General features: G+C 71.6%; 80 protein-coding genes (1 of these 80 cut by a window edge). 30 read left to right on the top strand and 50 right to left on the bottom strand.

The genetic code is table 11. The annotated features are described in order from the left end of the window. Positions 1 to 302: 302 nt before the first annotated feature. Positions 303 to 1295, bottom strand: a complete 993-nt coding sequence (locus ACFUNE_RS32650) for a GlxA family transcriptional regulator (protein ID WP_383575479.1) — start codon at positions 1293 to 1295, stop codon at positions 303 to 305. Positions 1296 to 1369: 74 nt separating this feature from the next. Between ACFUNE_RS32650 and ACFUNE_RS32645 the strand changes: the two genes are divergently transcribed. After that, positions 1370 to 1954 (top strand): cysteine hydrolase family protein, encoded by a 585-nt coding sequence (locus ACFUNE_RS32645; protein WP_383575477.1) that lies wholly within the window; start codon positions 1370 to 1372, stop codon positions 1952 to 1954. Positions 1955 to 1979: 25 nt separating this feature from the next. Here ACFUNE_RS32645 and proC read toward each other — a convergent pair whose 3' ends face one another. The 6 genes from proC to ACFUNE_RS32615 form a co-directional block, all read right to left on the bottom strand. Further along, positions 1980 to 2789, bottom strand: a complete 810-nt coding sequence (gene proC, locus ACFUNE_RS32640) for a pyrroline-5-carboxylate reductase (protein WP_383575475.1) — start codon at positions 2787 to 2789, stop codon at positions 1980 to 1982. A gap of 70 nt (positions 2790 to 2859) precedes the next feature. Beyond that, positions 2860 to 3618 (bottom strand): ABC transporter permease, encoded by a 759-nt coding sequence (locus tag ACFUNE_RS32635; RefSeq protein WP_383575473.1) that lies wholly within the window; start codon positions 3616 to 3618, stop codon positions 2860 to 2862. Continuing rightward, positions 3615 to 4409 (bottom strand): ABC transporter ATP-binding protein, encoded by a 795-nt coding sequence (locus tag ACFUNE_RS32630; RefSeq protein ID WP_383575471.1) that lies wholly within the window; start codon positions 4407 to 4409, stop codon positions 3615 to 3617. The genes ACFUNE_RS32635 and ACFUNE_RS32630 overlap by 4 nt, the downstream gene beginning before the upstream one ends. A gap of 63 nt (positions 4410 to 4472) precedes the next feature. Next, the gene (locus ACFUNE_RS32625; RefSeq protein ID WP_383575470.1) at positions 4473 to 5240 is read right to left on the bottom strand and encodes a class I SAM-dependent methyltransferase; all 768 of its coding nucleotides are present in this window, start codon (positions 5238 to 5240) and stop codon (positions 4473 to 4475) included. Positions 5241 to 5329: 89 nt separating this feature from the next. Next, on the bottom strand, positions 5330 to 5878 hold the full coding sequence (locus ACFUNE_RS32620) for a hypothetical protein (protein WP_383575468.1): 549 nt from the start codon (positions 5876 to 5878) through the stop codon (positions 5330 to 5332). Positions 5879 to 5954: 76 nt separating this feature from the next. Next, complete coding sequence (locus ACFUNE_RS32615) at positions 5955 to 6290, bottom strand: SH3 domain-containing protein (protein ID WP_383575466.1); 336 nt, start codon at positions 6288 to 6290, stop codon at positions 5955 to 5957. Between the two features lie 123 nt (positions 6291 to 6413). Here ACFUNE_RS32615 and ACFUNE_RS32610 point away from each other — a divergent pair, with 123 nt between their 5' ends. Beyond that, positions 6414 to 8570, top strand: a complete 2157-nt coding sequence (locus ACFUNE_RS32610) for a serine/threonine-protein kinase (RefSeq protein WP_383575495.1) — start codon at positions 6414 to 6416, stop codon at positions 8568 to 8570. Between the two features lie 34 nt (positions 8571 to 8604). Here the strand turns inward: ACFUNE_RS32610 and ilvD are convergent, their stop codons facing one another. From ilvD to ACFUNE_RS32590, 4 genes are all read right to left on the bottom strand, one after another. Further along, the gene (ilvD, locus tag ACFUNE_RS32605) at positions 8605 to 10455 is read right to left on the bottom strand and encodes a dihydroxy-acid dehydratase (protein WP_383575464.1); all 1851 of its coding nucleotides are present in this window, start codon (positions 10453 to 10455) and stop codon (positions 8605 to 8607) included. 143 nt (positions 10456 to 10598) lie between these two features. Beyond that, positions 10599 to 11219, bottom strand: a complete 621-nt coding sequence (locus tag ACFUNE_RS32600) for a TetR family transcriptional regulator (protein WP_383575462.1) — start codon at positions 11217 to 11219, stop codon at positions 10599 to 10601. After that, positions 11216 to 12040 carry a sugar phosphate isomerase/epimerase family protein gene (locus ACFUNE_RS32595; RefSeq protein ID WP_383575460.1) on the bottom strand — a complete coding sequence of 275 codons (825 nt, stop codon included), beginning with the start codon at positions 12038 to 12040 and terminating at the stop codon, positions 11216 to 11218. The genes ACFUNE_RS32600 and ACFUNE_RS32595 overlap by 4 nt, the downstream gene beginning before the upstream one ends. 83 nt (positions 12041 to 12123) lie before the next feature. After that, positions 12124 to 13071 carry a Ppx/GppA family phosphatase gene (locus ACFUNE_RS32590; RefSeq protein WP_383575458.1) on the bottom strand — a complete coding sequence of 316 codons (948 nt, stop codon included), beginning with the start codon at positions 13069 to 13071 and terminating at the stop codon, positions 12124 to 12126. Positions 13072 to 13103: 32 nt separating this feature from the next. On the opposite strand from ACFUNE_RS32590, the gene ACFUNE_RS32585 reads away from it, so the two are divergent. Continuing rightward, on the top strand, positions 13104 to 13946 hold the full coding sequence (locus tag ACFUNE_RS32585; protein WP_383575456.1) for a hypothetical protein: 843 nt from the start codon (positions 13104 to 13106) through the stop codon (positions 13944 to 13946). Between the two features lie 85 nt (positions 13947 to 14031). On the opposite strand, the gene ACFUNE_RS32580 is transcribed toward ACFUNE_RS32585, so the two are convergent. Next, entirely contained in the window at positions 14032 to 15819 is a 1788-nt protein-coding gene (locus ACFUNE_RS32580) for a hypothetical protein (protein ID WP_383575454.1), read from the bottom strand. A gap of 186 nt (positions 15820 to 16005) precedes the next feature. Between ACFUNE_RS32580 and radA the strand changes: the two genes are divergently transcribed. Then, a complete protein-coding gene (gene radA / locus ACFUNE_RS32575; protein ID WP_383575452.1) occupies positions 16006 to 17418 on the top strand; it encodes a DNA repair protein RadA in 1413 nt (470 codons plus the stop codon). Positions 17419 to 17498: 80 nt separating this feature from the next. After that, a complete protein-coding gene (disA, locus tag ACFUNE_RS32570; protein ID WP_383575450.1) occupies positions 17499 to 18623 on the top strand; it encodes a DNA integrity scanning diadenylate cyclase DisA in 1125 nt (374 codons plus the stop codon). Positions 18624 to 18881: 258 nt separating this feature from the next. Here the strand turns inward: disA and ACFUNE_RS32565 are convergent, their stop codons facing one another. Beyond that, a complete protein-coding gene (locus ACFUNE_RS32565; RefSeq protein WP_383575493.1) occupies positions 18882 to 19694 on the bottom strand; it encodes a hypothetical protein in 813 nt (270 codons plus the stop codon). Positions 19695 to 19955: 261 nt separating this feature from the next. On the opposite strand from ACFUNE_RS32565, the gene ACFUNE_RS32560 reads away from it, so the two are divergent. The 5 genes from ACFUNE_RS32560 to cseC all read left to right on the top strand — a co-directional run bounded on the left by ACFUNE_RS32560 (position 19956) and on the right by cseC (position 24335). Next, the gene (locus tag ACFUNE_RS32560) at positions 19956 to 20858 is read left to right on the top strand and encodes an A/G-specific adenine glycosylase (protein ID WP_383575448.1); all 903 of its coding nucleotides are present in this window, start codon (positions 19956 to 19958) and stop codon (positions 20856 to 20858) included. A gap of 177 nt (positions 20859 to 21035) precedes the next feature. Further along, on the top strand, positions 21036 to 21617 hold the full coding sequence (locus tag ACFUNE_RS32555; protein WP_383575446.1) for a SigE family RNA polymerase sigma factor: 582 nt from the start codon (positions 21036 to 21038) through the stop codon (positions 21615 to 21617). Further along, positions 21605 to 22300, top strand: a complete 696-nt coding sequence (locus ACFUNE_RS32550; protein ID WP_383575444.1) for a hypothetical protein — start codon at positions 21605 to 21607, stop codon at positions 22298 to 22300. Before ACFUNE_RS32555 ends, ACFUNE_RS32550 begins: the two co-directional genes overlap by 13 nt. An 11-nt stretch (positions 22301 to 22311) precedes the next feature. Beyond that, positions 22312 to 23022: a two-component system response regulator CseB gene (gene cseB, locus ACFUNE_RS32545; protein WP_383575442.1), complete on the top strand. Its 711-nt coding sequence runs from the start codon at positions 22312 to 22314 to the stop codon at positions 23020 to 23022. Continuing rightward, positions 23019 to 24335 carry a two-component system sensor histidine kinase CseC gene (gene cseC, locus ACFUNE_RS32540; RefSeq protein WP_383575440.1) on the top strand — a complete coding sequence of 439 codons (1317 nt, stop codon included), beginning with the start codon at positions 23019 to 23021 and terminating at the stop codon, positions 24333 to 24335. Before cseB ends, cseC begins: the two co-directional genes overlap by 4 nt. Positions 24336 to 24408: 73 nt before the next feature. Here cseC and ACFUNE_RS32535 read toward each other — a convergent pair whose 3' ends face one another. Next, positions 24409 to 25998 carry an MDR family MFS transporter gene (locus tag ACFUNE_RS32535; protein WP_383575438.1) on the bottom strand — a complete coding sequence of 530 codons (1590 nt, stop codon included), beginning with the start codon at positions 25996 to 25998 and terminating at the stop codon, positions 24409 to 24411. Between the two features lie 136 nt (positions 25999 to 26134). Here ACFUNE_RS32535 and ACFUNE_RS32530 point away from each other — a divergent pair, with 136 nt between their 5' ends. Beyond that, positions 26135 to 26722 (top strand): TetR/AcrR family transcriptional regulator, encoded by a 588-nt coding sequence (locus tag ACFUNE_RS32530; protein WP_383575436.1) that lies wholly within the window; start codon positions 26135 to 26137, stop codon positions 26720 to 26722. A 19-nt stretch (positions 26723 to 26741) separates the two neighbouring features. Here the strand turns inward: ACFUNE_RS32530 and ACFUNE_RS32525 are convergent, their stop codons facing one another. Both ACFUNE_RS32525 and ACFUNE_RS32520 read right to left on the bottom strand, forming a co-directional pair. Beyond that, positions 26742 to 27464, bottom strand: a complete 723-nt coding sequence (locus tag ACFUNE_RS32525) for a M23 family metallopeptidase (RefSeq protein ID WP_383575434.1) — start codon at positions 27462 to 27464, stop codon at positions 26742 to 26744. Between the two features lie 1190 nt (positions 27465 to 28654). After that, a complete protein-coding gene (locus ACFUNE_RS32520) occupies positions 28655 to 31180 on the bottom strand; it encodes an ATP-dependent Clp protease ATP-binding subunit (RefSeq protein ID WP_383575432.1) in 2526 nt (841 codons plus the stop codon). Positions 31181 to 31620: 440 nt separating this feature from the next. On the opposite strand from ACFUNE_RS32520, the gene ACFUNE_RS32515 reads away from it, so the two are divergent. Continuing rightward, positions 31621 to 32205, top strand: coding sequence for an SCO3374 family protein (locus ACFUNE_RS32515; protein WP_383575430.1), 585 nt, complete (start codon positions 31621 to 31623; stop codon positions 32203 to 32205). Here ACFUNE_RS32515 and ACFUNE_RS32510 read toward each other — a convergent pair. The 10 genes from ACFUNE_RS32510 to ACFUNE_RS32465 form a co-directional block, all read right to left on the bottom strand. Beyond that, a complete protein-coding gene (locus ACFUNE_RS32510; RefSeq protein ID WP_383575491.1) occupies positions 32184 to 32522 on the bottom strand; it encodes an Lsr2 family protein in 339 nt (112 codons plus the stop codon). The genes ACFUNE_RS32515 and ACFUNE_RS32510 overlap by 22 nt on opposite strands. A 145-nt stretch (positions 32523 to 32667) precedes the next feature. Further along, positions 32668 to 33165 (bottom strand): amino-acid N-acetyltransferase, encoded by a 498-nt coding sequence (locus tag ACFUNE_RS32505; RefSeq protein ID WP_383575489.1) that lies wholly within the window; start codon positions 33163 to 33165, stop codon positions 32668 to 32670. A 129-nt stretch (positions 33166 to 33294) separates the two neighbouring features. Beyond that, positions 33295 to 33729 carry a BlaI/MecI/CopY family transcriptional regulator gene (locus tag ACFUNE_RS32500; RefSeq protein WP_383575428.1) on the bottom strand — a complete coding sequence of 145 codons (435 nt, stop codon included), beginning with the start codon at positions 33727 to 33729 and terminating at the stop codon, positions 33295 to 33297. A 102-nt stretch (positions 33730 to 33831) separates the two neighbouring features. Further along, positions 33832 to 34011 (bottom strand): hypothetical protein, encoded by a 180-nt coding sequence (locus ACFUNE_RS32495; RefSeq protein ID WP_383575426.1) that lies wholly within the window; start codon positions 34009 to 34011, stop codon positions 33832 to 33834. Between the two features lie 66 nt (positions 34012 to 34077). Further along, the gene (locus ACFUNE_RS32490) at positions 34078 to 34674 is read right to left on the bottom strand and encodes a hypothetical protein (RefSeq protein WP_383575487.1); all 597 of its coding nucleotides are present in this window, start codon (positions 34672 to 34674) and stop codon (positions 34078 to 34080) included. Between the two features lie 138 nt (positions 34675 to 34812). Beyond that, positions 34813 to 35610 (bottom strand): type III pantothenate kinase, encoded by a 798-nt coding sequence (locus ACFUNE_RS32485; protein ID WP_329230139.1) that lies wholly within the window; start codon positions 35608 to 35610, stop codon positions 34813 to 34815. Further along, complete coding sequence (gene nadC, locus ACFUNE_RS32480) at positions 35610 to 36653, bottom strand: carboxylating nicotinate-nucleotide diphosphorylase (protein ID WP_383575424.1); 1044 nt, start codon at positions 36651 to 36653, stop codon at positions 35610 to 35612. The genes ACFUNE_RS32485 and nadC overlap by 1 nt, the downstream gene beginning before the upstream one ends. 2 nt (positions 36654 to 36655) lie before the next feature. Beyond that, entirely contained in the window at positions 36656 to 38440 is a 1785-nt protein-coding gene (locus ACFUNE_RS32475) for an L-aspartate oxidase (RefSeq protein ID WP_383575422.1), read from the bottom strand. After that, a complete protein-coding gene (gene panC / locus ACFUNE_RS32470; RefSeq protein WP_383575420.1) occupies positions 38437 to 39450 on the bottom strand; it encodes a pantoate--beta-alanine ligase in 1014 nt (337 codons plus the stop codon). Before panC ends, ACFUNE_RS32475 begins: the two co-directional genes overlap by 4 nt. Beyond that, positions 39447 to 40421 (bottom strand): Rossmann-like and DUF2520 domain-containing protein, encoded by a 975-nt coding sequence (locus ACFUNE_RS32465; RefSeq protein WP_383575419.1) that lies wholly within the window; start codon positions 40419 to 40421, stop codon positions 39447 to 39449. Before ACFUNE_RS32465 ends, panC begins: the two co-directional genes overlap by 4 nt. Before the next feature lie 166 nt (positions 40422 to 40587). Between ACFUNE_RS32465 and ACFUNE_RS32460 the strand changes: the two genes are divergently transcribed. Beyond that, positions 40588 to 41733 (top strand): threonine aldolase family protein, encoded by a 1146-nt coding sequence (locus ACFUNE_RS32460; protein WP_383575417.1) that lies wholly within the window; start codon positions 40588 to 40590, stop codon positions 41731 to 41733. A gap of 21 nt (positions 41734 to 41754) precedes the next feature. On the opposite strand, the gene ACFUNE_RS32455 is transcribed toward ACFUNE_RS32460, so the two are convergent. Further along, a complete protein-coding gene (locus ACFUNE_RS32455) occupies positions 41755 to 41913 on the bottom strand; it encodes a hypothetical protein (protein ID WP_383575415.1) in 159 nt (52 codons plus the stop codon). A gap of 104 nt (positions 41914 to 42017) precedes the next feature. Here ACFUNE_RS32455 and ACFUNE_RS32450 point away from each other — a divergent pair, with 104 nt between their 5' ends. Continuing rightward, on the top strand, positions 42018 to 43130 hold the full coding sequence (locus tag ACFUNE_RS32450) for a DUF5937 family protein (protein WP_383575485.1): 1113 nt from the start codon (positions 42018 to 42020) through the stop codon (positions 43128 to 43130). 42 nt (positions 43131 to 43172) lie between these two features. Here the strand turns inward: ACFUNE_RS32450 and ACFUNE_RS32445 are convergent, their stop codons facing one another. Together ACFUNE_RS32445 and ACFUNE_RS32440 are read right to left on the bottom strand one after the other, a co-directional pair. Continuing rightward, positions 43173 to 43847, bottom strand: coding sequence for a response regulator (locus ACFUNE_RS32445; protein WP_383575413.1), 675 nt, complete (start codon positions 43845 to 43847; stop codon positions 43173 to 43175). Positions 43848 to 43867: 20 nt separating this feature from the next. After that, positions 43868 to 45076, bottom strand: a complete 1209-nt coding sequence (locus ACFUNE_RS32440; RefSeq protein WP_383575411.1) for a sensor histidine kinase — start codon at positions 45074 to 45076, stop codon at positions 43868 to 43870. 96 nt (positions 45077 to 45172) lie between these two features. Here ACFUNE_RS32440 and ACFUNE_RS32435 point away from each other — a divergent pair, with 96 nt between their 5' ends. After that, positions 45173 to 46174, top strand: coding sequence for an SAM-dependent methyltransferase (locus ACFUNE_RS32435; RefSeq protein WP_383575409.1), 1002 nt, complete (start codon positions 45173 to 45175; stop codon positions 46172 to 46174). Then, entirely contained in the window at positions 46171 to 47313 is a 1143-nt protein-coding gene (locus ACFUNE_RS32430) for an NADH-quinone oxidoreductase subunit D (protein ID WP_383575407.1), read from the top strand. Before ACFUNE_RS32435 ends, ACFUNE_RS32430 begins: the two co-directional genes overlap by 4 nt. Before the next feature lie 54 nt (positions 47314 to 47367). On the opposite strand, the gene ACFUNE_RS32425 is transcribed toward ACFUNE_RS32430, so the two are convergent. From ACFUNE_RS32425 to ACFUNE_RS32410, 4 genes are all read right to left on the bottom strand, one after another. Continuing rightward, on the bottom strand, positions 47368 to 48390 hold the full coding sequence (locus ACFUNE_RS32425; RefSeq protein WP_383575405.1) for a hypothetical protein: 1023 nt from the start codon (positions 48388 to 48390) through the stop codon (positions 47368 to 47370). Positions 48391 to 48505: 115 nt separating this feature from the next. Then, entirely contained in the window at positions 48506 to 49483 is a 978-nt protein-coding gene (locus ACFUNE_RS32420) for a glycine betaine ABC transporter substrate-binding protein (RefSeq protein WP_383575403.1), read from the bottom strand. A gap of 53 nt (positions 49484 to 49536) precedes the next feature. Beyond that, the gene (locus tag ACFUNE_RS32415; RefSeq protein WP_383575401.1) at positions 49537 to 50211 is read right to left on the bottom strand and encodes an ABC transporter permease; all 675 of its coding nucleotides are present in this window, start codon (positions 50209 to 50211) and stop codon (positions 49537 to 49539) included. Between the two features lie 3 nt (positions 50212 to 50214). Continuing rightward, positions 50215 to 50934 carry an ABC transporter permease gene (locus tag ACFUNE_RS32410; RefSeq protein ID WP_383575399.1) on the bottom strand — a complete coding sequence of 240 codons (720 nt, stop codon included), beginning with the start codon at positions 50932 to 50934 and terminating at the stop codon, positions 50215 to 50217. Positions 50935 to 51075: 141 nt separating this feature from the next. On the opposite strand from ACFUNE_RS32410, the gene ACFUNE_RS32405 reads away from it, so the two are divergent. The 6 genes from ACFUNE_RS32405 (at position 51076) to ACFUNE_RS32380 (ending at position 55499) form a co-directional block, all read left to right on the top strand. Next, positions 51076 to 52251 (top strand): ABC transporter ATP-binding protein, encoded by a 1176-nt coding sequence (locus tag ACFUNE_RS32405; protein ID WP_383575397.1) that lies wholly within the window; start codon positions 51076 to 51078, stop codon positions 52249 to 52251. A 198-nt stretch (positions 52252 to 52449) separates the two neighbouring features. Then, positions 52450 to 53310, top strand: a complete 861-nt coding sequence (gene folP, locus ACFUNE_RS32400; protein ID WP_383575395.1) for a dihydropteroate synthase — start codon at positions 52450 to 52452, stop codon at positions 53308 to 53310. Next, positions 53307 to 53789 carry a nuclear transport factor 2 family protein gene (locus tag ACFUNE_RS32395; protein WP_383575393.1) on the top strand — a complete coding sequence of 161 codons (483 nt, stop codon included), beginning with the start codon at positions 53307 to 53309 and terminating at the stop codon, positions 53787 to 53789. The genes folP and ACFUNE_RS32395 overlap by 4 nt, the downstream gene beginning before the upstream one ends. 192 nt (positions 53790 to 53981) lie before the next feature. Beyond that, a complete protein-coding gene (gene folB / locus ACFUNE_RS32390) occupies positions 53982 to 54341 on the top strand; it encodes a dihydroneopterin aldolase (protein ID WP_383575392.1) in 360 nt (119 codons plus the stop codon). Beyond that, positions 54338 to 54949, top strand: coding sequence for a 2-amino-4-hydroxy-6-hydroxymethyldihydropteridine diphosphokinase (gene folK, locus ACFUNE_RS32385; protein WP_383575390.1), 612 nt, complete (start codon positions 54338 to 54340; stop codon positions 54947 to 54949). The genes folB and folK overlap by 4 nt, the downstream gene beginning before the upstream one ends. A 70-nt stretch (positions 54950 to 55019) precedes the next feature. Continuing rightward, entirely contained in the window at positions 55020 to 55499 is a 480-nt protein-coding gene (locus tag ACFUNE_RS32380) for a DUF3180 domain-containing protein (RefSeq protein WP_383575388.1), read from the top strand. Positions 55500 to 55506: 7 nt separating this feature from the next. Here the strand turns inward: ACFUNE_RS32380 and ACFUNE_RS32375 are convergent, their stop codons facing one another. The 7 genes from ACFUNE_RS32375 to dacB form a co-directional block, all read right to left on the bottom strand. After that, entirely contained in the window at positions 55507 to 55857 is a 351-nt protein-coding gene (locus tag ACFUNE_RS32375) for a VOC family protein (protein WP_383575386.1), read from the bottom strand. A gap of 116 nt (positions 55858 to 55973) precedes the next feature. Continuing rightward, entirely contained in the window at positions 55974 to 56579 is a 606-nt protein-coding gene (folE, locus tag ACFUNE_RS32370; RefSeq protein ID WP_383575384.1) for a GTP cyclohydrolase I FolE, read from the bottom strand. A gap of 190 nt (positions 56580 to 56769) precedes the next feature. Beyond that, positions 56770 to 58821, bottom strand: a complete 2052-nt coding sequence (gene ftsH / locus ACFUNE_RS32365) for an ATP-dependent zinc metalloprotease FtsH (RefSeq protein ID WP_383575382.1) — start codon at positions 58819 to 58821, stop codon at positions 56770 to 56772. A 199-nt stretch (positions 58822 to 59020) separates the two neighbouring features. Beyond that, a complete protein-coding gene (gene hpt, locus ACFUNE_RS32360) occupies positions 59021 to 59560 on the bottom strand; it encodes a hypoxanthine phosphoribosyltransferase (RefSeq protein WP_014155504.1) in 540 nt (179 codons plus the stop codon). A 100-nt stretch (positions 59561 to 59660) separates the two neighbouring features. Next, positions 59661 to 60734: a tRNA lysidine(34) synthetase TilS gene (gene tilS, locus ACFUNE_RS32355; protein WP_383575380.1), complete on the bottom strand. Its 1074-nt coding sequence runs from the start codon at positions 60732 to 60734 to the stop codon at positions 59661 to 59663. Positions 60735 to 60923: 189 nt separating this feature from the next. Next, positions 60924 to 62069, bottom strand: coding sequence for a zinc-dependent metalloprotease (locus tag ACFUNE_RS32350; protein WP_383575378.1), 1146 nt, complete (start codon positions 62067 to 62069; stop codon positions 60924 to 60926). A gap of 48 nt (positions 62070 to 62117) precedes the next feature. Further along, entirely contained in the window at positions 62118 to 63602 is a 1485-nt protein-coding gene (dacB, locus tag ACFUNE_RS32345) for a D-alanyl-D-alanine carboxypeptidase/D-alanyl-D-alanine-endopeptidase (protein WP_383575376.1), read from the bottom strand. Positions 63603 to 63688: 86 nt separating this feature from the next. On the opposite strand from dacB, the gene ACFUNE_RS32340 reads away from it, so the two are divergent. Both ACFUNE_RS32340 and ACFUNE_RS32335 read left to right on the top strand, forming a co-directional pair. Next, positions 63689 to 64183, top strand: coding sequence for an inorganic diphosphatase (locus tag ACFUNE_RS32340; protein WP_018514302.1), 495 nt, complete (start codon positions 63689 to 63691; stop codon positions 64181 to 64183). 198 nt (positions 64184 to 64381) lie between these two features. Continuing rightward, positions 64382 to 66097, top strand: a complete 1716-nt coding sequence (locus ACFUNE_RS32335; RefSeq protein WP_383575374.1) for a threonine/serine exporter ThrE family protein — start codon at positions 64382 to 64384, stop codon at positions 66095 to 66097. A 62-nt stretch (positions 66098 to 66159) separates the two neighbouring features. On the opposite strand, the gene ACFUNE_RS32330 is transcribed toward ACFUNE_RS32335, so the two are convergent. Beyond that, positions 66160 to 67638: a DedA family protein gene (locus tag ACFUNE_RS32330; RefSeq protein WP_383575372.1), complete on the bottom strand. Its 1479-nt coding sequence runs from the start codon at positions 67636 to 67638 to the stop codon at positions 66160 to 66162. Between the two features lie 150 nt (positions 67639 to 67788). Here ACFUNE_RS32330 and ACFUNE_RS32325 point away from each other — a divergent pair, with 150 nt between their 5' ends. Genes ACFUNE_RS32325 through ACFUNE_RS32315 form a run of 3 tightly spaced genes read left to right on the top strand, consistent with a single transcriptional unit; the run spans position 67789 to position 70265 of the window. Then, positions 67789 to 68154 carry a YbjQ family protein gene (locus tag ACFUNE_RS32325; protein WP_383575370.1) on the top strand — a complete coding sequence of 122 codons (366 nt, stop codon included), beginning with the start codon at positions 67789 to 67791 and terminating at the stop codon, positions 68152 to 68154. 47 nt (positions 68155 to 68201) lie between these two features. Continuing rightward, positions 68202 to 68825, top strand: coding sequence for an NAD(P)H:quinone oxidoreductase type IV (gene wrbA / locus ACFUNE_RS32320; RefSeq protein WP_383575368.1), 624 nt, complete (start codon positions 68202 to 68204; stop codon positions 68823 to 68825). 15 nt (positions 68826 to 68840) lie between these two features. Continuing rightward, positions 68841 to 70265, top strand: coding sequence for a glutamate decarboxylase (locus ACFUNE_RS32315; protein ID WP_383575366.1), 1425 nt, complete (start codon positions 68841 to 68843; stop codon positions 70263 to 70265). A gap of 18 nt (positions 70266 to 70283) precedes the next feature. On the opposite strand, the gene ACFUNE_RS32310 is transcribed toward ACFUNE_RS32315, so the two are convergent. The 5 genes from ACFUNE_RS32310 to ACFUNE_RS32290 form a co-directional block, all read right to left on the bottom strand. Further along, positions 70284 to 71090 (bottom strand): ABC transporter permease, encoded by an 807-nt coding sequence (locus ACFUNE_RS32310; RefSeq protein WP_383575364.1) that lies wholly within the window; start codon positions 71088 to 71090, stop codon positions 70284 to 70286. Continuing rightward, positions 71087 to 72043, bottom strand: a complete 957-nt coding sequence (locus ACFUNE_RS32305) for an ATP-binding cassette domain-containing protein (RefSeq protein WP_383575362.1) — start codon at positions 72041 to 72043, stop codon at positions 71087 to 71089. Before ACFUNE_RS32305 ends, ACFUNE_RS32310 begins: the two co-directional genes overlap by 4 nt. An 84-nt stretch (positions 72044 to 72127) precedes the next feature. After that, positions 72128 to 72769: a PadR family transcriptional regulator gene (locus ACFUNE_RS32300; RefSeq protein ID WP_383575360.1), complete on the bottom strand. Its 642-nt coding sequence runs from the start codon at positions 72767 to 72769 to the stop codon at positions 72128 to 72130. 208 nt (positions 72770 to 72977) lie between these two features. Then, positions 72978 to 74435 (bottom strand): aldehyde dehydrogenase family protein, encoded by a 1458-nt coding sequence (locus ACFUNE_RS32295; protein WP_383575358.1) that lies wholly within the window; start codon positions 74433 to 74435, stop codon positions 72978 to 72980. A gap of 54 nt (positions 74436 to 74489) precedes the next feature. Beyond that, a complete protein-coding gene (locus tag ACFUNE_RS32290; RefSeq protein WP_383575356.1) occupies positions 74490 to 75374 on the bottom strand; it encodes a helix-turn-helix domain-containing protein in 885 nt (294 codons plus the stop codon). 317 nt (positions 75375 to 75691) lie between these two features. Between ACFUNE_RS32290 and ACFUNE_RS32285 the strand changes: the two genes are divergently transcribed. Next, positions 75692 to 76249, top strand: a complete 558-nt coding sequence (locus ACFUNE_RS32285) for an ATP-binding protein (protein WP_383575354.1) — start codon at positions 75692 to 75694, stop codon at positions 76247 to 76249. 147 nt (positions 76250 to 76396) lie between these two features. Here ACFUNE_RS32285 and ACFUNE_RS32280 read toward each other — a convergent pair whose 3' ends face one another. The 4 genes from ACFUNE_RS32280 to ACFUNE_RS32265 form a co-directional block, all read right to left on the bottom strand. Further along, the gene (locus ACFUNE_RS32280) at positions 76397 to 76639 is read right to left on the bottom strand and encodes a DUF397 domain-containing protein (RefSeq protein WP_099173559.1); all 243 of its coding nucleotides are present in this window, start codon (positions 76637 to 76639) and stop codon (positions 76397 to 76399) included. A 360-nt stretch (positions 76640 to 76999) separates the two neighbouring features. Beyond that, positions 77000 to 79081: an FUSC family protein gene (locus ACFUNE_RS32275; RefSeq protein ID WP_383575352.1), complete on the bottom strand. Its 2082-nt coding sequence runs from the start codon at positions 79079 to 79081 to the stop codon at positions 77000 to 77002. A 54-nt stretch (positions 79082 to 79135) separates the two neighbouring features. After that, complete coding sequence (locus tag ACFUNE_RS32270; protein ID WP_383575350.1) at positions 79136 to 80311, bottom strand: DUF2786 domain-containing protein; 1176 nt, start codon at positions 80309 to 80311, stop codon at positions 79136 to 79138. Positions 80312 to 80369: 58 nt separating this feature from the next. After that, a complete protein-coding gene (locus tag ACFUNE_RS32265; protein WP_383575349.1) occupies positions 80370 to 81332 on the bottom strand; it encodes an NADP-dependent oxidoreductase in 963 nt (320 codons plus the stop codon). Between the two features lie 132 nt (positions 81333 to 81464). Here ACFUNE_RS32265 and ACFUNE_RS32260 point away from each other — a divergent pair, with 132 nt between their 5' ends. Both ACFUNE_RS32260 and ACFUNE_RS32255 read left to right on the top strand, forming a co-directional pair. After that, positions 81465 to 83171: a bifunctional 3'-5' exonuclease/DNA polymerase gene (locus ACFUNE_RS32260; RefSeq protein ID WP_383575347.1), complete on the top strand. Its 1707-nt coding sequence runs from the start codon at positions 81465 to 81467 to the stop codon at positions 83169 to 83171. Positions 83172 to 83330: 159 nt separating this feature from the next. After that, a protein-coding gene (locus ACFUNE_RS32255) for a DUF2804 domain-containing protein (RefSeq protein WP_383575345.1) crosses the window boundary here: on the top strand, positions 83331 to 83697 show its beginning. It continues 689 nt past the right edge of the window; 367 of the gene's 1056 nt are visible here — the first part of the coding sequence; its start codon is at positions 83331 to 83333; its stop codon lies beyond the right edge, outside the window.

Here is an 83697-nt window from a genome sequence, read left to right as displayed (position 1 = left end):
TTTCCCTTTCCGGCGAGTCCGACTCTATCAGATCCTTTCGGGCCTGATTCCCAGTCAGCGGGAGTCGCCTTCCCGGCCCTTGGGCCGTTCCGACGAGTGAGACTTTAGCGGAATCCCCGGCCCCGACGCTAATCGGGCCACCTTCGAACGCTGATTCCTCATTTCGCACGTGCGCACGTAAAAAGACGCGACAGAGGTCGCTCGTTTCAAGTGGTTACTGCGGAATGGCTGTCCGGGGACCGACCGGGGTCGGCGCTCACGTCGGACAACTCGGAGCACACTACGGATCGGGTCAGGACGTGTCAACCCCCCTCCGGCCCGCCCCTGTCATGGAAGGCCAGCCTGTAGTCGCGGGGGCTGGTGGCCAGGTGTGTCGCGAAGTGCTGGCGCATGGTGACCTCGCTGCCGAACCCGGCCCTTCGTGCCACTTCCGGGAGGGCCAGGTCGGTTCTCTCCAGGAGCTTCTGGGCTGCGGCGATGCGCTGCGTGATCAGCCAGCGCATCGGTGTCGTACCTGTGGTCGCCTGGAAACGGCGGGCGAAGGTCCGGGCCGACATGCCGGCCCGGGCCGCCAGCCCCGCCACCGTGTGCGGTTCGGCCAGACGGGTCAGCGCGTAGGCGCGGGCTTCGGCGAGTGCGTCCGCGTCACGGTCGGCGCGGGGTGTGGGGTGCTCGATGAACTGCGCCTGGGTCCCGGTACGGAACGGAGCCGTGACCATCGAACGCGCGATCGTCGCCGCCGCTTCGGCCCCATGGGTGGTCCGCACCAGATGGAGGCAGAGGTCGATCCCGGCCGCGGTGCCGGCCGAGGTCCAGATGTTGTCCTCGTGCAGGAAGAGGGCGTCACGCATCACGGTCACTCTCGGATGCCGCGTCCTGAGCAGCTCGGTGAGGTTCCAGTGCGTGACGGCCCTTCTGCCGTCCAGGAGTCCGGCCTGGGCGAGGGTGAAGGCCCCGCCGCAGAGCGCGGCGAGCGGCGTGCCCCGCTCGTGGGCGCGGCGCAGGGCGTCGAGCACCGGCTCGGGCGCGGGCGTCACGTGGTCGTCGAGGCCGGGGACCACGATCAGGTCCGCGCCGGTGAGCCAGGCCAGTGTCCGGTCGGGTGTGAGCGACAGCCCGCCGCGGAGGGGGACGGGGGCCGGGTCGCTCGCGACACGGCGCAGCTCGAAGGCCGGGACGCCGCGGTCGGTGCGGTCCACCCCCCAGACCTCGGTGATGACCGAGACGTCGAAGGCGCGTACGCCCGGGAAGGCGACCAGGGCGATGCGGCCGGGGCGGTTCGGTGGCACGGTCACCGTGGCAGTAAAGCATCGATCGATGACTTTCCCGCCTCTGGGAACGGGCGCCCGCCGGAAGGAGAGTGGGACGCATGGAGATCGCGGAGAACGCAGCGCTTGTGGTCGTCGACGTGCAGCAGGGATTCGAGGAGGAGGCGTACTGGGGGCCGCGCAACAATCCGGAGGCCGATCGGAACATCGAGGGCCTGATCGACGCCTGGCAGGAGAGCGGCCGGCCCGTCGTCTTCGTACGGCACGACTCGCCGAAGCCGGATTCGCCCCTGCGGGAGGGGTATGCGGGGAACGCGTTCAAGAAGTACGTCGAGGAGCGGCGAGGAAAGGGCCGGGGGCCGGAGCTGTTCCTGACGAAGTCGGTGAACTCCGCCTTCTACGGGACACCCGATCTGGATGCCTGGCTGCGCGAGGCCGGAGTGCGGCAGGTCGTGGTGGCGGGGATCCAGACCAACATGTGCGCGGAGACGACGGCGCGCATGGGCGGCAATCTCGGCTACGAGGTGTTCTTCGCCTTCGACGCGACGTACACCTTCGACCAGACGGGCCCGTGGGGCTGGAGGCTGAGTGCCGAGGAGCTGGCCCGGGCCACCGCCGTGACGCTGCACGGCGGTGGGTTCGCGAAGGTGGTGCGCAGCGAGGAGCTGGTGGCCGCGGTGAAGTAGCCGGGCCGTTGCGGGCGGGGGCCGGTCAGCCGTTGCCGGTGGCCAGCTCTCGGCTGCGGTCGCGGGCGGCTTCGAGTGCGGCGATGAGCGCGGCCCGTACGCCGTGGTTCTCCAGCTCGCGGATGGCGCTGATGGTCGTACCGGCCGGGCTGGTGACGGCCTCGCGGAGCTTGACCGGGTGTTCGCCGCTGTCCCGGAGCATGACCGCGGCGCCGATGGCGGCCTGGACGATCAGGTCGTGGGCCCGGGCGCGGGGCAGGCCGAGCAGGATGCCCGCGTCGGTCATGGCCTCGACGAGGAAGTAGAAGTAGGCGGGTCCCGAGCCGGACAGCGCGGTGGCCGCGTCCTGCTGCGACTCGGGCATGCGGGCGGTCTTGCCGACGCCTCCGAAGATCGCCTCGGCGTGGTCGAGGTGCTCGGCGGTGGCGTGGCCGCCCGCCGAGATGACGGACATGCCCTCGTCCACGAGGACGGGGGTGTTCGGCATGACGCGTACGACCGGGATCCCCTCGGCGAGCCGCTCCTCGATGAAGCCGGTCGTGATGCCGGCGGCGGCGCTGATGACGAGGCGGTCGGCGGCGATGTGGGGGGCCAGCTCGTCGAGGAGCGTGCCCATGTCCTGGGGCTTGACCGCGAGGATGAGGATGTCGGCGCTCTTCGCGGCCTCCGCGTTGGTGACCGTCCGGACGCCGTAGCGGGTGCGGAGCTCCTCGGCGCGCTCGGAGCGGCGGGTGGTCACCAGCAGGTCGGCGGCCCGCCAGCCTGCCCGGATCATGCCGCTGAGGAGTGCCTCGCCGATCTTGCCGGTGCCGAGGACTGCGACTGTCTGGGTCATGCGGTTCATCCTCCGGGTGTCGCTGCGCGTGCTCGGTGCGTGTCGTGGCCGCCATCCTCGCACCGCGTCCTCAGGTGGTGCGGCGACGGAGGGTGGCGGCGCCCAGGCAGAGGACGAGCAGGGCAGAGCCGGCGACGATCAGGATGTCGCGGTAGAAGTCGGCGGTGATGTCGGTGTGCGCGAGGACCTGGTTCATCCCGTCCACGGCGTACGACATGGGCAGGACGTCGGAGACGGCTTCCAGGACCGGCTGCATCTGGTCGCGCGGGGTGAACAGCCCGCAGAGCACCAGCTGCGGGAAGATCACGGCGGGCATGAACTGGACGGCCTGGAATTCGGAGGCGGCGAAGGCCGAGACGAACAGGCCGAGCGCCGTGCCGAGAAGCGCGTCGAGCAGGGCGACGAGGAGCAGCAGCCAGGGGGAGCCGACGACGTCCAGGCCGAGCACCCAGACGGACATCGCGGTGGCCAGGACCGACTGGGCGACGGCGACGGCGCCGAAGGCCAGCGCGTATCCGGCGATCAGGTCGCCCTTGCCCAGAGGCATCGCGAGCAGACGTTCGAGGGTGCCGGAGGTGCGTTCGCGGAGGGTGGCGATCGAGGTCACCAGGAACATCGTGATCAGCGGGAAGATGCCGAGCAGTGAAGCGCCGATGGAGTCGAAGGTCCGCGGATCGCCGTCGAAGACGTACCGCAGCAGCGTGATCATCAGGACCGGGACGATCAGCAGCAGCGCGATGGTGCGGGGGTCGTGGCGGAGCTGGCGCAGGACGCGTCCGGAGGTGGCGAGGGTCCTGGCCGGGGAGAGCGCGGGGGCGTCGGTGGTCATCGGGTGGTCTCCTGGCGGGCGGCGGCTTCCTCGGCGGAGGCTTCGTCCACGAGGTGGAGGAAGGCCTCTTCGACGGTGGCGGAGCCGGTACGGGTGCGGAGGGCTTCGGGGGTGTCGTCGGCGAGGATCCCGCCGTCGCGCATGAGCAGCAGCCGGTGGCAGCGTTCGGCCTCGTCCATCACGTGGGAGGAGACGAGGATCGTGGTGCCCCGGTCGGCGGCGAGGGTGTGGAAGAGGTTCCACAGATCGCGGCGCAGCACGGGGTCGAGGCCGACGGTGGGCTCGTCGAGGACCAGGAGCTCGGGGGTGCCGAGCAGGGCGACGGCGAGGGAGACGCGGCTGAGCTGGCCGCCGGAGAGGTTGCCTGCGAGGGCGTCGGCGTGGCTGGTGAGGTCGACGTCGCCGATGGCGCGGACGACGGCTTCCTCCCGCAGGGCGCGGTGCGCGCGGCCCGGCCGCAGCACGGCCGCGAAGTAGTCCAGGTTCTGCCGGACGGTGAGGTCGGTGTAGACGGACGGGGCCTGGGTGACGTATCCGACGCGCGGCCGCAGGGACGGGTGGCCCGCGGGGCGGCCGAGGACGTCGAGCGTTCCCGTGACCTTGGCCTGGGTGCCGACGACGGCCCGCATGAGCGTGGACTTCCCGCAGCCGGACGGGCCGAGGAGGCCGGTGATCCTGCCGGGCTCGACGGTGAAGTCGAGCCCGCGCAGGACCGTGCGGTCTCCCCGTACGACGGTGAGGGCGCGGGCGTCGACGGCGGTCGTGCCCCCGGTGCGCGGGATATTCATCATGTGATGAATATCGACGCTGCCGAGGCCCGGCGTCAAGGGACGCGGCGTGTCCGGCGCGGGCGGTCAGCCGGCCAGCACGGCGAGTTCGACCACGTAGCGCTCCTCGACCACGCCGTCGGGGAACACGACGGCCAGATGTCCGCGCTCCTCGTCCAGGAAGCGGCGCGTGGACCCGGCGTCGGCGCCCCCGCGCACGAGGAAGGCGGAGTGGGTGGCGAGGTTGGCGAGGTGCGTGTCGACCGGCACCGTCCGGGACCAGGGGACCAGCCGTCGCGCGAAGTCGCCGGACAGGGTCCCCAGGTTCCGCGAACCGGAGGCCCCCGGCGTGCCGTGGGCCCCGTCGCCGGCACCGAGGTGACGGCGCAGCCGCCGGTCCTGCTCGGCGATCCAGCCCGCGGAGTCGTCCGATACGTTCCACCAGAGCGCCAGTGAGCCGCCGGGGCCCAGGACGCGGAGCGCCTCGGGGAGGGACGACGCGGGGTCGGTCCAGTGCCAGGACTGGGCGTAGGTGATCAGGTCGGCCGATGCGGTGGCCAGGGGAAGGCGGTTGCCGTCGCCCCGGACCACGGGGACGGACGGCAGCGACCGGTGCAGCTCCCCCGCCATGCCGGGCCCCGGCTCGACGGCCGTGACGCGGGCGCCGCGTGCGAGCAGCAGCCGGGTGGCGATGCCCGTCCCGGCACCGACGTCGACGGCGCGGGCGCCGTGCAGCGGGCGGCCGGCCAGCTCCTCGACGGCGTCCAGGAGTGCGGGCGGGTAGCTGGGACGGTTCGCGGCGTACTGGGCCGCTGCGCCGTCGAACGACAGGGCGCGGGGTGTGGTGGCAGACATGGGTTCATGCTGCATCCGGACGGGCCCGCGCGGGCGGGATCGCAGCAGCTGCCCCGGTGTCCGGAGCGGCCGCCCGGGTCCGGAGGGTGTTACCCGCGTCCGGAGCGCTTGCCCTTGGCGCTCCTGCGGGCCGCCGGGTTGCCCGTCCGGGACGAACGGCGCTTCGCGTACTGGGCGAGCGCCGTCTCGTACTCGGTACGCCGCAGCTTCTCGCCCGGTGCCTCCCGGAAGGAGCGGATGAAGTAGGCGAGGAGCGAGCCGATGAAGCCGATCGACTTGAGGCCGCGCAGCCTGTCCTCGGCGGACGGGTCGGCAGGGCGGCGCGTGAAGCCGTCCCAGGTCCTGCGGAAGGCGATGGCGCTGCAGACCGCGAACATCAGCACGACGAGCATGCCGACCAGGCTGCCGACCTCGGCGATCTCCAGGCCCTGGTAGGCGAAGCGCAGGACGAAGCACGAGGCGACGGCCGCGACGAGCGATCCGGCGGTGACGCCCGCGCGCCGCAGCCCGTACCCACCGTCGTGGTCGACCCAGGTCGTGCCGAAGAAACGGAGGGGTTCGGGCCGCGGCCCCGGCGTGGTGCTGCCGCCCGAAGGCGCGGCCGAGGGCGTTCCTGGGGCTTCGCTGTTCTCGCTCACGGAACCGATTGTCCCAGGACGCGCGGCGGTGCCGTCGGCGGCGGCACGGGACAGGCTGCCGCCGAGGGCGGAATCGTCAGTCGCAGCGCGGGGCGATGTAGCCGTCGCTGCCGGTCTTGACGTAGGCGTCCGAGACGAACTGGCCGTTGGCGATGTTGTCCCAGAGGTTCGACGTGCCGTACGGGCCGGACACCCGCTCCCCCGGCTTCTGGCAGTACACCGGGACGCTCATCCCGTACGGCAGCGTGCGGACGATCCCGTACTGCGTGCCCGGTCCCCGGCGGACGTTGACGCGGTAGCCGGGAGCGATCGGATAGACGACGGTGCCCGCGGCGAGCGTCGTCACCTCCTCCGCGGCGACCGTGGCGGTGTCCGTGGTGACCGTGGTGACAGCGTTCTCTTCAACACCCATGAGGGCCTCCCCCGTTGAAAGCGATGCGTGTGACGCGCAGGCTAACAAGCCCCACGGTCCTCGCACGCACCATCGACTAGGCTCCGTGCGTCGCGCTTGCGCACGAACACACGGGGGTGGGCGATGCCGCCGCTGCGAGGGACCGGATCACATCCGGAAGCGGAGCATCCTGAGTACGCCGGGCAGTACCGGCTCGAGGCATGTCTCGGCGCGGGCGGCATGGGTGTCGTACACCTGGCGCGCTCCGCGTCCGGGCTGCAGCTCGCGGTGAAGGTGGTGCATCGCCAGCACGCGGCGGACCCCGAGTTCAGGGCCCGTTTCCGGCAGGAGGTCGCCGCTGCCCGGCGGGTCAGCGGGGCGTTCACCGCCCCGGTGGTGGATGCCGATCCGGCGGCCGCGCTGCCCTGGATGGCCACCCTGTACGTCCCAGGCCCCACGCTCTCCGCACAGGTGAAGCGGAACGGGCCGATGAGCCCCGCCGAGCTGCGCAGGCTCACGGCCGGACTCGCCGAGGCGCTGCGCGACATCCACCGGGCCGGCGTCATCCACCGGGACCTCAAGCCGAGCAACGTGCTGCTCCCCGACTCCGGGCCCAAGGTCATCGACTTCGGGATCTCCCGGCCGTACGACAGTGATCTGCGCACCGAGACGGGCAAGCTGATCGGCTCGCCGCCGTACATGGCGCCCGAGCAGTTCCAGCGGCCCCGTGAGGTCGGGCCGGCCGCCGACGTGTTCGCGCTCGGGGCGGTGCTGGTCCACGCGGCGACGGGCCGGGGGCCCTTCGACTCGGACAGCCCGTATCTCGTGGCCTACCAGGTGGTGCACGACGAGGCCGATCTGGCCGGGGTGCCCGCGGACCTCGCGCCCCTGATCGGGCGGTGCCTGGCCAAGGACCCCGGAGAGCGGCCCACCCCGGACGAGATCATGGGCGCGCTGCATCCTCCGTCGTACGAGGCCGCTGCCTTCATCCCGGTGCAGCGCAGGCCGGTCGCCGCCGAGTCGGTGGAGCCGGCCGAGGGGACCACGCACGTGCGGGCGGCGGGCGGGCTGCTGCCGTCCGTGCCGGAGCCGGCGAAGGGCCGCCGGACGCGACTGCGGCTCGTGGTTCCGGCCCTGGTGCTGGTGCTGGTGGCCGGAGGACTCTGGGCGGCCTCTGCCTGGGGCGGCTCCGGCGCGCCCCAGGGGAAGTCCGGTCCGCCGAAGGAGCACACGACGGCCTTCGTGCCGTGGGAGACACCGCTGCCGTCGCGAAGCGGCTCGACCCCGTCGTGCACCACGGGAGCCGGTAGGGAACCGGGGCTGTACTGCGTCTCCGCCGGCTACGGCACGGCGCGGCTGGATCCGTCGGACGGCCGGATCGTCTGGTCGCACCGGGACACGGCGTCCCAAGGAGCCGCTCCCCGGGGAGGGCTGTCCGGGAGTGCGGCCTACACCGTCGTGGCGGACGAGGAACTCCGGGCGTACGCCCCCAGCACGGGCACGCGGCTCTGGCACACGGATCTCTCCGCGTATCTCGACGCGCCCCTACCGGCGGGCGGCGTCCTGCTGGCGGTCCGCCAGGACGGGACGCTCCAGGCACTCGACGCGGAGACCGGCGAATCCCGTTGGCGGCGGGCCCTCCCGGGACACGAACATCCGGGCTACGGCCTGTACGACGCCGGGACCGGGCTCGCCTACGCGTACGAGAGTTCGGCGCAGGGGACCAGCACGCTCGTCACGGCAGTCGAGGCGGAGACCGGTGACACCGCCTGGCAGCGCCGGCTGGACGGGCTGCTCACCCCGGCCGGGACGTCGGACGGGGCGCTCCTGCTGACCTCCATGAACGAGAAGGCCCAGACCACCGGGCTCGTCCGCTACGACCCGGTGTCACGCAGCGCGGCCCGCACCACGCTGCCCTTCCGGATGAACGGACCGGAGACCGTGGTGGACGGGGGCACCGCCCTGCTGCTGGAGCGTGGCGGAACCCTGCTGGCCGTCGACGTCCGTCCGGGCGCCGGGCGGGCCGAGCGGTGGCGGCTGGAGACGGCCGTCGGGACGACCTCTCCACCGGTCCTCGGAGCGGGCAGCCGGCTCTACTTCTCGGCGGCCGACGGGAGGCTGCTCGCCGTCGACACGGAGCGCGGGACCCTGCTGGGCCAGACGCGCCCCAGGCTGAGGGCGGGAAAGCTCAGCCACGCCTCCTCGCTGCCGGCCCCCGTGGTCGTGGGCCGGGGCGTCATCGGGACCGCTCCGGACGGTTCGGTCTTCACCGTCGACGCGGACGACCCCGCCACCTGGTGAGACCAGGGACGGGGCCGTCCGTGAGCGATGCGGGTCAGCCGAGCTTGGAGACGTCGCGGACCGCGCCCTTGTCCGCGCTGGTCGCCATCGCCGCGTACGCGCGCAGCGCCTGGGAGACCTTCCGCTCGCGGTTCTTCGGCGCGTACACGCCGTTCAGCGCCTCCCGGCGGGTGGCCAGCTCGGCGTCGGGGACGAGGAGCTCGATCGAGCGGTTCGGGATGTCGATCCGGATCCGGTCGCCCTCCTCGACGAGAGCGATCGTGCCGCCGGACGCCGCCTCGGGCGACGCGTGACCGATGGACAGGCCCGACGTACCGCCGGAGAAGCGGCCGTCGGTGACGAGCGCGCAGGTCTTGCCGAGCCCGCGGCCCTTCAGGAACGACGTCGGGTAGAGCATCTCCTGCATACCGGGGCCGCCCTTGGGGCCCTCGTAGCGGATGACGATGACATCGCCGTGCGTGATCTCCTTGCGGAGGATCTTGTCGACGGCGTCCTCCTGCGACTCGCAGACGACGGCCGGTCCCTCGAAGGTCCAGATCGACTCGTCGACGCCCGCCGTCTTCACGACGCAGCCGTCCACGGCGAGGTTGCCCTTGAGGACCGCCAGGCCGCCGTCCTTGGAGTAGGCGTGCTCCATGTCGCGGATGCAGCCTCCGGCCGCGTCCGTGTCGAGGCTGTCCCAGCGCTCGGACTGCGAGAAGGCGGTCGCGCTGCGGACGCAGCCCGGGGCGGCGTACCAGAGCTCCACGGCCTCGGGGGCCGGGGAGCCGCCGCGGACGTCCCAGTTCTTCAGCCACTCGTCGAGGCTGCCGGAGTGGACCGCGTGCACACCTTCGTTGAGCAGCCCGCCGCGGTGCAGCTCGCCGAGGAGGGCGGGGATGCCGCCCGCGCGGTGCACGTCCTCCATGTAGTACGTGCCGCCGGGCGCCACGTTCGGGGCGACCTTGGCGAGGCAGGGGACGCGGCGGGAGATCTCGTTCATCTCGTCGAGGCCGAAGTCCAGCTCGGCCTCCTGGGCCGCGGCCAGCAGGTGGAGGATCGTGTTGGTGGAGCCGCCCATCGCGATGTCGAGGGCCATGGCGTTCTCGAAGGCCTCGCGGGTGGCGATGCTGCGGGGCAGGACGGAGTGGTCGTCCTCCTCGTAGTGGCGCTTGGTGATCTCGACGATCGTGCGGCCGGCGTTCTCGTACAGCGCCCTGCGGGCGGTGTGGGTGGCGAGGACCGAGCCGTTGCCCGGAAGGGCCAGGCCGATCGCTTCGGCGAGGCAGTTCATCGAGTTGGCGGTGAACATGCCCGAACAGCTGCCACAGGTCGGGCAGGCGTTCTCCTCGATACGGAGGATGTCCGCGTCGGAGATCTTGTCGTTGACGGCGTCCGAGATCGCGTCGACGAGGTCGAGGGTGCGGACCGTCCCGTCGACCAGCGTGGTCTTGCCGGCCTCCATCGGACCGCCGGAGACGAACACCACGGGGATGTTGAGGCGCATCGCGGCCATCAGCATGCCGGGGGTGATCTTGTCGCAGTTGGAGATGCAGATCAGGGCGTCGGCACAGTGGGCCTCGACCATGTACTCGACGCTGTCCGCGATGAGGTCCCGGGACGGGAGGCTGTAGAGCATCCCGCCGTGCCCCATGGCGATGCCGTCGTCCACCGCGATCGTGTTGAACTCACGGGGCACCGCGCCCGCGGCCTTGATCGCCTCGGAGACGATCCGGCCGACAGGGGCGAGGTGGGTGTGCCCGGGCACGAACTCGGTGAAGGAGTTGGCCACCGCGATGATCGGCTTGCCGATGTCCTCGCTGGCTACGCCGGACGCCCGCATAAGGGCGCGGGCGCCCGCCATGTTGCGGCCGTGGGTGACAGTGCGGGACCTCAGCTGGGGCATCGTCTCTCGCTCCTTCGACAGAAAAGACTCTCCCCGAGCGTACGCCCCGGCTCCACGATCTGGACACTCCGTCCGGAATGCGGGACAAAGCGACCGGTGGGTGGGCGCTCCCGCGGCCCTCGCCGGGGCGCGGACGGAGCCGGCTACTCCGTCAGATAGCGCTGAAGGGTGGGTGCCACCATCGCGATGATCTTCTCGGGATCCGCGGAAGCCAGCGGCTCCGCCTGGATCACGTACCGCAGGATCGCGATACCGATCATGTGCGAGGCCGCCAGCTCGGCGCGGAAGGTCGGCTCGGGCACGTCCAGCTCCGCCGCGATCCGCTCCAGCAGCCGGCGCAGCACGAAGCCGCGCAGCACCTTCGCCGCCGCCTCGTGCGTGAGTGCCGAGCGGACGATCGCCAGCAGGGGCGCCCGTGACACCGGGTTCTCCCACACGCCGATGAAGTACCGGGCCAGCCGCTCCCCCATGCCGTCCGCGGGCCCGTCGAGGATCTCGGGGAGGACCAGCGCCGGCTCGAAGGAGACCTCGACCGCGGCGGCGAAGACCTCGTCCTTCGTACCGAAGTAGTGGTGGACCAGGGCGGCGTCGACGTCCGCCTCCCTGGCGATGCCCCGGATCGACGTCCTGTCGTAGCCGCGGCGGGCGAACTCCGCGCGGGCCGCCTCCAGGATGCGGGTCCTGGCGTCGGGGCCGGCGGCGCCCGGCGTGCGCGAGGGCCGGCCCCTGCGCCGGGGGGCGGGGCCGTCGGAGCCGGAGGTCACTGGCGGGGCGCCTGCGCCGAGGACGCCAGGTGCAGCCGGGTGTAGGCGAGCGCCTCCGCGAGATCGGCCTCGCGTTCGGCCGACGACATGGCGCGGCGGGTGTTGACCTCGATGACCACGTGGCCCTCGAAGCCGGTGCGGGCCAGCCGCTCCAGGAGTTCCGCGCAGGGCTGGTCGCCCCGGCCGGGCACCAGGTGCTCGTCCTTGCCGGAGCCCTTGCCGTCGGCGAGGTGGACGTGGGCGAGCCGGTCGCCCATCCGGTCCACCATGGCCAGGCTGTCGGTGCGGGCGGTCGAGGTGTGCGAGAGGTCCACGGTGAAGTGCCGGTAGTCGTCGTTGCTGACGTCCCAGGCAGGGGCGTACGCGAGCATCTCGCGGTCCCGGTAGCGCCACGGGTACATGTTCTCCACGGCGAAGCGCACGTCGGTCTCGTCCGCCATGCGCCAGATTCCGGAGACGAAGTCGCGGGCGTAGTTGCGCTGCCACCGGAACGGCGGATGGACGACCACCGTCGACGCGCCGAGCTTCTCCGCCGCGGCCCTGGCCCGCTGGAGCTTCACCCACGGGTCGGTGGACCAGACCCGCTGGGTGATCAGCAGACAGGGCGCGTGCACGGCCAGGATCGGCACCTGGTGGTAGTCCGACAGCCGCTTCAACGCCTCGATGTCCTGGCTGACGGGATCGGTCCAGACCATGACCTCGACACCGTCGTAGCCCAGGCGCGCAGCGATCTCGAAGGCCGTCGCCGTGGACTCCGGATAGACGGAGGCCGTCGACAGGGCGACCTTCGCATCCGGGATGCGCACCACTGGTTCTGCCACGTGGACAGGGTACGGGCCGCGCCGCGCGTCGCCGAGGGAGCCCGGCTGAAAGTGAGAAGGACCATGAGGGGCGGGCACCGGGATCAGGCCAGGGCCGCCTGCTCCGTCGGCAGGTGGTCGAGGCGGCGCAGGATGACTCCCTCCCGCAGCGCCCAGGGGCAGATCTCCAGCTCCTCCACCCCGAACAGATCCATCGCCCCCTCGGCCACGAGGGCCCCCGCGAGGAGCTGCGCGGCACGCCCCTCGGTGACCCCCGGCAGGTTCCCGCGCTGCTCGACGGTCATCGCCGACAGCTTCGGCACCCACTCCTCCAGTGCTTTGCGGGTGAGGACGCGCTGTACGTACAGCCCCTCGGCGGAGCGGGCGGCGCCCGAGATCCTGGCGAGCTGCCGGAACGTCTTGGAGGTCCCGACGACGTGGTCGGGCGGCCCGAGCCGGGTGAACTCTCCGACCGTACGTGCGATGCCGGCGCGGACGTGGCGGCGCAGCGCCCGTACGTCCGTCGGGTCCGGCGGGTCGCCCGGGAGCCACCCGGCGGTGAGGCGGCCGGCGCCGAACGGCAGCGACACCGCGGCGTCGGGCTCCTCGTCCATCCCGTAGCCGACCTCCAGCGAACCCCCGCCGATGTCCAGGACCAGCAGCTTCCCGGCCGACCATCCGAACCAGCGGCGGGCGGCCAGGAAGGTCAGCCGGGCCTCCTCCTCACCGCTGAGGACGGCCAGGGCCACCCCGGTCTCGTCCCGCACGCGCGCCAGCACCTGGTCCGCGTTGCCGGCCTCGCGCACGGCCGAGGTGGCGAAGGCCAGCACGTCCTCGCAGCCCTTGTCCTCGGCGGCCTGGAGGGCGTCGGCGATCGTCGTCACGAGGCGGTCCACGCCCTCGGGACCGATCGCCCCGTCCGTGTCGAGGAGTTCGGCGAGCCGCAGCTCCGCCTTGTGCGAGTGCGCGGGCAGCGGGCGCGCGCCGGGGTGCGCGTCGACGACCAGCAGATGCACCGTGTTCGACCCCACGTCGAGGACTCCGAGTCTCATACGGGAACGCTACTGCGGCTTACTCTGGGCAGGTGCCAAAGACGAAAAAGGCGAAGCCGGACAAAGCCACGAAGAAGCAGCAGAAGACGAAGCAGGAGATGCAGCGGCCGGAAGCAGCGGGGCCGGGCGGGCCCGACGAGCAGGAGCTCGACTTCGCGCGGGCCTGGGTCGAATTCCCCGACCCCACCGACGACGAGCAGATCTACCGCTGCGACCTGACCTGGCTCACGTCCAGGTGGAACTGCATCTTCGGCAGCGGCTGCCAGGGCATCCAGGCCGGCCGCGCCGACGACGGCTGCTGCACGCTGGGCGCGCACTTCTCGGACAAGGACGACGAGAAGCGGGTGGCCGGGCACGTCGCACGGCTCACACCGGAGCTCTGGCAGTTCCACGACGTCGGGACGAAGACGGGCTGGGTCGGCGTCGACGAGGACGGCGAGCGCCAGACGCGGCGCTGGGAGGGCTCCTGCATCTTCCAGAACCGCCCCGGGTTCGAGGGCGGCGTGGGCTGCTCGCTGCACATCCTGGCCCTCCGGGAGGGCAAGGAGCCGCTGGAGACCAAGCCGGACGTGTGCTGGCAGCTGCCGGTCCGCCGTACGTACGACTGGATCGAACGGCCCGACGACACGCGCGTGCTCCAGATCTCCATCGGGGAGTACGACCGGCGGGGCTGGGGTCCCGGCGGTCACGACCTGCACTGGTGGTGCACGTCGGCGACCTCCGCGCACGGGGCCGGCGACCCGGTCTACGTGTCCTACCGCCCCGAGCTCACCGAGATGATGGGCAAGGAGGCGTACGACCGGCTGGCCGAGCTGTGCGAGCAGCGGCTGGCGTCGCTGCTCCCGATGGCGCCGCACCCGGCCGATCCGGCCTGAGGCGCGGTCCGGCCCCGGCACTCCACGACGGCGGCCCGGTGCCCGGCGGACGAACGTTCCGCCGGGCACCGGGCCGCCGTCCGTGTCAGCCCGCCGGGCCGGACGGCTCGCCCGGGGCCGTCGAAGGGGCGGGCGCCGTCGGGTCGCCGGACGGCGACGGTGTGGGGCCGGGAGAGCCCGGGGTCTCCGTCGGAGGGTCCGACGGCGTGGGGGTCGGGTCCGGCGGCCCGGTGGGCCCCGTGGGCTCCGGGGTGGGGTCCGTCGGCGGGGGCGGGGAGGACGGTGTGGGGCTCGGGGACCCGGGCGACGGGTCCGGTGACGGCTCCGGGCTTCCGGGGCGTGGGGCCGTGGCGCCGTGGCCGGTGATCGCGACCGCGGATCCCGACGGGGCGAGCACGACGCGGGCCCTCCACGGGCCCCGGGGCTCGGCCGCGTGGTCCACGGACACCTGGAGGGTGGTGCTCCGGCCGGCGGCGAGGGTGCCGGACGAGCGGCTGAGGTGCAGCCACGGGGCGTCCGCCCGGGCCGACCAGGCGACCGCCTCGTCACCGGTCGCGGTCAGGACGATCGTCGTACGGCTGCCCGCCGAACGGACCGAGACCGAGAGCGCGCCCCCGTCGGGTCCGGGGCCGACGCTGACGACCTCGGCCGACACGTCCGGGTTCCGTACACCGTCCGTGAAGCCTCCGTCGCCCTCGGGGCGGGCGTTGCCCGCGTTCTCGTAGTGGTCGTACGGATCGCCGTCGGGGACGGGATCGTCTTCCACGTCCGTGGCGGTGACCGCGGTGTCCCGGCCCTCACCGGTCAGCGGGGCGCCCCGGTACGCCACCCACAGGGCGATCACCGGAGCGGCGACGACCGTCGCCACGACCGTCGTCGTCACGACCCGGGAGCGCAGCCTGTCCCGGCGCGCGGCACGGTCCTTGGGGTCCAGCGGGAAGCCCGTCCTGCCGAAGCGCGGGGCCCCGGAGCGGGACCGCCTGGCGTGCGTCAGGGCGACGCGCACGGAGGGGCGGGGCGCCTCGACGACCGGCAGGACCGCGACCGGGGCGACGGTCGCGCCGGGCCACGGCCCGGAGGCACCGGCCCGCTCGGCGGCGCTGCGGCAGCGGGGGCAGTCGTCGACGTGCCGGACGAGCTCCCGGCGCAGGACCGCCGAGAGCAGCACCTGATGGGCGCCGGTGAGCCGCGCGACGGCGGGGCAGTTGCCCTTCTCCACGACGGCGAGGGCGGCGCGGGTCCGCTCCACTTCGCAGGCCGCGCCCGCCAGCAGTTCGCGCGCGTCGGCGGGATCGAGGCCGAGGACCGCGGCGACCGCGCGCGGTGTGAGCCCGTGGCGCACGGCCAGCTCCAGCGCCTCGCGCTGCTCGGGGGTGGTGCCGGCGGCCTCGGGCCAGGCCAGCTTCGCGAGCTCACGCCGACGCGCCTCGGCCACCGGGGACTCCGTGGGACAGCCGGGGCCGGCGGCTTCCTCCGGCGTCCCGTGGACTCCCCGGTGGCCGGACGCACGGACCCCCTCGCGCGGCGCGGCACCCCGTGGGACGGGCGTGCGCCGGTGCGCCTGACGGCCCCGCCGCTGCTCGGTGAGCGCCCGCAGGCACGCCCACCTGGCCAGGGCGTACAGCCAGGATTTACGTTCCTCCTCGGCCTGGGGGCACCGGCCGTCCTGCCGCTCGGCGATCGCCAGCACCGAGCCAAGCGCCTCGGTGGCCGCCTCGTGGTCGCAGAGCACCGAGAGACAGTAGGTGAACAGGCCGTCGAGATACGGCTCGTAACGTGCGGGCGAACGCTGCGCCGAAGGGCGGGCCTCGCGGCGGTGCGCCCGGTGTGCGCCGGTGGTGTGCGTAGGGGGCTGCAGCCTGCTGCTCGTCACGTGGCGACCGTAGGCAGACAGGGCTGGAACACAGACGGCACTTTCCTACATTTAATCCTTACGGGTGACCGTCTCCCTCGAAAGGGGACAGGAATCCCATATTCCACCGGAAATACCGCATCGGGCACATGTTCGACTCCCGCGCCCGCGGCCGGTGCTGTCAGACCTCGCCTATACGGTGGCGCCATGGCTGCCCGTACGAAATCCGCGAAGGACCGGCCGTCCTACCGCTGCACCGAATGCGGCTGGACGACCGCCAAATGGCTCGGCCGCTGCCCGGAGTGCCAGGCCTGGGGGACGGTCGAGGAGTTCGGCGGCGCCCCCGCGATCCGGACGACGGCGGCAGGCCGTGTCTCCACCGCCGCCCTGCCGATCGGCCAGGTCGACAGCCGGCAGGCCACCGCGCGCTCGACCGGGGTCGGCGAGCTGGACCGGGTGCTCGGCGGCGGCCTCGTGCCGGGCGCCGTGGTGCTGCTCGCGGGCGAGCCGGGCGTCGGCAAGTCGACCCTGCTGCTGGACGTGGCGGCCAAGGCGGCGAGCGACGACCACCGCACCCTCTACGTCACGGCCGAGGAGTCCGCCAGTCAGGTGCGGATGCGGGCGGACCGGATCCGGGCGATCAACGACCACCTCTATCTGGCTGCCGAGACCGACCTCTCCGCGGTCCTGGGGCATCTGGACGCGGTCAAGCCGTCCCTCCTCGTCCTCGACTCCGTGCAGACCGTCGCCTCACCGGAGATCGACGGTGCGCCCGGCGGCATGGCACAGGTCCGCGAGGTCGCGGGAGCGCTCATCCGCGCCTCCAAGGAGCGCGGCATGTCGACGCTCCTGGTGGGCCATGTGACCAAGGACGGCGCGATCGCCGGACCGCGGCTCCTGGAACACCTCGTCGACGTGGTGCTGTCCTTCGAGGGCGACCGGCACGCACGCCTCCGGCTCGTACGGGGTGTCAAGAACCGCTACGGCGCCACGGACGAGGTCGGCTGCTTCGAGCTGCACGACGAGGGCATCACCGGCCTGGCCGACCCCTCCGGGCTCTTCCTCACCCGCCGTGACGAGCCGGTTCCCGGCACCTGCCTCACGGTCACGCTGGAGGGCAAGCGTCCGCTCGTCGCCGAGGTCCAGGCGCTGACGGTCGATTCCCAGATCCCCTCCCCCCGGCGCACCACCTCGGGCCTGGAGACCTCGCGGGTCTCGATGATGCTGGCCGTTCTGGAGCAGCGCGGCCGGATCAGCGCGCTCGGCAAGCGGGACATCTACAGCGCGACAGTGGGCGGCGTGAAGCTCACCGAGCCGGCCGCGGACCTCGCGATCGCCCTGGCGCTGGCCAGTGCGGCCAGCGACACACCGCTCCCGAAAAACCTGGTCGCGATCGGCGAAGTGGGCCTTGCCGGGGAGGTCAGAAGGGTGACGGGGGTCCAGCGCAGGCTCGCGGAGGCGTACCGTCTCGGGTTCAAGCACGCCCTGGTCCCGAGGGACCCGGGACAGGTCCCGGCCGGTATGAAGGTCACGGAAGTGGCCGACATGGGCGACGCCCTGAGAGTCCTCCCCCGCCGGTCTCGGCCGGACGGACCACAGGAGGACGGCGCACGCCGGTAGACTTTGCCCTGGTCTCGCCCGCCCGTACGAACGGTATGAGGGACGCAAGGGCACCGCAAACCTGTGACCGGAGGAGTGCAGTGGCAGCCAACGACCGGGCAGCATCGCCCGGAAAGTCCGGCCAAGGCACGGGTAACGAGGCGCTGATGCGCGCCTCGTTGAGCGCGGTCGCGCCCGGAACGGCCCTCCGCGACGGCCTGGAGCGCATCCTCCGGGGCAACACCGGCGGCCTGATCGTTCTCGGCATGGACAGAACCGTCGAATCCATGTGTACCGGCGGCTTCGTGCTCGACGTGGATTTCGCCGCGACGCGCCTGCGTGAACTGTGCAAGCTGGACGGCGCGATGATCCTCGACAAGGACATGACCAAGATCCTGCGGGCCGGCGTCCAGCTGGTCCCGGACGCCTCCATCCCCACCGAGGAGACGGGCACCCGTCACCGCACGGCGGACCGCGTGTCCAAGGCGTGCGGTTTCCCGGTGGTCTCGGTCTCCCAGTCGATGCGCCTGATCGCGCTCTACGTCGACGGCGAACGGCGGGTCCTGGAGGAGTCCTCCGCGATCCTGTCCCGCGCCAACCAGGCGCTCGCCACCCTGGAGCGGTACAAGCTCAGGCTGGACGAGGTCGCCGGGACGCTCTCCGCACTGGAGATCGAGGACCTGGTGACCGTCCGGGACGTGGCGGCGGTCTCGCAGCGGCTGGAGATGGTGCGCCTCATCGCGACCGAGATCGCCGAGTACGTGGTGGAGCTGGGCACCGACGGGCGCCTCCTGTCGCTCCAGCTGGACGAGTTGATCGCGGGTGTCGAGCCCGAGCGGGAGCTGGTCGTGCGCGACTACGTGCCCGAGCCGACCGCGAAGCGGTCCCGCACGGTGGCGGAGGCGCTGGCCGAGCTGGACACGCTCACCCACACCGAGCTGCTCGAACTGCCCGTGGTGGCACGGGCGCTGGGATACAGCGGCTCACCCGAGACGCTGGACTCGGCGGTCTCCCCTCGGGGCTACCGGCTGCTGGCGAAGGTGCCGCGGCTGCCCGGGGCGATCATCGAGCGGCTGGTGGAGCACTTCGGCGGCCTGCAGAAGCTGCTCGCCGCGAGCGTGGACGACCTCCAGGCCGTGGACGGAGTCGGCGAGGCCCGGGCCCGGAGCGTGCGCGAGGGGCTCTCGCGGCTCGCGGAGTCGTCGATCCTCGAGCGGTACGTCTAGAGCGGTACGTCTAGAGCGGACGTCCGGGGCGGTACGTCCGGAGCGGACGCCTCGGAGCAGTGAGGCCGGGGCCGGACGCCTCGGAGCCGTACGTCCGGAGCGGACGCCTCGGAGCAGTGAGGCCGGGGCGCCCGTACGTCCGGGCGGCGCCATGGATGCCCTCCCGGACCTCGTGAGGGTGCCCCCGGAGGGCCTCTCCGGGGCATCCGTCTCAGAGGCATCCGTCTTCGAGGCGCCCCTGCGGGCAGCTCCGGCAGGTCAGTCCTTGGCCAGGACGAACGAGGCCCGCTGGACGGTCTCGCCCGGGACCTTCGCCTCCAGCAGATAGGTCCCCGGGGCGGCGGTGCCGGTGGGCGGTGTCGCGCACCGGGGCGCGCTCCCCTTTCGGTCCCACTCCACCGTGTGCACGACCGTCGCTCCCGCCGGGACCCTCAGGAAGTAGGCGCCGCCCTTCGGGCAGTCCTCGGAGGACCACAGCTCCTCGTCGTCCTCACCGGCTTCGGTGATCGTGAGCACGGCGCTCTTCGGGCCGAAGTCGGCCTTGCAGTCGGAAGCCGAGGTGTTCCTGGCACTCAGCCGGAACTCCGGCTTGTCGTCGGGGCCGTAGCTGAGACTCGTCTTCAGGCTCAACTGGAGCACGGCGGGCGTGCAGTTGGGGAGCGAGGATCCGGCCGGTACCTGTTGGCCGGCCGTCCCGCCCCCGGTGCTCGTACCCGCCGACGCGGTGCCACCGGCTCCCGCGCCACCCGAACCGGACGCGCCACCCGAACCGGCGTCCCCGCCGGTTCCCGCGGAGCCCCCGCCCGCGCCGGTGCCGGCGCCGGGGTCGTCCGACTCGTCGCGTCCGCCGGGAGGTTGGCCGACGACCGGGCCGGAACTCGAAGGTCCGGGAGTGATGGACGGAGGGGGCGCGGAGTCCCCGGGCTTCCCGTCGTCCTTCCCGCCGCCGCTGCCGCCCCCTGAGGTGACGGCCCACGCGATCACGGCCGCGAGCAGCGCGATCACCAGCACCGCCACTGATCTCCGACGCCAGTAGATGCTGGAGGGAAGCGGCCCGACCGGATTGCGCATAGATCCCACGGCCCGAACTCTACGAGAGATCAAGGCCAACTCCGGCCCCCAACCGCCGCTCTGATCGACAAGTTTTCCGGATCATCATCACGGAGCGGCCGTTCCCGGGCGCTTCCAACCGCTTTGCACCGACTCGGACATCGTCCGCCCCGTACGAAGGGACAGAACGGGTGGCGTTATCACCCCCTGAGCCCTCGACCGGGCCGACACCCCCGCAGCCGTGCGCGACTCCCCCTCTTCCGTGCCAGGATCGTAGGTGCGATGACTGCCACGACTTCGACACAGACGCCCCCCGCCTCCCTCCATACCCCCGTCATCGGGTGGTTCGAGCAGCACGCCCGCGATCTGCCCTGGCGCCGCCCCGAAGCGGGTGCCTGGGGTGTGATGGTGAGCGAGTTCATGCTGCAGCAGACCCCGGTGAACCGAGTCCTCCCGGTCTACGAACAGTGGGTGGCCCGCTGGCCGCGCCCCGCGGACCTGGCCGCCGACGCGCCGGGAGAGGCGGTCCGCGCCTGGGGCCGCCTCGGCTACCCGCGGCGCGCGCTCCGGCTGCACGGAGCCGCGCAGGCGATAACGGAACGTCACGGGGGCGACGTGCCGAGCGAGCACGGTCAGTTGCTCGCACTGCCCGGGATCGGGGAGTACACTGCCGCGGCCGTGGCCTCGTTCGCGTACGGGCAGCGTCATGCCGTGCTCGACACGAACGTCCGCAGGGTGTTCGCCCGGGCCGCCACCGGCATCCAGTACCCGCCGAACGCGACCACCGCGGCCGAGCGCAAGCTCGCCCGCGCACTGCTCCCCGAGGAGGACGAGCGCGCCGCCCGCTGGGCGGCGGCCACGATGGAACTCGGCGCACTCGTGTGCACCGCGAAGAACGAGGACTGCACGCGCTGCCCGATCGCCGGACAGTGCGCCTGGCGGCTGGCCGGAAAGCCGGCCCACCAGGGGCCGCCGCGCCGTGGCCAGACCTACGCCGGCACCGACCGGCAGGTCCGCGGGCGGCTGCTCGCGGTGCTGCGCGACGCGGTCACACCGGTGCCGCAGTCCGCGCTGGACTCTGTGTGGGAGGAGCCGGTGCAGCGGGCGCGCGCCCTGGACGGGCTCGTCGCCGACGGCCTGGTCGAGCCCCTGGCGAACGGCCGGTACCGGCTTCCGCTGACCTGACGGCGCACCGGCGGGCTGTCCACCGGCTGTTACACAACCGATGGACAGCCGTGCGTCCGCGTACGGCTGCTCCGCACACCCTCGTGACAACGCCTCCGTAACGTCACCGACGTCGGCGAACGGGACCATCCTGCCGACGGCGGTACACGGGGATTCACGGGGTCGGAGGCGGTTTTCATGGCGCAGGGCGAGGTGCTCGGTTTCGAGGAGTACGTACGGACCCGGCAGGACGCGCTGCTGCGCAGTGCCCGCCGGCTCGTGCCCGATCCGGTGGACGCGCAGGACCTGCTGCAGACCGCCCTGGTCCGGACCCTCGGCCGCTGGGACGGCATCGCCGACAAGTCCCTCGCCGACGCCTACCTGCGCCGCGTCATGATCAACACGCGTACGGAGTGGTGGCGGGCCCGCAAGCTCGACGAGGTCCCCACCGAGCAGCTGCCCGACGCGAGCGTCGACGACGGTACCGAGCAGCGCGCCGACCGTGCCCTGCTCATCGACGTCCTCGGGGTGCTGGCTCCGAAGCAGCGCAGCGTCGTCGTGCTGCGACACTGGGAGCAGATGAGCACGGAGGAGACGGCGGCGGCGCTCGGTATGTCCGCCGGTACGGTGAAGAGCACGCTGCACCGCGCCCTGGCACGACTGCGCCAGGAGCTGGAGGACCGTGCGGCCCGGAGCCATGAGGCCGAGGTGGCACCGGCGCGGGTGCCGGCACAGCCGGACAGGCGTCACGAGCGGGGGCGGGAGCGGTGCGCGGCCTGACGGGCGGCAGAGGGAGCACGACCACCGGCCGCGGAGGACTCGGGGCCGGTCTGGCGGCGGGGAGCGCGGCGGTGGCCGGGCTCGCCGCCTTCGGGCTGCTCTGCTCCGGCTGTTCCACCGGAGGCACGGGTACGCGCGACGAGGGCCCTGCCGCCACCCAGCAGGTCGCCCGTGCGGCACCGTCGAGCGCCTCGCCCACCGGGACGGCCAAGCCCTTTCCGAGGGTCGACGCCGTGACCCTCGTCAAGGGCGACCCGAAGGTGAGCCGTCAGCTCAAGGCCGACCTGAAGCCCTGCACCGGTGACGAGTACCCGGTCGACACCTCGTACGGCACGCTCACCGACGGCCCGGCGGCCGACGTCGTGGTCAACGTGATGACCTGCGGCGATTCGGTGGGGGTCGGCACCTACGCCTACCGGCAGCGCACCGACGGCTCGTACGAGAACGTCTTCGCCGCCGAGGTGCCCGCGGTCTACGGCACCATCGACCGGGGTGACCTGGTGGTGACGACGCAGGTGTACGGGTCCAAGGACTCGGTCGCGTACCCCTCCGGCGAGGACGTCGTCACCTACCACTGGGCCGGGGGCCGGTTCACCGAGACCGACCGCGTGCACAACGATTTCAACCGGGCCGTCGGCGGCGGGGAGGGCGACCTCCCCGCACCGCAGACGACGCAGAACTGAGAGCCGCTCGCATGGCCGATACCCATGTCCTCTTCGTCGAGGACGACGACGTCATCCGTGAGGCCACCCAGCTCGCACTGGAGCGGGTCGGCTTCACGGTCACCGCTGTGCCCGACGGCCTGCTGGGCCTCGAGGCCTTCCGGGCGGACCGCCCGGACATCGCCCTGCTGGACGTGATGGTGCCGGGCCTGGACGGGGTCAGTCTGTGCCGGCGCATCCGCGACGAGTCGACCGTGCCCGTGATCATGCTCTCGGCACGGGCCGACTCGATCGACGTCGTGCTCGGTCTGGAGGCCGGGGCCGACGACTACGTCACCAAGCCGTTCGACGGGGCTGTCCTCGTCGCCCGCATCCGCGCCGTGCTGCGGCGCTTCGGCCACGCCGCCGGTGCGGGCGGGACGCCCCCCGGCGCCGACGGGACACCGGACGAGGCCGGCGGGATGCTGGTCTTCGGCGACGTGGAGATCGACACCGAGGGCATGGAGGTACGCCGGGAGGGCTCGCACGTGGCCCTGACCCCGACGGAGATGCGGCTGCTGCTGGAGTTCTCCGCGGCGCCCGGCACGGTGCTCTCCCGCGACAGGCTCCTGGAACGGGTCTGGGACTACGGCTGGGGCGGGGACACCCGGGTCGTCGACGTCCATGTGCAGCGGCTGCGCACCAAGATCGGGCAGGACCGGATCGAGACGGTCCGCGGCTTCGGCTACAAGCTCCGCGCATGAGGCGGCTGGCGCTGCGGACCGGGGTCCGCTGGAAGATCAGCATCGCGATCGCCGCCGTCGGCGCGCTCATCGCGCTGGCGCTGAGCCTCGTCGTCCACAACGCCGCCCGTGTGTCGATGCTGGAGAACGCGCGCGAGGTGCAGCTGGAGCGGCTGCTCTTCGCCCAGCGGCTGTACGAGGCGACGAACACCCAGAAGCCCTCGCCGAAATTCGGCTCCAAGATCAACGACCCGTCGTTGCCGAAGAGCCTGCGGGACCAGATACGGGACAACCGGCGGGCCACCCATGTCGACGAGTACGACGACGGGGTGCCCGACGTCTGGGCGGCCGTGCCGCTGGCCAACGGCGACGTACTGTCCCTGCACACCCGCTTCGCCGACCGCAGCGCCACGATCATGGGCGACCTCGACCGTGCCCTGGTCATCGGGTCGGTCTCGGTCGTCTTCGGCGGCTGCGCGCTGGGGGTGCTGATCGGCGGCCAGCTGTCCCGGAGACTGCGCAAGGCGGCGGCCGCCGCCGGGAAGGTCGCCCAGGGCAACACCGAGGTACGCGTGCGGGAGGCCGTCGGCGGTGTCGTACGGGACGAGACCGACGAGCTGGCCCGGGCCGTGGACGCCCTCACGGACGCGCTGAACGAACGGATCGAGGCGGAGCGCCGGGTCACCGCGGACATCGCCCACGAGCTGCGCACCCCGGTGACCGGACTGCTCACCGCGGCCGAGCTGCTGCCCCCCGGCCGGCCCACGGAGCTCGTACGGGACCGGGCCCAGGCGATGCGGACCCTGGTCGAGGACGTCCTGGAGGTGGCCCGGCTGGACAGCGCCTCGGAGCGGGCCGAGCTGCAGGAGCTGCCCCTGGGCGAGTTCGTGGACCGCCGGGTGCGGCTGCTGGATCCGGAGATCACGGTGCGGGTGGTGCACGAGTCCTGGGTGTCCACGGATCCGCGGCGGCTGGAGCGCATCCTGGGCAATCTGCTGGGGAACGCCGCCAAGCACGGGGCGGGCCCGGTCGAGGTCACGGTCGAGGGCAGGGTGCTGCGGGTCCGCGATCACGGACCCGGTTTCCCCGAGGCGCTGCTGCGGGAGGGGCCGAGCCGGTTCCGTACCGGGAGCAGCGACAGGTCCGGACGCGGCCACGGCCTGGGGCTGACCATCGCCGCGGGTCAGGCGCGGGTCCTGGGGGCCCGGCTGACGTTCCGCAACGCGGGGCCCGCCGGGGGCACCGACGGCACGGGCGGGGCGGTCGCGGTGCTGTGGCTGCCCGAGCACGCGCCGACGAACACCGGAAGCTTCCCCGTGCTGCGGCAGGAGTGACCGGACCGGGGCAGAGGAGACGGGCCCCGGAGACATGGTGTCTCCGGGGCCCGTCTCCGCGTCAGGGCCGTACTCAGACGGTCTGCGACTTCTTCGCCGCCGGTGTGACGGCGGGCGCGGTTCCGCCGGAGTCGGGGCCGGCCTCCGGCTTCACCGTGCCCCGCAGCGGGACCTCCTTCACGAACAGCGCCGCCAGCAGGGCCACCACGGCGACCGAGCCGCCCACCAGGAAGGCGATGTGCGTCCCCGAGGCCACGGCGTACTCGTAGGCGTCACGCATCGCGTCGGGCAGCTGCCGCAGGCTCGCGTCGTCCAGCTGCGCCGACCTCTCGGTCGCCCCGCCGCCTCCGCGGGCCGCCATCTCGTCCTGCACCCGCCCGGTGAACAGGGCTCCCATGATCGCGACTCCGAAGGAGCTGCCGAGCGTACGGAAGAGGGTGGTCGCGGACGAGGCGACACCCATGTCCTTGAGTTCGACGCTGTTCTGCGCGACGAGCATCGTGATCTGCATCAGGAAGCCCATGCCCGCTCCGAGCACCGCCATGTAGATGCCGGAGGTGAAGCGCGTCGTGCCGGTGTCCATCGTGGAGAGGAGGAACAGGCCGGTGACCATCAGGACGCTGCCCACGATCGGGAAGACCTTGTACTTGCCGGTGCTCGTGGTGATCCGGCCCGCGACCAGCGAGACGATCATCATCGACAGGAGCATCGGCAGGAGCAGCAGCCCGGAGTTGGTCGCGTTCGCCCCCTGAACCGTCTGCTGGTACAGCGGGAGGAAGAGCACCGCCCCGAACATCACGAAGCCGGCCATGAAGCCGATCACGGACATGAGGCTGAAGTTGCGGCTGCGGAAGATGTGCAGCGGCATGATCGGCTCGGCGGCCTTCGTCTCGACGAAGAGGAAGCCGACGAGCGCGGCCACGCCGAGCGCGATGAGCTCCATGATCACGGCCGAGCCCCAGGCGTACTCCGTACCGCCCCAGGTGGTGACCAGGACGATGGCGGTGATGCCCACGGTGAGGAGGGCTGCGCCCAGGTAGTCGACCTTGGCCGTCGACCGCTCCTTGCGGGGCAGGTGCAGCACCGCTGTGACCATGGCCAGCGCGATCGCGCCGAGCGGGAGGTTGATGTAGAAGCTCCAGCGCCACCCGAGGTGGTCGGTGATCACGCCGCCGACCAGCGGCCCGCCGATCATGGCGATCGCCATGACTCCGGCCATCATGCCCTGGTACTTGCCACGCTCCCGGGGAGGCACCAGGTCGCCGAGGATCGCCATGACGCCGACCATCAGACCGCCCGCGCCGAGGCCCTGGACCGCGCGGAAGCCGATCAGCTGGCTCATGTCCTGGGCCATGCCGCTCAGCACCGAGCCGACCAGGAAGATCACGATGGACGTGAGGAAGATGCCCTTGCGCCCGTACAGGTCGCCGAGCTTGCCCCAGATGGGGGTGGAGGCCGCGGTGGCCAGGGTGTAGGCCGTCACCACCCAGGACAGATGTTCCATGCCGCCCAGATCGCCGACGATCGTCGGCATCGCGGTGCCGACGATCAGGTTGTCGAGCATGGCCAGCAGCATCGTGATCATCAGGGCGAGTACCACCACCCTGACGCTGCGCGCCTGTGGCTCGGCCGACGGGGCCGCCGCCTTCTTCAGTTCCGTCATGCCCGTGCTCCCCTGATCCCCTGAATGCCTGGTCTGCCACCGAGCAGGCACTTACTTGCCGCCCGGCTAGTTGGCTACACTGAGGAAAGTAGACCCGTAACTAGCCGGGCGTCAAGTAAGTTCTTTGGAGAGTCGCATGGGCAGCACGCCGCAGCCGCGCCGGGGCAACACCCGCCAGCGCATTCAGGACGTCGCCCTGGAGCTCTTCGCGGAGCAGGGGTACGAGAAGACCTCGCTCCGCGAGATCGCCGAGCAGCTAGAGGTCACCAAGGCGGCGCTGTACTACCACTTCAAGACCAAGGAAGACATCCTCGTCAGCATCTTCGAGGACCTGAACCGGCCCGTCGAGGCCCTCCTGGAGTGGGGCGAGGGGCAGCCGCGCACCCTGGAGACGAAGGTCGAGATCCTCGTGCGCTACAGCGAGGCGCTCAAGGCCGCCGAGCCGCTCTTCGTCTTCATGCAGGAGAACCAGGCGACGGTGCGGGAGCTGAGCATCGGCCACACCATCAAGCACCGGGTCATCGCCCTGGTCGACCTGATCAAGGATCCCGACGCCCCGCTCACCGACCAGGTGCGGTGCTTCAGCGCCCTCTTCACGATGCACGCCGGGATGATGGCCCTCAGAGACGCCGAAGGCGACCCCGAGGAGAAGCGCAAGGCTGCTCTCGAGGTCGCCATCGAGCTGGTGACCCGGGCCCACGACCCGGGGGCCGCAGCCGCCTAGCGGCTGCGGGGTGGGTGCGTCAGACCTTGACGTGCACGGTCTTCAGGTACGAGACCGGGTCCAGCGCGGAACCGTAGTTCGGCGAGGTCCGGATCTCGAAGTGCAGGTGCGGGCCGCTGGAGTTTCCGGTGTTGCCGGACAGGGCGATCTTGTCGCCCGTCTTCACGCGGTCGCCGATCTTGACGTCGATCTGCGACAGGTGCGCGTACTGCGAGTACTTGCCGTTGGCGTGCTTGATCACGATGGCGTTGCCGTACGCGGGACCGTCGCCGCCGCCGTTCGGGCCCGCCTTGACGACCCGGCCGGTGTGCGCGGCCTCGACCTTGGTGCCGATCGGCACGGCGAAGTCCTGGCCGGAGTGCTTGTGGGCCCAGCGGTCGCCGCCGGTGCCGTAGGTGGCGCTCAGCTCGTAGTGGTTGACCGGGGTCTCCCACGAGCCGGCCTTCTTCTTGGCCGCGGCCTTCTTCTTGGCGGCCGCCTTCTTCTTGGCGTCGGCCTTCTCGGCCTTGTCGGCCTTCGCCGTGGCGGCGGCCTTGCTCTGGGCGGTCGCCTGCTTGGCGACGGAGTTGGCGGTGGCCGCGCCGGCGAGGGCCGCGGTGTCCGCGGTGCCCGTCGTGCCGGACGCGAACGCCGCGCCCGCGCCGAACACCATCGATGCACCCAGGCCGGCGGCCACGACGGCGCCACTGACGCGGGACACGGACGGGCGGCGGGAGTGCTGGAACGTAACGCGCTTCGACATGCGGTGTGAACCTCCGGGGTGACTGGACCCGGTGCTCGACCGGGCTTGCTCCACCTTGGTAACCCGCACCCCGGGCAACACTCAAACACCCCATCTACGATCAAAAGCCGTAGTTGAAGGGGTGGGAATTCATCGCGGGCCACCGCCCGGACGACACCGGACGATCTTCCGGATTATTTTCGCGATGCAGGTTTAGCCCCAGTTCCAAAACCATCCTTCCTGGACACGGCCTCACAATGTGGGCATAACGCCCCAAACACCGAAGGGCTCACCTGAAGCAGGCCGAAGGTCCCTGTACCGGTCACCTCCGGCACTCCTAACGTGCCTAGTAGGCCTGAAAGGGCCTGTGCGCCTTGTCACCGCCGGTGGGCCGGAAGCCTGCCCGTTTCGGGACCTTCGGCCCTGCGGCCTGACGGCACCGCCGGAAACCGGCGGACCGCTGCGCGCCGGGGCCGTCCCGGCCGGCCGCACGGCTCTGCGGCGGACCGTTGCGCGCCACTGCTGCCCCGGCCGGCGTCCTGGCCCTCCAGCGGGCCCATCTCCGCAGGGAAGTGCCGCACGCGGGAAGTGCCGCACGCGGTAGCCCGGCGCCCCGGGTGCCCCGGACCGCGCCGCCTAGGGACACCGGCACCCCACCGGCCGACCATCCGCGAGCGCCACCTGGACGGGGATGCTGCCGATTGCGGGTGCGCTGCCGATACGGAGGAGCCGGGCCCTCCTGCGGGGGTGGGGAGCGCCGGTACAGAGGGGCGCCCGTCCAAGGGAGACGCCCGTACAGAGGGGCGTTCGTACAGAGGGACGGCCGTGCAAGGGGGCGCCCGTGCAGGTGCGGAGGGACGCCCGTACGCGGTGATGCCGGTGGGAGAGGTCGCCCGACACGGTGAGGCCGGGCCGCGCCGCAGGGCGTCTCGTGGCGCCGGTTCCCCTCCCAGGCGCATCGTCGTGCGGGCCGGTGCGCGGAGCGCCGACCCGCACCTTCACCTGTGCACGCTCCCCCGCAGCCGGCCCCGCTACGGACCCCACCGGCCGGACCTGACCGGCTTCCGGGCAGCAGGGCGGGCACGACGATGCGTCGAGCAGGTGCCGGGCCATCACCCGGCGGGCCATCACCCGGCGGAACGGGAAAAGGGGCTGCCCCGGACCGGGAACCGGTCCGGGGCAGCCCCTTCGACGCTCAGGCGCTGGGCGCCCTACGCGTCCTTCGTCAGGTTCGGGCCGCCGCCCGCTGCCTGCTCGATCGGCGGGACGTCGGGCAGTGCCGACTTCTCCTCGCCACGGAACGAGAACTTCTTCTCGTCCCCTTCACCCTCGGTGCCCACGACCACGATGTGACCGGGACGCAGCTCACCGAAGAGGATCTTCTCGGAGAGGATGTCCTCGATCTCGCGCTGGATCGTCCGGCGCAGCGGCCGGGCGCCCATCACGGGGTCGTAGCCCTTCTTCGCCAGGAGCGACTTGGCCTCGGCACTGAGCTCGATGCCCATGTCGCGGTCCTTGAGGCGCTCGTCCACCTTGTCGACCATCAGGTCGACGATCTGGATGATGTCTTCCTCGGTGAGCTGGTGGAAGACGACCGTGTCGTCGACACGGTTGAGGAACTCGGGCCGGAAGTGCTGCTTGAGCTCTTCGTTGACCTTGACCTTCATCCGCTCGTAGTTCGTCTTGACGTCGCCCTGGGCGGCGAAGCCCAGGTTGAAGCCCTTCGAGATGTCCCGGGTCCCGAGGTTGGTCGTCATGATGATGACCGTGTTCTTGAAGTCCACGACCCGGCCCTGGGAGTCGGTCAGACGACCGTCCTCCAGAATCTGGAGCAGGGAATTGAAGATATCGGGGTGGGCCTTCTCGACCTCGTCGAAGAGGACGACGGAGAACGGCTTGCGGCGCACCTTCTCGGTGAGCTGGCCACCCTCTTCGTAGCCCACGTAGCCGGGGGGCGAACCGAAGAGGCGGGAAACCGTGTGCTTCTCGCTGAACTCCGACATGTCGAGGGAGATCAGCGCGTCCTCGTCACCGAAGAGGAATTCGGCGAGCGTCTTGGAGAGCTCCGTCTTACCGACACCGGACGGGCCGGCGAAGATGAACGAGCCACCGGGGCGCTTCGGGTCCTTCAGGCCGGCTCGCGTACGGCGGATCGCCTGCGAGAGGGCCTTGATGGCGTCCTTCTGGCCGATGACGCGCTTGTGGAGCTCGTCCTCCATGCGCAGCAGACGCGAGGACTCCTCCTCGGTCAGCTTGAAGACCGGGATACCGGTGGCGGTGGCCAGGACCTCGGCGATGAGCTCGCCGTCGACCTCGGCCACGACGTCCATGTCGCCGGCCTTCCACTCCTTCTCCCGCTTGGCCTTCGCCGCCAGCAGCTGCTTCTCCTTGTCACGGAGCGAAGCCGCCTTCTCGAAGTCCTGGGAGTCGATCGCCGACTCCTTGTCGCGGCGGACACCCGCGATCTTCTCGTCGAACTCGCGGAGGTCCGGCGGCGCGGTCATCCGGCGGATGCGCATCCGGGAACCGGCCTCGTCGATCAGGTCGATCGCCTTGTCCGGCAGGAAGCGGTCCGAGATGTAGCGGTCGGCCAGGGTGGCGGCCTGGACCAGCGCCTCGTCCGTGATGGAGACCCTGTGGTGGGCCTCGTAACGGTCGCGCAGGCCCTTGAGGATCTCGATGGTGTGCGGCAGCGACGGCTCCGCGACCTGGATGGGCTGGAAGCGGCGCTCGAGCGCGGCGTCCTTCTCCAGGTGCTTGCGGTACTCGTCGAGCGTCGTGGCACCGATGGTCTGGAGCTCGCCTCGCGCCAGCATGGGCTTGAGGATGCTCGCCGCGTCGATCGCGCCCTCGGCGGCACCCGCACCCACCAGGGTGTGGAGCTCGTCGATGAACAGGATGATGTCGCCGCGGGTGCGGATCTCCTTGAGGACCTTCTTCAGCCGCTCCTCGAAGTCACCTCGGTAGCGGGAACCCGCCACCAGGGCGCCGAGGTCCAGGGTGTAGAGGTGCTTGTCCTTGAGGGTCTCGGGCACCTCGCCCTTGACGATGGCCTGCGCCAGGCCCTCGACGACCGCCGTCTTGCCGACGCCGGGCTCGCCGATGAGGACCGGGTTGTTCTTCGTACGGCGGGACAGCACCTGCATGACCCGCTCGATCTCCTTCTCGCGCCCGATGACCGGGTCGAGCTTGGACTCACGAGCGGCCTGGGTGAGATTCCGGCCGAACTGGTCGAGCACCAGGGACGTGGAGGGCGTGCCCTCCGCGGGGCCGCCTGCGGTGGCCGCCTCCTTGCCTCCCGAGTACCCGGAGAGCAGCTGGATGACCTGCTGCCGCACCCGGTTCAGGTCGGCGCCCAGCTTCACGAGGACCTGGGCTGCGACACCCTCGCCCTCGCGGATCAGACCGAGCAGGATGTGCTCGGTGCCGATGTAGTTGTGGCCGAGCTGAAGGGCCTCACGGAGCGACAGCTCCAGGACCTTCTTCGCCCGGGGAGTGAAGGGGATGTGCCCGGACGGGGCCTGCTGGCCCTGACCGATGATCTCCTCCACCTGCTGGCGGACCGCCTCGAGCGAAATCCCGAGGCTCTCCAGGGCCTTAGCGGCGACACCCTCACCCTCGTGGATCAGGCCCAGGAGGATGTGCTCGGTGCCGATGTAGTTGTGGTTGAGCATCCGGGCTTCTTCCTGAGCCAGGACGACAACCCGCCGCGCGCGGTCGGTGAACCTCTCGAACATCGTTAATCGCTCCTCAGAGCGGTCAGGCAGTAAGGGGTAGGTCCCCTCCCTGTCCTTCCGCAGCTTAGTCCCGCAAGCGGGGACCGCTCATTTCAACTGCCGACACCCGGCCCTGCTGCCTGGCGGATCCCCCGCCCCGAACGCCGACAACTGCTCCAACCCGATGGTGCGAGACGATGTTCCCGCAGGCCAGGCAGATAGCCCTTTCGCCAGTACGCCGATGGCGAACGTGAGACGTTTTTGCCCGCGTGTCGCCCCTTCCCACTAGGGATGTCTTACCCGCACTCACTGACAGTCCATGCGGCGCACCCCCGTTTCCTCCGCTACGGGCGAACAACTTCGTGCCGGCGGATGCTTCCGCACGCCCCCGGCGTGGACACGCTGAGCGATCGGTCCTGGACGGGGCGTAACCCCGGAGCCGATCCGGCGGTTCATCGGACATGGCTTCCCTCGTCCCGCCTCCCCGCTCGTCGCCGGAATCCGACGCATGGGCGCGGTGGTACGCCCACGAACTGGACTGGGCCACGACGGGCACCTCGCCCGTGCGACTGCTGACGGGGCTGCGGTTCGACGTGCTGGAGCTGCCGGCCGCGGCAGGTCACGCGGCGCTGCGCAAGGTCGGACGCACCGGCCCGGTGGCGGTGACGGGGCAGCGGATGCGGTTACTGGTGGCCGCGGGCGGCGCGGACGAGCTGCCCGGCCTGCTCGACTGGCTGGAGTGGGGCGGGATCGCTCTCGACCTGACCGCCGTCGGCGTCGGCGGGCACATCACGGCCCCGGCGCCGCCGGGCGGAGTGTCCGGCTCGCCGGGGGCCGCGTTCTGGCTGCGGCCCCCCGGATCGCGCCGGGAGGTGGAAACCTCGCTCCCGGCCCTCGGCAGCCTCGGGAGCAGGGGTGGGGATGCTCCCGATCTCGTACGACTCGTGGACGCGGCGGCGACGGAATGCCACCGGGCCAGGCTCGCGCATGCCCGGAAAAACCTGTGGGCCCATCGGCCGACAGGTCAGCCGTTGGCCTTCTCGTAAGCCTCACGGATCTCGGCGGGAACGCGCCCGCGGTCATTCACGTTGTGGCCGTTCTCGCGCGCCCACCGACGGATCTCGGCGGTGTCCTTGTTGCCACCGGCAACGGCGGCGCGGCCCTTGCCACGGCCGGTCGCGGCGCGGCCGCCGGTACGGCGTCCACTCTTGGCGTACGGCTCGAGAAGACCACGGAGCTTGTCCGCGTTGGACGTGGTGAGGTCGATCTCGTACGTCTTGCCATCCAGAGCGAACGTGACGGTCTCGTCCGCCTCGCCACCGTCGAGGTCATCAACAAGAAGGACCTGAACCTTCTGTGCCACCGGATTTCCTTTCATCGAAAAATTCAGTACGCGGAAAGGAAACCGCTTTTCCCCGGAAAACACAAACCCCTGGGAGAGGTTCAGGAGCGCAAGAACGCGGGAAACATGCGCGATTCGGACATAGGGTTCCGGCATGTTCCGCCGTTCACAGGTGCAGAAGCATCCGGCTGTTGCCCAAGGTGTTCGGCTTCACTCGTTCGAGACCCAGGAACTCGGCGACACCCTCGTCATAGGAACGCAGCAGCTCGCTGTAGACATCTCCGTCGACCGGCGTCTCTCCGATCTCGGTGAAGCCGTGCGCCGCGAAGAAGTCGACTTCGAAGGTGAGGCAGAAAACGCGGCGGACACCGAGCCAGCCCGCCGTCTGCAAGAGCTTGTCCAGGACCTGATGCCCGACCCCCGCGCCCTTGATGGAGTGGTCGACGGCGAGAGTGCGGACTTCGGCGAGGTCCTCCCACATCACGTGGAGTGCTCCGCAGCCGATGACCCGGGCGTCCTCGTCGCGTTCGGCGACCCAGAACTCCTGGATGTCCTCGTAAAGCGTCACCGTTGCTTTGTCGAGCAGGATGCCTTGGGAGACGTAGCCGTCAAGGAGCCCGCGGACGGACGCCACATCGCTGGTCCTGGCACGGCGGACGGTGATGGCCGGCTTATTTACCGACGGGCCGGTATGAAGATCTGCGCGAGATCCGGTTTCGGTCCCGGTATCAGCTCCGGTTTGCGGCTCGGGGCGGTGCTCGGCTTTCGACTGCTCTGAGGACATCCCCCGACGCTATCGCCCGCTCTCCGGCGACGCTTCATCGGCTGCGGCCCCGGCGTCGGGCCGGCTCTCCGACGGTTCGGGGAAGGTGGGCGCCACGACACGGATCGCATCGCGGAGGGCTTCGCGCTGCTCCGCGGACATCATGCCGAAGAAGGCGACCAGCGCGGCCGCCGGGTTGTCGCTCTGCGACCAGGCTTCGTTCATCAGTGCGGCCGAGTATGCGGCGCGGGTGGAGACCGCCGTATATCGATATGCCCGGCCGTCCACTTCCCGGCGGACCCAGCCCTTCTGATGGAGATTGTCCATTACCGTCATGACGGTCGTGTACGCGATGGACCGTTCCTGTTGAAGGTCCTCGAGAACTTCCCGCACGGTGACCGGGCGGTTCCATTGCCAGACCCGCGTCATCACGGTGTCTTCCAGCTCTCCCAATTGGCGAGGCACGGCATCACCTTAGTGCTAGATGTCTGGAATGGGATAATTCTGGAACGGCAAAAGGGCGCACGGCTCGGGAGGAGCCGTGCGCCCTTCGTACTGAGGTCCGGGTCAGACGCTCCCGGGCCGCGGAGCCTGCTTGGCCGCCTCGGCGCGGGCGAGCGCCGCGTCCACGGCGGCGTCCTCCTTGGCCTTGTTCGGGCCACCCTGGCTCTTGATGATCGTCCTGACGAGGCCGATGAAGAAGACGGCCATCACCACGGGGGGAACGAGCGCGGATACGTAGTCCATGCCGTCCAGGGTAGCGAGCCCGGCATTCCGGCCACTCCCGGCACCCCGCACGGACGCTCCGGCCCGTCAGGACACCGCGCGCTCCTCCGGCGGGGGAGCGGGTGCCGGACGCCGACGCGGCGGGAAGACCTCGGACGGCTTGGGCATGGGACGCTCGCCCGGCGCCGCCGGACGGGCCGGCTCGGCGGGCCGCGACGGGGTCCGGGGCCGCTCGGGCTCCTTGGCCGCCGCGAGGCCGCCGGGAAGGGCCAGCAGCCGACTGCGCGGCGCCGGGGCCGCGGCGGGCACCGCGCGACCGGCGAGGCGCGCCCGCACCGAGCGCTCGGCGAGCACCTGGCACCGCTCCAGGAGGGCCGCCGCGACCGGCCCGCCCCGCAGGGCGCGCAGAGCCGCGAGGTCGTCGGGGCGGGGGTCGTAACCGGCCGCGAGGGCGTCCTGGAGCATTTCCAGGTAGCCGCTGAGCGAGCCGGGGAGGGCGTCGCGGTAGCGGGCGAGGTCGGCGAGGAGGAAGGCGCGCAGCCGGCCCGCCTCGCTCACCACCTCGTCCACCGCGCCGGCGAGCCGCAGGCAGTCCTGGACATCCTCTTCCGGCAGGGGCGTGGGGTGGAGGGCGTTGGCGAGAGCACGTCGGAGCACCCGGAGCTCGTCCGCACTGAACGCCATGCCGCCGCGTGATCCATAGGGCGTGGGCATGACGCGACAATACGTGCTAAAGGGACAAAATCCGTTTAACTAACCGCTCGGCGGCGCGGCGTCGGGCGCCGCGCCGCCGGGTCGTTCCCGCAGGTGACCGGGGGCGTCCTACATCCGGGCGATGTTGCGCTCGTACACGAGGCGCAGCCCGATGAGCGTCAGCCAGGGTTCGTGCTCGTCGATGACGGAGGAGTCCTTCAACACCATCGGAGCAAGGCCGCCGGTCGCGATGACGGTCACCTCGTCGGGGTCGGCCGCCAGCTCCTTCTTCATCCGCTCGACCACACCGTCGATCTGGCCGGCGAAGCCGTACACGATGCCGGACTGCATGGCCTCGACGGTGTTCTTGCCGATCACGCTCCGGGGCCTCGCGAGCTCGATCTTGCGGAGCTGCGCCCCCTTCGCCCCGAGGGCCTCCACCGAGATCTCGATGCCGGGCGCGATCACCCCGCCCGCGTACTCGCCGCGCGCCGACACCGCGTCGAACGTGGTGGCCGTGCCCAGGTCGACGACGATGGCCGGGCCGCCGTAGAGCTCGACGGCGGCGACCGCGTTGACGATGCGGTCCGCGCCGACCTCCTTCGGGTTGTCCATCAGGACCGGCACACCCGTCTTGACGCCCGGTTCCACCAGGACCGCGGGCACATCGCCGTAGTAGCGGCGGGTCACCTCGCGGAGCTCGTGCAGGACGGCCGGGACGGTCGAGCAGATCGCGATGCCCTCGATCCCGTCGCCGAGCTCGACGCCGAGCAGCGGGTGCATGCCCATCAGGCCCTGGAGCAGCACGGCGAGCTCGTCGGCGGTGCGGCGGGAGTCGGTGGAGATCCGCCAGTGCTCGACGATCTCCTCCCCGTCGAAGAGGCCGAGGACCGTGTGCGAGTTGCCGACGTCGATGGTGAGCAGCATCAGGCGTCGGCCCCGTCGGTCGGCGCCGCGTCGCGGAAGTCCAGGCCGATGTCGAGGATCGGCGAGGAGTGCGTGAGCGCGCCGACGGCCAGGTAGTCGACGCCTGCCTCGGCGTAGGCGCGGGCGGTGTCGAGGGTGAGCCGGCCCGAGGACTCCAGCACCGCACGGCCGCCGACGAGGGCGACCGCCTCGGCGGTCGCCGTCGGGGTGAAGTTGTCCAGGAGGATCAGGTCGGCGCCCGCGTCGAGCACCTCGCGCACCTGCTCCAGGGTGTCGACCTCGACCTCGATCGCGAGCTCGGGGAACGCCTTCCTGACCCGCTGGAACGCCTCGGCCACGCCACCGGCCGCGATCACGTGGTTGTCCTTGACCAGCGCCGCGTCCACGAGCGACATCCGGTGGTTGACCCCGCCGCCGCAGCGCACCGCGTACTTCTCCAGCGCGCGCAGCCCCGGGGTGGTCTTACGGGTGTCGCGGACCGACGCCTTGGTTCCTTCGAGCACGTCGGCCCAGGCGCGGGTCGCGGTCGCGATGCCGGAGAGCCGGCAGAGCAGGTTGAGCGCACTGCGCTCACCGGTGAGCAGGTCACGCGTGCGGGTGGTGACGGTGAGGAGCTTCTGGCCGGGGGCGACACGGTCACCGTCCTCGACGTGGCGCTCGACCTCGAACTCGTCGGTACAGACGATGGACAGGACCGCCTCCGCGACGCGCAGACCGGCGACGACGCCCGCCTCACGCGCAATGAAGTCGCCGGTGGCGACGGAGTCCTCGGGGACGGTCGCCACGGTGGTGACGTCCTCGCCCCCGTCGAGGTCCTCCTCGATCGCGACGTGGGCGATGTCCTCGACCTGGACCGGGTCCAGTCCGGCCTCGGCCAGGAGCCGGGCGAGGGCGGGGTCGAGGCCGCACTCCAGACCGTCGGGGTCGTAGCCGTCACCGCAGCCGCAGCCGTCGCCGCAGCCCCCGGACGCGGCGGGTGCGCCGATGTGGATCAGCGGGACGTCCACAGGTGTGGGGCGCGGATTCTCTTCGGGCGTGCTCACGGTTACGGCTCCTCGGGGGCGTCGGCGGGGTCGGTGCGAAGGCTGGTGGGCGGTGCTGTGCCCGCGGGGTCCCCAGGGCCTCCGGGGCGTACGGGCGGGAACGCGGCACTGTCCGTCGTGCGGACGACGGGCTGCCGGTCCGCGGTGATGCGTACGACGAGGTGGCGGCGCCAGGCCGCGTCGTCGCGGTCGGGCCGGTCCTCGCGCCAGTGGCAGCCCCGGGTCTCCTCGCGCTCCCGGGCGGCGGCGACCAGGACCCTGGAGACGAGGAGCAGGTTGGTGGCCTCCCACGCCTCGACCCCCGGTACGGCGTCCTTGGGGCCGTCCTCCTCGGCGGCGGCGGCCTGGCGGAGCGCGTCCAGCTCCTCGGCCGCGGCGGCGAGGCTGTCGGCGGAGCGGACGACCCCGGCGCCCCTGGTCATGATCCGCTGGATCGCGGTCCGGGACTCCGCGGTGAGGAGCGGGACGGTGTGGGTCCCGGCGGGGTCGACCACGGGGCGGCTGCTCCGGGGCGTGGCCCCGGAGGGGGCGCCGGTCCCGCCCGTGGTGCCGATGATGTCGGCCGCGATGCGCTCGGCGAAGACCAGGCCCTCCAGGAGGGAGTTGGACGCCAGGCGGTTCGCGCCGTGCACACCCGTGCAGGCGACCTCTCCGCAGGCGTACAGGCCGGGCACCGTCGTACGGCCCGACAGGTCCGTACGCACGCCGCCCGAGGCGTAGTGCGCGGCGGGGGCCACCGGGATGGGCTGTGTGACGGGGTCGATGCCGTGGGTCCGGCAGGCCGCGAGGATCGTCGGGAAGCGCTGCTCCCACATCTCGGCGCCGAAGTGCCGGCCGTCGAGATACATGTGCTCGGTGCCCTGGAGGTGCATCTGGCGGGTGATGGCCTTGGCGACGATGTCGCGGGGCGCCAGCTCGGCGAGCTCGTGCTGCCCGAGCATGAAGCGGGTGCCGGACGCGTCGACGAGATGGGCGCCCTCGCCCCGTACCGCTTCGGAGACCAGCGGCTGCTGGCCCTCGGAGTCGGCGCCGAGAAACAGGACGGTCGGATGGAACTGGACGAATTCGAGGTCGGACACCTCCGCGCCCGCCCGCAGCGCGAGCGCCACTCCGTCGCCCGTGGAGACCGGCGGGTTGGTGGTGGCGGAGAAGACCTGGCCCATGCCGCCGGTGGCGAGCACGACCGCGGGGGCGTGGACGGCGCCGACGCCGTCGTGCTGGCCCTCGCCCATGACGTGCAGGGTGACGCCCTCGGCCCGGCCCTCGCCGTCCGTGAGCAGATCCAGGACCAGCGCGTTCTCGATGATGCGCAGGGCTGCCGAGCGGACCGCCTCGACCAGGGCGCGTGAGATCTCGGCGCCCGTCGCATCGCCGCCCGCGTGCGCGATGCGGCGGCGGTGGTGGCCGCCCTCGCGGGTCAGCGCGATCGCACCGGTGTCGGTGGTGTCGAAGTGCGCGCCGGTGTCGATCAGCCGGCGCACGGCGTCGGGGCCCTCGGTGACCAGGGCACGCACCGCCGCCTCGTCGCACAGCCCGACCCCGGCGACCAGGGTGTCGTCGAGGTGCTGTTCGGGGGTGTCGCCCTCGCCGAGCGCCGCGGCGATGCCGCCCTGCGCCCAGCGGGTGGAGCCGTCGTCGAGGCGGGCCTTGGTGACGACCACGGTCGCGAGACCGGCCGCGGCGCAGCGCAGCGCGGTGGTGAGACCGGCCACGCCCGAGCCGACCACGACGACGTCCGCGTCGATGGCCCAGCCGGGGGCGGGGGCGGTCAGCCGTATTCCGGTCACGTGAGGGCTCCGAGGGTCAGCGGGATGTTGTCGATCAGGCGGGTGGCTCCCACCCGTGCCGCGACGGCGAGGACCGCCTCGCCGCTCACGCGGCCGTCGGGGACCTCGGTGAAGTCCGCCGGGTCCACGAGCGCCACGTAGTCCAGGGTGAGCGGCACGGGTTCCCCGGCCGCCTCGTCCAGGACGGCGCGGGCGGCGGCCAGCACGGCGGAGGGTGCGACGGTCGGCCGGGCCAGCGCTACGGCCTCGGTGTCGGCGGCCGCGCGGGTCTCTCCGAGCCGGGTGAGCTCGGCGGCCCGGCCCTCGTGCTCCGGGGCCGTCCGGGCGCGGGCGTGCAGCGCCTGCTGGGCGGCCAGCCGGTCGCGGGCGGCGAACAGGGCCCTGGGCAGGGCCAGCGCGGTGTGCCTCTCCTCTGCGGAGAGGAAGCGGTTCCGGCTGGAGAGCGCGAGGCCGTCGGGGTCGCGGACGGTCGGTACCGCGACGATGTCGATGCCGAAGTTGAGGTCGCCCACCATGCGTCGGACCAGGGCCAGCTGCTGGGCGTCCTTCTGCCCGAAGAACGCGGCGTCCGGCCGGGTGAGGTGGAGGAGCTTGGCGACGACGGTGAGCATGCCGTCGAAGTGCCCGGGCCGGGAGGAGCCTTCCAGCCGCTCGCCCATGGGGCCCGCGGTGATCCTCACCTGGGGCTCGCCGCCGGGGTAGACCTCCTCGACGGCGGGAGCGAAGACCGCGTCGGCACCGGCCTCCGAGGCGACCGCGAGGTCGGCCTCCAGGGTGCGGGGGTAGCGGTCGAGGTCGGCGGCCTCGCCGAACTGGAGCGGGTTGACGAAGACGGTGACCACGACCTGGCCGCCGGGCCCCGCGGCGGCCCGTGCCGCGCGGATCAGGGTGGCGTGGCCGTCGTGGAGTGCGCCCATCGTCATCACGACGGCGCGGCGTGCCCCGGAGGCCCGGCCGAGGGCGTCCAGCTCCGCGGCGGAGCGCAGCAGGGCGGCGGGTGCGGTGGTCATCGCTTCTCCCCCGGTCCGGAACCGTCCGGGCCGTGTGTTCCGTTCGTACCGTTCACCGCGCCGGTGTCCGACAGGACGCCGAGGAGGTCCTCCGCGAACTCCGGCTTGAGCAGGCCTTGGTCCAGCGCCCGGTCGGCCGTGGCGCGGGCCATGGCGAGATATCCGGCCACCGTCTGCGGCGCGTGCGCGCGCAGCTCCCGGATGTGGGCGGACACCGTCCCCGCGTCGCCCCGGGCGACGGGGCCCGTCAGCGCCGCGTCGCCGGAGCGCAGGGCGTTGTCGAGCGCGGCTCCGAGCAGGGGCCCGAGCATCCGGTCGGGCGCCCCGACGCCTGCTTTGCCGAGCAGCTCCATGGACTGTGCGACGAGCGTGACCAGGTGGTTCGCGCCGAGGGCGAGTGCCGCGTGGTAGAGCGGCCTGGACTCCTCGGCGATCCACTCGGGCTCACCGCCCATCTCGATGACGAGCGCCTCGGCGGCGAGCCTGAGCTCCTCGGGGGCGGTGACCCCGAAGGAGCAGCCTGCCAGCCGCTGGACGTCGACCGAGCTGCCGGTGAAGGTCATCGCCGGATGCAGGGCGAGCGGGAGGGCGCCGGCCCGCAGCGCGGGGTCGAGCACCTTCGTCCCGTACCGCCCGGAGGTGTGGACGAGGAGCTGGCCCGGCCGCACGGCGCCGGTCTCGGCGAGGCCTTCGACCAGGCCGGGCAGCGCGTCGTCGGGGACGGTCAGCAGCACGAGCTCGGCGCGTGCCAGGACCTCGGCAGGTGTGACCAGGGGGACGTCGGGGAGCAGTGCGGCGGCCCGCCGCACGGATGCGTCGGAGACGCCCGACACCGCGACCGGGCGGTGCCCGGCGAGCTGCAGCGCGGCGGCGAGGGCGGGGCCGACCCGTCCCGCACCGACGACACCGACGGTGAGACGGGCGGGGCGGTCCCTCGCGTCGAGGGATTCCTTGGAAACTGATGCGTTCACGCGGCGACGGCCTTCCGTTCCAGTCCGCGGGGGGTACCGGACGATTCCTCTGCATGCTACGCCAGCGTTTCGCCACACCCCCAGACTGTCCACAGCCTGTGGATAACTTCTCACCACCAGGGAACCCGGGGTGGGCGGTGCCGGCGGTCCGGGTGATGATCGTCCCATGGGAGTCACCGATGAGCAGGAGCAGCGGAACCGCAGGCTGACCGCATGGCGGCGGTCCGGAAGGGCGCTGGCGCGGGCGTCCGCGGACCACACCCTGGCCGAGCGGCTCACCGCCCTGGCCGCAGACGCCGGCACGGTTCACGACCTGGGCGAGTGGACGGACGTGTACGGCGACGGGGTCGTCGCCGAGGTCGAGCGGCGCACCGCGGATCTGCTCGGCATGGAGGCCGCCGCGTTCTTCCCGACCGGGACGATGGCACAGCAGGTCGCGTTGCGGTGCTGGGCCGGGCGCACGGGCGATCCGGCCGTGGCGCTGCACCCGCTCTCCCACCCCGAGGTGCACGAACGCGGCGCCCTGACCGCGGTGAGCGGCCTGCGCACGGTGCATCCCACGAGCGCGCCCCGGCAGGCGACGGCGGACGAGATCCGGGACTTCCCCGAACCGTTCGGCACGCTGATGGTGGAGCTGCCGTTGCGCGACGCCGGCTTCGTCCTGCCCGCCTGGGAGGAGCTGGAGGCCGTCGTGGCGGCCGCCCGGGAGCGGGACGCGGTGGTGCATCTCGACGGGGCGCGCCTCTGGGAGTGCACGCCGCACTTCGGGCGTGGACTGCCGGAGATCGCGGCGCTCGCCGACAGTGTGTACGTGTCGTTCTACAAGTCCCTGGACGGGCTGTCCGGAGCGGTGCTCGCCGGCCCCGAGTCGCTGGTCGAGGAGGCGCGGACCTGGCGCCACCGGTACGGCGGCCAGGTCTTCCAGCAGTATCCGGCGGCCCTCTCCGCCCTGCTGGGCCTGGAGCGGGAGCTGCCCAGGCTGCCGTCGTACGTCGCGCACGCGAAGGTGGTCGCCGAGGCGCTGGCGGAGGGCTTCACCGACTCCGCCGTGCCGTGGTTCCGGGTACACCCGGAACCGCCGCACACCCACCAGTTCCAGGTCTGGCTGCCCTACACCGCGGAGGTGCTGGACGAGGCGTCGGTGCGCCTTGCGGAGGAGACGGGCGTGACCCTCTTCCGGCGCTGGTTCGCGGCTCCGGCGGGCCCGCCCGGACTCTCGTTCACCGAGGTCACGGTGGCGGCGCCGGGGCTGGAGTGGACGGCCCGGGACGTGACGGAGGCGGTGGCCGAGTTCGTGGCGCGGCTGGGATAGCGGCCGGGAAGGGGCGGCGGCTCAGGCGAGCGGCGGCCGGTGGGCGGCCGTCCAGGCGCGGATGCGCCTGCGGATGCCGCGCAGGACCTCACGGTCGTGGGAGCCGGGCAGCGGGGGCGGCACCTCACCGTGCTGCGCGGAGCGATAGCTGTCGAGCATGTGCTGCTGAACGATGTCCATGAATCCAGCGTGACCCCGTCCCGGCGGGTCCGCCCGCGGATTGACGGCCACCGTCAAACGGCGCCTGACCCCGGCCCCGCACCCCGCACTATGGAGGGGTGAGCGTGCACATCGACATCGCGGGCCTGCCCCCCGAGCGCATAGTTTTCGAGACCTCCCCCCTCGCCGAGCTGGGGCTCGCCCTGCATGCGCTCTCCGAGCCCGGGCACCACCCCGGCCTGCACGGCTGGACGACCGCTACCTCCGCCGCCCTGGAGCCGGACCTGGCGGACCGGCTGCTCGAGGCGGAGTTCCTGTGGCGGAACACCTTCTCCGACATCTTCATGCCGTTCGCCGGCGTCCGGGGCGGGGACGGCAGGACCGGCTCGACACTCGCCGAGGACCTGGACATCCTGGACAGGCTCGACGACGAGCGCTTCGTCTCGGCCGCCCTCGAGTTCACCTGTTCGAATCTGTACGACACGGGGGCGCCCTCTCCGCTCACCGACGCCGGGACACGGGCCCGGGCGCTCGAGATGGCGACGGCCCGGGGACCGAGGCAGCTGGACTTCACCCGGCAGCTGCTGGCCGCCCCCACCGCCGTACGCGCATGGGTCCGGCGCCTCTTCGAGGACTGCGACCAGGCCTTCTTCGCCGACACCTGGCGGCGCGCCGAGGTCCAGCTGGCCGCCGACGCCCGGCACAAGACCGAGCTGCTGCGGCGCAAGGGCATCGGCGCGGCCCTGGGCGCGGTCTCGGCGGCCCTGTCGCTCGACGAGGAGACCGGCAGGATCAGTGCCGACAAGCTGAGCACCGGCCGGACCGACGCCACGGGATCCGCCGCGGGCAGTGGTCTCACCCTCGTCCCGACCAGCTTCGGCTGGCCCCACCTGATGGTGCTGCACGCCCCCGGCTGGCGCCCGGTGATCCACTACCCGGTCCACCGCCCCGAGCTGCCCTCCCCCGCCTCCGTCGAGCTGCTCCAGCGCCGGCTGGAGGCGCTGGCGCACCCCGTGCGGATGCGGATCAGCCGGAACCTGGCCCGTTCCCCCTGCACCACGGGTGAACTCGCCGACTCGCTCGGGATCACGCCGCCCGAGGTCTCCCGCCATCTGTCGGCGCTCAAGAAGGCCGGCCTGGTCACCACCCGCCGGCGCGGCCGCTACGTCCTGCACTCCCTGGACCTGACGGTCGTGGCCCGCCTGGGCAGCGACTTCCTGGAGGGCGTCCTGCGGTGACCGGGGCGCCCTCCGGACGCGGGCCGAAGGACGGGGCGCGGGTCAGCCCGCTCCGCCACCGGCCCTGACGAGCCCCGTCTCGTAGGCGAGGACGACGACCTGGACGCGGTCGCGGAGTCCCAGCTTGGTGAGGATGCGGCCGACGTGGGTCTTGACGGTCGCCTCGGACAGCACCAGCCGCCCCGCGATCTCGCCGTTCGACAGGCCCTGGGCGACCAGCAGCATCACCTCGCGCTCGCGCTCGGTCAGCTTCTCGACGTGCTTGTGGTGCGGTTCCTTCTTGCCGCTCGGCAGCATGGGCGAGAACCGGTCGAGCAGCCTGCGGGTCGTGGACGGGGCCACGACGGCGTCGCCGCTGTGCACGGACCGGATGGCGGAGAGCAGTTCGCCGGGCGGCACGTCCTTGAGCATGAAGCCGCTGGCCCCCGCCTTCAGACCGGAGAACGCGTACTCGTCGAGATCGAACGTGGTCAGGATCAGCACCTTGGGCGGATCGGTCCGGGCGCAGATGCGCCGGGTCGCCTCGACACCGTCCAGTCGGGGCATGCGCACGTCCATCAGCACCACGTCGACGGCGGTCGCCCCCAGGACCTCGATGGCCTCGGCGCCGTCGCCCGCCTCCGCGACGACCTCCATGTCCGGCTGGGCGGCGAGCACCATCCGGAAACCGGTGCGCAGCAGCACCTGGTCGTCGACGAGCATTACGCGGATCGCCATGGGGGTGTCCCGTCCTTCTGTCACTGGTTGGCCGGCTTGAGCGGAAGCAGGGCGCTGATCCGGAAGCCGCCGCCCTGGCGCGGGCCCGCGTCCAGCGTGCCGCCGACCATGCCGACCCGCTCGCGCATGCCGATCATTCCCTGCCCCGCGCCGTCGGCCCCGCCGTCCTCGTAGAGCTCGTGCGGGGCGCCGCGGCCGTCGTCCTCGACCAGCAGGCCCAGCCCGTCGTCGAAGTAGACCAGCCGCACGCTCGCTCCGGCGCCCGGGCCGCCGTGCTTGCGGGTGTTGGTGAGGGCCTCCTGGACGATGCGGTACGCCGTCAGTTCGACCCCGCTCGGCAGCGGGCGCGGAGTGCCCTCGATCTTGAAGTCCACCGCGAGACCGGTCTCCCTCACCTTGCCGACGAGCTCCTCGATCTGCTCGACGTCGGGCTGGGGGACGTACTCCCCGCCCTCCTGGGAGTCGCCGGTCCTGAGCACTCCGAGCAGCCTCCGCATCTCGGCGAGCGCCTGGCGGCCGGTGCCGGAGATGGTCTCCAGGGCCTGCCGGGCCTGATCCGGAGACGCGTCCATGACATACGCCGCGCCGTCGGCCTGGACCACCATCACCGAGACGTTGTGCGCGACGACGTCGTGCAGTTCGCGGGCGATACGGGCCCGCTCGGCAGCCACGGCGACCTTGGACTGCGCCTCTCGCTCCCGCTCCAGCCGGGCGGCACGCTCCTCCAGCTGGCTGAAGTAGGCCCGCCGGGTGCGTACCGAGTCGCCGAGCACCCAGGCCAGGACGAACGGCACGGTCATGATGACGACGTAGCCGGCCGTCTGCACCCAGCCGCCCACGGGGGCTTCGTCGGGCCACCGCAGCCGGGACAGGCCGGCCGCGGTCAGGCTGCATCCGAGGGCGAGCCTGGACGCCCAGCGGTCCCCCACCGTGGCCACGGTGTACGTGATCACCAGCATGGCGAAGTCGGCCACACCGGGGCGCACCCCGAACAGCAGCTGGGCGAGCCCCATCAGGATCGCCAGCAGCAGCATCCTCTCCGGCGCGCGGCGGCGCAGCGCGACCACGGCGCACAGCCCGACGGCGATCGGCACGGCGGCGATGCGCTCCCGGCCGCCGCCGACCTGTCCGGCCACGATGGACACGCCGGAGAACCCGAGGAGGAGGACAGCCCAGAGGGTGTCGACGCCCGTCGGGTGTCTGCGGATGAAATCGTAGAAGCGCTGCACGTTACCCAGCGTAGGGACAGCTGATCGGTGCCCGGGTCAGCCGAAGGGCCGATCCGGGTCCTGGGACCGTACTCCCCAAGGTGGAGACTTGCCTACGTGACGTATGACTGGTGCCGCTGGCGCGAAGCCGCCGAGACCGCTTTGTACGGGGAAGAGGGGTTCTACCGGCGCCCGGAGGGCCCCGCGGGCCATTTCCGCACCTCGGTGCACGCCTCCCCCCTGTTCGCCACCGCCGTAGCCCGGCTGCTGGCCGGGACGGCACGGGAGCTGGGGACGGACTCGGTCGGGCTGGTGGATGTGGGAGCGGGCCGCGGCGAGCTGCTGACCGGCGTGCTGGCGGCGCTGCGGGACGGGTCCCTCGCTCCCGGCCTCACCGTGCGGGCGTACGCCGTGGAGGTCGCCCCGCGCCCGCCGGGTCTGGACCCGGCCGTCGAGTGGTGCGCCGAACCGCCCCGGGGCGTACGGGGGCTGCTGTTCGCCAACGAGTGGCTGGACAACGTCCCGACGGACATCGCCGAGGCCGACGCGGACGGAGTGCCCCGCTACGTCCTCGTACGGCGGGCCGACGGCGCCGAGCGGCTGGGTGATCCGGTGACCGGTGAGGACGCCCGGTGGCTGAGCCGCTGGTGGCCGCTGTCCCGGCCGGGGGACCGTGCGGAGATCGGCCGGCCGCGCGACGAGGCCTGGGCCGGGGCCGTCGCCTCGCTGGCCGGAGGCACCGCCGTGGCGGTGGACTACGCCCATGTACGGGAGGCCAGACCGCCGTTCGGGACGCTGACGGGGTTCAGGGGAGGCCGCGAGGTGCCACCCGTGCCCGACGGGAGCTGCGACCTGACCTCGCACGTGGCGCTGGACGCGTGCGCGGCCGCCGCGGGCGGCGGGGCCGAACTCCTGGACCAGCGGACGGCGCTGCGGGAGCTGGGCATCAGCGGTGAACGCCCGCCGCTGGCCGGGGCGTCGGCCGACCCGGCCGGCTATGTGCGGGCCCTCGCCTCGGCAGGTGAGGCGGCCGAGCTCACGGCGCGCGGCGGGCTGGGCGACTTCGGCTGGCTGCGGCAGCGGGTCCCGGATCGTGAAGGGGGATACTGTCCCGCATGACGGAGACGACGATCGGCATCGGCGGCGCGGCGGAGAGCACCGACATGGTGCTGAACATCGGTCCGCAGCACCCCTCCACCCACGGTGTGCTCCGGCTGCGGCTCGTCCTGGACGGCGAGCGGATCGAGCAGGCCGAGCCGGTCATCGGCTACATGCACCGTGGCGCCGAGAAGCTCTTCGAGGCGAGGGACTACCGGCAGATCATCATGCTCGCCAACCGCCACGACTGGCTGTCGGCGTTCTCCAACGAGCTCGGGGTCGTCATGGCCGTCGAGCGGATGCTCGGCATGGAGGTCCCGGAGCGCGCCGTCTGGACGAGGACGCTGCTGGCGGAGCTGAACCGGGTCCTCAACCACCTGATGTTCCTCGGCTCCTACCCCCTCGAACTCGGCGGGATCACCCCGATGTTCCACGCGTTCCGGGAGCGCGAGGAGCTCCAGGCCGTGATGGAGGAGGTCTCCGGCGGCCGGATGCACTACATGTTCAACCGGGTCGGCGGCCTCAAGGAGGACCTGCCCGCGGGCTGGCTCGGCAGGGCCAGGGACGCCGTGGCGTCGGTGCGCTCGCGGATGGACGTGTACGACCGGCTGGTCCTCGGCAACGAGATCTTCCGTGGCCGCACCCGCGGGGTGGGCGTGCTCTCCGCCGAGGCCGTGCACGCGTACGGGGTGTCCGGGCCGATCGCCCGCGCCTCCGGGGTCGATTTCGACCTGCGGCGCGACGAGCCGTACCTCGCCTACGGGGAGCTCGCGGACACGCTGAAGGTCGTGACCCGGACCGAGGGCGACTGCCTGGCCAGGTTCGAGTGCCTCCTGGAGCAGACGCACAACGCGCTGGACCTCGCCGACGCGTGCCTGGACCGGATGGCGGACCTGCCGCCGGGTCCCATCAACCAGCGGCTGCCCAAGGTGCTGAAGGCCCCGGAGGGCCACACCTACGCGTGGACCGAGAACCCGCTGGGCATCAACGGCTACTACCTGGTGTCCACGGGTGAGAAGACCCCGTACCGGCTGAAGCTGCGCTCCGCCTCGTTCAACAACATCCAGGCGCTCACCGAGCTGCTGCCGGGCACGCTCGTCGCCGACATGGTGGCGATCCTGGGCTCGCTGTTCTTCGTCGTCGGTGACATCGACAAGTAGCCCGGCCCGGCCGGCAGGGCTCCGTCGGCGGGCTCCCGCGGCGGCCTCCCGCGGCTACGAGGAGATCGCGCTCCGCAGCTCGACGACGTCCAGCTGCTCGGTCTCGTCGTGCGCCGTCAGGTCGATGACCTTCCCGACCGCGCGGTTCTCGGCCGTGCCCGTGCGGTGCGCCGCCAGCGCCTCCTCGCCCACCACGTCCGCGAGGTCCTCGTTCTGCACGGACTCGATCGCGGCGTCCGCCTTCGTGCCGAAGAAGTCGAAGCTTCCCTGCGGCACGAGGTGGCGGCGCGCCGCGGCGTACGGGACGACCGCGGACGCGGCCGGCACCGTACGGGGCGGACGTACGGCGGGGGACAGCTGCGGTGCGGGGATGGCGGCCTGGGGACGGCGGTGCTGGAGGTCACCCGCTCCGCCGACCGCCGCGTGCTTCCCCTTGGGGGCGCCGCCCTCCGTGTCCCGCTCCGCCGACCGCTCGGCGATGTCACGCCGCCTGGCCAGCTCAGCCGTGCGGCGGGCCTCCTGGAGGGCGGCGTTGCGCGCCAGGTCCTTCAGGGCCTGGGCGGCACGCACATAGGCGCCCGGGGTCGGCGTGGACCGCGCGGGCAGGAGCTCGCGCGGCGCGGACGCCTCGATGGCGAGCTGCCTGCGGCCCTCCAGCGCGCTGGCCCGCTCCGTCTCGGCGGTGGCGTACCGGCGCAGCAGTGCGGCGTGTTCGCCGCGCAGGCCGGCCAGCTCCACGCGCTTGCGGCGCAGCTTGGTCTCCAGCCGGGTGCGCAGTTCCCGTGATTCCTCGAGGTCCGCCTCGAGTTCGGCTATGCGCTCCTCGGTCTTCCACTCGTCACTGGCCCGGGCGCGGGTCAGCTCCGCCACGCGCAGCCCCGCCGCCCGGTCCCAGCTCCGCATCATGCAGGCGCCGGTGACCGCGGCGGCCGCCGTCACGGCCACCAGGGCGCGGAGGGCCAGAGGTTCCGCCAGGAGCCAGGCTCCGGCGGCACAGACGACCGGCGCTCCGGCCACCACGGCGGGAGGCAGGATTCTGTGCAGGGGCGGCGAATGGCGGTGGCGTCCTCGTGGCATGGCCCGAAATTTACCGTGCGTACGAGTCACTTGGGAGGCCGCCCGGCAATCTGTTCCCCGCCGGTTACCTGGCCGGGCCCGGACGACCTCTCAAGTGCCCCTTCCGGACGCCTTTTTACTTCTTGATCAGACCCTTCGACCGGAGATAGTCCCCGGCTGCGTCCGCGGGCTTGGCGCGCTCCGCGTCGACCTTGCGGTTCAGTTCCGCGAGGTCCTCGGTGGTGAGTGCCTCGGTCAGCTTCCCGAGCGCCTCGGCGATCTCCGGAGCACCCGCGTCCTTGGCATTCAGTACCGGAAGGACGTTGTCCGCATTCTGCAGCTTCTTGTCGTCCTCGAGGAACACCAGGCCGTAGGTGTCGAGCACCGCGTCCGTGGTGGTGGTGAGGACCAGCTGGTCCTTGCCGTCCTTGACTGCCTGCTTGGACTGCGGGGTGCCGACGCCCTTGGGGTCGATCCCCGTGACGTCGATGCCGTACGTCTTCTTCAGTCCGGGCGCGCAGAAGGGGCGCACCTCGCACTCGTCGCCCGCCGCGATCTTCACCTTGATCTTCGAGGCGCCGAGATCGGAAAGCGTCTCGAGGCTGTTCTTCTCGGCGAATTCCTTCGAGACCGCGAAGGCGTTCTGGTCGACCGCCCCGCCGGCCGGGAGGACCTTCAGCCCGAGCGGGCCGGCGAGCTTCTCGAGAGCCGTGACGGTCGCCGCCACGTCACCCGAGGCGACCGGCTTCTTCTCCGCCTCCTGCGCCCCGTTGACCTTGGCGTTGAGGAATTCCGCGAGCGTCGCCGCGTATTCCGGGACGACGTCGATCTCGCCCTTCTCCAGGGAGGGCTCGTACAGCTCGCGGTTCTTCACCGTGGTGATCGAGGTGTCGTATCCGGCGTCGCCCAGGATCTGGGCGTACAGCTCGGCGAGCACCTTGGACTCGGTGAATCCGGCGGCGCCCACGACGAGCGAGCCCTTCTTGGAGTCGGCGCCGGCGCCCTTGTCCGAGCCGCCCTCCTTCTCCAGGCTGTCGCCGCCGCAGGCGGCGAGCGATCCTGCCAGCGCGACCGCGCCGATGACCGCACCCGCTATGCGCGAGGTCCTGCTCATGTTGTTCTCCGTCCGAGAAAAATGATGTGCACAGTCCGAAAAAGTCCGCTCGCTCATACCGTCCGGCGGCGGCGCAGGGGTGACAGCAGACAGTCCAGCGCCACGAGGACGCCTTCCACCACCAGGGCCAGGAGGGCGACCAGCACGGCGCCCGCGAAGACCTGCGCGGTGTCGTAGGTGTTGAAACCGGCGGTGATGATCCGGCCCAGTCCGCCGAGGCCCACCATCGCCGCGATCGAGGCGGTGGCGATGACCTGGACGGCGGCGGACCGGAGGCCGGTCATGATCATCGGGTAGGCGAGCGGGAGCTCGACCCGGACGAAGAGCTGTCCGCCGGACATCCCCATGCCCCGCGCGGCCTCCAGAACCGACCGGTCCACCTCCGTCATCCCGACGTAGGCGTTGGTCAGCAGTGGAGGCACGGCGAACAGCACCAGTGCGATGACCGTGGGCAGATAGCCGGAGTTCCTCAGGGGCGTCATCATGAAGAGGGCCAGCACCGCGAACACCGGGACCGCCCGACCCACGTTGGAGATGTTGACGGCGAGCCCGCCGCCCTTCCCCACGTGCCCGAGATACAGCGCGACGGGCAGGGCGATGACGCAGGCCGCCGCGAGGGCGATCCCGCTGACGTACAGATGCTCGGCCAGGCGGTGTGCCGCCCCGCCGTCCCCCGACCAGTTGGCGCCGGTGGTGAGCCAGACCCATGCCTCTTCGACGACTCCCATGGATCAGCCCGCCTCCGTCTTCGCGATGCCCGCACCGGCGGATGCCACGGCGGGCGTCCGTATCCGGGTCCAGGGCGTGAGCAGGCGCTGAACGCCGAGCAGGAGCAGGTCCGCGGCCACCGCGAGGAGCACGCAGAGCACGGACGCGGTGAGTACCTGCGCCTTGAAGAAGCTGGGCAGGGCGTCCTCGATCAGATTGCCGAGCCCGCCCTTGCCGACGAGGGAGCCGACCGTGGTCAGCGCGACCGTCGACACCGTGGCGATGCGCAGTCCCGCCATGAGCGCGGGCAGGGCGAGGGGGAGTTCGACCTCCCAGAGAAGCCGGACGGGTCCGTAGCCCATGCCCCTCGCGGCTTCCCTGGCCTCCTGCGGGACCGCTTCGAGGCCCGCCAGGATGTTGCGCACGAGAATCGTCAGCGAGTAGAGCACCAGGCCGGTGACGACCAGCGCCGCCGACAGTCCGAAGAACGGCAGCAGCAGCGAGAACATCGCGAGCGACGGCACGGTGTAGAGCACTGTGGTCAGGCCGAGCACCGGCCCCGCGAAATGCCGGCCGCGGCGCGCGAGCAGCGCCAGCGGAAATGCCACCGCGAGCCCGATCAGCACGGAGAGCACGGTGATCCAGACGTGCTGGACGGTCGCTTCGGTCAACTCGTGGCTGCGGGAGCGCAGATACTCTCCGCAGATCCAGTCGTTCGCCACCAGGCAGTTCTGCTCGGCCATCCGCCCCCACCTCCTGTTTGCCCTCGCGATGCCGCCCAGGGTCCGGTCCAGGGTGACCCTATCCTCGACCACCGACAATCGCCGAGGCTGTCGTATTCCGGCAACATGGCCTTCACAGAACCCGCGTCACAATGGGGAATCATGATCCGTTTCGAGCACGTCACCAAGCGGTACGCGGACGGCACCACCGCCGTCGACGACCTTTCCTTCGAGGTCGCCGAGGGTGAACTGGTCACGCTCGTCGGGCCTTCCGGATGCGGCAAGACGACCACCATGAAAATGGTGAACCGCCTCATCGAACCGACCGACGGCCGGATATTCCTCGACGGGGACGACATATCCGCCATCGACCCCGTCCAGCTCCGGCGCCGTATCGGCTATGTCATCCAGCAGGTCGGTCTCTTCCCCCACAAAACGGTCCTGGAGAACACGGCCACCGTTCCCCATCTCCTCGGCTGGGGAAGGGAAAAGGGCAGGAAACGAGCCGCCGAACTGCTCGATCTCGTCGGACTGGATCCTTCCGTTTATGGCGGCCGCTATCCCGAGCAGCTTTCGGGCGGCCAGCGCCAACGGGTCGGCGTGGCCCGCGCCCTGGCCGCCGATCCACCGGTCCTGCTGATGGACGAGCCTTTCGGCGCGGTGGACCCGGTCGTACGGGAAAGGCTCCAGAACGAATTCCTGAAACTGCAGGCGCAGGTGCGCAAGACCGTGCTGTTCGTCACCCATGACATCGAGGAGGCCGTCCGGCTCGGCGACCGCATCGCGGTGTACGGGCAGGGCCGCATCGAGCAGTTCGACACCCCGGCCACGGTGCTCGGGGCTCCGGCCACGCCGTACGTCGCCGACTTCGTCGGGGCGGACCGCGGCCTGAAGAGGCTCTCGGTGACACCCATCGAGGAGAGCGATCTGGACCAGCCGCCGGTCGTCCACCTCGACGATCCGCTGGCGGTGGCGACCGAGCGGCTGCGGGCCGACGGTGCGCGGTGGGCGGTCGTCCTGGACGGCCAGGACAATCTGCACGGCTGGATCACCGCCGGCGGCGGAGGGGCGGCGGGGGGCACGGTCCGCGAGCACGCCCGGCGCATGGAGGCGTGGCTCCCGCTCGGCGCGCCGCTCAAGCAGGCCTTCGCCACGATGCTGCAGCACGACGCGGGCTGGATCGCCGTCATCGACAAGGAGGGCACCGGCCGCTTCCTCGGCGTGCTCACCCCTGCCCGGCTCCACGAGGCGCTGCGCCGCTCGATCGACGCGGACGCGCAGGACGTCCCGCGCGCCGAGGTCGCCGTCGAGACCGTGGCAGGTGTCGGCTCACCCTGAAGGCCCCTTGCACCGGACGGCACGAGCGCGGAGCGCGTGAGGACCCCGGCGGGCCCCACCCGGCGGGGTCCGCGCCCTCCGGAGGGCGGGCCCCCCGGGGCGGTGCCCCCTCGGGCGACGGATCAGGTGGCGGATCAGGTCAGGGCCACCACGCCGACGCGGCCCGGCCTCCCCCTTCCCGGGCCTAGGCTGGGTCGCATGAGTACGTTGCGAGGACGGGGCACGGTACGGGGTCTGCCGGAGTGGGACCGCTGTGCGGTCATGGGGGTCGTCAATGTGACGCCCGACTCCTTCTCCGACGGGGGCCACTGGTTCGACACCACGGCGGCGATCAAGCACGGCCTCGAACTGGTGGCCGAAGGGGCGGACCTGATCGACGTCGGCGGTGAGTCGACCCGCCCGGGCGCGAGCAGGGTGGACGAGGCCGAGGAGCTGCGACGGGTGATCCCCGTCGTGCGGGGGCTGGCCTCCGAGGGCGTCACCGTCTCCGTGGACACCATGCGGGCGGGCGTCGCCGCGCAGTCCGTCGCCGCCGGCGCGGCCCTGGTCAACGACGTGAGCGGCGGCCTCGCCGACCCGTCCATGATCCCGGTCGTCGCCGACGCGGGGGTGCCGTTCGTCGTCATGCACTGGCGCGGTTTCAGCGAGACGATGAACAGCCGGGCGGTGTACGCGGACGTCGTCGGCGAGGTCGTCACGGAGCTCCGGGAGCGCATGGAGGCCGTGATCGAGGGCGGTGTGGACCCCGAGAAGCTGGTGATCGACCCGGGGCTCGGCTTCGCCAAGGACGCGGCCCAAGACCTCGCACTCGTCGCCCACCTCGACCGCCTGGGGGATCTGGGCAGGCCGCTGCTCGTCGCCGCCTCACGAAAGCGGTTCCTCGGACATGTCCTGGCCGGCCGGGACGCCGCCCCGCCGCCCGCCCGTGAGCGTGACGCCGCGACGGCCGCGATCTCCGCCCTCTCGGCAGCCGCAGGCGCCTGGGCGGTCCGGGTGCACGCGGTACGGCCGACCGCGGACGCGGTGCGGGTCGCCCGCGCCGTCGAGGGAGCCGCGTGAGCGCCGCGCGCGACGAGCACGAGGAGGCCGCCGCCGACATCGCGGCGGTCGAGCAGGCCAACACCGCCTTCTACGAGGCGATGGAACGCGGCGACCTCGACGGGCTCTCCGGCCTGTGGCTGCCCGGCGAGGACCTCACGGTCTCCTGTGTCCACCCCGGCTGGCCGGTGCTCACCGGCCGTGGCGAGGTGCTGCGGAGCTATGCGCTGATCATGGCGAACACCGAGTACATCCAGTTCTTCCTGACCGATGTCGGGGTCGCGATGACCGGTGACACCGCCCTGGTGACCTGTACCGAGAACATCCTCAGCGGTGGTCCGGCCGAGGACGGGAACGCGCTCGGCCCGCTCGTCGGACAGCTCGTCGTCGCCACCAATGTGTTCCGGCGCACACCGGAGGGCTGGAAGCTCTGGTCCCACCACGGTTCCCCCGTACTGGCCGAAACCGGCGAGGAAGAGGACGAAGAGCCGACCGTCTGAGCGGACGGAGGAGGCAGCGGGATTGGGCCCCCCGATCACGGGGTATACGCGGCTACCAACCCCCTGCCGGGCTGCTCCGCGCCCCCGCGGGCGGGAGCTGTCGGTGCTCGCGGGTAGATTCGAAAGACGGCACTTCACCGCCCGCACGCGGCCGGGTGCCATCAGAGACGACGAACAGCAGGAGTGATTCGCGTGGATCGTGTCGCGCTGCGCGGCCTCAAGGCCCGTGGGCACCACGGTGTCTTCCCCAAGGAACGGGAAGAGGGCCAGACCTTCATCGTGGACCTGGTGCTCGGCCTCGACACCCGCCCCGCGGCAGCCGCCGACGACCTGTCGAAGACCGTCCACTACGGCGTGGTCGCGGAGGAGGTCGTCGATGTCGTCAAGGGTGAGCCGGTGGACCTGATCGAGACCCTCGCGGAACGCATCGCGCAGCAGTGCCTCAAGCACGACGGGGTCCAGGAGGTCGAGGTCGTCGTCCACAAGCCGGACGCCCCGATCACCGTCCCCTTCGACGACGTGACCATCACCATCACCCGGAGCCGAGCATGACTGCATTTTCCACCGAGGGGCAGAGCGACCCGACCGTACAGCCGGTTCCCGCAGCAGTGGTCGAGCAGGTCGACGCGGCGGACGTCACCCTCTCCAACCCCAAACGCGCCGTGATCTCCCTCGGCTCGAACCTCGGCAACCGCCTGGAGACGCTCCAGGGCGCCATCGACGCCCTGGAGGACACCCCCGGCCTCCGGGTCAAGGCCGTCTCCCCGGTCTACGAGACGGAGCCCTGGGGCGTCGACCCGGGCACCCAGCCGTCGTACTTCAACGCGGTGATCGTCGTGAAGACGACCCTGCCCCCGTCCTCCCTGCTGGAGCGCGGCCAGGCCATCGAAGAGGCGTTCGACCGGGTCCGCGAGGAGCGCTGGGGTCCGCGCACCATCGACGTCGACATCGTGTCGTACGCCGATGTGGTCTCCGAGGACCCCCTGCTGACCCTTCCGCACCCGCGCGCCCGTGAGCGCGCCTTCGTGCTCGCCCCCTGGCACGACGTGGACCCGGAGGCACAGCTGCCCGGCGTCGGCTCCGTGGCCGACCTGCTGGTCGGTGTGGGCCGCGACGGAGTGCTTCCCCGGCCCGACCTGGAACTCCGCCTCCCCGAGTAGTCGTTAGGCTCAAGGACGACCCACCACGGGCGAACGACACGGGCAACGGCGACGAAGGGCGGCACTCTCGGTGAAGCAACTACGGCTCGGGCTCCTCGCCGGACTCTTCGCCGGAGCCGGCGTGCTCTCCTGGGGCGGAGCCCGCCTCTGGGACTCCCTGGGGACCCTGCCGAGCGTGCCGCTCGCCGCCTCCGTCGTGCTCGCCGTGATCGCTGTGATCCTGCTGGCCACGGCCCTCTCGATCCGGGCACGGCTGCGCGCGCAGCGGGAGCGGCGTCCCGGGGCGAAGGGCGTGGAGCCGATGATGGCGGCGCGCGCCCTGGTCTTCGGCCAGGCGAGCGCGCTGGTGGCCGCCCTCGTCGCCGGGATGTACGGCGGCACGGGAGTCTTCCTGCTCGGCTTCCTCGACATCCCGCCCCGCCGCGACCAGGCCATCTACGCGGGTGCCGCCGTCCTGGCAGGCATCGGCGTCATCGCGGCCGCCCTGTTCCTGGAGCGCGTCTGCCGCCTCCCGGAGGACGACGACGCGAACACGGCCCAGGCCGCCTGACCCACCCTCAGTCGGCGATCGGGTTCTCGATCAGTGTGACCCGGTTGCCGTCGGGGTCGTGGACGGCGGCGAACCGCACACCACGTGACCCGGGCAGCGTCTCCCCGGTCGTGATCCCTCTCTCCGCGAGGTCCGAGAGGGTCCGGTCCAGGTCGTCGACCACCAGGTTCACCAGCGATCCCCCGGCCTGCTCGGGCGACTGGAACACCTGGAGCCAGGCGTACGGGGAGATGTGCCAGTCGGCCAGCCCGTCCATGGGCCTCACATCGGCGGGGCGGCCGAGAAGCCGCTCGTACCACTCGACCGCCGGCTCGATGGCCATCACGGGCGCTACGGCGAGCACATGGGTGAATGACATCAGGAAGCTCCTTCTCCTCGTGGATCCGGCCGTCCGGCCGCTGCCACTGAGGTCGACTCTCCCCGCCTCATGAACTCATCGCTACCGCTCCGGACCGCCCCCTGACCCGTCCGTGCTCAGCGCGCCATGATGAGGCTCATCGCCTCGGCCCGCGTGGCCGGATCGCGCAGCTGCCCCCGGACCGCGGACGTGATCGTCTTCGCCCCGGGCTTGCGGATTCCCCGCATCGACATGCACATGTGCTCGCACTCGACGACCACGATGACCCCGCGCGGCTCCAGGATCGCCATCAGGGACTCGGCGATCTGCGTCGTGAGCCTCTCCTGGACCTGCGGGCGGCGGGCGTAGACGTCGACCAGCCGGGCCAGCTTCGAGAGCCCCGTGATCTTGCCCGAGGTCGCAGGGATGTACCCGACGTGCGCAACACCGCGGAAGGGCACCAGGTGGTGTTCACAGGTGCTGAACACCTCGATGTCCTTGACCAGCACCATCTCGTCGTGACCGAGGTCGAACGTCGTCGTCAGGACGTCCTCCGGCTCCTGGTGGAGGCCGGCGAATATCTCCTTGTACGCACGCGCCACCCGGCCCGGCGTCTCCCGCAGTCCTTCGCGGTCGGGGTCCTCCCCGACCGCGATGAGGAGTTCCCGTACGGCGGACTCGGCCCGCTTCTCGTCGAACACGCCGATCGAGCCCTGCCCGTCCAGCGTCACCGGGTCGGTCATTCTGTGCCTCGTTCCTCTGTGCAGTCACATGCGTGGGCCCGCCCGCCAGGACCTCACGGAATTTCGGCAGGCACAGCGCAGGCATACGAAAAAGCCGCGCCCCCACAGGCTAGAACCTGGGGGGCGCGGCATCCATTCCGGGCCTGGTGGAGCCACCGTGACAGGGGCCACACCGGGGTCGGGCAGGGGGCTAGCTCTCGGGGCGATCCTCGGGCAGCGCCTCCGTGGAGGTGCCGGTGTTCTTCGACGTGATGTCCGTAGGAGCGATCTCCGGAGTACCCGAACCGTTGGCGGTGCCGTTGGTGAGGGCCAGCTCCTTCGGAGAGAGCACCGGCGGACGCGTCGACGGGGTACGCCGGGCGGAACCGGTCCACGCCGGGCGAGCCGGGCGCTTCACGATCGGAGCGAAGATCTCGGCGATCTGCTCCTTGCCGAGCGTCTCCTTCTCGAGGAGCTCGAGGACCAGGGCGTCGAGGATGTCGCGATTCTCCACGAGAATTTCCCACGCGTCGTTGTGCGCGGTCTCGATGAGCTTCTTGACCTCTTCGTCGACGAGCGCCGCGACCTCTTCCGAGTAGTCGCGCTGATGGCCCATCTCCCTGCCCACGAACGGCTCGGTGTTGTCTCCACCGAACTTGATCGCGCCCAGGCGCTCGGTCATGCCGTACTGCGTGACCATCGCGCGGGCCGTGGCGGTGGCCTTCTCGATGTCGTTCGCAGCACCGGTCGTCGGGTCGTGGAAGACCAGCTCCTCGGCCGCGCGCCCGCCCAGCATGTACGCCAGCTGGTCGAGCATCTCGTTGCGCGTCGTGGAGTACTTGTCCTCTTCCGGGAGCACCATCGTGTAACCGAGGGCACGGCCGCGGGAGAGGATCGTGATCTTGTGGACCGGGTCCGACTGGGGTGAGGCCGCCGCGACCAGGGCGTGTCCGCCCTCGTGGTACGCGGTGATCTTCTTTTCCTTCTCGGACATGATCCGGGTCCGCTTCTGCGGTCCCGCCACGACGCGGTCGATGGCCTCGTCGAGCATGTGGTTGTCGATCAGCTTCTTGTTGCTGCGCGCCGTGAGGAGCGCCGCTTCGTTCAGCACGTTCGACAGGTCGGCACCGGTGAAGCCGGGCGTACGACGCGCGACCGCGTTGAGGTCGACGTCCTCCGCGACCGGCTTGCCCTTCTGGTGCACCTTGAGGATCTCGAGGCGGCCCAGCATGTCCGGGCGGTCGACGGCGATCTGCCGGTCGAAACGTCCGGGACGCAGCAGCGCCGGGTCCAGGATGTCCGGCCGGTTCGTGGCGGCGATCAGGATGACGCCGCCCTTCACGTCGAAGCCGTCCATCTCGACGAGCAGCTGGTTGAGCGTCTGCTCGCGCTCGTCGTGACCGCCGCCCATACCGGCACCGCGGTGCCGGCCCACGGCGTCGATCTCGTCGACGAAGACGATCGCCGGAGCGTTCGCCTTGGCCTGCTCGAAGAGGTCACGGACACGGGAGGCACCGACACCGACGAACATCTCGACGAAGTCGGAACCGGAGATCGAGTAGAACGGAACGCCCGCCTCGCCCGCGACGGCGCGTGCGAGCAGGGTCTTGCCCGTACCGGGCGGCCCGTACAGCAGGACGCCCTTGGGGATCTTGGCGCCGACGGCCTGGAACTTCGCCGGCTCCTGGAGGAATTCCTTGATCTCGTACAGTTCCTCGACGGCCTCGTCCGACCCCGCCACATCGGCGAACGTCGTCTTCGGCGTGTCCTTGGTGATCAGCTTGGCCTTGGACTTGCCGAACTGCATGACCTTGGAGCCGCCGCCCTGCATCTGATTCATCAGAAACAGGAACACGACCACGATCAGGACGAAGGGCAGCAGGGAGAGAAGGATCGAGACGAACGGGGACTGCTTCGACGGCGAGACGGTGTAACCCTTCTCGATGTCACCGCTCTCGAACTTCTTCTGCAGCGTGTCGGCAAGCTCGACACCCTGGTTGCCGATGTAGCTCGCCTGGAACTTGCTGCCGGACTCGCCCTTGAGCTTCTGCTTGTCCTTCAGCTCGATCTTCAGGATCTGTTCGTCACCGGTGGTCAGCTTGGCCTGCTCCACCTGGTTCTTGCTGATCGCCTGGATCACCTTGCCGGTGTCCACCGTCTTGTAGCCGCCGGACGAGCCGACGACCTGCATCAGCACGACCACGGCGAGGACGGCCAGCACGATCCACATGACCGGCCCACGGAAGTATCGCTTCACGTCCATCCATACGGAGCGAAGTCGCCCCGTCCCTCCTGCCCGTAGGTAAATGCTGCTGTGAGAAAAGACTGTTCTTCGGACGGTACCCCAGCATTGTCACCCGTGACCGCAGGGGAGGTCCGGCAAACCCGTCTTCGAAGGCTCCAACGGCCCGAACGCCACGAGGGTTCCCGGGAGTCCGGCCGGGTTCGGCCGGGGCGGTTGCTCAGCCTCCGTAGACGTGAGGCGCGAGCGTGCCGACGAAGGGGAGGTTGCGGTACTTCTCCGCGTAGTCCAGCCCGTAGCCGACGACGAACTCGTTGGGGATGTCGAAGCCGACCCACTTCACGTCGATCGCGACCTTCGCGGCATCCGGCTTGCGGAGCAGCGTGCAGACCTCCAGGCTCGCGGGTTCGCGCGAGCCGAGGTTGGTCAGCAGCCAGGACAGCGTCAGGCCGGAGTCGATGATGTCCTCGACGATCAGGACGTGCTTGCCCTTGATGTCGGTGTCGAGGTCCTTGAGGATCCGGACGACGCCCGAGGACTGGGTGCCGGCGCCGTACGACGAGACGGCCATCCAGTCCATGGTGACGGGGGTGGACAGCGCGCGGGCCAGGTCCGCCATGACCATCACCGCGCCCTTGAGCACGCCGACGATGAGCAGGTCCTTGCCCGCGTACTCCGCGTCGATCTTCGCTGCCAGCTCGACGAGCTTCGCGTCGATCTCTTCCTTGGTGAGGAGCACCGACTGAAGGTCGGTGCCCATGTCCTTCTCGTTCACCCGCGTCTCTTTCTCTGCCCTGCCGGACCCGGACTGCTTCCCGGGGCCGGACCGGCGTTTCGCCTGCACTTCAGCCGCTTGCGCTTCAGCTCTGCCGAATCACCAGTCTGCCACCCTGGCGCCGCACCTCGACGCGGCCGGGCAGGTTGATGGCGCCCTGGCCCCGCCAGCCGGTGATGAGCCGGTCGACTTCCTCGATGTGACGGGCGAAGAGCGAACCCGCGGGGGACCCGACGTCGATCACGGCCCGGCGCAGCACCCGGCGGCGCACCGCGGGCGGCAGGACGGAGAGCTTGGAACACTCCAGCCGTCCGTCGTCGTCGCGGACCGAGCGGGCGGCCTCGGCGGCCCAGGTGTCGAGGGCGTCGGCATCGTCACGGGAGAGCTGCGCCGTGCGCGCCAGGGCCTCCACCACGCCTTTGCCGAGCGCCTTCTCCAGCGCGGGCAGGCCCTCGTGGCGGAGCCGGGAGCGGGTGTAGGCGGGGTCGACGTTGTGGGGGTCGTCCCAGACGGGGATCGACTGGACCAGACAGGCTTTGCGGGCGGTCTGCCGGTCGAGCTGGAGGAAGGGCCGGCGGTAGCGGCCGGCGGGGCCCGAGGCGGCGGCCATCCCGGAGAGGGAGCGGATCCCCGAACCGCGGGCGAGGCCCAGCAGGACGGTCTCGGCCTGGTCGTCGCGGGTGTGGCCGAGCAGGACGGCGGCGGCTCCGTGGCGCTCCGCCGCGGCGTCCAGGGCTGCGTAGCGGGCGTCGCGGGCGGCGGCCTCGGGCCCTCCGCCCCGGCCGACGTTCACGGCGACGGCCTCGACCGGGTCGAGCCGCATCTCGGCGAGGCGCGCCACGACCTCGTCGGCGCGCAGTCCGGAGCCGGGCTGGAGGTTGTGGTCGACCGTGATGCCGCCGGCGCGGACGGGGAGCTTGCGCGACTCGAAGGCGAGGGCGGATGCGAGGGCCATGGAGTCCGCGCCCCCGGAGCACGCGACGAGCACCAGCGGGTGGTCCGGCCGTTCCGGAAGCGTCGAACACCGCCCGCCCGCCCCTGCTTCGGCGAACTCGGCGCGTCCGGCCTGTTCGGTGTGACGGTTGTGTTCGGTGACGACGTCGTGGAGTACGCGGCGGACCGCCAGGCGTATCGCCGCGACCGCAGGATGGGGACCCATGTCCGGTGCCCTTCGGGGTGAAGTTTTGGGGGGTGCCTCGGAGCGAGCGGGACGGAGTCCCGTCACTCAGAGTGCGTCGATGGTGACAGAGCCAAGCTGTCCGTCGAGCATTGCACGCCTTCCCATGCCCCTATGGTCCCTCGGATGGGTGATTGGAGAGGCAATCTTCTGCCACCGGACCCGCCAAGATCACGAATCTGCCTTACGGTGCACCCGCGCCACCCAGTCCGCCGGTGCGGCGATCTCGGCCTTGGTGGGCAGGGTGTTGGGGGAGGTCCAGACCCGGTTGAATCCGTCCATTCCGACCTCGTCGACCACGGCCCGGACGAACTTCTCGCCGTCGCGGTACTGGCGGAGCTTCGCATCGAGACCCAGCAGCTTGCGCAGCGCCAGGTCCAGCCGGCTCGCGCCGCGCGCCCTGCGCTGCTGGAACTTCTCCCGGATCTCGGCGACGGAGCCCACCACCTCGGGGCCCACCCCGTCCATCACGAAGTCCGCGTGCCCTTCGAGCAGGGACATCACGGCGGTGAGACGTCCCAGGATCTCGCGCTGGGAAGGTGTCTGGACGATCTCGACGAGGCTGCGCCCGCCGTCGTCGCCCTCCTCCCCGCGTTCGCCCTCGGGGCGGCTGCCTCCGGAGAAGGCCTGCGCGGCCTCGCGAAGGCGCTCCAGTACGGTCATCGGATCGACGTCGGTCTCGTCGAGGAACGACTGGATTTCGCCCTGCAGGTGGTCGCGGAGCCAGGGAACCCCGGTGAACTGGGTGCGATGCGTCTCCTCGTGGAGGGCCACCCAGAGCCTGAAGTCATGCGGGTCGACGTCGAGTTCGCGTTCGACATGGACGATGTTGGGGGCGACCAGCAGCAGCCTTCCGCCTCCCTTGGAGGACGCGGGAAGCTCCCGGGTTGCCGGGGCGAAGGTCTCGTACTGCCCGAGGACCCGCGAGGCCAGGAACGACAGGAGCATGCCCAGCTCGACGCCGGTCACCTTGCCGCCGACCGCGCCCAGCACGGCATTGCCCGGACCGCTGCCGCGGCGGTCCTGCATCTTCCCGAGGAGCGGACGCAGCAGCTCACGGAAGCCCGCGACATTGGCCCTGATCCAGCCCGCCCGGTCGACGACCAGGACGGGGGTGTCCTCGGGTTCGTGCCCGTCCGGGATCATCCGGGTGAACGAACGGACGTGCTCCTCGGAGGCCTTGGCATGCCGGCGGAGCTCCGCGACGACGGCACGGGCCTCCTCGCGGCTGATCTCGGGACCCGGCCGCACGAACCGGGTCGCTGTCGCGACCGCGAGATTCCAGTCGACCATCTCGGCACCACCGATGCTCGTCATGCGTCAACCGTACGTGAGGTGGTCGCTCCGTGGTGGGGTGTCAGCCGCTCAGGGGGTGCCTTCGGTGAGGGTGGTGGCCAGCGTGTCCAGTGAGGCTTCCGCCTCCTCCGGGGACGTGGTCCCCGAGGCCAGGAAGGCGAAGGCGAGCAGTCGGCCCTGCGCGTCGACCGCGGTCCCGGCGAGGCTGTTCACCCCGGTGAGTGTGCCCGTCTTGGCCCTGATCAGCCCGGTAGCGGGCGACGTCGCGGAGTAGCGGTCGCCGAGCGTGCCGCTGAAACCGGCGATCGGCAGCCCGGTGAGGACGGGACGGAGCTCGGGGTGGTCCGGTCCGGCGGCGAGCGCGAGCAGCCGGGCCAGGAGCCCCGCCGTCACCTTGTCCGCGCGGTCGAGACCGCTGCCGTCGGAGAGCCGGGCGCCGGCCAGCGGCAGGCCGAGCGCCTTCAGCCGGGCGGTGACGGCGCGGCGGCTCCCGGCGAAGGAGGCGGGCTCCCCCGCCTTCAGCGCCGTCTGCCGGGCCAAGCCCTCGGCGATGTCGTTGTCGCTGTTGGTCAGGGCCCGCTCGACCAGGTCGGAGAGCGGCTTCGACAGGTGCGTCGCCACCGTGCGGGAGCCGGCGACGGCCCGTCCGGACGAGGGGGCGGACCGGGTGTCGACGCCTGCCTCGCCGAGGAGGTCGGCGAAGGTGCGCGCGGCATCGCCCGCGGGGTCGGTGGTACGGAGGGCCGGCCCCTTGTCACTTCCGTCGAGACGGCCCTCGTCGGCCATGAGCGCGCTGACCGGCGCGATGTTCTCGTTGGGGCCGATGGGGTGGAGGGCCGGCCCCGAGTACCGCGAGGTGTCGTACGTCAGCCGCACCTGCCCGGTGCCGCCGTCCCGCAGGGAGCGTGCCGTGTCGGCGGCCAGGGCGCGCAGCGCTCCCTTGTCCAGGGTCGGATCGCCGCCGCCGACGAGGGTGAGCGTGCGGGAGTCCGGGGAGAGCCTGACCGTCGTCGCGATGCGGTGGGCGGGGCCGAGAGCGGAGAGCGCGGCGGCGGTGGTGGCGATCTTCACCGTGGACGCGGGGGTCATCTGGGTGGCCGCGCCCCGTGCGTACAGCTGCTTGCCGGTGGCCGTGTCGACGACCACGGCCGTGCGCACGGAGCCGAGGGCGGGCGTGTCCAACAGGGGCGCGAGCGCGGTCTCCAGGCTGCGCGCCCCCGCAGGGGAGGTGAGGCCGGAGGAGGCGCCGAGGGCCTTCATCACGACAGGGGCGCTGGGGGCGGGCGCAGGCCCGTCGGGGGCCGTCCCTTCGTGATGTGCGCCACCTGCGCTCTGCGAGACGGCCGCCCGGTCCCGCTCGGCCTTACGCTGACCGGAGTCCCAGGGACCGGCGGCCAGGACGGCGCCGGCGGCGACCACCAGGCCGAGCACCGCGGAGCCTGCGACGAGCCGGAGGCCGTCAGGTCCGCTCCCGCGCTTCGGATACTCCGGGGCTTTCCACCTGCCCCACCTGTTCAACGGCTCGTCCGTCGGTCTCTGCACCGGCTCGGCCACCGTTGACCAGCCCCTTTCGCGAGCACTCATCTGCGTGAGGGACACTTAACCACCAGTCGTATGTGTTGATCATGGAGGAGCCACCCGTGGAGTTCGACGTCACCATCGAGATCCCGAAGGGTTCGCGGAACAAGTACGAGGTGGACCACGAGACCGGTCGGATCCGCCTGGACCGTCGACTCTTCACCTCGACCAGCTACCCGGCCGACTACGGCTTCGTCGAGAACACCCTCGGCGAGGACGGCGACCCGCTGGACGCGCTGGTCATCCTGGACGAGCCGACCTTCCCCGGATGCCTCATCAAGTGCCGCGCCATCGGCATGTTCCGGATGACCGACGAGGCCGGCGGCGACGACAAGCTGCTGTGCGTCCCGGCTTCGGACCCGCGGGTCGAGCACCTGCGCGACATCCACCACGTGTCGGAGTTCGACCGCCTGGAGATCCAGCACTTCTTCGAGGTCTACAAGGACCTGGAGCCCGGCAAGTCCGTCGAGGGCGCCGACTGGGTCGGCCGTACCGAGGCCGAAGCCGAGATCGAGGCTTCCTACAAGCGCCTCGAGGCGCAGGGCGGCAAGCACTGACGTAACCCTTGCGGATTCCGCTTACGGGCGGGACGCGCGAATCGCGGGACACGGGGCCGAGTGGCCCAGGTGACCGTGGGGACAACGGGCGGCGCACCTTCACCGGTGCGCCGCCCGTTGCGTGTGGCGGCCCATGACCGTGCTCATACTGGGCAGAAGCGCTCCCGGAACGAGCGGTCGAGCAAGGAACGAGGTCGAGTGGTGGCGGAACAGGGCGGTCCCGAGGACCAGAAGCCCCAGTCCGACGAGGCACACAGCGCCTTCGTCCCACCGGTGGGTGTGGACCAGCCGACACCTCCGTCCGAGGACGACCATCCGACATCGGAATTCGCGCTTCCGCCCGGGCTGCACACCGATCCCTCGGCGCAGTCCGGCTCCGGCCAGGGTTCCGCTTCCGGGTCGGGGGGCGGTTCGGGCTCCGACACGCTGTCGTCCGCCTTCGTCCCGCCGCCCGGGTACACCGCGCAGCACCAGCCGCCCGCCTTCACCCCCGCGCACGGCATCCCGATGGTCCGGCTGACCAAGGAGGCCCCTTGGCAGGACCGGATGCGCACGATGCTGCGGATGCCCGTGTTCGAACGTCCGGCGCCCGAGATGGTGCAGAAGACCGACGACTCGGGGCCCGCGGTACCGCGCGTCCTCGACCTGACGCTCCGTATCGGGGAGCTGCTGCTCGCGGGCGGCGAGGGCGCCGAGGACGTCGAGGCGGCCATGTTCGCGGTGTCCCGTTCCTACGGGCTCGACCGCTGCGAGCCGACGGTCACCTTCACCCTGCTGTCCATCTCGCACCAGCCGTCCCTCGTCGACGACCCCGTGACGGCGAGCCGCACGGTACGCCGTCGGGGCACCGACTACACCCGACTGGCCGCCGTGTTCCGGCTGATCGACGACATCACCACGGCGGAACACGTGGAGGTCTCGCTGGAGGAGGCCTACCGGCGCCTCGCCGAGATCCGCCGTAACAGGCACCCCTACCCGGGCTGGGTGCTGACGGCCGCCGCCGGCCTGCTCGCCGGCTCGGCATCGGTGCTGGTCGGCGGTGGTGTGCTGGTCTTCCTCGTGGCGGCGGCGGGCGCGATGCTCGGCGACCGGCTGGCCTGGCTCTGCGCCGGGCGCGGGCTGCCCGAGTTCTACCAGTTCACGGTGGCGGCCATGCCTCCGGCCGCGATGGGCATCGCGCTCACCCTCACCCATTCGACGGATGTGCGGCCCTCCGCCGTGATCACCGGTGGACTGTTCGCGCTGCTGCCCGGGCGGGCCCTCGTCGCCGGTGTGCAGGACGGCCTGACCGGTTACTACATCACCGCTGGGGCCCGGCTCCTGGAGGTCATGTACTTCTTCATCGGCATCGTGGCGGGCGTGCTGCTGATGCTCTACCTGGGAGTCCAGCTCGGCGCCGCGCTGAACCCGGAAGCACGGTTCGTGCCCAACGACCGGCCGGTGACCCAGATCCTGGCCTCGATGGCCCTCACGCTGGCCTTCGCCATCCTGCTCCAGCAGGAGCGCTCCACAGTGCTCGCGGTGACCCTCAACGGGGGCGTGGCCTGGATCATCTACGGGGCGATGGCCCGCACCGGCGGGATCTCGCCGGTGGCGGCGACAGCGGTCGCGGCCGGCCTGGTGGGGCTCTTCGGCCAGCTGTTCTCGCGCTACCGCTACACGTCTTCGCTGCCGTACATCACGGCGGCGATCGGTCCGCTGCTGCCCGGTTCGGCGACCTACTTCGGTCTGCTGGGCGTCGCGCAGAACGAGGTGGACACCGGACTCACGTCACTCTTCACCGCTGTCGCCACGGCGCTGGCGATCGCCATCGGGGTCAATCTGGGAAGCGAGATCTCCCGGCTCTTCATGCGGGTGCCGGGCACGGTCGAGGGCGGCCCCCGCCGGGCTGCCAAGCGGACCAGGGGCTTCTGACACACGACGGCGCCCCGGTCCCTCAGGGGGACCGGGGCGCCGTCGTGTGGATGCGCGGAAGGTCAGCGCCCGTCCTGCCACCCGTACCGGCCCGGGTCACCCTCCTGGTTCTCGCCCTGGCCGGCCCGGGGCCGGTCGCCCTGGGGGCCGGCGCCGCCGTCGGCGTACGGACCGGGCTGGGCGCCGCCGCCGTACCGGCCGTCGTGGCCGCCGTCGTACGGGGCGGCCTGACCGCTGCCGTACTGCCCCGCCTGGCCGTACTGACCGCTCTGGCCGTACTGGCCGCCCTGCTCGTACTGGCCGCCGGCCTGGCCGTACTGCTGACCTGCCTGGCCGTACTGGCCGCCCGCCTGGCCGTACTGCTGCCCCGCCTGGCCGTACTGACCGCCCTGGTCGTACTGAGCGCCGCCCTGGCCGTACTGCTGACCCGCCTGGCCGTACTGCTGACCTGCTTCGCCGTACTGGCCGCCCGCCTGGCCGTACTGCTGGCCCGCCTGGCCGCCGTCGTACCGGGGGCTCCGGTCGCCGGCGTACTGACCGGCGCTGTACTGGCCGCCCTGACCGGTGCCGTACTGCCCCTGGCCCTCGCCGTACTGACCGTTGCCGTACTGAGCACCGCCCTGGGGTGCGCCGTACTGGCCCCCGCCCTGGGGTGCGCCGTACTGGCCGCCGGTCTGCTGACCGCCCTGACCGGTGCCGTACTGACCGCCGCCCTGGGGCGCGCCGTACTGGCCGCCCTGGTCGTACTGACCCGCCTGACCGCCGTACTGGCCGCCGCCGTCGTACGGAGCCGACCGGTCGTCGGCGTACCGGTGGGCGGTGGGGCCCTGGCCGCCGTTGCCCGCGCCGCCGTGGGGGCCCTCGTCGCTGCCGCCGTCGGAGGCGCTCCCGTCGTCCTCCCGCTGTGCGGCGCCTTCCTTCTTCGACTTGCCGCGCGCCCGCAGGAACTCGATCAGGATCGGCACCACGGAGATCAGAACGATCAGGATGAGGATCATCTCGATGTTCTCGTGCACGAAGGCGACGTTGCCGAGGGCCGCACCGAGCAGCGTCACCCCGACGCCCCAGAGCACGCCGCCGATGATGTTGAACGTGATGAACGAGCGGTAGTCCATCCGGCTCACACCGGCGATGATCGGCGTGAAGGTCCGGACGACGGGCACGAAGCGGGCCAGCACCAGCGACTTCGGGCCGTACTTCTCGAAGAAGTCGTGCGCCTTCTCGACGTTCTCCTGCTTGAAGAGCCGGGAGTCCGGACGCTTGAAGAGGGACGGCCCCACCTTGCGCCCGAAGAGGTAGCCGACCTGGTCGCCGATGATCGCCGCCAGCGCGACCAGGAGGCAGACGAGCCACAGGGGGTACTTCAGGTCGCCGGTGGTGACCAGGAGGCCCGTGGTGAACAGCAGGGAGTCACCGGGGAGGAAGAAGCCGATGAGCAGCCCCGACTCGGCGAACACGATGAGCAGGAGGCCGGGCAGCCCGAAGGTGTTGAGCAGGTAATCCGGGTCCAGCCAGCTCGGGCCGAGCGCAAGCGTATTCAAGGGTCCGGGCTCCAGGGTGGGTCGATGTGCGGGGGCTGCGTGGCCGTCCCAAGCTATCAACGCCGGGGAGGACGCCAGGGTTCCACCGGCGTAAGCGCGGATGCGCACGGCCCGGACCGGCGCGAAGCTGTCCGCAGGAGGTGCCACACCATGGGCATTGAGGACTTCGGCGGCGGACAGACACCCCAGGCGGACGTCCTGGTCGTCACCACGAACGACGTACCCGGCCACCAGGTGACGCAGGTCATCGGCGAGGTGTTCGGGCTCACGGTCCGCTCCCGCCACATCGGCAGCCAGATCGGCGCCGGCCTGAAATCGATGATCGGCGGAGAGCTGAAGGGGCTGACCAAGACGCTCGTCGAGACCCGCAACCAGGCGATGGAGCGGCTCGTCGACCAGGCCCGGGCGCGCGGCGCCAACGCGGTGCTGATGATGCGGTTCGACGTGAGCGAGGCCGCCGACGTGGGCACCGAGGTGTGCGCCTACGGAACGGCGGCCGTGATCAGCAGGTCCTGACCACTCCCCCACCGCCACTCCTCTCCCCCACTCCCGGAGGTTCCCGCATGCCCACGTCCGTCAACGTCGCCGTCGTCTACTACTCCTCCACCGGCACCGTCTCCACGATCGCGAAGGCCATCGCGCGGGACGCCGAGGGCGCCGGTGCGGAGGTACGGCTGCGCAAGGTTGCCGAGCTCGCTCCGCAGGCGGCCATCGACTCCAATCCGGTGTGGGCCGAGCACGCGAAGGCGACCGCCGGCATCCCCGAGGTCTCGCCGGACGACATGGTCTGGGCGGACGCGGTGGTCTTCGGTACGCCCACCCGGTACGGCAACGTCACCGCCCAGCTCAAGCAGTTCCTCGACACCCTCGGGGGCCTCTGGCAGGCGGGCAAGCTCGCCGACAAGGTCTACAGCGGCTTCACCGCCAGCAGCACCACCCACGGCGGTCAGGAGTCCACCCTGCTGGCGCTGTACAACACGATCTACCACTTCGGCGGCATCCTGGTCCCTCCCGGCTACACGGACCCCTCGAAGTTCGTCGACGGCAATCCGTACGGCACCTCCCACGTCTCGGGGCAGGGCGACATCCCCGTCGCCGAGCAGACCCTGACCGCCGCACGGGTCCAGGCCGAGCGCGTCGTGAAGTTCGCCCGGGCCGTCAAGGCCGGGCTCGCGGCCGAGAACTGAGGGGGGCGTCCACCGATGCCACTCCACCAGGGTTCGCACGGCAAGGCCCCACGGTCCGACGAGCACCGCAGGCTCGCCCTCAACCCCTTCTTCGGGGAGGCCGACCCGACCGCTCCCATGGTCGCGGCGCCCGCGACGCACGTCCTCCCGGACGGCCCGCTGCCCCCGTCGACCGCGTACCGGCTCGTCCACGACGAGCTGATGCTCGACGGGAACTCCCGGCTCAACCTCGCGACCTTCGTCACCACCTGGATGGAGCCCCAGGCCGGTGTGCTGATGGGCGAGTGCCGCGACAAGAACATGATCGACAAGGACGAGTACCCCCGCACCGCCGAGCTGGAACGGCGCTGTGTGGCGATGCTCGCCGACCTCTGGAACGCCCCCGACCCGTCGACCGCCGTGGGCTGCTCGACCACGGGGTCGAGCGAGGCCTGCATGCTCGCGGGGTTGGCGCTCAAGCGGCGCTGGGCGACCAGGAACGCCGACCGGTACCCGGGGACCGCCCGGCCCAATCTGGTGATGGGCGTCAACGTGCAGGTCTGCTGGGAGAAGTTCTGCAACTTCTGGGAGGTCGAGGCCCGCCAGGTCCCCATGGAGGGCGAGCGCTTCCATCTCGACCCGCAGGCGGCCGCCGAGCTGTGCGACGAGAACACCATCGGCGTGGTCGGCATCCTCGGCTCCACCTTCGACGGTTCCTACGAGCCGATCGCGGAGCTGTGTGCGGCACTGGACGAGCTCCAGGAGCGCACCGGGCTCGACGTCCCCGTCCATGTGGACGGGGCCTCCGGGGCGATGGTCGCGCCGTTCCTCGACCAGGACCTGGTGTGGGACTTCCGGCTCCCCAGGGTGTCCTCGATCAACACGTCCGGGCACAAGTACGGCCTGGTCTACCCGGGTGTGGGGTGGGCACTGTGGCGTTCACCGGCCGAGCTGCCGGAGGAGCTGGTCTTCCGGGTGAACTACCTGGGCGGTGACATGCCGACCTTCGCCCTGAACTTCTCCCGGCCCGGCGCGCAGGTGGTGGCGCAGTACTACACGTTCCTGCGGCTGGGCCGGGAGGGTTACCGGGCCGTCCAGCAGACGTCCCGGGACATCGCGCGCCGGCTCGCCGCCGACTTCGAGGCCCTGGACGACTTCAGGCTCCTGACCCGGGGCGACGAACTTCCGGTGTTCACGCTGACGACGAAACCCGAGGTACGGGCGTACGACGTCTTCGACGTGTCGAGACGGCTCCGGGAGCGCGGCTGGCTGGTGCCCGCGTACACCTTCCCCGCCAACCGCCAGGACCTCTCGGTGCTGCGCGTCGTGTGCCGCAACGGCTTCTCCTCGGACCTCGCGGAGCTGCTGGTGGACGACCTGAAGAGGCTGCTGCCCGAACTGCGCGGCCAGGCGCACCCGCTGCACCGGGACCGGCAGGTGCAGACGGCCTTCCACCACTGAGGCCCCGAAGAGCGGTGGTCACCGGCTGAGCCGTGCGAACCTCCCCACCGCCAGGGGGAGGAACACCGCGAGCAGCACCACCGGCCAGACCACCGCGAGCAGTTCGGCGTGTTCGGCGGCCCAGGAACCCGAGGCTCCGCCCGGGTTGCCGAACAGGCCTCGCACCGCCGTGGCCGTGGCCGACATCGGGTTCCACTCGACCACCGTGCCCAGCCACCCCGGCATCGACTCCGGCGAGGCGAAGACGTTGGAGAGGAAGCCCACCGGCCAGACCAGGATCTGCACGGCCTGCACCATCTCGGGCCGGCCCGCCACCATCGCGAGGTGGATGCCGATCCACAGCATCGCGAACCGCAGCAGGAGCAGCAGCCCCAGCGCGGCGAGGGCCGCGGCCATCCCCCGGTGCCAGCGCCAGCCGAGGGCGTGGCCGACCCCGGTCATGACGGCCAGCGCGGCCACCGACTGGAGCATGTCCGCGGCGCTCCGTCCGGCCAGGACCGCGCCCGAGACCATCGGCATGGAGCGGAACCGGTCGATGACCCCCTTGTTCAGGTCCTGGGTGACGGCCAGCATCGTCCCCTCCAGGCCGAAGGCCATGGTCAGCGCGAGCATGCCGGGCACGAGGAAGTCGGTGTTGTCCCCTTCGACCCCGGAACCGCCGCCCACCAGGTAGTTGAACATCAGGAGCAGCATCACCGGGAAGACCAGGCCGACGAGCACCTGGACGGGCTGCCGTGCCCAGTGAGCCAGCTCGCGCCGGGTCATCGTCCAGGAGTCGGTCAGCGCCCAGCCGACGCGCCCCGGACCCGCCGTCGCCGTACTCATGCCGCCACCTCCGCTTCGACGGGGGCGGGAGAGCCGCCCCCGGTGAGGGAGAGGAACACCTCGTCGAGCGTCGGGCGGCGCACCGCGACGTCCTCCGCCTCGATGCCCGCCTCCTCCAGCGCCCGCACGGTCCGGGTCAGGGCCGCCATGCGGTCCGGGGCGGGCGCGCGGAGCAGCCGCCTGTCGGCGTCCACGGAGACCCCCTCTCCCAGCAGTACGGCCGCCTCCCCGAGCCGGTCCGCATCGCGGACGACCACGTCGATGCGGTCGCCGCCGACCATCGCCTTGAGCCGGTCGGCCGTGCCCTCCGCGATGACCCGGCCGTCGTCGACCACCGAGATCCGGTCCGCCAGCTGGTCCGCCTCCTCCAGGTACTGCGTGGTCAGCAGGACGGTGGTGCCGCCCACTGCCAGGGACCGGACCGCGCCCCACACCTCGGCCCTCCCCCGCGGGTCGAGTCCGGTGGTGGGCTCGTCGAGGAAGAGCACCTCCGGATCGGTGATCAGCGACGCGGCCAGGTCGAGGCGCCGCCGCATCCCCCCGCTGTACTGCTTGACCGCCTTGCGGCCGGTGTCCGCGAGCCCGAACCGCTCCAGCAGTTCGTCGGCACGCAGGCCCGCCCGGCGTGCGCCCAGGTGGTACAGGCGGCCGAACATCTCCAGGTTCTGCCGGCCGCCGAGCTCCTCGTCCACGGCCGCGTGCTGCCCGAGCAGTCCGATCCGCCGCCTGACCTCGGCAGGCTCGGACCGTACGTCGAACCCCGCCACCTCCACCCGGCCCTCGTCGTGCCGCAGCAGGGTCGTCAGTACGCGCACGGCGGTGGTCTTGCCCGCGCCGTTCGGCCCGAGCACCCCGTGGACCGACCCACCGCGGACAGCGAGGTCCAGACCGTTCAGCGCGCGCTTCTCTCCGTACCGCTTGTGCACTCCTTCGACGACGATGGCGTCGCTCACGGTGCCCACCAGCCCTCCACTCGCGTAGTCAAACTTGACTACTAGCCCGAAGGTAAACCCGCCGACTCCATTCGTCAAACTTGATTAGCGGGAATCCCCCGAGTCGGGGACACCCGTCGCGTAGGGGTTCTCCTGCCCCTCGGAGAGCACCCCGACGAAGGGATCACCCTCACCCGAGAAGGTGTACGCCCCCGCCTCGATACGGGCGATCAGCCCCCGGGTCCATTCGGCCCCCGCATCCGCGGAGTGGACCCACATGTTCATGATCTCGCCGATGTGCCCGAGCGCCTCCGGCCCCTCGGAGGGGGTGTAGTGCTCCGTGACCGACGCCCTCCACCCCTCGATGGCGGCGACGCGCTCCCGCAGGAGGGCCACCGCCTCGGCCCGGTCCAGATCGACGATGAACCCGAGTCCGGCCGAGAGCACGTCCACACCCTGGTCGTACGAGGTCAGCGCGGCCCGCAGCAGGGTGAAGTACTCCTCGGCGCCCCGGTCGGTGATCTCGTACTCGGTGCGGGGCGGACCGCCCGCCGTGGACGGGGCGATCTCATGGGCGAGCAGCAGTCCCTGCTTCGCCATCTGTTTCAGCGCGTGGTAGATCGATCCGGGCTTGGCGTTGGACCACTCGTGGGCGCCCCAGTACTCCAGGTCGTTGCGCACCTGGTAGCCGTGCGCGCGGCCGTGCTGACGCACGGCCCCCAGGACCAGGAGACGGATCGCCGACATCGCACCCACCCTCTGTAATCAACTTTGACCAGGGTAGCCCGCCTCATCGGCGACCGGATCGAGGGGCGTACCGCCACCCCGCACACCGCCACCCCGCACACCGCCACCCCGCACACCGCCGCCCGGCCTCCGCCGCCCGGCCCCTGCGTCCCGCCTCCCGCCGGAGGACGGCCGGGAGCACACCGCGCCCCGCCCTCGCCGGCCCGCGTCAGAAGGGGAAGACCGTCCGCCCGTGCTGCACCGAAATCCACTTCCGGGTGGTGAACGCCTCCACTGCGGCCTCGCCGTTCAGCCGCCCCATGCCGGAGCTCTTCCCGCCCCCGAACGCGACCCCCGGATCGTCCTGCACGGTCGCACCGTTGACGTGGAACATCCCACCGGTGATCCGCCGGGCGAACCGGACACCGCGCTCGGCGTCCGCCGTATGGACGGCGCCGCTCAGCCCGTAGGGGCTGTCGTTGACGAGGCGCACGGCGTCGTCCTCGCCGTCGAACGGCACCAGCAGCGCCACGGGGCCGAAGATCTCCTGCTCCAGCAGCGGTGACCCCTCCGGCAGTCCGGCCAGCACGGTGGGTTCGACGAGGTTGCCGCGCGTGCGGCCCCGGACGAGCGCGGTGGCGCCGGCCTCGACCGCTCCGTCGACCAGCGCGGTCAGCGCCTCGGCCTGGAAGGCGCTGATGACCGGTCCGATACGGGTGTCCGGGTCACGCGGATCCCCCGACGGAAGGGCGGAGACCGCGGCCGTGAACCTCTCGGTGAAGTCCTTCTCCACCGACCGGTCCACCAGGATGCGGTTGGCGGCCATGCTGACCTGCCCCTGGAACAGGAAACGGCTGTAGACGGCGGCCCGGACGGCGTGGTCGAGGTCGGCGTCCTCCAGGACGACCAAGGCGCTGTTGCCGCTCAGTTCGAGGATGGTCCTCTTGAAGAGCCCGGCGGCGACGGCGGCCACATGCCGGCCGACCCGGTCCGAGCCGGTGAAGGAGATCACCTTGGGCACGGGGTGCTCGATGAAGCTGTCACCGATCTCGGCGCTGTCGGTGACCAGGACGTTGAGGAGTCCTGCGGGCAGCCCCGCGTCCTCGAAGATCCGGGCGACCAGCCCTCCGCCGGCTATCGGCGCGTTCTGATGGGGCTTCACCACGACCGCGTTCCCGAGCGCGAGCGCGGGCGCGACGGTCTTCATCGTCACCAGGAAGGGGAAGTTGAAGGCGCTGATCACCCCGATCACCCCGACGGGCAGCCGGTAGACCCGGTTCTCCTTGCCGTCGGCGACCGAGGGCAGCAGCCCGGCCACCGGTCGGATCGCCTGCCCGGCGGCCTCGCGCAGGAACTCCTGCGCGGCACGCACCTCGTACGCGGCCCTCGACCGGGTCCCGCCGAGCTCGTCGACGATCAGCTCGGCGATCTGGTCGCCGCGCTCCCCGACGAGCCGTACGGCCTTCTCGAGAATGTCCCGCCGCGCATAAGGACTGACGGCCGCCCATTCCCGCTGCGCGCGTTCGGCCGCCCGGTAAGCCAGATCGACTTCCGCCGCGGTGGCCACGGTGATGGAGCAGAGTTTTTCGCCGTTGTAGGGATTGAAATCAATGATGTCCCACTCACCGTTGCCGGTCAGCCACTCGCCGTCGATGTACTGATGGGCCAGTTCACTGAGGAAGGACATGCAATCCCTTACTGCAGGCACAGACTCCTGTCGGACAGTCATGGTACTGGCGTATCAGGTCAGTTGAAGGAGTCCCCGGAGAAGATCCCGGCTCTCCTCGGGCCCCGGACTGTCCTCGTGAAGCCGGGCCATGGCCTTTTCGTACTGGGCGACTTCTTCGGCCTTGTCCAGATAGAGCGCACTTGTCAGCTGCTCCAGATAGACGATGTCCGACAGATCGGATTCCGGGAAGCGCAGCATGGTGAATGACCCGCTCTCGCCGGCGTGCCCACCGAAGCTGAAGGGCATCACCTGGAGAGTGATGTTCGGCTGCTCCGACATGTCGATCAGATGCCGCAGTTGCGCACGCATCACTTCACGCCCGCCGTACGGACGGCGCAGCGCCGCCTCGTCCAGCACGGCGTGGAAGCGGGGAGCCCGCTCGGAGACGAGCGCCTTCTGCCGCGCCAGCCTCAGCGCGACCCTTCGGTCGATCTCGGCCGGCGGCGCGCCCGGCATGCCACGGGCCACGACCGCATGGGCGTAGGCCTCGGTCTGCAACAGCCCGTGGACGAACTGGACTTCGTAGATCCGGATGAGCGATGCCGCCCCCTCCAGACCGATATACGTCTGGAACCAGCCGGGCAGCACATCGCCGTAACTGTGCCACCAGCCCGCCACATTGGCCTCACGGGCCAGGCCGAGGAGGGATTCCCGCTCCACCTCGTCCGTGACTCCGTACAGCGTGAGCAGGTCCTCGACGTCCCTGGCCTTGAAGCTCACCCGTCCCAACTCCATGCGGCTGATCTTTGATTCGGAGGCGCGGATGGAGTAGCCGGCCGCCTCACGGGTGATGCCGCGCGACTCACGCAGGCGCCTGAGCTGTGAGCCCAGCAGGATGCGCCGCACCACAGAACCACTCGACTCGCCTGCCGACACCGGCTTACCGACCCTCCCCATCGCTTCCCGTACTCCGGGGCTCCCCCGAACCCCGGAGGCGGATTCTGCCACCAAAACGCTTCACCCCGTACTCATTCGATTACAGAAATGGCAAGACTTTCCGAAAGCTCCAAAACTGTGAAGTGGAAGAAATGAGTCCGAACCGGCACGCTACGGGCAGATCCCGCGCGTGCACGTGCATCTGCCCTTGCATCTGCTCCGCGCATTCGGAACCATGGCCCTCGCGCACCTGCGTGCTCGTTCGTGTTGTGCCGCCGTACCCGCAGTGCCCGACAGCAGCAGTGCCGCTACAGCCGCGAATCCCGGGAGTGCCTCGCATGGGGACGAATGGATCGACGATGCTCGCGCCGTTACGGCAGGGGCTTCCACCCATCGACGCCTCGGCGGTCGCGGGCTCGGCCACCTGCACGCTGCCGGCCCGGTTCGAAGCGGTGGGCGGGGCGCGGAGATTCACCCGCACGACCCTGTCCTCCTGGGACCTGGGCGACCACTTCGACGATGTCGCCCTGGTCGTGTCCGAGCTGGTCACCAACGCGCTGCGGCACGCCCTGCCGGCCGATGCCGTGCGGGAGCACCACGACACCACCGTACGGCTGCACCTGATGCGCTGGGCCTCGCGCCTGGTGTGCGCGGTGCGCGATCCCAGTGAGAAGGGACCGGTCGCGGGCGAGGCGCCCGATTCGGCCGAGTCCGGCCGGGGCCTGTTCCTGGTCGAGTCGTTCAGCGACAGCTGGGGCTGGCACCCCTCTCCCGTACCGGCCGGGGACACGTCACCCGACGGTGGGTTCGGCAAGGTGGTCTGGGCACTGTTCCGGCTGACGGAACGCGTGGCGCCGGAGCCGGGTCCGGTCGACGCGTTCCCCGACGCCCTGTAGGTACGCCCTGCTCCGGCAGTACGGAACGCGTGGCTCGGGCGGTACGGAACGCGTCGCGGGGCGTGCCACCGGAACCGGCGGGCGGACGTGTGCCCCGGTCCTGGCGGGCGGACGTGAGTCGAGGCGCCCGCGGCCGAGCGGCCGGTGTCAGGCGCCCGCGGCCAGGTGGTCGAACTCCCCGTCCTTGACGCCCAGCAGCAGCGCCTCGATCTCCGCCGGCGTATAGACGAGTGCGGGCCCGTCGGGGTGGCGCGAGTTCCGCATCGCCACATTTCCTCCGGGCAGTTTCGCGAACTCCACGCACGATCCCTGGGAGTTGCTGTGTCTGCTCTTCTGCCAGACGACCCCGCGAAGCTCTGTGGCCGCCATGCCGTTGTACACGTGGTGCACAGGACGCTCCCCGAGTTGCAAGGTGCAAGTGTCAACTAGCTCGGATCATAGCTGTGTTCATATGCCAATGCATGAGCAGATGCACGTGCACGGGGGGTGCGCACATGATTACAGTTTTTCCCTGATCCACTCGGCGGACCGTTCGCCCTTCCCCCACCTCTATGAGGAACAGACGAACGGAACGCCAATTTGGCTCCCACTTCAGGGAGTTGTTCTCTACACCCCTGTCCGCTCGGCCCGGACTTTCGGCTGCGGAATCCACAAGGGAACTCCGTACGGGCGGGCTTCCGCGCCCCGGCACTCCTGTCGCCGCCGGTCCCACCTCCGCGTTCTCGCCGACCGCATGCGGCCCGGCCCTTCTCAGGCCCGCCCGCTGCTGATCTCCAGCGCACGCGAGAAGTCCTCCAGGGCGCGGAGCAGCAGCGTGGCCCCGTTGCGCACGAAGGAATCGGGCGGTGGCCCCGAGTCGTCGTCCCTGCGCACCAGCGCCTGCCTGACCGGCTCCCAGTCCGGGACGCGGCGCTCCCGCACCGCCTTCGCGCCCTCCTCGGTGGCCCGGCGCACCGCGTCGGCCAGGGCGGCCGCCTCGGGCACGGACGTGGCGGACGCGGCGGGCAGATGGGCCTCCATCAGCATCGCGACCCGGCCGAACTGGGCGAGCGCGTCCTGGGCGTCCGCGGCGGAGGTACGGGCGATGCCCCGGTGGCGGACCGGCTCGTGCCGGGCCCTCTCCAGCGCCTCCTGCCAGGCGACGCGCGCCTCCCGGGTGGTGAGCAGGGCGGTGCGCACATCCTCCAGGCTCCTGGACGCGGGATCGGCGTACCGGTCGAGGACCGTGGCCGCGTAACGCCCGTCCGTGATCACCCAGCCCGCGAGCCGGTCGCGCAGCCGCGGGGTCTCCCAGGCCGGGTAGACGGCGTACGCCACCATCGCGAGGAGCCCGCCGATGAGGGTCAGGACGACCCGTTCGGGCACGGTCTGCGACCAGTCGTCGCCTGCCATGCCGAGCAGGAAGACGACGTAGGCGGAGACGCAGACCTGGCTGACCGCGTATCCCGTCCGCATCAGCAGGTACATCAGACCGGCGCTCACTACGGCGAGCAGGGCTGAGAACGGCGCGTTCGGGTGGACGACCTGCACGATCCCGGTGGCGACGGCGACACCGAGCACCGTGCCCAGGAAGCGGGCCACGGACCGCGCGTACGTCTGGGTGAACTCCGGGCGCATCACCATCACGGCGGTCATCGGCGCCCAGTAGCCGTGCCCGAGCGGCAGCACCGACCCCAGGAGGTAGCCCGACACGGCCACGGCGGACATCCGCTCGGCGTGCCGCAGGATCGTCGACCCGCGCCGCATCTCCCGGCGCATGGAGCCGTAGATCACCGGGACCAGCTTGAGCAGGGTGGGCCGGCGGCGGTGCGGGACGAGGGGCTCGCCCGGCGTCCTGTCGTCCGTACCGGTGCCCTCGGCGATCTCGATGACGTCGGCGAGCAGGGAGACGAGCCGGTCGGCGGCCCGGCGGGGCGGGCCGGTCAGGATGACCTCGGTGTCGGGGGACTTCAGCACCGACAGCGCCGTCTCGTCCAGGCGCACGGGGTCGCCGTGGCGCACCGCCCGGGCCGCGGAGTCGAGCAGGGATCCGGCCGCGCCGAGGATCTCCCGCGCCCAGTAGCGTTCCGGGCCCTCGGCCGGTACCCCCAGGGCGGGGTCCGCGAGCGAGGCGAGGACCGGCCGCAGCCGTTCGGCGACCCCCCGCGCGCCGTGCAGGTCGGTGGGGCGCCGCCGGGCCTGGCGTGGGGTCACGGCGGCGGCGTTGCGCGCGGCCATCAGCGGTACGGGATCGAAGGGCGCGACCGGGTCGTGCCGCAGCCTGCGGGCGTAGTCGGCCTCGCCGGCGAGGGCGTCCGCGAGCGCGTCGCGCTGCGCGCCCCACCGGCGCACCGGGAACAGCACGATCAGCGCCGCCTGGACGAACCCGCCCACCGCCATCATCGCGGCGTGCGCGGCCGCGTCGGCCACGGAGGTGGGCAGGGTGATCGTGACCAGCATGATCGCGACGTTGGAGCCGGCGATGATGCCGCCCGTCGGGCCGGCTGCCCAGGCCATCCCGGCGGCGAACGTCCAGAGGATCAGGAGTGCGAGGAACAGCACGGTGTGGGACACGGTGACGTAGCCGACGAACGTCGACACGGCCAGGCTGGCACCGGAGACCAGGGCGAGCACCGGCCGGGGGCGCCAACTGCGCTGGAACGTGGCGATGGCCGCCTGGAAGGCGCCGAAGGCGGAGCCGGCGGCGATCGACGGCCCGAAGAGCGCCAGGCTCATCCCGACCACGAGGGCGAGGCCCGCCGCGCCGCGCACCGCGATGAGCGGTTCGAGACGCCTGCGCTCGATCGTCAGCCCCGAGCGGGCGGTCTCCCTCAGCGCCCGGAGCCAGCTCATGGACCGAGCCTAACCGGATTCTCCGACAACTCCGACTTAAGCCGCCCTCTTGACCTAACGGCGGATTTCCGGCCCTCCCCCGCCCATTCGGGCCCGGTCGGCCGCTGCCGTGCCGTGGGTCCAGCCCTCGGCGTCCGTCGCCCCGCGCAGCCGGGTCGTGGTGGTCCGCGGGAACATCCGCTCCGCGGTGTCCGTGACGGCGACGTCCCGTGCGGCGAGGACCGGCAGCAGGGCCCCGGAGCCTCCCCCGCCGCCTGCGCCGCCCTCGGATCCGGCCGCCGCGGTGACCCGCGCGGTGTCCGCCGCCAGGCGGCTGCCCAGACGCTGGGCGTACGCCATCAGGAACGACTGCCGGAAGGTCTTGGTCCGCTTGCGCCCGCCGGCGCGCTGCCCGGCCTCCGCCTTCGTCATCGCGGCGGTGCCCTGCACCAGCAGGGAGGTGAAGAGCAGCTCCACGGCCTCCAGGTCCGGCTCGAAGCCCACGACCGTGGTGAAGCCGAGATCGCTGTTCCACACGGCCCGGCAGCGGTTCGCCGACGCGACCGAGTCGAGCAGGACCGCCTTCGCGCTCTCGTACGGCGCGTCGACCCCTATCCGCAGTGCGCCCGGGGTCTCGGCGCTGTGCGTACGGGCGGCGAGGAGCGCCTCGTCGATGCTGTGCCGGGCCATCAGTTCCTGCGCCTTGGTGGTGAGCGCCTCGGCCTCCTCCGGGAAACCGGTCGCCTCCGCCTTGGCGAGCAGCGCCCGGATCCTGGTCAGCATGCGGGGCTCGCCGTGCGCGGGCGGCCCGTGCGGAGTGCCGGCGGCGGACGTGCCGGGCCGGGGCCCGGCCGGCTCGATGGCCGGCAGCCGCAGCAGCAGCCGGTACAGCTCCAGGAGCGCGGAGGCGTAGGTGAAGCGGTCGGGCCGGTTGCGCGGTGCCGGGACGGGCAGCGCGGCGCACTGGTCCGCCCAGCGCGGGGGGAGCTGCCCGTATCCCGCCGTCTCCGCCGTGATCAGGGCGGAGACGAGCGCGGCACCGGACTCGTCCAGCTCGCGACGGACGGTCCGTACGACGTCGGCGGGCTGCCAGCCGCGCTCCCAGGCGCGCCGGACGAACTCCTCGCCCCGGCGGTGCAGCTCCTCGTCGGCAGAGGGGTCGGCGGCGAGGAGGGATGCGCCGGTGTCCAGGCCCGCGTCGCCGTCCGAGTACAGGGCCGCGGCACACGCCCGGTCGATCACCGATTCCATGCGGCAAGGGTAGGCGGCGGCCCGCCGCCCGTGCACGGCACCGGACCCCGCTCCCCGATCAGGCCCGGTCCGGCCGATCCGGGCGCGGGCCCTGGTGGGCCCCGGGAAGCAGGACGAGCTTGCCGCGCACATGCCCTGCCTCGCTCAGCTCCTGGGCCCGTCCCGCCTCACCGAGCGCGAAGGTCCGCTCGACCTGGATCCGCAGGCCGCCCACCGCCGCCGCCTGCGCGTACTCGCCGAGCCGCCTGCTCTCGTCGGGGCTGTTCCCGCCGCCCGCCGAGAAGGCCACGCCGAAGTGCGCCGCGTCGGGGTCGGCGATGGTGGAGACCCGGTCGGGTGTGCCGCCGCGCAGCTCCACCGAATCCGCCAGCGCGCCCCTGCCGGCGACGTCGAACACCGCGTCCACACCCTGGGGCGCGGCCTCCCGCACCCGGTCCACCAGGCCTTCCCCGTACGCCACCGGGATCGCGCCGAGCACCCGCAGGTAGTCGTGGTTGGCCGGCGAGGCGGTCCCGACGACGGTGGCGCCCCGCGCGACGGCCAGCTGGACCGCGGCGGAGCCGACCGCCCCCGAGGCCCCGTGCACCAGCAGGGTCTCGCCGTCGGACACCGCGAGCTCGTCCAGCACCCGGGTGGCGGTCGCCGTCGCGACCGGCAGCGCGGCGGCCTCCGCCCAGCCCAGGACCTCCGGCTTGCGTGCGACGGCGCCCACGTCGGCCAGCACGTACTCCGCGTACGCCCCCGTCGTGCTCCGGCCGAGGACCTCGTCGCCGACCGCGAACTCCGTGACGCCCTCCCCCGTCTCGTCGACGACTCCGGCGAACTCGCTGCCGGGTGTGGCGGGCAGCGGGGTGGGGAACGCCGCCTCCATCCAGCCGTTGCGGATCTTGTAGTCGACCGGGTTGACCCCCGCGGCCCTGACCGCCACCCGGATCTCCCCCGGGCCGGCGTGGACGTCGTCGACCCGGGCACGGCGCAGCACCTCGGGGCCGCCGAACTCCTCGTACACGATCGCTTCCACAAGCGTCTCCTCCGCGTCCTCGCCTCGCTCCCGGCGCGCGCCGCACGCACCGCACTCCGATCCTCGCGGCAGTCGGGCGCGCCCGCCCGGCGAGCCGGGGCCTCTGTCAGTGCCGGGTGCAAGACTCGGTTCATGACCGAACGTTGGGCTCTGGCCACCGCGGAGGGGGGCGGCGCACTCCTCGTGCCACTGACGAGCGACGGTCTGCCCGACGGCCCCGTCCTGGCCGAGCCCGACCTCGCCGAGTCCGTCCGCTCCCGCCCCGGGGTGGCCCGCTGGGTCTGGCGTTCGACCGCCGGGGTCTACCCCCGGCTGCTCGCGGCGGGGGTGCGGGTCGAGCGGTGCTACGACATCGAGTGCGCGGAGCTGCTGCTGCTCGGCCACGAGGGGCGGCTCGGGGAGCCCCGCTCCGCCGCGGCGGCCTGGGCCCGGCTGCGCAACGCCCCGGTTCCGCCCGATCCGCCGGCCCGCTCGGCCGAGCCCGGCTCCCAGTCCTCCCTCTTCGAGCCCCTCTCCGGCACCGACCTGCCGTTCGAGGCGCTCCTGGAGGTCTACGCGGAGCAGCTGCGCCGCCACGAGAAGACGGAGCACCCCGGCAGGATGCGCCTGCTCACGGCGGCGGAGTCCGCGGGCATGCTGGTCGCCGCCGAGATGAACGGACGCGGCCTTCCCTGGCGGGCCGATGTGCACCGCGAGGTGCTGAACGACCTGCTCGGCGAGCGCTACGCGGGCGGAGGGGAGCCCCGCAGGCTGGCCGAGGCGGCGGACGAGGTGTCGGCGGCGTTCGGCAGACGGGTGCGCCCCGATCTGCCGGCCGATGTCGTGAAGGCGTTCGCGCAGGCCGGGATCAAGGTGAAGTCCACCCGGCGCTGGGAGCTGGAGGAGCTCGACCACCCGGCGGTGGAGCCGCTCATCCGCTACAAGAAGCTGTACCGGGTGTGGACCGCGCACGGCTGGAGCTGGCTCCAGGACTGGGTGCGCGAGGGCCGCTTCCGCCCCGAGTACCAGCCGGGGGGCACGGTCACCGGGCGCTGGACGACCAACGGCGGCGGGGCCCTGCAGATCCCCAAGGTGATCCGCCGGGCGGTCGTCGCCGACGAGGGCTGGCGGCTGGTCGTGGCGGACGCCGACCAGATGGAGCCGCGCGTGCTGGCCGCGATCTCCCGTGACCGCGGGCTCATGGAGGTGGCCGGCCACGAGGGCGACCTCTACAAGGCCCTGTCCGACCGGGCGTTCCAGGGCGACCGGGACCACGCGAAGATCGCGCTGCTGGGCGCGGTCTACGGGCAGACCTCGGGCGACGGCCTGAAGAACCTGGCGGCCCTGCGGCGCCGCTTCCCCCACGCGGTGGCCTACGTCGACGATGCGGCGAAGGCCGGGGAGGAGGGCCGGCTCGTCCGCACCTGGCTGGGCCGCACGAGCCCGCCCGCCGCCGGGTCGGGCGAGGACGGGGAGGCGGGCATCCCGCAGGAGAGTGAGGAGCCGCCGGCCGGGGGGAGCACCGGCTCCTACGGGATCACCCCGGGCTACGCCTCGTCGAACGCCCGCGCGCGGGGCCGCTTCACCCGGAACTTCGTGGTCCAGGGGAGTGCCGCGGAGTGGGCTCTGCTGCTCCTGGCCGCCCTGCGGCAGACGCTCGCCGCCGACGGGATGCGGGCCGAGCTGGTGTTCTTCCAGCACGACGAGGTGATCGTGCACTGCCCCGCCGACGAGGCGCCCGCCGTGGTGGCCGCGATCCGCGAGGCCGGGGAGCTGGCCGGACGGGTCGCGTTCGGGGAGACGCCGGTGCGCTTCCCCTTCAGCACGGCTGTCGTCGAGCGCTACTCGGACGCCAAGTAGTCCCCCGCCGCCGAGCGGGCGCCCGGACCGGGAGCGCGCCCGGCCCCGGACCTCCGCGAGTCCGCCCGCGTCTCCCGCTCCCGAGGGCCCGGGGAGGCGCACCCGGCGCGCCCCGGAGCCGTACCCGGGCAGCGCGTCATGCCGCTATAGGCTCCGGCCATGGCGACGCACGAGCACGAGATCACCGAGCCCGTCGACCTCTGCCTGCCCGACGGAGGCCTGAATCCGGCGGCGGTCGGCTGGTCCAGGACGCCGCTGCACCGGGCCAATCTGCGGGGCTGGGGCCGTACGAAGCGGTGGGAGCACTGGTGCGTGACCACGCCCACCCATCTGGTGGCCCTGACCGTGAGCGACCTCGACTTCCTGGCCCTGAACTCGGTCTACGTCCTGGAGTTCGGCCCCGGCGGGCGCGAGTTCGAGTGCTCCTCGATCGTCCCCGCCGGCCGGGGCGTCCGCCTTCCGGACACCATCGCCGGGGCCCCTGGCTCCGAGGACGTGGTCGTCGGCCCGGCACGTCCGACCGGCG

This window comes from Streptomyces sp. NPDC057287 (genome assembly GCF_042667905.1).
GTDB lineage: Bacteria > Actinomycetota > Actinomycetes > Streptomycetales > Streptomycetaceae > Streptomyces.
The sequence above is the reverse complement of the archived record's forward strand: the minus strand, read 5'-3'. Positions and strand labels throughout refer to the sequence as shown.

Bases quoted from the DNA above. Each gene is read 5' to 3' on its own strand.
- ACFUNE_RS32515 (WP_383575430.1), top strand. From the start codon at position 31,621: ATGGCTTCCCTCGTCCCGCCTCCCCGCTCGTCGCCGGAATCCGACGCA.
- folE (WP_383575384.1), bottom strand. From the start codon at position 56,579: ATGACCGACCCGGTGACGCTGGACGGGCAGGGCTCGATCGGCGTGTTC.
- ACFUNE_RS32615 (WP_383575466.1), bottom strand. From the start codon at position 6,290: ATGGGTGTTGAAGAGAACGCTGTCACCACGGTCACCACGGACACCGCC.
- folK (WP_383575390.1), top strand. From the start codon at position 54,338: ATGACTGCATTTTCCACCGAGGGGCAGAGCGACCCGACCGTACAGCCG.
- ACFUNE_RS32645 (WP_383575477.1), top strand. From the start codon at position 1,370: ATGGAGATCGCGGAGAACGCAGCGCTTGTGGTCGTCGACGTGCAGCAG.
- ACFUNE_RS32625 (WP_383575470.1), bottom strand. From the start codon at position 5,240: ATGTCTGCCACCACACCCCGCGCCCTGTCGTTCGACGGCGCAGCGGCC.
- ACFUNE_RS32565 (WP_383575493.1), bottom strand. From the start codon at position 19,694: ATGCGCAATCCGGTCGGGCCGCTTCCCTCCAGCATCTACTGGCGTCGG.
- ACFUNE_RS32455 (WP_383575415.1), bottom strand. From the start codon at position 41,913: ATGGACATCGTTCAGCAGCACATGCTCGACAGCTATCGCTCCGCGCAG.
- ilvD (WP_383575464.1), bottom strand. From the start codon at position 10,455: ATGCCCCAGCTGAGGTCCCGCACTGTCACCCACGGCCGCAACATGGCG.
- ACFUNE_RS32350 (WP_383575378.1), bottom strand. From the start codon at position 62,069: ATGACGAGCATCGGTGGTGCCGAGATGGTCGACTGGAATCTCGCGGTC.
- ACFUNE_RS32410 (WP_383575399.1), bottom strand. From the start codon at position 50,934: ATGGCCGAGCAGAACTGCCTGGTGGCGAACGACTGGATCTGCGGAGAG.
- ACFUNE_RS32325 (WP_383575370.1), top strand. From the start codon at position 67,789: ATGGGCATTGAGGACTTCGGCGGCGGACAGACACCCCAGGCGGACGTC.
- ACFUNE_RS32445 (WP_383575413.1), bottom strand. From the start codon at position 43,847: ATGGCGATCCGCGTAATGCTCGTCGACGACCAGGTGCTGCTGCGCACC.
- wrbA (WP_383575368.1), top strand. From the start codon at position 68,202: ATGCCCACGTCCGTCAACGTCGCCGTCGTCTACTACTCCTCCACCGGC.
- ACFUNE_RS32275 (WP_383575352.1), bottom strand. From the start codon at position 79,081: ATGAGCTGGCTCCGGGCGCTGAGGGAGACCGCCCGCTCGGGGCTGACG.
- ACFUNE_RS32425 (WP_383575405.1), bottom strand. From the start codon at position 48,390: ATGCCACGAGGACGCCACCGCCATTCGCCGCCCCTGCACAGAATCCTG.
- ACFUNE_RS32300 (WP_383575360.1), bottom strand. From the start codon at position 72,769: ATGTCGGCGATCCGTCTCCTGGTCCTGGGGGCCGTGCGTCAGCACGGC.
- ACFUNE_RS32375 (WP_383575386.1), bottom strand. From the start codon at position 55,857: ATGTCATTCACCCATGTGCTCGCCGTAGCGCCCGTGATGGCCATCGAG.
- ACFUNE_RS32415 (WP_383575401.1), bottom strand. From the start codon at position 50,211: ATGGGAGTCGTCGAAGAGGCATGGGTCTGGCTCACCACCGGCGCCAAC.
- ACFUNE_RS32590 (WP_383575458.1), bottom strand. From the start codon at position 13,071: ATGAGACTCGGAGTCCTCGACGTGGGGTCGAACACGGTGCATCTGCTG.
- ACFUNE_RS32420 (WP_383575403.1), bottom strand. From the start codon at position 49,483: ATGAGCAGGACCTCGCGCATAGCGGGTGCGGTCATCGGCGCGGTCGCG.
- ACFUNE_RS32610 (WP_383575495.1), top strand. From the start codon at position 6,414: ATGCCGCCGCTGCGAGGGACCGGATCACATCCGGAAGCGGAGCATCCT.
- ACFUNE_RS32555 (WP_383575446.1), top strand. From the start codon at position 21,036: ATGGCGCAGGGCGAGGTGCTCGGTTTCGAGGAGTACGTACGGACCCGG.
- ACFUNE_RS32290 (WP_383575356.1), bottom strand. From the start codon at position 75,374: ATGGGGAGGGTCGGTAAGCCGGTGTCGGCAGGCGAGTCGAGTGGTTCT.
- ACFUNE_RS32460 (WP_383575417.1), top strand. From the start codon at position 40,588: ATGGGAGTCACCGATGAGCAGGAGCAGCGGAACCGCAGGCTGACCGCA.
- ACFUNE_RS32520 (WP_383575432.1), bottom strand. From the start codon at position 31,180: ATGTTCGAGAGGTTCACCGACCGCGCGCGGCGGGTTGTCGTCCTGGCT.
- ACFUNE_RS32560 (WP_383575448.1), top strand. From the start codon at position 19,956: ATGACTGCCACGACTTCGACACAGACGCCCCCCGCCTCCCTCCATACC.
- hpt (WP_014155504.1), bottom strand. From the start codon at position 59,560: ATGGGCACCGACCTTCAGTCGGTGCTCCTCACCAAGGAAGAGATCGAC.
- tilS (WP_383575380.1), bottom strand. From the start codon at position 60,734: ATGGGTCCCCATCCTGCGGTCGCGGCGATACGCCTGGCGGTCCGCCGC.
- ACFUNE_RS32630 (WP_383575471.1), bottom strand. From the start codon at position 4,409: ATGATGAATATCCCGCGCACCGGGGGCACGACCGCCGTCGACGCCCGC.
- ACFUNE_RS32270 (WP_383575350.1), bottom strand. From the start codon at position 80,311: ATGGAATCGGTGATCGACCGGGCGTGTGCCGCGGCCCTGTACTCGGAC.
- ACFUNE_RS32495 (WP_383575426.1), bottom strand. From the start codon at position 34,011: ATGGACTACGTATCCGCGCTCGTTCCCCCCGTGGTGATGGCCGTCTTC.
- ACFUNE_RS32490 (WP_383575487.1), bottom strand. From the start codon at position 34,674: ATGGCGTTCAGTGCGGACGAGCTCCGGGTGCTCCGACGTGCTCTCGCC.
- ACFUNE_RS32535 (WP_383575438.1), bottom strand. From the start codon at position 25,998: ATGACGGAACTGAAGAAGGCGGCGGCCCCGTCGGCCGAGCCACAGGCG.
- ACFUNE_RS32530 (WP_383575436.1), top strand. From the start codon at position 26,135: ATGGGCAGCACGCCGCAGCCGCGCCGGGGCAACACCCGCCAGCGCATT.
- ACFUNE_RS32315 (WP_383575366.1), top strand. From the start codon at position 68,841: ATGCCACTCCACCAGGGTTCGCACGGCAAGGCCCCACGGTCCGACGAG.
- ACFUNE_RS32285 (WP_383575354.1), top strand. From the start codon at position 75,692: ATGGGGACGAATGGATCGACGATGCTCGCGCCGTTACGGCAGGGGCTT.
- ACFUNE_RS32635 (WP_383575473.1), bottom strand. From the start codon at position 3,618: ATGACCACCGACGCCCCCGCGCTCTCCCCGGCCAGGACCCTCGCCACC.
- ACFUNE_RS32310 (WP_383575364.1), bottom strand. From the start codon at position 71,090: ATGAGTACGGCGACGGCGGGTCCGGGGCGCGTCGGCTGGGCGCTGACC.
- ACFUNE_RS32260 (WP_383575347.1), top strand. From the start codon at position 81,465: ATGACCGAACGTTGGGCTCTGGCCACCGCGGAGGGGGGCGGCGCACTC.
- ftsH (WP_383575382.1), bottom strand. From the start codon at position 58,821: ATGGACGTGAAGCGATACTTCCGTGGGCCGGTCATGTGGATCGTGCTG.
- radA (WP_383575452.1), top strand. From the start codon at position 16,006: ATGGCTGCCCGTACGAAATCCGCGAAGGACCGGCCGTCCTACCGCTGC.
- ACFUNE_RS32430 (WP_383575407.1), top strand. From the start codon at position 46,171: ATGACGGAGACGACGATCGGCATCGGCGGCGCGGCGGAGAGCACCGAC.
- cseC (WP_383575440.1), top strand. From the start codon at position 23,019: ATGAGGCGGCTGGCGCTGCGGACCGGGGTCCGCTGGAAGATCAGCATC.
- ACFUNE_RS32295 (WP_383575358.1), bottom strand. From the start codon at position 74,435: ATGTCCTTCCTCAGTGAACTGGCCCATCAGTACATCGACGGCGAGTGG.
- ACFUNE_RS32485 (WP_329230139.1), bottom strand. From the start codon at position 35,610: ATGCTGCTCACCATCGACGTCGGCAACTCGCACACGGTCCTCGGCCTC.
- ACFUNE_RS32525 (WP_383575434.1), bottom strand. From the start codon at position 27,464: ATGTCGAAGCGCGTTACGTTCCAGCACTCCCGCCGCCCGTCCGTGTCC.
- proC (WP_383575475.1), bottom strand. From the start codon at position 2,789: ATGACCCAGACAGTCGCAGTCCTCGGCACCGGCAAGATCGGCGAGGCA.
- cseB (WP_383575442.1), top strand. From the start codon at position 22,312: ATGGCCGATACCCATGTCCTCTTCGTCGAGGACGACGACGTCATCCGT.
- panC (WP_383575420.1), bottom strand. From the start codon at position 39,450: ATGACCACCGCACCCGCCGCCCTGCTGCGCTCCGCCGCGGAGCTGGAC.
- ACFUNE_RS32405 (WP_383575397.1), top strand. From the start codon at position 51,076: ATGATCCGTTTCGAGCACGTCACCAAGCGGTACGCGGACGGCACCACC.
- folP (WP_383575395.1), top strand. From the start codon at position 52,450: ATGAGTACGTTGCGAGGACGGGGCACGGTACGGGGTCTGCCGGAGTGG.